The 93,527-nt window shown below is 73.3% G+C and carries 96 protein-coding genes and 4 tRNA genes; 32 read left to right on the top strand and 68 right to left on the bottom strand.

Annotated features, from left to right (window positions below; all coding sequences use genetic code 11):
• Positions 1-90: 90 nt before the first annotated feature.
• The gene (locus tag ACXR2U_RS11765) at positions 91-252 is read right to left on the bottom strand and encodes a hypothetical protein (protein ID WP_458825201.1); all 162 of its coding nucleotides are present in this window, start codon (positions 250-252) and stop codon (positions 91-93) included.
• Positions 253-349: 97 nt separating this feature from the next.
• Here ACXR2U_RS11765 and ACXR2U_RS11760 point away from each other — a divergent pair, with 97 nt between their 5' ends.
• Positions 350-622, top strand: a complete 273-nt coding sequence (locus tag ACXR2U_RS11760) for a hypothetical protein (RefSeq protein ID WP_458825200.1) — start codon at positions 350-352, stop codon at positions 620-622.
• A gap of 430 nt (positions 623-1,052) precedes the next feature.
• Here ACXR2U_RS11760 and ACXR2U_RS11755 read toward each other — a convergent pair whose 3' ends face one another.
• The 8 genes from ACXR2U_RS11755 to ACXR2U_RS11720 all read right to left on the bottom strand — a co-directional run bounded on the left by ACXR2U_RS11755 (position 1,053) and on the right by ACXR2U_RS11720 (position 6,861).
• Positions 1,053-1,985 carry a lysophospholipid acyltransferase family protein gene (locus ACXR2U_RS11755; RefSeq protein WP_458825199.1) on the bottom strand — a complete coding sequence of 311 codons (933 nt, stop codon included), beginning with the start codon at positions 1,983-1,985 and terminating at the stop codon, positions 1,053-1,055.
• Positions 1,978-3,147, bottom strand: coding sequence for an NAD-dependent epimerase/dehydratase family protein (locus ACXR2U_RS11750; RefSeq protein ID WP_458825198.1), 1,170 nt, complete (start codon positions 3,145-3,147; stop codon positions 1,978-1,980). Before ACXR2U_RS11750 ends, ACXR2U_RS11755 begins: the two co-directional genes overlap by 8 nt.
• 39 nt (positions 3,148-3,186) lie before the next feature.
• Positions 3,187-3,285, bottom strand: coding sequence for a 30S ribosomal protein bS22 (locus tag ACXR2U_RS11745; protein WP_012854759.1), 99 nt, complete (start codon positions 3,283-3,285; stop codon positions 3,187-3,189).
• Between the two features lie 113 nt (positions 3,286-3,398).
• Positions 3,399-3,563 (bottom strand): helix-turn-helix domain-containing protein, encoded by a 165-nt coding sequence (locus ACXR2U_RS11740; protein ID WP_458825208.1) that lies wholly within the window; start codon positions 3,561-3,563, stop codon positions 3,399-3,401.
• Positions 3,564-3,879: 316 nt separating this feature from the next.
• Positions 3,880-4,689: a pyrroline-5-carboxylate reductase gene (proC, locus tag ACXR2U_RS11735; protein WP_458825207.1), complete on the bottom strand. Its 810-nt coding sequence runs from the start codon at positions 4,687-4,689 to the stop codon at positions 3,880-3,882.
• A 71-nt stretch (positions 4,690-4,760) separates the two neighbouring features.
• Positions 4,761-5,054, bottom strand: a complete 294-nt coding sequence (locus ACXR2U_RS11730; protein WP_458825197.1) for a putative quinol monooxygenase — start codon at positions 5,052-5,054, stop codon at positions 4,761-4,763.
• 59 nt (positions 5,055-5,113) lie between these two features.
• Entirely contained in the window at positions 5,114-5,920 is an 807-nt protein-coding gene (locus ACXR2U_RS11725; RefSeq protein ID WP_458825196.1) for a sugar phosphate isomerase/epimerase family protein, read from the bottom strand.
• Positions 5,920-6,861 (bottom strand): Ppx/GppA family phosphatase, encoded by a 942-nt coding sequence (locus ACXR2U_RS11720; protein ID WP_458825195.1) that lies wholly within the window; start codon positions 6,859-6,861, stop codon positions 5,920-5,922. The genes ACXR2U_RS11725 and ACXR2U_RS11720 overlap by 1 nt, the downstream gene beginning before the upstream one ends.
• Positions 6,862-6,911: 50 nt before the next feature.
• Between ACXR2U_RS11720 and ACXR2U_RS11715 the strand changes: the two genes are divergently transcribed.
• Positions 6,912-7,730: a hypothetical protein gene (locus ACXR2U_RS11715; RefSeq protein WP_458825194.1), complete on the top strand. Its 819-nt coding sequence runs from the start codon at positions 6,912-6,914 to the stop codon at positions 7,728-7,730.
• Between the two features lie 72 nt (positions 7,731-7,802).
• Positions 7,803-8,609 carry a DUF6597 domain-containing transcriptional factor gene (locus ACXR2U_RS11710; protein ID WP_458825193.1) on the top strand — a complete coding sequence of 269 codons (807 nt, stop codon included), beginning with the start codon at positions 7,803-7,805 and terminating at the stop codon, positions 8,607-8,609.
• Positions 8,610-8,667: 58 nt separating this feature from the next.
• Here the strand turns inward: ACXR2U_RS11710 and ACXR2U_RS11705 are convergent, their stop codons facing one another.
• The gene (locus ACXR2U_RS11705; protein WP_458825192.1) at positions 8,668-9,420 is read right to left on the bottom strand and encodes an SDR family oxidoreductase; all 753 of its coding nucleotides are present in this window, start codon (positions 9,418-9,420) and stop codon (positions 8,668-8,670) included.
• An 88-nt stretch (positions 9,421-9,508) separates the two neighbouring features.
• Here ACXR2U_RS11705 and ACXR2U_RS11700 point away from each other — a divergent pair, with 88 nt between their 5' ends.
• Positions 9,509-10,090, top strand: a complete 582-nt coding sequence (locus tag ACXR2U_RS11700) for a TetR/AcrR family transcriptional regulator (protein WP_458825191.1) — start codon at positions 9,509-9,511, stop codon at positions 10,088-10,090.
• Positions 10,091-10,223: 133 nt separating this feature from the next.
• Here the strand turns inward: ACXR2U_RS11700 and ACXR2U_RS11695 are convergent, their stop codons facing one another.
• Positions 10,224-11,021, bottom strand: a complete 798-nt coding sequence (locus tag ACXR2U_RS11695; RefSeq protein ID WP_458825190.1) for an alpha/beta fold hydrolase — start codon at positions 11,019-11,021, stop codon at positions 10,224-10,226.
• A gap of 75 nt (positions 11,022-11,096) precedes the next feature.
• Here ACXR2U_RS11695 and valS point away from each other — a divergent pair, with 75 nt between their 5' ends.
• Positions 11,097-13,694, top strand: coding sequence for a valine--tRNA ligase (valS, locus tag ACXR2U_RS11690; RefSeq protein ID WP_458825189.1), 2,598 nt, complete (start codon positions 11,097-11,099; stop codon positions 13,692-13,694).
• A 104-nt stretch (positions 13,695-13,798) separates the two neighbouring features.
• Here valS and ACXR2U_RS11685 read toward each other — a convergent pair whose 3' ends face one another.
• Both ACXR2U_RS11685 and ACXR2U_RS11680 read right to left on the bottom strand, forming a co-directional pair.
• Entirely contained in the window at positions 13,799-14,482 is a 684-nt protein-coding gene (locus ACXR2U_RS11685) for a response regulator (protein WP_458825188.1), read from the bottom strand.
• A complete protein-coding gene (locus tag ACXR2U_RS11680; RefSeq protein ID WP_458825187.1) occupies positions 14,479-15,825 on the bottom strand; it encodes a sensor histidine kinase in 1,347 nt (448 codons plus the stop codon). The genes ACXR2U_RS11685 and ACXR2U_RS11680 overlap by 4 nt, the downstream gene beginning before the upstream one ends.
• 192 nt (positions 15,826-16,017) lie before the next feature.
• On the opposite strand from ACXR2U_RS11680, the gene phoU reads away from it, so the two are divergent.
• The gene (gene phoU / locus ACXR2U_RS11675; RefSeq protein ID WP_458825186.1) at positions 16,018-16,692 is read left to right on the top strand and encodes a phosphate signaling complex protein PhoU; all 675 of its coding nucleotides are present in this window, start codon (positions 16,018-16,020) and stop codon (positions 16,690-16,692) included.
• Positions 16,693-16,710: 18 nt separating this feature from the next.
• On the opposite strand, the gene ACXR2U_RS11670 is transcribed toward phoU, so the two are convergent.
• Genes ACXR2U_RS11670 through ACXR2U_RS11640 form a run of 7 tightly spaced genes read right to left on the bottom strand, consistent with a single transcriptional unit; the run spans position 16,711 to position 22,877 of the window.
• A complete protein-coding gene (locus tag ACXR2U_RS11670; protein WP_458825185.1) occupies positions 16,711-17,454 on the bottom strand; it encodes a phosphoglyceromutase in 744 nt (247 codons plus the stop codon).
• A gap of 27 nt (positions 17,455-17,481) precedes the next feature.
• Positions 17,482-18,180, bottom strand: coding sequence for a hypothetical protein (locus ACXR2U_RS11665; protein ID WP_458825184.1), 699 nt, complete (start codon positions 18,178-18,180; stop codon positions 17,482-17,484).
• The gene (locus ACXR2U_RS11660) at positions 18,177-19,298 is read right to left on the bottom strand and encodes a cytochrome c oxidase assembly protein (RefSeq protein WP_458825183.1); all 1,122 of its coding nucleotides are present in this window, start codon (positions 19,296-19,298) and stop codon (positions 18,177-18,179) included. Before ACXR2U_RS11660 ends, ACXR2U_RS11665 begins: the two co-directional genes overlap by 4 nt.
• Before the next feature lie 8 nt (positions 19,299-19,306).
• On the bottom strand, positions 19,307-19,810 hold the full coding sequence (locus tag ACXR2U_RS11655; RefSeq protein WP_458825182.1) for a type III secretion system chaperone family protein: 504 nt from the start codon (positions 19,808-19,810) through the stop codon (positions 19,307-19,309).
• A complete protein-coding gene (gene mshA / locus ACXR2U_RS11650; protein WP_458825206.1) occupies positions 19,807-21,054 on the bottom strand; it encodes a D-inositol-3-phosphate glycosyltransferase in 1,248 nt (415 codons plus the stop codon). Before mshA ends, ACXR2U_RS11655 begins: the two co-directional genes overlap by 4 nt.
• A 44-nt stretch (positions 21,055-21,098) precedes the next feature.
• The gene (locus tag ACXR2U_RS11645; protein ID WP_458825181.1) at positions 21,099-22,121 is read right to left on the bottom strand and encodes a UDP-N-acetylmuramate dehydrogenase; all 1,023 of its coding nucleotides are present in this window, start codon (positions 22,119-22,121) and stop codon (positions 21,099-21,101) included.
• A 33-nt stretch (positions 22,122-22,154) separates the two neighbouring features.
• Complete coding sequence (locus tag ACXR2U_RS11640; protein WP_458825180.1) at positions 22,155-22,877, bottom strand: N-acetyltransferase family protein; 723 nt, start codon at positions 22,875-22,877, stop codon at positions 22,155-22,157.
• 193 nt (positions 22,878-23,070) lie between these two features.
• Between ACXR2U_RS11640 and ACXR2U_RS11635 the strand changes: the two genes are divergently transcribed.
• From ACXR2U_RS11635 to ACXR2U_RS11625, 3 genes are all read left to right on the top strand, one after another.
• Positions 23,071-23,143, top strand: a tRNA-Lys gene (locus ACXR2U_RS11635).
• A gap of 296 nt (positions 23,144-23,439) precedes the next feature.
• On the top strand, positions 23,440-23,877 hold the full coding sequence (locus tag ACXR2U_RS11630) for a hypothetical protein (protein ID WP_458825179.1): 438 nt from the start codon (positions 23,440-23,442) through the stop codon (positions 23,875-23,877).
• 10 nt (positions 23,878-23,887) lie between these two features.
• Positions 23,888-24,640, top strand: a complete 753-nt coding sequence (locus ACXR2U_RS11625; protein ID WP_458825178.1) for a lysophospholipid acyltransferase family protein — start codon at positions 23,888-23,890, stop codon at positions 24,638-24,640.
• Here ACXR2U_RS11625 and ACXR2U_RS11620 read toward each other — a convergent pair.
• The 13 genes from ACXR2U_RS11620 to ACXR2U_RS11560 all read right to left on the bottom strand — a co-directional run bounded on the left by ACXR2U_RS11620 (position 24,618) and on the right by ACXR2U_RS11560 (position 34,942).
• On the bottom strand, positions 24,618-25,697 hold the full coding sequence (locus ACXR2U_RS11620) for a cation diffusion facilitator family transporter (RefSeq protein WP_458825177.1): 1,080 nt from the start codon (positions 25,695-25,697) through the stop codon (positions 24,618-24,620). The genes ACXR2U_RS11625 and ACXR2U_RS11620 overlap by 23 nt on opposite strands.
• A 31-nt stretch (positions 25,698-25,728) precedes the next feature.
• Positions 25,729-26,058: a DUF2516 family protein gene (locus ACXR2U_RS11615; RefSeq protein WP_458825176.1), complete on the bottom strand. Its 330-nt coding sequence runs from the start codon at positions 26,056-26,058 to the stop codon at positions 25,729-25,731.
• 168 nt (positions 26,059-26,226) lie between these two features.
• Complete coding sequence (locus tag ACXR2U_RS11610) at positions 26,227-27,084, bottom strand: hypothetical protein (RefSeq protein WP_458825175.1); 858 nt, start codon at positions 27,082-27,084, stop codon at positions 26,227-26,229.
• Positions 27,085-27,086: 2 nt separating this feature from the next.
• Positions 27,087-27,524 carry a helix-turn-helix domain-containing protein gene (locus tag ACXR2U_RS11605; RefSeq protein ID WP_458825174.1) on the bottom strand — a complete coding sequence of 146 codons (438 nt, stop codon included), beginning with the start codon at positions 27,522-27,524 and terminating at the stop codon, positions 27,087-27,089.
• 200 nt (positions 27,525-27,724) lie between these two features.
• The gene (ygfZ, locus tag ACXR2U_RS11600; RefSeq protein WP_458825173.1) at positions 27,725-28,759 is read right to left on the bottom strand and encodes a CAF17-like 4Fe-4S cluster assembly/insertion protein YgfZ; all 1,035 of its coding nucleotides are present in this window, start codon (positions 28,757-28,759) and stop codon (positions 27,725-27,727) included.
• A complete protein-coding gene (locus ACXR2U_RS11595) occupies positions 28,756-29,199 on the bottom strand; it encodes a Fur family transcriptional regulator (protein ID WP_458825172.1) in 444 nt (147 codons plus the stop codon). Before ACXR2U_RS11595 ends, ygfZ begins: the two co-directional genes overlap by 4 nt.
• A 612-nt stretch (positions 29,200-29,811) precedes the next feature.
• Positions 29,812-30,687: an alpha/beta hydrolase family protein gene (locus ACXR2U_RS11590; protein ID WP_458825171.1), complete on the bottom strand. Its 876-nt coding sequence runs from the start codon at positions 30,685-30,687 to the stop codon at positions 29,812-29,814.
• A gap of 230 nt (positions 30,688-30,917) precedes the next feature.
• Positions 30,918-31,217 (bottom strand): DUF1416 domain-containing protein, encoded by a 300-nt coding sequence (locus ACXR2U_RS11585; RefSeq protein WP_458825170.1) that lies wholly within the window; start codon positions 31,215-31,217, stop codon positions 30,918-30,920.
• A 3-nt stretch (positions 31,218-31,220) separates the two neighbouring features.
• On the bottom strand, positions 31,221-32,054 hold the full coding sequence (locus ACXR2U_RS11580) for a sulfurtransferase (RefSeq protein ID WP_458825169.1): 834 nt from the start codon (positions 32,052-32,054) through the stop codon (positions 31,221-31,223).
• Between the two features lie 110 nt (positions 32,055-32,164).
• Positions 32,165-32,257: a putative leader peptide gene (locus ACXR2U_RS11575; RefSeq protein WP_458825168.1), complete on the bottom strand. Its 93-nt coding sequence runs from the start codon at positions 32,255-32,257 to the stop codon at positions 32,165-32,167.
• A gap of 25 nt (positions 32,258-32,282) precedes the next feature.
• Complete coding sequence (locus tag ACXR2U_RS11570) at positions 32,283-33,041, bottom strand: LmeA family phospholipid-binding protein (protein WP_458825167.1); 759 nt, start codon at positions 33,039-33,041, stop codon at positions 32,283-32,285.
• Between the two features lie 6 nt (positions 33,042-33,047).
• Complete coding sequence (locus tag ACXR2U_RS11565; protein ID WP_458825166.1) at positions 33,048-34,100, bottom strand: hypothetical protein; 1,053 nt, start codon at positions 34,098-34,100, stop codon at positions 33,048-33,050.
• Positions 34,097-34,942 carry an alpha/beta hydrolase gene (locus ACXR2U_RS11560; protein WP_458825165.1) on the bottom strand — a complete coding sequence of 282 codons (846 nt, stop codon included), beginning with the start codon at positions 34,940-34,942 and terminating at the stop codon, positions 34,097-34,099. The genes ACXR2U_RS11565 and ACXR2U_RS11560 overlap by 4 nt, the downstream gene beginning before the upstream one ends.
• Positions 34,943-35,075: 133 nt before the next feature.
• Between ACXR2U_RS11560 and ACXR2U_RS11555 the strand changes: the two genes are divergently transcribed.
• On the top strand, positions 35,076-35,825 hold the full coding sequence (locus tag ACXR2U_RS11555; protein WP_458825164.1) for a response regulator transcription factor: 750 nt from the start codon (positions 35,076-35,078) through the stop codon (positions 35,823-35,825).
• Positions 35,826-35,840: 15 nt separating this feature from the next.
• Here ACXR2U_RS11555 and ACXR2U_RS11550 read toward each other — a convergent pair whose 3' ends face one another.
• Complete coding sequence (locus ACXR2U_RS11550) at positions 35,841-36,584, bottom strand: YqjF family protein (protein ID WP_458825205.1); 744 nt, start codon at positions 36,582-36,584, stop codon at positions 35,841-35,843.
• Between the two features lie 35 nt (positions 36,585-36,619).
• Here ACXR2U_RS11550 and mshD point away from each other — a divergent pair, with 35 nt between their 5' ends.
• The 5 genes from mshD (at position 36,620) to pstB (ending at position 41,777) form a co-directional block, all read left to right on the top strand.
• Positions 36,620-37,453 (top strand): mycothiol synthase, encoded by an 834-nt coding sequence (mshD, locus tag ACXR2U_RS11545; RefSeq protein WP_458825163.1) that lies wholly within the window; start codon positions 36,620-36,622, stop codon positions 37,451-37,453.
• Between the two features lie 140 nt (positions 37,454-37,593).
• On the top strand, positions 37,594-38,727 hold the full coding sequence (pstS, locus tag ACXR2U_RS11540) for a phosphate ABC transporter substrate-binding protein PstS (protein WP_458825162.1): 1,134 nt from the start codon (positions 37,594-37,596) through the stop codon (positions 38,725-38,727).
• Positions 38,728-38,980: 253 nt separating this feature from the next.
• On the top strand, positions 38,981-40,048 hold the full coding sequence (pstC, locus tag ACXR2U_RS11535) for a phosphate ABC transporter permease subunit PstC (RefSeq protein ID WP_458825204.1): 1,068 nt from the start codon (positions 38,981-38,983) through the stop codon (positions 40,046-40,048).
• Complete coding sequence (gene pstA / locus ACXR2U_RS11530) at positions 40,045-40,965, top strand: phosphate ABC transporter permease PstA (RefSeq protein WP_458825161.1); 921 nt, start codon at positions 40,045-40,047, stop codon at positions 40,963-40,965. Before pstC ends, pstA begins: the two co-directional genes overlap by 4 nt.
• Before the next feature lie 32 nt (positions 40,966-40,997).
• The gene (gene pstB, locus ACXR2U_RS11525) at positions 40,998-41,777 is read left to right on the top strand and encodes a phosphate ABC transporter ATP-binding protein PstB (RefSeq protein WP_458825160.1); all 780 of its coding nucleotides are present in this window, start codon (positions 40,998-41,000) and stop codon (positions 41,775-41,777) included.
• A 98-nt stretch (positions 41,778-41,875) separates the two neighbouring features.
• Here the strand turns inward: pstB and ACXR2U_RS11520 are convergent, their stop codons facing one another.
• Positions 41,876-42,196, bottom strand: a complete 321-nt coding sequence (locus ACXR2U_RS11520; protein ID WP_458825159.1) for a GNAT family N-acetyltransferase — start codon at positions 42,194-42,196, stop codon at positions 41,876-41,878.
• Positions 42,197-42,291: 95 nt separating this feature from the next.
• On the opposite strand from ACXR2U_RS11520, the gene ACXR2U_RS11515 reads away from it, so the two are divergent.
• Entirely contained in the window at positions 42,292-42,714 is a 423-nt protein-coding gene (locus ACXR2U_RS11515; RefSeq protein WP_458825158.1) for a pilus assembly protein CpaE, read from the top strand.
• Here the strand turns inward: ACXR2U_RS11515 and ACXR2U_RS11510 are convergent.
• Positions 42,705-43,274 (bottom strand): ATP-binding protein, encoded by a 570-nt coding sequence (locus ACXR2U_RS11510; RefSeq protein WP_458825157.1) that lies wholly within the window; start codon positions 43,272-43,274, stop codon positions 42,705-42,707. The two genes, ACXR2U_RS11515 and ACXR2U_RS11510, sit on opposite strands and share 10 nt — an antisense overlap.
• A gap of 214 nt (positions 43,275-43,488) precedes the next feature.
• Between ACXR2U_RS11510 and ACXR2U_RS11505 the strand changes: the two genes are divergently transcribed.
• Positions 43,489-45,504 (top strand): hypothetical protein, encoded by a 2,016-nt coding sequence (locus ACXR2U_RS11505; RefSeq protein WP_458825156.1) that lies wholly within the window; start codon positions 43,489-43,491, stop codon positions 45,502-45,504.
• A complete protein-coding gene (locus ACXR2U_RS11500) occupies positions 45,501-46,397 on the top strand; it encodes a hypothetical protein (protein ID WP_458825155.1) in 897 nt (298 codons plus the stop codon). The genes ACXR2U_RS11505 and ACXR2U_RS11500 overlap by 4 nt, the downstream gene beginning before the upstream one ends.
• Here the strand turns inward: ACXR2U_RS11500 and ACXR2U_RS11495 are convergent.
• The 7 genes from ACXR2U_RS11495 to ACXR2U_RS11465 all read right to left on the bottom strand — a co-directional run bounded on the left by ACXR2U_RS11495 (position 46,387) and on the right by ACXR2U_RS11465 (position 53,425).
• The gene (locus ACXR2U_RS11495) at positions 46,387-47,199 is read right to left on the bottom strand and encodes an ABC transporter permease (RefSeq protein WP_458825154.1); all 813 of its coding nucleotides are present in this window, start codon (positions 47,197-47,199) and stop codon (positions 46,387-46,389) included. The two genes, ACXR2U_RS11500 and ACXR2U_RS11495, sit on opposite strands and share 11 nt — an antisense overlap.
• Positions 47,196-48,221 (bottom strand): ABC transporter ATP-binding protein, encoded by a 1,026-nt coding sequence (locus ACXR2U_RS11490; protein ID WP_458825153.1) that lies wholly within the window; start codon positions 48,219-48,221, stop codon positions 47,196-47,198. Before ACXR2U_RS11490 ends, ACXR2U_RS11495 begins: the two co-directional genes overlap by 4 nt.
• Positions 48,218-49,354: a transcriptional regulator gene (locus tag ACXR2U_RS11485; RefSeq protein WP_458825152.1), complete on the bottom strand. Its 1,137-nt coding sequence runs from the start codon at positions 49,352-49,354 to the stop codon at positions 48,218-48,220. Before ACXR2U_RS11485 ends, ACXR2U_RS11490 begins: the two co-directional genes overlap by 4 nt.
• 216 nt (positions 49,355-49,570) lie before the next feature.
• Positions 49,571-50,869: a GGDEF domain-containing protein gene (locus ACXR2U_RS11480; protein ID WP_458825151.1), complete on the bottom strand. Its 1,299-nt coding sequence runs from the start codon at positions 50,867-50,869 to the stop codon at positions 49,571-49,573.
• A gap of 627 nt (positions 50,870-51,496) precedes the next feature.
• Positions 51,497-52,882, bottom strand: a complete 1,386-nt coding sequence (locus ACXR2U_RS11475; protein ID WP_458825150.1) for an MFS transporter — start codon at positions 52,880-52,882, stop codon at positions 51,497-51,499.
• Positions 52,883-53,079: 197 nt separating this feature from the next.
• Positions 53,080-53,155: transfer RNA gene (locus ACXR2U_RS11470), tRNA-Arg, on the bottom strand.
• A gap of 54 nt (positions 53,156-53,209) precedes the next feature.
• The gene (locus tag ACXR2U_RS11465) at positions 53,210-53,425 is read right to left on the bottom strand and encodes a hypothetical protein (protein WP_458825149.1); all 216 of its coding nucleotides are present in this window, start codon (positions 53,423-53,425) and stop codon (positions 53,210-53,212) included.
• Positions 53,426-53,637: 212 nt separating this feature from the next.
• Here ACXR2U_RS11465 and ACXR2U_RS11460 point away from each other — a divergent pair.
• Positions 53,638-53,727, top strand: a tRNA-Ser gene (locus ACXR2U_RS11460).
• Positions 53,728-53,847: 120 nt separating this feature from the next.
• On the opposite strand, the gene ACXR2U_RS11455 is transcribed toward ACXR2U_RS11460, so the two are convergent.
• Positions 53,848-55,209, bottom strand: coding sequence for an L-serine ammonia-lyase (locus ACXR2U_RS11455; RefSeq protein WP_458825148.1), 1,362 nt, complete (start codon positions 55,207-55,209; stop codon positions 53,848-53,850).
• 36 nt (positions 55,210-55,245) lie between these two features.
• Here ACXR2U_RS11455 and ACXR2U_RS11450 point away from each other — a divergent pair, with 36 nt between their 5' ends.
• Entirely contained in the window at positions 55,246-55,941 is a 696-nt protein-coding gene (locus tag ACXR2U_RS11450) for a siderophore-interacting protein (RefSeq protein ID WP_458825147.1), read from the top strand.
• Positions 55,938-56,858, top strand: a complete 921-nt coding sequence (locus ACXR2U_RS11445; RefSeq protein ID WP_458825146.1) for an aldose 1-epimerase family protein — start codon at positions 55,938-55,940, stop codon at positions 56,856-56,858. Before ACXR2U_RS11450 ends, ACXR2U_RS11445 begins: the two co-directional genes overlap by 4 nt.
• Here ACXR2U_RS11445 and ACXR2U_RS11440 read toward each other — a convergent pair whose 3' ends face one another.
• From ACXR2U_RS11440 to ACXR2U_RS11375, 14 genes are all read right to left on the bottom strand, one after another.
• The gene (locus ACXR2U_RS11440) at positions 56,859-58,034 is read right to left on the bottom strand and encodes an ROK family protein (RefSeq protein ID WP_458825145.1); all 1,176 of its coding nucleotides are present in this window, start codon (positions 58,032-58,034) and stop codon (positions 56,859-56,861) included.
• A gap of 16 nt (positions 58,035-58,050) precedes the next feature.
• Complete coding sequence (gene xylB / locus ACXR2U_RS11435) at positions 58,051-59,472, bottom strand: xylulokinase (RefSeq protein ID WP_458825144.1); 1,422 nt, start codon at positions 59,470-59,472, stop codon at positions 58,051-58,053.
• A gap of 76 nt (positions 59,473-59,548) precedes the next feature.
• Complete coding sequence (xylA, locus tag ACXR2U_RS11430) at positions 59,549-60,736, bottom strand: xylose isomerase (RefSeq protein WP_458825143.1); 1,188 nt, start codon at positions 60,734-60,736, stop codon at positions 59,549-59,551.
• A 91-nt stretch (positions 60,737-60,827) separates the two neighbouring features.
• A complete protein-coding gene (locus ACXR2U_RS11425; protein ID WP_458825142.1) occupies positions 60,828-62,870 on the bottom strand; it encodes a glycosyltransferase family 39 protein in 2,043 nt (680 codons plus the stop codon).
• The gene (locus ACXR2U_RS11420) at positions 62,867-65,032 is read right to left on the bottom strand and encodes a glycosyltransferase family 39 protein (protein ID WP_458825141.1); all 2,166 of its coding nucleotides are present in this window, start codon (positions 65,030-65,032) and stop codon (positions 62,867-62,869) included. The genes ACXR2U_RS11425 and ACXR2U_RS11420 overlap by 4 nt, the downstream gene beginning before the upstream one ends.
• Complete coding sequence (locus ACXR2U_RS11415; RefSeq protein ID WP_458825203.1) at positions 65,029-66,210, bottom strand: glycosyltransferase; 1,182 nt, start codon at positions 66,208-66,210, stop codon at positions 65,029-65,031. The genes ACXR2U_RS11420 and ACXR2U_RS11415 overlap by 4 nt, the downstream gene beginning before the upstream one ends.
• Positions 66,211-66,266: 56 nt before the next feature.
• Complete coding sequence (locus ACXR2U_RS11410) at positions 66,267-66,488, bottom strand: ferredoxin (RefSeq protein WP_458825140.1); 222 nt, start codon at positions 66,486-66,488, stop codon at positions 66,267-66,269.
• Positions 66,485-67,723 carry an NADH-ubiquinone oxidoreductase-F iron-sulfur binding region domain-containing protein gene (locus ACXR2U_RS11405; protein ID WP_458825139.1) on the bottom strand — a complete coding sequence of 413 codons (1,239 nt, stop codon included), beginning with the start codon at positions 67,721-67,723 and terminating at the stop codon, positions 66,485-66,487. The genes ACXR2U_RS11410 and ACXR2U_RS11405 overlap by 4 nt, the downstream gene beginning before the upstream one ends.
• A complete protein-coding gene (locus ACXR2U_RS11400) occupies positions 67,720-68,292 on the bottom strand; it encodes a ferric reductase-like transmembrane domain-containing protein (RefSeq protein WP_458825138.1) in 573 nt (190 codons plus the stop codon). The genes ACXR2U_RS11405 and ACXR2U_RS11400 overlap by 4 nt, the downstream gene beginning before the upstream one ends.
• The gene (locus tag ACXR2U_RS11395; protein WP_458825137.1) at positions 68,286-69,281 is read right to left on the bottom strand and encodes an FAD:protein FMN transferase; all 996 of its coding nucleotides are present in this window, start codon (positions 69,279-69,281) and stop codon (positions 68,286-68,288) included. Before ACXR2U_RS11395 ends, ACXR2U_RS11400 begins: the two co-directional genes overlap by 7 nt.
• A complete protein-coding gene (locus tag ACXR2U_RS11390) occupies positions 69,278-69,625 on the bottom strand; it encodes a hypothetical protein (RefSeq protein ID WP_458825136.1) in 348 nt (115 codons plus the stop codon). The genes ACXR2U_RS11395 and ACXR2U_RS11390 overlap by 4 nt, the downstream gene beginning before the upstream one ends.
• Before the next feature lie 152 nt (positions 69,626-69,777).
• Positions 69,778-70,890 carry a hypothetical protein gene (locus ACXR2U_RS11385; RefSeq protein ID WP_458825135.1) on the bottom strand — a complete coding sequence of 371 codons (1,113 nt, stop codon included), beginning with the start codon at positions 70,888-70,890 and terminating at the stop codon, positions 69,778-69,780.
• A 111-nt stretch (positions 70,891-71,001) separates the two neighbouring features.
• The gene (locus ACXR2U_RS11380; protein ID WP_458825134.1) at positions 71,002-72,309 is read right to left on the bottom strand and encodes a HAMP domain-containing sensor histidine kinase; all 1,308 of its coding nucleotides are present in this window, start codon (positions 72,307-72,309) and stop codon (positions 71,002-71,004) included.
• A gap of 3 nt (positions 72,310-72,312) precedes the next feature.
• Positions 72,313-73,002, bottom strand: a complete 690-nt coding sequence (locus ACXR2U_RS11375) for a response regulator transcription factor (protein ID WP_458825133.1) — start codon at positions 73,000-73,002, stop codon at positions 72,313-72,315.
• Positions 73,003-73,115: 113 nt separating this feature from the next.
• Between ACXR2U_RS11375 and ACXR2U_RS11370 the strand changes: the two genes are divergently transcribed.
• The 4 genes from ACXR2U_RS11370 (at position 73,116) to ACXR2U_RS11355 (ending at position 76,973) form a co-directional block, all read left to right on the top strand.
• Positions 73,116-73,652: a SigE family RNA polymerase sigma factor gene (locus ACXR2U_RS11370; RefSeq protein ID WP_458825132.1), complete on the top strand. Its 537-nt coding sequence runs from the start codon at positions 73,116-73,118 to the stop codon at positions 73,650-73,652.
• A complete protein-coding gene (locus tag ACXR2U_RS11365) occupies positions 73,649-74,731 on the top strand; it encodes a hypothetical protein (protein ID WP_458825131.1) in 1,083 nt (360 codons plus the stop codon). The genes ACXR2U_RS11370 and ACXR2U_RS11365 overlap by 4 nt, the downstream gene beginning before the upstream one ends.
• The gene (locus tag ACXR2U_RS11360; RefSeq protein ID WP_458825130.1) at positions 74,728-76,134 is read left to right on the top strand and encodes a DUF2079 domain-containing protein; all 1,407 of its coding nucleotides are present in this window, start codon (positions 74,728-74,730) and stop codon (positions 76,132-76,134) included. The genes ACXR2U_RS11365 and ACXR2U_RS11360 overlap by 4 nt, the downstream gene beginning before the upstream one ends.
• Positions 76,135-76,280: 146 nt before the next feature.
• Positions 76,281-76,973, top strand: coding sequence for a hypothetical protein (locus ACXR2U_RS11355; protein WP_458825129.1), 693 nt, complete (start codon positions 76,281-76,283; stop codon positions 76,971-76,973).
• Positions 76,974-77,085: 112 nt separating this feature from the next.
• Here ACXR2U_RS11355 and ACXR2U_RS11350 read toward each other — a convergent pair whose 3' ends face one another.
• The 3 genes from ACXR2U_RS11350 to ACXR2U_RS11340 are packed head-to-tail and all read right to left on the bottom strand — an operon-like array spanning position 77,086 to position 79,440.
• A complete protein-coding gene (locus ACXR2U_RS11350) occupies positions 77,086-77,808 on the bottom strand; it encodes a sulfotransferase-like domain-containing protein (protein WP_458825202.1) in 723 nt (240 codons plus the stop codon).
• A gap of 5 nt (positions 77,809-77,813) precedes the next feature.
• Entirely contained in the window at positions 77,814-78,746 is a 933-nt protein-coding gene (locus ACXR2U_RS11345; RefSeq protein WP_458825128.1) for an aminotransferase class IV, read from the bottom strand.
• Between the two features lie 4 nt (positions 78,747-78,750).
• A complete protein-coding gene (locus ACXR2U_RS11340; RefSeq protein ID WP_458825127.1) occupies positions 78,751-79,440 on the bottom strand; it encodes a sirohydrochlorin chelatase in 690 nt (229 codons plus the stop codon).
• A gap of 46 nt (positions 79,441-79,486) precedes the next feature.
• Between ACXR2U_RS11340 and ACXR2U_RS11335 the strand changes: the two genes are divergently transcribed.
• Both ACXR2U_RS11335 and pgm read left to right on the top strand, forming a co-directional pair.
• A complete protein-coding gene (locus ACXR2U_RS11335) occupies positions 79,487-80,983 on the top strand; it encodes a dihydrolipoyl dehydrogenase family protein (protein WP_458825126.1) in 1,497 nt (498 codons plus the stop codon).
• Positions 80,984-81,054: 71 nt separating this feature from the next.
• A complete protein-coding gene (gene pgm, locus ACXR2U_RS11330) occupies positions 81,055-82,707 on the top strand; it encodes a phosphoglucomutase (alpha-D-glucose-1,6-bisphosphate-dependent) (RefSeq protein WP_458825125.1) in 1,653 nt (550 codons plus the stop codon).
• A 3-nt stretch (positions 82,708-82,710) separates the two neighbouring features.
• Here pgm and ACXR2U_RS11325 read toward each other — a convergent pair whose 3' ends face one another.
• Positions 82,711-83,004, bottom strand: coding sequence for a hypothetical protein (locus ACXR2U_RS11325; protein WP_458825124.1), 294 nt, complete (start codon positions 83,002-83,004; stop codon positions 82,711-82,713).
• Between the two features lie 262 nt (positions 83,005-83,266).
• On the opposite strand from ACXR2U_RS11325, the gene ACXR2U_RS11320 reads away from it, so the two are divergent.
• Complete coding sequence (locus ACXR2U_RS11320) at positions 83,267-83,704, top strand: PaaI family thioesterase (RefSeq protein WP_458825123.1); 438 nt, start codon at positions 83,267-83,269, stop codon at positions 83,702-83,704.
• 386 nt (positions 83,705-84,090) lie between these two features.
• Here ACXR2U_RS11320 and ACXR2U_RS11315 read toward each other — a convergent pair whose 3' ends face one another.
• Positions 84,091-84,297, bottom strand: a complete 207-nt coding sequence (locus ACXR2U_RS11315) for a hypothetical protein (RefSeq protein ID WP_458825122.1) — start codon at positions 84,295-84,297, stop codon at positions 84,091-84,093.
• 350 nt (positions 84,298-84,647) lie between these two features.
• Here ACXR2U_RS11315 and ACXR2U_RS11310 point away from each other — a divergent pair, with 350 nt between their 5' ends.
• Genes ACXR2U_RS11310 through ACXR2U_RS11300 form a run of 3 tightly spaced genes read left to right on the top strand, consistent with a single transcriptional unit; the run spans position 84,648 to position 88,828 of the window.
• Positions 84,648-85,688, top strand: a complete 1,041-nt coding sequence (locus ACXR2U_RS11310; RefSeq protein WP_458825121.1) for a helix-turn-helix transcriptional regulator — start codon at positions 84,648-84,650, stop codon at positions 85,686-85,688.
• A 45-nt stretch (positions 85,689-85,733) separates the two neighbouring features.
• On the top strand, positions 85,734-87,398 hold the full coding sequence (locus ACXR2U_RS11305) for an FAD-binding dehydrogenase (protein ID WP_458825120.1): 1,665 nt from the start codon (positions 85,734-85,736) through the stop codon (positions 87,396-87,398).
• Entirely contained in the window at positions 87,398-88,828 is a 1,431-nt protein-coding gene (locus ACXR2U_RS11300) for an NAD(P)H-binding protein (RefSeq protein WP_458825119.1), read from the top strand. Before ACXR2U_RS11305 ends, ACXR2U_RS11300 begins: the two co-directional genes overlap by 1 nt.
• Before the next feature lie 58 nt (positions 88,829-88,886).
• Here ACXR2U_RS11300 and ACXR2U_RS11295 read toward each other — a convergent pair whose 3' ends face one another.
• The 4 genes from ACXR2U_RS11295 to ACXR2U_RS11280 form a co-directional block, all read right to left on the bottom strand.
• Positions 88,887-89,405 (bottom strand): general stress protein, encoded by a 519-nt coding sequence (locus ACXR2U_RS11295; protein WP_458825118.1) that lies wholly within the window; start codon positions 89,403-89,405, stop codon positions 88,887-88,889.
• A 79-nt stretch (positions 89,406-89,484) separates the two neighbouring features.
• A complete protein-coding gene (locus ACXR2U_RS11290; protein ID WP_458825117.1) occupies positions 89,485-91,110 on the bottom strand; it encodes an AMP-binding protein in 1,626 nt (541 codons plus the stop codon).
• A 55-nt stretch (positions 91,111-91,165) separates the two neighbouring features.
• Positions 91,166-91,486: an Lsr2 family DNA-binding protein gene (locus ACXR2U_RS11285; RefSeq protein ID WP_458825116.1), complete on the bottom strand. Its 321-nt coding sequence runs from the start codon at positions 91,484-91,486 to the stop codon at positions 91,166-91,168.
• 112 nt (positions 91,487-91,598) lie between these two features.
• Positions 91,599-91,687: transfer RNA gene (locus tag ACXR2U_RS11280), tRNA-Ser, on the bottom strand.
• A 116-nt stretch (positions 91,688-91,803) separates the two neighbouring features.
• Between ACXR2U_RS11280 and ACXR2U_RS11275 the strand changes: the two genes are divergently transcribed.
• The gene (locus ACXR2U_RS11275; protein WP_458825115.1) at positions 91,804-92,958 is read left to right on the top strand and encodes a ScyD/ScyE family protein; all 1,155 of its coding nucleotides are present in this window, start codon (positions 91,804-91,806) and stop codon (positions 92,956-92,958) included.
• A 10-nt stretch (positions 92,959-92,968) separates the two neighbouring features.
• Here ACXR2U_RS11275 and ACXR2U_RS11270 read toward each other — a convergent pair.
• A partial coding sequence (locus ACXR2U_RS11270) for a YaaA family protein (protein ID WP_458825114.1) occupies positions 92,969-93,527 on the bottom strand: 559 nt, incomplete at its 5' end.

Genomic DNA, 93,527 nt, shown 5'->3' with positions numbered 1-93,527 from the left:
CTGGCGCGCCGTGCGCTGGCGCGCCGTGCGCTGGCGCGCCGTGCGCTGGCGCGCCGGGCCGCGTTCAGCTGAACGCGGCCCGGCGAGGCGTCAGTCCTTCTTCTGGTCGTTCTGCACGTTGCGGTACTCCTCGACGGTCTCCGCGTGCCCGCCCGCAGCGTCCTCGTTGCCCAGCGCGGTCTCGGCCGGCATGCCGTCGACCCGTTCCTTGGCCTCGGCGGCCAGCTTCTCCCGGTCCAGCGGTTCGCTCATGACGATCTCTCCTCGTGTGGTCGGACGTGGTGGTGCGTCCACGGTCTGCCCGTCCCCCGGCCTGGACACGCGCTTTTGAACGTGTTCAAATTGCTTCGTGACAGTAGGGGTGGTCCAGGCGCTCGGACTCGGTGCGGCGGGCGGCGCCGGTCTCGCCGCCACCGCCGTCACTCCTCTGGTGCTGTGGAACGGGCCGCTCGAGGCGGTGCTCGTCTACCCGCCCCTGTTCGCGGTTCCGGGCGCGGCCGTCGGTGCGGTGGCCGGCGGCGCCGTGGCGCTGGTGGTCCGGTGGCGTCGTCGGCGGACGAGCCGACCGTCGTCGACCGCGGGCCCCGCGTCGGCGTCGCCGGTCGCCCGGTCGGGCCGGTGACCACGCCCGGAGCGGGTCGGGTCCTGGTCCGCGGGCTGGTGGTCGGCCCGCTGCTGGGCGGCGCGGTGGCGACGACGGTCTACATCACGGCGTGCGCGCTGACCCTCGAGGTGTTCGGGCTCGTGTTCGCCCCGGTCGCGTTCGTCCTCGGTGCGGCGGTCGGGCTCGTGGTGGGTCTGCCCGCGGTCGCCCTCGTGGCGCGGCGTCAGTTCGTGCGACCCGTCGACGGCGCCGCCGTGGCCGGGTGTGTGGGCGCGGGTGTGGCGTTCGACGTCGCGTCGACCGGGCTGGGCTCCGGCGCCGGGGCGACCGCGGTGATCGGCTGGTGGCTCGGCCTCACGGTGCTGCTCGGCGCAGGGGGCGCGGTCCTGGGCGGGGTCGTCGCCCGACCCCGATCGGATCAGCGCCGACCGGGTCAGCGCCGACCGGATCAGCGCCAGACGGAGCGGCGCTGCAGGAGCAGCCGGTACAGCGTCCCCTGGATGGTCTCGCGCACCCGGTCGGTGAGCTCGAAGACCAGCATCGGGTCGTCGGCGGCCTCGGGGCCGTAGCCCGAGGTCGGGATCGGCTCACCGAACTCGATGATCCACTTGCTCGGCAGCGGGATCAGACCGAGCGGGCCGAGCCACGGGAACGTGGGCGTGATCGGGAAGTACGGCAGGTTGAGCACCCGCGCGAGGACGCCGACGTTGCCGATGACGGGGTGGATCTCCTCCGACCCGACGATCGACACCGGGATGATCGGCACGCCGGTCGCGAGTGCGGCGCTGACGAACCCGCCGCGGCCGAACCGCTGCAACTTGTAGCGCTCGGTGAACGGCTTGCCGATCCCCTTGAACCCCTCGGGCCACACGCCGACGAGCTCCCCGCCCGAGAGCAGTCGCTCGGCGTCGGGGTGGCAGGCGAGGGTGGTGCCGGACTTGCGGGCGACCGAACCCAGGAACGGGGTGCGCAGCACCAGGTCGGCGGCGAGCAGGCGCAGCACCCGGTGGCGGGGGTGGGCGTCGTGCAGCGCGACGGCCGTCATCGCGGCGTCGAGGGCCCACAGACCGCCGGCGTGGTTGCCGACCAGCAGCGCACCGCCCTCCTCGGGGACGTTCTCGATCCCCTGGGTCTCGATGCGGAACCACCGCCGGGCGAGCGGTCGCAGCGCCGGGATGGCGACGTTCTCGGTGAGGTCGGGGTCGAAGCCGAACTCGTCGACCTCGTACTCCCCCGTGAGCCGGCGGCGCAGGAAGGCCAGCGCGTGGGCCGCGGCGGCGTCGACCCGGTCGCGGGTCGAGGGCTCGGCGAGCTCCGCCGGGGCGTCGGCACGCGGGCGCGGGGTGTCGGCGTGCAGCGGGATGATCCGGGCCTCACCCATGGCGGCGCCCCCGTCGGGTCGAGGCGCCGGCGGCGGCCACCGCGCGGCGCGGCGTGGCCGCCAGGGTCGAGGCCAGAGCGGTCGGACGCAGCCCGATGAGCCCGCCGAGGCCGTCGAGCGTCGCGGCGATCTGGTCCGGCGCCACGACCGGCGGCACCGGGCGGTCGCGCAGGAAGGCCTCGAAGGCCTGCTCGCTGGAGTACCGGGGCGTGAAGCCGAACGTGTCGTGCACCCGGGTGGTGTCGACGACCCGGCCGTAGGACAGCAGGCCCAGCTGCTCGGGCGAGAAGTCGACCAGCCCCGAACGGCGGACCCACCGGCTCACGGTGTCGACGGCGGGGCCGGGGATCGCGACCGGGAGCTTGCCGGCCCGGCGGATGGCCTGCGAGAGCAGCAGCGTGCCGTCGCCGGCGACGTTGAAGACGCCCGGGTGCGGCGCGACGGCCGCGAGCCGGAGGATCTCGACGGCGTCGGTCTCGTGCAGGAACTGCAACCGCGGGTCGTGCCCGAGCGCGGTCGGCAGGATCGGCAGGGTGAAGTACCGGACCAGGGCGGAGTCGATGGTCGGGCCGACGAAGTTGGAGAACCGCAGCACGGTGACGTCGACGTCGGGACGGCGACGGCCGAACCCGCGCACGTACCCCTCGACCTCGACAGCGTCCTTGCCGTAGCCCGACCGGGGCAACGCGCGGGGCGGGGTGTCCTCGGCGAACACCGCGGGGTCGCGCGGGGACGACCCGTAGACCGCGGTGGTCGACTTCAGCACCAGACGCTTGACCGAGTCTGCCTTCTGGCAGGCGGCCAGCAGCTGCATGGTGCCGAGGACGTTCATCTCCTTCATCGGCGCACGCCCGCCCGCCCCGTGGGGGGTGGCGGTGACCGACGCGTGGACGACGGTGTCGACCGACGACCCGGCGATGACCTTCGCGATGAGCGGGTTGCGGATGTCGGCGCGCACGAACTCCGTGCGGCCCAGCCGGTCGAGGTCGGCCCGGCCGGGCGCGACCGTGTCGACGCCGATCACCCGCCCGACGGCGGGGTCAGCGGCCAGTGCGGCCGCGACCCGGCTCCCGAGGTACCGGCTGATGCCCGTGACCAGGACGGTCGGCAGCGGGCCGGGGCGGCGGGGGGTGCGGCCGGACGACGTGGTCTGGGGCGACACGGGCGGCCCGTCCGATCGGAGAGGGGTGGAGCGGAAGACCTACTTCTTGTTGCGACGCTGGACGCGGGTCTTCTTCAGCAGCTTGCGGTGCTTCTTCTTGGCCATGCGCTTGCGGCGCTTCTTGATGACGGAACCCATGAGCTGCTGCGGACCTCACGATCGACGGACGACGGGGACGGACCCCCTGCTGACACTGCCGACACACGTCGGCACCTGAACGACGAGGGTAGCCGCCTCCGGCGGGCGGTGGGTCAGCCGGCTTCGATGAAGGCGTCGCGCAGGTAGTCGTGGACCGCCTGCTCCGGCACCCGGAAGCTGCGCCCGACCCGGACGGCCGGCATCTCGCCCGCGTGCACCATCCGGTACACGGTCATCTTGGAGACTCGCATCATCGCGGCGACCTCGGCGACGGTCAGGAACGTGACGTCACCCCGGTTCGGGGCGGGTGCGGACGACGCCCCGGCCTGGGCGGGCGCCTTCGCGGGACCCGCAGCGGGGGCCTTCGCGGCGGGGACGGCGGCCGGTCCGACCCCGGTGGGGGCAGGACGGGCCGACCGACCGGACGACGAGGTCCGGGCGGCAGGCTGGTTCGAACGCTTTTCAGGCATGGGTCACGCACCTTCGGCACGTGTCGCTCGTCGGCTTCCCCACCGGCGACAGACACGCACGTGCTGGTCGCACCCTAGCGGTACTGATGGGACTCGTGCGACACAGGAGAACAACAGCTCCTGCTCAACCTCGACCGAGCTCCACGCTGCGGTCGCGGGCCGCCTCGATCGCGGCGAGGAACGCGGCGCGGACCCCGTGGTCCTCCAACGCCCGGATGGCCGCGATCGTCGTGCCGCCGGGGCTGGTGACGGCCTCGCGCAGCTGGACGGGGTGCTCGCCGGACTCGCGCAGCATGAGCGCCGAGCCGTAGAGGGTCTGGACGATGAGTTCGGCCGCGAGCGCCCGCGGCAGGCCGAGCAGGATGCCGGCGTCGATCATCGCCTCGACGAGGAAGAACACGTACGCGGGGCCGGAACCGGACAGCGCGGTGACGGCGTCGAGCTGGCTCTCGGGTACCCGCACCACCCGCCCGACCGCCTCGAGCAGGGTCTGGGCGGTGGCGAGGTCGTCCTCGCCGGCGTGGCGGCCGGCGCTGATCGCCGTCATCCCCTGCTCGACCAGCGCCGGGGTGTTGGGCATGGCCCGGACCACGGCGACGCCGTCAGGCAGGTGCGCCTCCAGCCGCGCGGTCGGCACACCCGCGGCGACCGAGACCACGAGCTGGCCGGGACGGACGTGCGGGGCGGCGGCGTCGAGCAGCGCGTCGATGTCTTGCGGCTTGACCGCGACCAGCACGGTCGACGCCGTGGACACCGCGGTGGCGAGGTCGGGGGTGCCGACGCCGTACGCGTCGGCGAGCTCGGCCGCGCGGGCCGGGTGGCTCTCGACGACCACGACCTCGCGCGGCGCGACCTGGCGGAGCAGCCCGACGAGCAGGGCTTCGCCGATCTTGCCGCCGCCGAGCAGTGCCAGAGGAAGGGCCGACGGTGGCAACGCGGAGGACGGGGTCTCGGCCACGGCCCGGACCTTATCGGGCAGGGTCACGGGATTGCGGTGGTGAGGGTTCAGGCCGTGACGGGCTCGAGCACCGTGAGCACCGGCGCGGCGACCACGACGCTGCCGAGGCCGCTCGCACCCTCGGGCGTCGCCCGCCAGGCCCGGTACGCGGCGTCGTGGTCGGCGCTCTGCCAGTGCTCGACGACGACCACGTGCGCCGGGTCGTGGACGTCGGCCATCACCTCGATGCCGACGTTGCCGTCGAACGCGCGGGTGGCGACCAGCGTCTCGTCGAGGACGCGGTGCGACTCCTCGATGCGGTCGGGGTCGAAGCGCAGGTCCAGCAGGGCGGTGACGGCCACGGGGGTCTCCTCGGTGTTCGGGTGTTCGGGTGTCGGGTGTTCTGGTCGGACGTGCTGGTTCAGCTGTCGGGTCGCACGAGGTGCAGTCGGCAGAAGGCGAGGGCGGCCGCGACGTCGGCCCGGCGCGCGGCCCGGTCCACCGCGCGGCGGGTGTTGATCTCGATGACGGCCGTGCCGGTGAAGCCGCGGGCCGCGGCGCGTTCGAGGACCTCGGCCACCGGCTGGGTGCCACGGCCGGGCACGAGGTGCTCGTCCTTGGCGAGGCCGGTGCCGTCGGCGACGTGCAGGTGCTGCAACCGGTCACCCATGCGGTCCATCATCGCCAGCGGGTCGGACTGGCTCACCGAGGCGTGCGAGAGGTCCAGGGTGAAGGCGTCGTAGTCGCTGGGGTGCTCGGCGACGTCCCAACTCGGCTTGTACGACGACACCGCGCGGCTGCGCACCCAGAGCGGGAACATGTTCTCGACCGCGACCTTGACCTGTGCACCCTGCAACGATGCGACCTCGTCGACGAAACGCTTGGAGTAGTCGCGCTGCCAGCGGAACGGCGAGTGCAGGACGACGGTGGAACCCCCGAGCCGTTCGGCGACGTCGCGCGACTTCTGCAGCTTGAGCCAGGGATCGGCGCCCCACACCCGCTGGGTGATGATGAGGCACGGCGCGTGCACGGCGAGGATCGGAACCCGGTACTTCGCCGAGAGTTTCTCCAACGCGACCGGGTCCTGACTGACCGGGTCGGTCCACACCATGACCTCGACGCCGTCGTACCCGAGTTCGGCCGCGAGCTGGAACCCGTACTCGCACGGCTCGGGGAAGACCGACGCGGTCGACAACGCCACGCGCACCGGCGCCGGGGCGAGGCCCATCAGCGCGGTTCCGGCGAGGGCAGTTGGTCCAGGCGTCGCAGGATGATCCCCTCGCGCAACGCCCAGGGGCAGAGGTCGAGTGTCTCGACGTCGAGACACTCCATGGCCGCGTCGGCGACCACGGCGCCGGCCAGCAGCTGGTGGGCGCGGGCCGCGCTCACCCCCTCGAGCTCCGCGAGGTCGGCCGCGGTCATGCGCGAGATGAAGCCGATGAGCTGGTGCAACCCCTCGCGCCGGATCCGCCGCCGGACCCGGGTGCCCTGCGACGACGGCGCCGCACCGGTGAGCCGGGCGATCGAGCGGAAAGTCTTCGACGACGCGACCACCCGGTCGGGGCCGCCGTCGGCCACCAGTTCGGCCACGGCCGGCTTGAGCGTCTCGATGGCGTGGCCGCGCAGGGCGGCGACCTCGGCGCGCTGCGGCGGGTCGGCGGTGAACCACTCCCGCGTCATCCGGCCGGCGCCGAGCGGGACCGAGAGCGCGACGTCGGGGTCCTCACGGACTCCGGCCGCGAGTTCGAGGGAGCCACCGCCGATGTCGAGCGAGAGCAACCGGCCGGCGCTCCACCCGAACCACCGCCGGGCGGCGAGGAAGGTCAGGCGCGCTTCGTCGTCGCCGGAGAGCACCCGCAGTTCGACGCCGGCGTCCTCCTGGACCCGTCGCAGCACCTCGGAGGAGTTGCCGGCGTCGCGCACGGCCGAGGTGGCGAAGCCGATGAACTCGTCGCACCCCAGTTCGCGCGCCGCCCGGCGCGCGCCGATCACCGCGCCCACCAGGGCGTCGGCACCGGCGAGGTCGAGGTCGCCGCGGCGGTCGATGTGCTCGGCGAGACGCAGCACCGACTTGCGCGACATCGCGGGCGAGGGCTCGGCGCCGGGGTGGGCGTCGACCACCAGCAGGTGGACGGTGTTGGACCCGACGTCGAGGACACCGAGTCGCATGGTTCGTCAGCGTAGGCGTCGACCGCCGCGCGGCTGATTACCCTGACGCCGTGCCTCGCGCCCTCCCCGTCGTCGTCCCCGCCCGGCGCCCCCGCAAGGAGGTGCCGCTCGACTTCCCCCGCGAGTGGATCGAGTTCGTCGACCCGGCCGACGCCGAACACGTGGTCCGCGCCGACGTGACCTGGTTGTGCTCGCGCTGGACCTGCATCTTCGGCAACGGCTGCCACGGGATCATCGAGGGGCGCGCGTCCGACGGCTGCTGCTCGCACGGCGCGTTCTTCACCGACAAGGACGACGAGAAGCGCACCCGGAAGTACGTCGAGATGCTGACCCCGGACATCTGGGAGAACCACCACCTCACCGCCAAGGCGCCGATCGCCAAGGTCATGTCCGAGAAGGACTCGGTGGGCGACGAGCACAACCGCCGTCGCACCCGCACCGTCGACGGTGTCTGCGTGTTCGCGAACTCGCCGGGCTTCGCGGGCGGGCACGGCTGCGCGCTGCACATCCTCGCGGGCAAGCTCGGGATCTCCTACGTCGAGACCAAGCCCGAGGTCTGCTGGCAGCTGCCGATCCGGCGTGAGCAGGAATGGGTCGACCGCCCCGACGAGACCCGCGTGCTGGTCTCGACCATCACCGAGTTCGACCGCCGCGGCTGGGGCGAGGGCGGCCACGACCTGCACTGGTACTGCACCGGCGCCCCCGAGGCCCACATCGCGGCCGACGCCGTCTACACCCGCTACGAGGACGAGCTGACCGAGCTCATCGGCGCCCCGGCCTACGCGATGCTGTCGAAGCTGCTGGCCAAGCGGCTCAAGGGCGGTCTGGTCGCCCCGCACCCGGCCGACCCCAAGGGCACCACCCGCTGAACCGCCGAATCCTGTGTCGTCTCGCGTCCCTGGGCTGCAGGAGCACACGGAACTCGGCCAGGGTGGACGACCGTGGGACGTGACAACGCGCAGGCGGCAGTGCTCGACCCGGCGCGCGCGTACGAACGCATCACCCTCGGCCGCGGTGACCCGCCGGCCGCCCTCGCCGGGATCGTCGACTACGCCTGGTGGGTCACCTGGCACGCGCCGGAACCGCACCGGCAAGAGGTCATCCCGCGACCGGTGGTGCACCTGGTCGCCGAGCAGCACGGGGACGCACCGCGGCTGCTCGTCACCGGCGTGCAGCTCTCCCGGTTCGACCGGGTGCTCACCGGCGACGGCCGCGCCGTGGCCCTGGCGTTCCGGCCGGCGACGTTCCGGCCCGTGGTCGGCCGCAGCGTCAGCGGGCTGAGGGACCGGCAGGCGACGGTCGAGGAGCTGTTCGGGTTCGACGACCGGTCCCTCGCCGCCGACCTCGTCGATCTCGGGCGTGACCCGGCCGAGGCGGCGACGCGCCTCGCCGACTGGCTGGTCGAGCACGTCGCACCCGAGCCCGACGCCCTCGCGGCGGAGTTGGCGGCGTTGGTCGAGCGGGCCGAGACCGACCGGACGCTGACGCGCGCCGAGCACCTGGCGGGACTCGCAGGAGTCGGACTGCGGACGCTGCAGCGCCAGTTCGGCGAGTACGTGGGCGTGGGGCCGAAGTGGGTGGTGCAGCGCTGCCGCCTGCTCGACGTCGCGGCCGCCGCCCACGACGACGCCCCGGTCGACTGGGCCGACCTCGCCGTCGAGCTCGGCTACTCCGACCAGAGCCACCTCATCCGGGCGTTCACCACGCTGGTCGGACGGCCCCCGGCGACCTACGCCGCGCAGGCCTGAGGCGGGCGGACCGCGTTCAGCTGAACGCGACAGACCGCGTTCAGCTGAACGCGGTCGGTCAGTTCTGGCGGGTCGGGCGGATGACGAGTTCGCCGATCTCGACGTCGTCGGGCTGCTCGACCGCGAAGGCGATGGCGTGGGCGACGGCCGCGGGGTCGAGGCCGAGCTCGGCCATCCGCTCCTGCATCTCCTCCCGCAGCGCCGGGTCGGCCACCCGGTCGACGAACTCGGTCCGGACGAAGCCGGGCGACACCGCGGTGGTGCGCAGGACGCCGTCGGTCGACTCCTGCCGCAGGGCCTCCAGGATCGTCCGCACCGCGTTCTTCGTCCCGGCGTAGACGGCCTGCGAGGGCACGATCTTCAGGCCCGACGTCGACACGACCGTCACCAGGTGACCGCGGCCCTGCCTCCGGAACACCGGCAGCGCCGCCGCGATCGCGTGCAGGACCCCGCGGACGTTGACGTCGATCATGGCGTCCCAGGCGTCGACCTCGAGGTCGGCCACCGGTCCGACGTGCGCGATCCCGGCGTTCGCCACCATGACGTCGAGCCGACCGAACTGCTCCACGGCCGTCGCCACGAGCCGCTCGAGGTCCGCGCGGCGGGTGACGTCGACCTCGACCACGGCGGCCCGCCCACCCGCGTCGCTGATCCGCTCGGCGACCTCCGCCAGCCGGTCGACCCGGCGGGCACCGAGGACCACCGCCGCTCCGCGTCCGGCCAGATCCAGCGCGGTGGCCGCGCCGATGCCGCTGCTCGCGCCCGTGACCGCCACGACCCTGCCGCCCGACCCGCCCTCGACCACGTCCACGACGTCCCTCCTCCACTAACCTGACAGTTGTCCGCTTCCGGTGGCCGACCGTACCGGACAACTGTCCACTTCGCTCTCGGGAGGTCTCGTGCCGTCGTCGTCGCCAGCACCACGCCGCTCCGACGCGCTGGCCAACCGGGAGCGCGTCGTCGCCGCGGCCCGCGACCTGCTCGCGCGCTCGGGCGACGACGTCGACGCCCTCTCGCTGCACCTGGTCGCCAAGGCCGCCGGGGTCGGGCAGGGGACGATGTACCGCAACTTCCCCACCCGCGAGCACCTCGCGGCCGAGGTCTACCGCCGCGAGCTCGACGAACTGGTCGACGCGGTGCCCGGACTGCTCGCGGCCCACCCGCCGTGGGATGCCCTCACCCACTGGTTCGACCTGCTGCTCGAGTACGCCCGCGTCAAGCGCGGGGTCATGGCGGCGCTCGCGGCGGCGACCTGGCGCGACCTGTACGCCGACCGCCACCACCGCCTCGACGACGCCCTCACCGCCCTGCTCGCCGCCGGCCGGGACGCGGGCCTGGTCCGCCCGGGCGTCGACGCCACCGACGTCGTCCTGTTGCTCGGCGCCCTCTCCCGCGTCGACGCCGCCGAGTACGACACCCGCGCGCCGACCGTCGTCGCGGTCATCCTCGACGGCCTGCGCCCGCCGGCTCGGCCCGTCTGACGGCCACACCGACGGCGCCCCTGTCGGCGCGCCGACCTGCAGACAGTCACTGTCCGGTCGTCCGGGCTCGCGGCGAACGACCGAACCCTGCACTTCTGTGAGGCAGGGGGCGTGGGTCAGGCGGGTGCGTGGGTCAGGAGGAGCCGTGCAGGACGAGGTCGACGAAGCGGTCGGGCTGCTCCATCGACGGCAGGTGGGCGACGTCGTCCCAGTCGACCCGGACCGCGCCCGGGATCCCGCCCGCGACCACCGCGGCCGCACCGTGGACGGTCTGCAGGTCGTGGCGGCCGAGCAGGACAGTGGTCGGCACGGAGACGTCGGCCAGGCGTTCGAGGGCCGGCGGGTCGAGTTCGGTCTCCTCGACGTCGTCCCAGTCGACGGTGAGCTCGAACGCCCGCCGCTGCATCTCGTGGACCGCCGTGCGGACGGCCTCGGGGACGTCGCTCGGCGACCGGTCCGGCCCGACGACCCACCAGCGCACGTTGACCGCCGCCGCGGCGTCGAGGTCGCCCGCGTCGACCGCGGCGCGTTCGGCCTCGACGAACGCCGCGAAGTCGTCCGTGCGTTCGGCCAGCAGCACCCCGCCGGGCGCGGCGAGCAGCAGTGACGCCGCGGCCGCCGGACGGGTGAGGGCCAGTTCGACGGCCACCCCGGCGCCGAACGAGCAGCCGACGACGTCGACGCGCTCGACGCCCTCGGCGTCGAGCACGTCGAGGACGTCCGCGACGGGGTCGAGCGGGCCGTCGGGGCGGGCGGTGGAGCCGCCGTAGCCGCGCAGGTCGAGCCGGAGGACGTCACGCTCGGCGGTGAGGGCGGGCCGGACCGGGTCCCACATCCGCCGGTCGCAGATCCCCGCGTGCACCAGCAGCAGCGGGGTCGCGCCCCGCGGGCCGGCCCGGTCGTACGCGATGCCCGAGGAGGTGGTCGTCATGCCCCGACCCGACCAGCCCGGACCCCCACCGGGCAAGCGGGAATCCGCCGCGTCCGGGCTCCGTAAGCTGGGAGGGTGCCGAACATCCCCGATCGCGTGACCACCGACGGCCTCGAAGAGGCCTGGACCTCGGTGTGGCAGCGCGACCAGACGTACGCGTTCGACCGCACCCAGGACCGCGAGCGGGTGTACTCGATCGACACCCCGCCGCCCACGGTCAGCGGCGAACTGCACCTCGGCACCGCGTTCGGCTACATCCAGGTCGACGCCATGGCCCGCTACCGCCGGATGAGCGGCCGCGAGGTCTTCTACCCGATCGGCTGGGACGACAACGGCCTGCCGACCGAGCGCCGCGTCGAGAAGGTCTTCGGCGTCAAGTGCGACCCGTCGCTGCCCTACGACCCCGACCTCACGATCGACCCCGACGAGGCCCGCGACCCGAAGGCCAAGCCGGTCGACGTCTCCCGCCGCAACTTCCTGGAGTTCTGCGAGCAGCAGACGGCTCACGACGAGGTGCAGTTCGAGGCCGTCCTGCGCCGCATCGGCCTCTCGGTCGACTGGTCGTTGCAGTACGCAACGATCGATCCCGAGCGCCGCCGCGTCGCGCAGCAGGCGTTCCTCGACGACCTCGGCCGGGGGTCCGCCTACCTCGCCGACGCCCCCACGTTGTGGGACGTCGACTTCCAGACCGCCGTCGCCCAGGCCGAGATCGAGGACCGCCAGGCCCCCGGCGTGTACGTCCGTTACGAGTTCGCCACGCCGGACGGCTCCGGCCTGGAGATCGAGACCAGCCGTCCCGAACTGCTCGCCGCGTGCGTCGCGGTCGTCGTCCACCCCGACGACGAGCGCTACGCGAGCCTCGTCGGCACCACCGTCACCTCCCCGCTGTTCGGGGTCGAGGTGCCGGTGCACGCCCACCCGCTCGCCGCGCCCGACAAGGGCACCGGCGCTGCGATGGTCTGCACCTTCGGCGACACCACCGACGTCGTGTGGTGGCGCGAGCTCGGCCTGCCGCTGCGCGCGATCATGGGCCGCGACGGCCGGCTGGTCACCGCGACCCCGGAGTGGCTGAGCGGGGACGCCGCCACCAGCGCGTGGGCCGAGATCGCCGGCAAGAAGGCCGTGGCCGCCCGCACCCGCACCATCGAACTGCTCTCCGCCGCAGGCGCACTCACCGCCGAGCCCAAGCCGACCCAGCACGCAGTGAAGTTCTACGAGAAGGGCGACCGCCCGCTCGAGGTCGTGACGTCGCGCCAGTGGTACATCCGCAACGGCGCCCGCGACGCCGACATCAAGGCCAAGATGTTGCAGGGTGCAACGGATCTGGCCTGGTTCCCCGACCACATGCGCACCCGGCTCGAGCACTGGATCAACGGCCTCAACAGCGACTGGCTGATCAGCCGGCAGCGCTACTTCGGCGTGCCGTTCCCGGTCTGGTACTCCCTCGACGCCGACGGCAACCCCGACTGGTCGACGCCGCTGCTGCCGACCGCCGACCAGCTGCCGGTCGACCCGCAGGCCGACGTGCCCACGGGCTACACCGCCGACCAGCGTGGCGTGCCCGGCGGGTTCCTCGGTGATCCCGACGTCATGGACACGTGGGCGACGTCCTCGCTCACCCCGCAGATCGTGTGCGGGTGGGGCCGCGACGACGACCTGTTCGCCCGCACCTATCCCATGGACCTGCGTCCGCAGGGCCCGGAGATCATCCGCACCTGGACGTTCGCGACCATGCTGCGGTCGTTGCTCGCCTTCGACACGCTGCCGTGGAAGGGCGTGTCGGTGAACGGCTGGATCCTCGACCCCGACCGCAAGAAGATGAGCAAGAGCAAGGGCAACACCGAGGGCCCGGCCGACTTCGTCGACGAGTTCGGTGCCGACGGCCTGCGCTACTGGAGCTGCCACGCGGCGCAGGGGGTCGACACGGCGGTCGACAAGGGCCAGATGAAGGTCGGCCGGCGCCTCGCCATCAAGCTGCTCAACGTCAGCAAGTTCGTGCTGGGCATGCTGCCCGAGGGTGAGGTGCCCACCGGGGTCACCGAGCCCGTCGACCGCGCCATGATCGCCCAGCTGCACCAGGTGTCGCTGCGGGCCGAGGCCGCGTTCGAACGCAACGACTACCGCGGCGCGCTCGTCGAGGTCGAGAACTTCTTCTGGCACTACTGCGACGACTACGTCGAGCTGGTGAAGTCGCGGGCCTACGGCGACGCCGAGAACGCGGCGTCGGCGCAGGCGGCGCTCGCCCAGGGGTTGTCGATCCTGCAGCGGCTGCTCGCGCCGTTCCTGCCGTTCGTCACCGAGGAGGCGTGGTCCTGGACCCACACCGACTCGGTGCACCGGCAGCCGTGGCCCGGCAGCCGGGCCGACGCCGCGGGCGTCGAGCTGCAGCCTGTCGCGGCCGAGGGCGACGTGTTCGAGTTCGCCACGGAGGTCCTGCGTCAGGTCCGCCGTGCCAAGACCGAGAAGCAGGTCGGCATGCGCACGCCGGTCACCAGCCTCACGGTGACCACCACGGCCGCCAAGCTCGACCTGCTCCGCGCCGCCGCCCCCGACATCACCGCCGCGGGCTCGGTCGAGAAGATCGCCGAGGTCGAGGCGCCCGACGACGCCGCCCTGGTCGTCGACGTCGTCCTCGGCGACCCGCCGCCGAAGGCCCCGAAGAACCCCGCCTGACCGCCCCTGCCGAAGTTGATCACGACGTTTCTGTCGTGAAAGCACCCGCTGGAGCGACAGGAACGTCGTGATCAACTCGGGACGGGGAGCTAGTCGTGCCCGGCTCAGCGCTCGAACTTGTAGCCCAGCCCGCGCACGGTGAGCAGGAACTTCGGGTTGGCCGGGTCGGGCTCGATCTTGCTGCGCAGCCGCTTGACGTGGACGTCGAGGGTCTTGGTGTCGCCCACGTAGTCCGACCCCCACACCCGGTCGATGAGCTGGCCGCGGGTGAGCACCCGGCCGGTGTTGCGCAGCAGGAACTCGAGCAGGTCGAACTCCTTGAGCGGCATGGCCACCTGGGTGCCGTCGACGAGCACGGTGTGCCGCTCGACGTCCATCCGCACGGGCCCGGCCTCGAGCATCGAGGGCAGCAGCTCGTCGCTGTTCTCGCCGCCGCGGCGCAGGACGGCGCGGATGCGGGCGACCAGCTCGCGTGAGGAGAAGGGCTTGGTGACGTAGTCGTCGGCGCCCAGTTCGAGCCCGACGACCTTGTCGACCTCGGAGTCGCGGGCGGTGACGATGATGATCGGCACGTTGGAGCGCTGCCGCAGCGCGCGGCAGACCTCGGTGCCGGACAGGCCCGGCAGCATGAGGTCGAGCAGGACCAGGTCGGCGCCCGAGCGGTCAAACGTCTCCAACGCCTCGGGGCCGGTGTCGGCGACCGCGACCTCGTAGCCCTCACGGCGCAGCATGTAGGACAGCGCGTCGGAGAACGACTCCTCGTCCTCGACGACGAGCACCCGGCTCACGACCGCGTCACCGCGATGTCGTCGGCGTCGGTGCGGGTGGACTGACTCACTGCGTCTCCTCGGTGGAACGGTAGGGGTTCGTGGCCGTCGGTGACGGAGTCGTCGTCGACGTGGTCGGCCCGGTCGGCGCGGTCGTCGTGGTCGGCGCGCAGGCCCACGGCCACGGCCGGCAGGGTGATGGAGAAGGTCGAGCCCGCGCCCTCGCGGCTCCACACCGCGACGCTGCCGCCGTGGTTGGTCGCGACGTGCTTGACGATGGCGAGGCCGAGGCCCGTGCCGCCGGTGGCCCGCGAACGGGCGGGGTCGACCCGGTAGAAGCGTTCGAAGACCCGCTCCTGGTCGGCGACGGCGATGCCGATGCCCTGGTCGGACACGGCGATCCGGACCCTGGTGCCGTCGTCGTCCTCGTCGCCGTCGTCGGTCGAGGCCGTGACGGCGATGCGGGTGCCGGCCGGGCTGTAGGCGATGGCGTTGTCGAGCAGGTTCGACACGGCCATCGACAGCTGCGCCCGGTTGCCCCGGACGAACAGACTCGCCGGGCACCGGACGATGACGGTGATGCCCGCCTGCTCGGCGGTGAGCCGGTGCAGGTCGACCGCGTCCTCGAGCACGTCGGCCACGGCCACCAGGTCGTCGCCGGGCAGCGGCTCGGCGCCCTGCAGACGCGACAGCTCGATGAGTTCGCGGACCAACCGGCCCAGGCGACTGCCCTCACGCTGCATGCGTTGGGCGAAGCGGGCGACGGCCTCGGGGTCGTCGGCGGCGTCGAGGACGGCTTCGGCGAGCAGGGTCAGCGCCCCCACCGGGGTCTTGAGCTCGTGGGACACGTTGGCGACGAAGTCGCGCCGGACGGCCTCGAGGCGCCGGGACTCGGTGACGTCGTCGAGCAGCAGCACGACCGCGCTGGGGCGGTCGTCGCCCGCGAGCCGGATGGGAGCGGCCACCGCCGCGAAGGCCCGCGACTCCCCACCGAGTGAGGGCCCACGACCGACGCGGGGTTCGACCGTGAGCGAACGGGGGGTCCGGCCGTTGCCCGCGATCACCTCACGCGCGAGGTCGCGCAGTTCGGGCGTGTCGAGCCGGTCGGCGCGCTCGCCGTCGAGGATCCCCAGCCGCCGGGCGGCCGAGTTGGCGAGCACGACGAACTCGTCGCGGTCCACCACGACGACGCCGCTCGACGTCACCTCGACGACCTGCTCGCAGATCGCGGCACGGCGCGGGGTGCGGGGAGGTTCGGCCACCTTGGCCCGCAGCCCGCGGGTGCCGAGCCGACCGAGGAGGACGCCAACGGCGATCGCCGCGATCACCGAGGCGACCCACACCGCGACCTCCGGGCCGGTCATGGCCTCGATGGTAGGGAACGTGTGAGGGTGGTCAGGCCAACGGTGCGCCGGGCCGCCCGACCTCGGAACGCTGTTCACCTCCCGGACCGGCAGCGTTCACGTGGGAAGCAGAGCCGGGTCGCCGCTGCGCCTATCCTCTAGGAGACGCTGGATCGACGACACGTCGACCGCGACGGCGGAGGGCCTCCCACAATGCGCGATCTGTACCACGACGAACTCGACTCCATCGGCACGACGCTGGTCACCATGACCCGTCTGGCCGAGATCGCCATGCGACGTGCCACCGACTCCCTGCTCGACGGCGACCTCGCCGGCGCCGAACGCGTCATCTCCGACGACCCGGAGATCGACCGCCTCCGCGAGGACCTCGAGGCCCAGATCTTCACCCTGCTCGCGCGTCAGCAGCCCGTCGCGGGTGACCTGCGGGTGATCGTCACCTCGCTGCACCTCGCCGCCGACATCGAGCGGATGGGCGACCTCGCCCTGCACGTGGCCAAGGTGGCCCGCATGCGCTTCCCGGAACTGGCCGTGCCGACCGAGCTGCGCGACGTCATCCGGCAGATGGGCGACGTCGCGCTCTCGCTGGTCGACAAGGTCGCGCTGGTCATCGCCGGCCGCGACGTCGCGCTCGCCCAGGCCCTCGAGGCCGAGGACGACTCGATGGACGCCCTGCACCGCAAGCTGTTCACCTTGTTGCTCTCACCGAACTGGACGCACGGCACCGAGGCCGCGATCGACATGACGCTGCTCGGCCGGTACTACGAGCGCTACGCCGACCACGCCGTCGCGACCGCCCGCCGGGTGGTCTTCATCGCCACAGGCGAGCGGCCCGAGCGGCTGAGCCACGCCACCAGCTTCAACGCCTGACGCCGGCCGCGGCCGCGGCTACCGTCCCTGGTTGGCGACGGCCGCGATCGCGTCCTTCGCCGCGTCCGGGTCCAGGTACTCCCCCGGACCCTCGGGGCGCAGCGTCTCCTCGTCGAGCCGGTAGACCAGCGGGATGCCGGTGGGGACGTTGAGGTTCACGACCTCCTGGTCACCCATGCCGTCGAGGTGCTTGATGAGCGCCCGCAGCGAGTTGCCGTGCGCCGCGACCAGCACGGTCTTGCCACCGCGGAGGTCCGGCACGATCGCGTCGTACCAGTACGGGAGCATCCGCGCGACGACGTCGGCCAGGCACTCGGTGCGCGGCAGCGCCTCGAGCAGGTCGGCGTAGCGGGGATCGCGGGCCTGGCTCCACTCGTCGTCGTCGTCGAGCGGGGGCGGCGGGGTGTCGTAGCTGCGGCGCCAGGTCATGAACTGCTCGTCGCCGAACTCGGCCCGGACCTGCGCCTTGTCCTTGCCCTGCAGCGCGCCGTAGTGACGCTCGTTGAGACGCCACGACCGTTGCACCGGGATCCATTCGCGCTGGACGCCCGCGAGAGCGAGCTGACCGGTACGGATCGCGCGGCGCAGCAGCGAGGTGTGGATGACGTCGGGGACCAGACCGGCGTCGGCGAGCAGCTCACCCGCCCGCTTCCCCTCGGCCGTGCCCTTCTCGGTGAGTTCGACGTCGACCCACCCCGTGAACAGGTTCTTCTGGTTCCAGTCGCTCTCGCCGTGGCGCAGCAGGACAAGGGTGTGAGCCATGGGTGGATCCTCCCAGAGGCCGGACGTTCAGAGGTTCCGCGGGGTCACCCAGACGGCGTCGGCGTGGGCGACGAGTCGGCCGTCCGCGCCGTAGAACGCGCTGCGCGAAGCCCGGGCCCGGCCGGACGCGCCGCGCGGGCCGTCGTCGCGGGCGACGAGCACGCCGGTCTCACCCGGCTCGACCTCGTCGACGACCCGGACGGTGTAGCTGGCGAGCAGGGCCAGGTTGCTGGTGAGGCCTGCGGCCCAGCCGCCCGGGCAGTCGAGCGCGGCCCAGGGCAGTTCCCGGGCGCCCGCGAACTCGGTGGTGACGACCGTGGTGGCGACGTGGGTCCAGTCGCCCGCGGTGACCGGGCCGGGGAACACCTGCAGGCCGTCGGGGCGGTCGGTGCCGCAGACGAAGCAGGTGGTGAACGGGTGGGCGTCGAACTCCAGGAACCGTGCGCGGGCGGCCGTGGCGGTCTCGGGGTCGACCGCCGGCACCGGCACGGTGATGTCGTCGGTGGCGACGGCCTTGACCAGCACCCGGCCCTCGTGGACGAGATCGGCACCCGCGGCGGTGGTCACCAGCCCGAGGTCGGTGTCCAGCGGCGGCGACCCCACCAGGTCGACCCGGACGGCCAGGCCCGGCTGGACCGCGCGCGAGACGAGACCGGCGACCCACCCGCCGTTGGCCGACTGCGCCGGGCCGTTGAACCGCGAGGGGACGACGAGGCTGCCGCTCACCGGGGTTCGCCGGCGCTGAGCTTCTCCAGCCAGCGGTTGTAGGCCTCGCGCCGGCGGTCGTCCTCGTCGAAGTCCTCCTGGGTGCCGGGGACGGCGGCGCGCTGGTTGCCGGTCTCGGCGCCGGTCTTCTCCTCGAAGACCCCGCGCCGGGCCTGTTCGACCCAGCTCTTCTCCTCGCGGCCACCCTCCTGCGGCCGCTGGAGGTAGCCGATGACGAGCAACACCATGACCACGGCCATGAGGCCGTCGCCGCCGACCCACATGATCGCGCCGCCGGTCTTGGTGTCGCTCAGCGCGTCGACGCCGACCCCCATGCTGATCGGAACCGTTGCCATGAGCAACACCACGCCGGTAAAGGTGTCGACAGCCATGCCGACGCCGAGGATCCCGAGGCGGCCCAGCAGCGACAGCCGCCACCGGATCGGTTCGTCGCCGATGACCAGCAGGAAGAACTGGAACCCGACGACCAGGTACGCGAGGTGCTCGACCTGGCCGAGCACGGTCGAGTCCATGATCGCGTCCATGAGGCCGGTGAGGTGCGTACCGACGATCACCACGGTGTAGCAGGCGAACGCGACCGGCGGCGAGGTCAGCACCGACACGACCGCGCCCTTGGCGATGCGGTCGAACCGCGCGGGATCGCGACGCGTCTCACGCCACAGCGTCAGGGGCGCGCCCGCCACGAGCAGCGAGGGCGCGAGCATGACGAGGGTGAGGTGCCCGACCATGTGCGCGGAGAACAGGGTCTGGTCGTAGACCGCGATGCTGCCGCAGGTCGCGAAGACGATCGCGAGCAGACCGATGCCGAAGGCAACGATCCGTCCGACCGGCCAACGGGTGTCGTGATCGCGTTGCCACCGCAGGATCCCGGCGCCGTACACCGCGGCCAGGACCACGACGAACGCCACCGCGGTGGTGTCGAGCTGCCACGCGGTGAGCAGTTGCGACCCGAGCAGCGAGGTCCCCGCGGGGCCGTCACCCGCGGCGAACAGCGTGTGGCCGGCGTCGTGACCCGAGCCGCCGGCGGCGAACCGCACGACGAACACGACCAGACCGGCCAGCACCAGGCCAGCGACCGTCCAGATCGCCGTCAGCAGACCACGACCGCGGTGAGCCACGGCGGTACTCATGTCGTGCCCCGCGTCGCGAACTCCTCGAACGCCGCGAGGTTCTGGCGCGGCAGGTCGTTCTTGGTCCGCCACGCCCACTCCCGCCGGATCGAGGTGCCGAAGCCGAGCTTGAGCAGTTCGTTGAACGCGCCGTCGGCGTACTCCAGCACCGCGCCGAGCACCCGGTCGAGCTCGTCGGCGTTCACGGCGGTGAGCGGCAGCCGACCGGTGAGGTAGACGTCGCCGGTGGTGTCGATGCTCCACGACACCACGTAGCTGCGGGCGTTGTGCTGGAGCAGGTAGCGGTAGAACGCGGCGTGGTTCTCGTCGGGCTTGCGGACCACGAACGCGTCGATCGTCAGGGCGTGCTCACCGATCGTCAGCCAGCAGGCGGTCTTCAGCCGTCGTTCCCCGGGCAGGTTCACCACGAAGGCGTCGTCGCGGACCCGGTCGAACTCGATCCCGCGTTCGGTCAGCGCGGCGGCGATGACGTCGGCCGTGACGTCGCTCGCGGCGCTCACGCGATCACCGCAGGCGTGGCGAGCAGGTGACGGGTGGCGCCGGCGTAGGCGTCGAGCAGCGAGTCGGTGGTGCGGTCCCAGCTGAACCGTTCGGCGTGGGTGCGGGCACCGGCGGCGAGCCGGGCGCGGCGCTCGGGGTCGCGCAGCAGGCCGCCGAGGGCGTCGGCCCAGTGCTTGGGGTCGTGACCGGGCACGAGCATCCCGGACACGCCGTCGGCCACGGCGGTCGGCAACCCGCCGACCGCGGCCGCGAGCACCGGCGTGCCGCAGGCCTGCGACTCCAACGCGACCAACCCGAACGACTCGTTGTGGCTCGGGACGGCGGTGAGGTCGGCGGCGCGGTAGACGTCGGCGAGGGCGTCACGGGCGACCGGCGGCAGGAAGTGCACCCGCTGCTGCAGGCCGAGGGCGTGGGCGAGGTCGGAGAGCCAACGCGGGTTGGCCACGCCGGACCCGCTCGGCGCGCCACAGACGACCAGGTGCAGGCGGCGACCGATCTCGGGATCGCACATCCGCAGCGCCGCGGCGGTGCGCAGCAGCAGGTCGGGAGCCTTGAGGGGCTGGATCCGGCCGACGAACGCGACCACGAACGCGTCGGCCGGGAGCCCGAGCCGGGCCCGGGCCAGCGTGCGGTCGGCGACCGGGGTGAAGGCGTCGAGGTCGACGCCCGGCGGGATGGTGACGACCTTGCGCGGGTCGGCGTCGTAGAGGTCGACCAGGTCGGTGGCCTCCTCGGCGGTGGCGGCGACCAGGACGTCGGCCTCGGCCACGACCTGCTCCTCGCCGATCACGCGCGCCATCGGCTCGAGTTCGTCACCCTCGGCGAGCGCGGCGTTCTTGACCTTGGCCAGCGTGTGGGCCGAGTGCACCAGCGGGACGGCCCACCGTTCGCGCACCAGCCAGCCGACCTGGCCCGAGAGCCAGTAGTGGGAGTGGACGACGTCGAACCACCCGCTCGCGTGCCGGGCCTCGGCGCGCTGCACCGCCGCGGTGAACGCGCACAGCTGGGCCGGCAGGTCGCCCTTGGCCAGGCCCTCGAAGGGCCCCGCGACGACGTTGTTGACCGTGACGCCCGGCGCCAGCTCGACGGACGGCGGCAGGTCGCCGCTCGTCGCCCGGGTGAACACCTCGACCTCGACGCCCCGCTTCGCGAGCCGCTTGGCCGTCTCGACGACGTAGACGTTGAGCCCACCGGCGTCGCCGCTGCCCGGAGGGTCGAGCGGTGACGTGTGCACCGACACCATCGCGACCCGCTCCACGTCTTCCATGGTGCCTCAGCCGCCGCGGCTCAGAACGTGACGCCTGCCAGATGCGCCTCGGGGCCGAGCCGGACCCCGAACCGGGCCTCGACGCCCGCCCGGATCTCGGCGGCGAGGGTGAGCAGCTGGGCGGTGGTGCCGCCGCCGCGGTGGGTGAGCGCGAGGGTGTGCTTGCTGCTGACACCGACGGTGCCGGGCGGCCGGTCCAGGGCGTAGCCCTTGTGGAACCCGGCGTGCTCGATGAGCCAGGCTGCCGAGAGCTTGACCGCGGGACCCGTCTGCCACCTCGGGGCGTCGGCGAGCTCGGGCCCGACCTCGGTGACCAGTGGGTTGACGAAGAACGACCCGACGCTCCAGGTGTCGAGGTCGGCGGGGTCGAGCACCATCCCCTTGCCGCGACGCAGCTCCAGCACCGTGTCGCGGACGGCCGTCGAGGGCGCGGTCGCGTCCTGCTCCACGCCGAGGCGTCGCGCCAGCTCGAGGTACCGGACCGGGCCGGAGTCCGGACTGCGCCGCAGCCGGAACGTCACCGCGAGCACGACGTAGCGGTCGGTGTGCTTGAACGCGCTGGTACGGAAGCCGAACCCGACGTCCGCCGCGGACCACGTGGCCGTGGTGCCGGTGCGGCGGTCGAGGACGTCGAGGTGCTCGACCAGGTCGGCGACCTCCGCCCCGTACGCCCCGACGTTCTGCACCGGCGTCGCGCCGGTCAGACCGGGGATGCCGGACATGGCGGCGAGGCCGGACCAGCCCTCGGCGACCGATCGCGCGACGAGGTCGTCCCACGGCTCGCCGGCCGCGACGGTGACGAGGACGTCCTCGCCGTCGTCCGCGACCTCGATCCCGCGGGTGCCGATCCGGACGACGGTCCCGGGCCAGCCGTCGTCGCCGGCGACGAGGTTGCTCCCGCCGCCGACGACCAGGACCGGTTCGCCACGGGCGTCGGCCTCGCGGACGGCGTCGACCAGATCGGCGGTCGTCGTCGCCTCGACCGACCGGGCGATCGGGCCACCGAGGCGGAGCGTGGTGAGCTCGGCGAGGGTGGTCGGCACGTCCCCGAACGGTAGTCGGGGACGCCTCGTCGCTCAGCCGGTGCGGGCGGGCAGTCCGGGGCGGGCGTGGCCGAGGCGCTGGAGCGCGCCGAGCCCGAGGGCGGCCGATTCCGGCAGCAGGACCCGCAGGACCGGCTCGCCGTCGACCTCGATGCGCTTGGTCGTGCCGATCTCGCCGAGCAGACGCTGGGCGACCGCGGCCTGGGTGCTCGTGGGCGACACCAGTTCGCGCATCCCGGCGAGCGCGGCCGCCGCGGCGAGGTGCCGCACCAGCGCGCGGCCGATGCCCAGGCCCTGCCAGCCGTCCTCGACCAGCACGCCGATCTCGGCGCGGGTGACGGGCAGCGTGCTCGGCCGACCGGCGCGCGGCCGGGTCAGCTCGGGGTCGGCCGCGCCCCAGGCGATGACGCGGCCCTCGGTGGAGGTGACGACGACGGTGGTGGCCCGCCCGAGCATGTGCTGCAGCGCCGACACCGACGGTGTGTTGCCGCCGCTGCGGTAGCGGTTGAGCAGGGTGGTGGGGGTGCACCGGTGGTGCAGCGCCGCGACACCGGCGAGGTCGGCGGGCCGCGCCCCCCGCACCATGAGCACGCTGCCGCCCGCCCGGACCGTCCACGGGCGTCGGGCCAGGGCGGCGTTGTCGGTGGCGAGGGAAGGCTGGCTCGTCCCGGCCCCGGCGGATCGCGGGAGGCCGGTGGTCAGCGGAGCGGTCGCACGGACGCCGATCGGGCGCGGCGACCTGGACATGGTGGTCATGGACCGAGACACAACCACTGCCGTGTTTCTCGGTTGTGACAGCGGAGAGACTTCCGGGGACGACTCCGACACCGGCCGACAACGGGCGATGTGTCCGCTCACACAGCGCGTTCCCGACGCTTCGGGGCCGCCCTCGGTCACCGTGTCTGTCGTCCCCGCACGCCGGTAACCTGCGCTGCGGGACCTCGGTCTCGGGCCTCTAGCTCAATTGGCAGAGCAGCGGACTTTTAATCCGCGGGTTGTGGGTTCGAGTCCCACGGGGCCCACCGCCTGTCGTCCGGCCGCGTCCGCGATCGTCTCTCCACCGACACCGACACCGACACCGTCACGCGGAACGGGCCGGGTCGGGGCCGGCGTCGGGGGAACCACCGCCGGGCCCGCCCGGCCCGTCCGTGCCCCTCATGCCCGGATCCGGACATTTCCTCCCGAACTGTGCGCGGATTGCACATCGCGAGTGCGGTGCTGGACAGACCGGACGGATGCCAACAGGCACGGACAGACCGGGCGTGTGACTTCAGCGGAAGTAGTTGCCGAGGAAGCAGTGTGAAGCTAGGTTGAAGTGGTGACCGTCCTCGACCTGCCCGTGGTCCACGACGCCAGCCCGGCCGCCGGATCGCCGGCCCCGGCCACGCTCCTGCTCTCCGGGCCGCCCGCGTTCTGGCTGGCCACCTCCCGGCGCTTCGTCACCGAGGCGCTGCTGCACGCGGATGTCGACGACGACGCGTCCGGCGACGTCCTGGTCCTGCTCGAAGACGTCGTGACCCAGGCGTTGCAGCACGCCGGCACGCACTCGGTGACCGTCGCGGTTAACGTCGAGGTCGACGCGGTCCGGGTCGAGGTGCGCGAGCGTGGATCGGTCGTGGGCTTCGGCGAGGACGCCCCGGCCGCCCTGGACCGCACGGCCGAGCGGTGGGGTGTCGGCCGCCGAGGGCGGGGCACCGAGCTGTGGTTCCGGGTCGCCCGCTGGCACGAGGTCGGCGACACCCGCATCACCGCGTAGCGTCCGCGCCGTGACGGCGCGACCTGACCGCACCTACCGTGCCGTCATCGCGGCCTTCCACGCCCTGTACCGCGCCGCCGACCTGCGCGTCGAGGTGCGCGGCGCCGAGAACATCCCCACGACCGGGCCGGCCGTCCTCGCCGCCAACCACGTCGGCTACCTCGACTTCACCCTGGTCGGGCTGGCCGCGGAGCGCCGCGGCCGGCTGGTGCGCTTCATGGCCAAGCGCAGCACCTTCACCAACCCGGTGTCCGGGCCGCTCATGCGACGGATGGGACACATCCCGGTCGAGCGCGACGGCGTGCTCGCGGGCGCGGTGGCCTACCGGCGGGCCATCCGCGCGCTGGAGGCGGGCGAGCTCGTCGGCGTGTTCCCGGAGTCGACGATCAGCCGGTCGTGGACGTTGCGGGAGTTCAAACCGGGTGCCGCGGCCCTCGCCGTCCGGCAACAGGTGCCGCTGATCCCGGTCGTCACCTGGGGTGGGCACCGGGTGGCGAGCGTCGACGGCCACGTACGACCGGAGCGGCACGTCCCGGTCACGGTCCTCGTCGGCGCGCCCGTCACCGCCACCACCCGCGACGAGACCGGAACGTTGCTGCGTGCAGCGATCCAGGAGTTGCTCGACACCGCCCAACGCGAGTACCCCGTCGACGGCGCCGGCCGGTGGTGGCAACCGTTGCACCTGGACGGCATGGCGCCGACCCGCGCGGAAGCGGCCGAACTCGAACGCGAGGCCGACCTCAGGGCGAGGGCGGGGCGGTGAGCTCCTCCACCTCGGAGCCGTCGGAGTCCTCGGCCAGCGTGCGGCCGTAACGGGCGAGAACCCGTTCCCGCAACTCGGCGTCCTCGCGGGGAACCGGTTCGAGGAACACGTCGGCGACGTCGGGCACGTCGGCCATGATCCGGTCGGCGACCCGCAGCATGGCCCGCTCCAGCTCGCCCGCGCCGAGCGTGTCGACGACGTCGACCCGCGCGCACACCAGCACCCGTGCCGCGCCGATCTGCATGGTCAGCAGGTCGACGACGTCGAAGATCTCGGGCTCGGCCTCAAGCCGTTCGCTGATCTCGCGCACCAGCCGCAGGGGGGCTTGCTGGCCGGTGAGCAGGCCGAGGTTGGTCCGCACCAGCGAGGCCGCGACGAACACCAGCAGCCCACCGATGGCGAGCGAGGCCGCGCCGTCCCAGATGCCGCTGCCGGTCAGCTGGTGCAGCAGCACCCCGAGCGCCGCGAGCGCGAGACCGATCAGCGCCGCGCTGTCCTCGAACACGACGCTCTTCACGGTCGGGTCGTCGGGCATCCGCAGCCAGCGGGTGACGGTGGTCTGGTCGCCGGCGGCCTCGCCGCGCGCCTGCTTGACGCCCTGACGCAACGAGATGCCCTCGAGGACGGCCGAGACCGCCAGCACGATGTAGTTGACCAGGGCGTCCTTGGCCGGTTCGTCGGCCTCGGTGACGATGGTCAGGATGCCCTGGAAGATCGAGAACGCCGCGCCGATCGCGAAAATGCTGACCGCGGCGATGAGCGACCAGACGTAACGCTCCTTGCCGTAGCCGAACGGGTGCACGCGGTCGGCGGGCTTCTCCGAACGCCGCACGGCGAACAGCAGGAAGACCTCGGTCGTGGTGTCGCCGAAGGAGTGGGCGGCTTCGGAGAGCAACGCCCCGGACCCGGTGAACAGACCGGCCAGCAGTTTGGCGATCGCGACGCCGAGGTTGGCGAGCAACGCCAGGACGACCGTGAGCGTCGACTCGCTCCCGCCGGCGTCCTGCTGCGGCGGGGAGTCGGACTCGGCGGGTGACGCGGGAGGGGAGGTGCTCACAGCATCGTTGTAGCCCCTGCTGAGCCCGCTCTCACCAACGCTGGCCGCTGCCTCCGGAGACCTCACGCACGGAAGGTCGGACGTCGGCGAGGTAGACGAGGGCCGCGATCACCGCGACGAGCAGGATCGGGTTGTAGAACGGGGTCGAGAGCCAGTCGCCGAGCAGCAGACCGATGAGCGCGGAGAGCACGAACGCGCCCAGCGTGATCGCGAGCCAGACCGGCTTGGTGAGCTTGTTGACCGCCGGGAACGCCTGCGGGTTGCGGGTCGCGCAGTCGACGAGCGCCCACAACTGGAGCACCAGCATGCCGAAGACCAGGAGCCGGTTGACCCACAGCTCGACGTCGGCGAACAGGTACACGCCGCCCAGGGTACGGATCCACGCCGCTCGCGTCGCCTCCGCGCACGACCGCGGGGAAGTCCACAGTCGGCGACGACGTGGCAGCCCGCTCGCCGACACGACGACGCCCCGCCGTCCGGTCGGGACCGGAGGGCGGGGCGTCGAGGTGTCGTGCGCGGTGCGGGGCGATCAGCTCGCGGACTTGGTCGCCTTCGTCGCCTTGCTGGCCTTGCGGGCCGGGGCGGCCTTGGTGGTGCGCTTCGCGGTGGTCTTCTTGGTGGCCTTGGCCGGGGTGGCCTTGCGCGCGCGGGTGGTCGCCGCCTTCTTGGCGCGAGCGCTGCGCTCGTTGCGGGCGCGGGTCTCCTGCGCCTGCTCGGCCGACCGACGGCGGGCGGGCTTCGCGGCGGCGTCCTCGACGGTGGCGACGCTCGCACCGACCAGGCCGGCCACCCGCTGCACACGCGGGTCGTGGCGCAGCTCGGTCACGACGGCCTCGCCGCGGGCGTGCAGGTCGGCGCGGGCCTCGGAGTAAGCCTGCTCGAGCCGCTGACGACGCGCCTCGGCGGTCTCGCGGGTCTTGTCGACGATCGCGCCGGTCCGGATGTCGGAGACGGTCGACTCGGCGGTGCCGGTGAGGTCCTGGAACCGGGCCGTGATCTTGTCGGCGGCGTCGGTCGCGGTGTTCTGCACCTTGGCGATCCGGCTGACGACCTCGACCGGGAGCTCCTGCAGGCGGGTGACCACACCGGTCACCACGGCGTCGACGGCACCGACGGCCGCGTAGACGTCGTAGCGGGCGCGGTCGAGGGCCTGGGTGCCGACCGCGGTGGCGGTCTCGGTGAGCGAACCCGCACGGGCGCCGGCACCGTCGATGCTCTCGTCGAGGGTCGAGCGGACCTTCGTGAACCGCTCGTTGACCGCGGTGCGGGTCTGGCTCAGGCCGCCGTTCACGGCGGTGCGGGTCTGGCCGATGCCGCCGTTGACGACGTTGCGGCCGGTCTCGACGGCCGCGTCGGCGTAGCTCTTCAGATCGCTGGTGATGGACATGGTCACTCCTCTCCGACGAGGTCGTCGGACTCGGTGGTGCGGGGACTCGGCGTGGTGTCGGCGGACTCCCGCCGGAACGACTCGTAGATCTCGACGAGCACGTGCTTGTGCCGCTCGGACAGCGACGCGTCGGCGAGGATCGCCGCCGTCACGTCGGTCGGACTGCGGGTCTCGAGCAGACCGGCCCGGGTGTAGAGCTGCTCGGCAGAGATCGACAGACCGTGGGCGATCTGCTGCAGGATCTCCGCGCTGGGCTTGCGCAACCCGCGCTCGATCTGGCTCAGGTAGGGGTTGGACACCCCGGCCCGCTGCGCGAGCTGGCGCACGGAGACCTGGGCGGCCTCGCGCTGTTCACGGATGAAGTGCCCGATCGTCTGGGCGGCCGCGGCCGGCGTGGCAGCACCCTTACGGGCCTGCTCCACCAGTCCGTCGATCTCCATGCAGAACACGGTGCCACGCCCTGCTAGCAGTTGCAAGCGGCCTGCTAGCAATCGTGAACGGGTTCACAAGCGTGGCGCTCCTCCACGCGGAGACGACCACGCAGCGGACTTTGGTGCGCCCGTCGGGTCGCGGAACGACCGGAAAGCGGACTTCTGTGGACCCGGCGCCGCACGCTGTGCTCGTCAGACGGCGCGTGGGGTCAGCGGTAGGTCTTGCCCGCGTGCGCGGGGAGGTCCGGGAGCTCGAACGGGGTGGGGTCGATCGCCGCGGTGACCGAGCCGACGGTGAGGGCGGCGTCGTCGGCGACGTTGCGCTTGAGGACGGCGAGGGCGATCGGGCCGTCCTCGTGGTGCTGGACGGCGGTGCCGAGGAAGCCGACGGCGCGGCCGTCGAGTTCGACGGGCGTCCCGGGCGCGGGCAGTTCGTCGGACTCCCCCGCGAGCTGCAGCAGCGCGAGGCGGCGGGGCGGGCGGCCGAGGTTGTGGACGCGCGCGACCGTCTCCTGGCCGCGGTAGCAGCCCTTGTCGAGGTGGACGGCCGGGCCGATCCAGAAGACCTCGTGCGGCAGCGTGCGGTGGTCGGTCTCGAACCCGAAGCGGGGTTCCCGGCGGGCGACCCGGCGGGCCTCGTAGGCCCAGGTCCCGGCGGCGCGGGCGCCGGCGTCGAGCAAAGACTGGCGCACGGCCGGCATCGACGCGCGCGGGACGACGAGGTCGAACTCGTCGGCGCGACGCTGCCGGACGAACCCGCCCCCGGCCAGGGCCGAGGCGCGCAGCTCACCGTCGGGCAGCGGCAGGCCGGCCGCGACCAGCACCTGCGGCGCGGTGGGGCCGAGGACCGCGAGCACCGCCCAGGAGGACGTGACGTCCGTGGGCTCGACCCGCAGCAGGAACCGCATCATCGACAGGTACTTGAGGACGGTCGGGGAGGTGTCGGGCTCGACGTCCAGCCACACCTGTCCACCCAGTTCGGTGACCCACCAGTGCTGCTCGACGTGCCCGTTCGGCGACAGGACGAGCGCCTGGGTGGCGTCGCCGTCGCGCAGGCCCGCCAGGTGCTGGGAGCTCACGGTGTGCAGCCACGACAACCGATCCTCGCCGGGCACGACCAGCACGCCCCGGTGGGACCGGTCGACCACGACCGCGCCGCGTTCGGCCGCGCGTTGCTCGCCGAACGGGTCGCCGTAGTGCGAGGCGACGGGGGCGTCGGGACCGGATCCGAGGACAGCTGTCACGAGGGCGCAACCGCGAGGCACTCCGCGCACTTCCCGAACACGGTGAAGTGGCCGCGGTCGAGTTGGAAGCCCCGGGTGGCGTGCAGCCGGTCGGCGAGATCGTCGACGAGGTCGGCGTCGACGTCGAGCACCCGCCCGCAGCGGTGGCAGACGACGTGGATGTGGTCGTCGTCGGCGGGGCGGTAGGACGGCGCCCCGTGCCCGAGGTGGGCGTGACGGACGAAGCCGAGTTCCTCGAGCAGGTCGAGGGTGCGGTAGACGGTGGTGAGGTCGGCGTCCGAGACCGTCTCGTGGATCTGCTCGGGCGTCGCGTGACCCAGGTGGCGGACGGCGGCGAGCACCTCGAGGCGTTGCTGGGTGAGCCGGAGGCCGCGGCCACGCAGCCGGGCCGCGAGCTCGTCGGCGACGGGCGGCTCGAGCGGCGCGACGGTGTCGGGCATGCGGTCAGCGTAGGCCGGGAGGGTGTGGAACGGCCCCCGAGCGGACACCTCGCAGATGACTGCGAGGAGGTCGGTGGACGAGGCCGACGCTCGGGGGCCGGATGACTGCCTGGAATTCGCCGGGCGCCTGTCTGGGGATCTCGCGAGCCGGTTGGCTCGGGGAACCTCGGGTGAGGCGCTCGAAGGATCGAGCAGCGGTCCAGACGGGCGACTAGCGGACAGTCACCTCACGAGTCCGTTGAGCATGCATTAACTGGACCACCTCCTCTCTCGTGTACGACGAGCCTACGACGGGATCCGCCGTCCCGCGAGGGGTTTCGTGGGCGTTCTCCGCAGGAGAACTCCACTGCCCGGTCGAGCTCGGCCGAGGGGGCCGACGCGGCGTTGGATGTGCCGGAGAACCGGGGTCGGCGGGGCCTGGCCAGCCGCGCGATCCCGCCTACCGCCGCCGCCGACCGCGTTCACGTGAACGCGGTCCGGGTGGGAGTGCGGGTTCAGCCAGCGGCAGATGTGCGGGAAACCGGGGTCGGCGGGGCCTGGCCAGCCCCCGATGTCCGCACATCGGCATCTCGACCGCGTTCACGTGAACGCGGGCGGACCGGGCGGGGCCGTTCAGGGCCGGTCGGACGTCTCCTGCTCGGCCACGACGTAGCGGCCGAGCCACGCGCGCAGAGCCGGGACGACCAGCTCCGGACGCCGGGCCCAGCGGAAGTGGTCGAGCGTCGCCTCACCCGGTGCGGGGGTGACGTGCACCGTCTCGACGCGGGCGCGCGGCAGCCACCGCAGCTGGCCGCGCACCGACCGGACCGGGCCGAGGTCGTCACCCTCGACGGTCACCGCGAGCACCGGGAGCTCGAGGGCCTGCAACGCGGCGACGTGCGAGCGGGGCGGACGTCCGGACGTCAGCGCGCCGGTCCGGGCGAGGCGGGCCCAGTCCCGGAGCACCCCGCGGGCCTCGCGGCCGGCGAACCCGACCCGGCGGCCGGGGAAGTGACCGACGACGAGCGCCAGCAGCAGCGCGGCCTGAGTGCGGAGCAGGTGCCGCGGCCCCCACGCCCGCCAGTGGGTGGTGCCGGACGCGACGAAGACGAGCCCGGCGACGGTGTCCGGGGCGTCGGCGAGGTAGGCGCTCGCGACGTGCCCGCCCATGCTGTGTCCGAGCAGCACCACCGGCGACGACGGCACCGCGGCGGTGACCGCCTGGACCGCGGAGCCCAGGTCGGCCGCGAGCTCGGCGTAGCCGAAGTCGTGGCGGCGCCCGGGGCGGCGGGCGTCCGCCGCGGCCTCGTGACCGCGCAGTTCGGTGACGGCGACGTGGAAGCCGGCGTCGCGCAGGGCGGCGGCGAACGGGGCGTACCACCCGGCCCGCATCCCCATCGCGGGAACCAGGACGAGCACGGGTGCCGACGCGCGGTCGGCGGTGTGGAGCGTGACGGTCGCGCGGCTGGCGTCCGGCCGGACGACGGTCAGCTCGCGCGGGGCGGTCACCGCTGGCCGGTGAACAACCGGAACAGGATGTAGACCGAGACGCCGGTGATGACCACGAACGTCGCGATCAGCAGGACCAGGTACGCGATCTCGGTTCCGCCCACGCCCCAGACCCTAACCGCTGCGGGCCGGGGACGACGACGGGCCGGCCGCGCGCTGTGAGGAATCCCGTCAGCGGTGCGACCGGCCCGGTCGGAGGTCCCTGTGGGGCCAGCGTGGCTCGGACCGGCTCAGTCCAGCGAGGCCGTCACCTCGACGAGGCCCGGCTCGAGCGGGTGCACCTCGCGGCGCACCGACCCCTCGCGCGACAGCACGGAGACCGTCCAGGCGCCGGGTGCGGCGAAGAACCGGAACTCGCCGCCCTCGCCCGAGACCACCTCGGCCACGAACTCGCCCGAGGCGTCGAGCAGGCGCACGTACGCGCCGGCCACCGGCGACCCGGACTTGGCCACCGTGCCGCTGATGACCGTCTCCTTCGACAGGTCGACGCCCGCCGGCAGGTCAGCGGTCTGCTTCGGGGGTGCGCACACGGCTCAGACGTCCTTCTCGACGGGAACGCCGACGAGGGACCCGTACTCGGTCCACGAGCCGTCGTAGTTCTTGATGTTCTTCTGGTCCAGCAGCTCGTGGACGGCGAACCAGCTGTGGCTGGAGCGCTCCCCGATGCGGCAGTACGCGATGGTGTCCTTGCCGAAGTCGACACCGGCCTCGGCGTAGATCGCGCGGATCTCGTCGTCGCTCTTGAAGGTGCCGTCCTCGTTCGCGGTCTTGCTCCACGGCACGTTCACCGCGCCGGGGATGTGACCGGCCCGCTGGCTCTGCTCCTGCGGCAGGTGCGCCGGGGCGAGCAGCTTGCCGCTGAACTCGTCGGGCGAGCGGATGTCGAGGAAGTTGCGCTCGCCGATCGAGGCGAGGACCTCGTCGCGCTTGGCGCGGATCGAGGTGTCCTGCTCCTTGGCGGTGTAGGTCGTGGCCGGGCGGGTGACCTCGTCCTTGGACAGCTCGCGGCCGTCGAGTTCCCACTTCTTGCGGCCGCCGTCGATGAGCTTGACGTTCTCGTGGCCGTAGAGCTTGAGGTACCAGTACGCGTAGGCGGCGAACCAGTTGTTGTTGCCGCCGTACAGCAGGATCGTGTCGTCGTTGCTGATGCCCTTGGCCGAGAGCAACGCCTCGAGCTGCTCCTTGCTGACGAAGTCGCGACGGACCGGGTCCTGCAGGTCGAGCTTCCAGTCCAGCTTCACGGCGCCGGGGATGTGGCCGCCGTCGTAGGCGGTGGTGTCCTCGTCGACCTCGACGAAGACGGTGTTCGGGGCATCGAGGTTGTCCTCGGCCCACTGGGTGGAGACGAGCACGTCGGCGCGGCTCATGGCAGATCACTCCTGTGTGAGTTGTGCGGGTGGGTGGTGACGAGCGGGCACACGGGTCCGGTCGGACGGACGGTGCGCGGGGTGCTGCGCGGGGCAGCGGAGGGGTGGCCTCAGGCGGCGACAGGTCGACACAGCGCGCTGTCGACCCGGCACAGGTCGACGGCTCGGCGCACGGTCAGCAGCGTGCGCACAGCGGTGGTCACGGGGCCGAGGGTAGCGGGTGCGGGGTCAGGAGCCGTCGATGGTGAGGTCGCGGCCACTGACGGCCACGTGCAGGCCGTCGGACCGGGGGCTCACCGACTGCAGCCGCAGCCCGTACGGCAGCGCCGGCAGCTTCACCCGTGCGTTGAGCTGGTCCTCGATGAAGTCCACGGCGAAACCCGGCAGCGACACGCCCGCGACCTTGATCTGGTCGACCGAGAGCACCAGGTCGTTGCCGCCGGACGCCGCGATCGTGCCCCGCGCGACGACGTCGAACGTCTTGTCGAAGAAGGCGACCTCCACCCGCACCGGCGCGGTGACCGTGAGCGTCCCGGCGTCCTCGGTGATCGTGAGGCCGTCGATGCCGGTCTGACGCGCGAACTCGGCGTACGGGATGACGACCCGGCCGTCGGCGGTGTCGACGGGGACGCTCCGGACCGTCCCGCCCAGCACGTCGGACAGCGGGACGTGCACCCCGCGCAGATCGGCGTGGAACGTGACGCCGTGCAGGTCGCCGAGGGTGAGCCCGGAGCCGTCGACCGTCACGTGCTCGTAGTCGCCTCGGACGGCCTGGGTGAGGAACGGGAAGCCGTCGAGCGTGACCCGCGGGGCGGACGTGAACGGAGCCTGCCCGCCCAGCTGCTCCGCGACCGCGTCCTCGGCGTAGGAGTGCGCGAGCCGGTCGCCGACCACGAGGCCCACGACGAGCAGCGCCGCGACCGCGAGCACCACCCACGGCCAGCGCCGCCGACGCCGTCGCGGCGCCGGGACGGAGGTGTCGACCACCCGGTGTCAGCCGCCGAGGGCGATGGTCAGCAGGTAGCCCACGGGCGCCGCGACGGCGAAGGCCCACAGGGTCGCGGCGACCGGCTGCAGGCGGGCCGGCCAGGCGGACGCCGGGGCGGTGTGGGCGTCGACCTCGACCAGCAGTTCCTCGGCCGCGAGGTCCTCGAGGGTGCGGCGGGAGCCGTCGGTGGACGCGCTGTCGCCGTCCGCCTCCACCGTCGGCTCGGTGGTCGCGACGGTGACCTCGTGCCGGATGAACGACGACCCCACCGCGATGAGGCCGACGACGACGCCCAGGGCGGCGCCGAGGAACGCACCGCGCTGGGGGCCGAACCCGAAGGCGTCGTGCAGGACGGCCCAGCCGGCGACCCCGCCCGCCACACCCGCGAGCAGCACCCCCAGCAGACCGCGGTCGACCGTCGGGTCGAAGCGCGGCACCGGGGCGACCAGGTCGCCCAGGGCGCCCAGCACCAGGGCCGCCCCGATGACCAGGACGACCGGCACCGCCGCGGTCGGCGAGGCCGCGCCCGGGTCGAGCACGCGGTGCTGCAGGACGATGACGCTCGCCAGGGCGACCACGGCGATGCCGAGCACGGCGATGTCGGAGACCGACTCGACCACCCGCACCCGGATCACGCCGCGCAGCAGCTGCGCCACGAAGACCGCGAGCACGAGCAGCCCGAGCGGGGGCACGAGCACGCCGAGCTGGTCGGCCGGGAACTGGACGGCGAGCACGTCGGCCGCGGCCGCGGCGAGGGTGGTGACCACGAGCCCGCCCCACTTGCCGGGGATCCGCAGACCGGTGGTCCAGGCGAGGATGAGCAGCCCCTGGGCGACGGCCACGCCGACGACCAGCACGTCGGTGGAGCCGCGGGCGGCGAGCCACAGGCCCAGCCCCGCGAGGGCGGCGACCACCGCCGAGACCAGCAGGCCGGCGGTGTCACGCCGGGCGACCGTCGAGGCGGGCGCGGCCGGTCCCGGTGTCGGGACGGCCGGGTCCGCGGCGGGGTCGGCGTCCCGGACCGCGACGTCGGCGTCGCTGCGGGCGTCGTCGCTCATCCCGTCATGGTGACACGGTGGGCGGCCCCGGACCGGCCGTACGGGGGACGCCCCGCCAGGGCCGCCCGGACCCAGACGTCGATCCGGTCGACGAGCTCGGGCGTCGTCGCCGTTTCCGCGTGCCCCATCCCGGGCTCGAGCCAGAAGGTGGCGTGCGGGGCCGCCGCCGCGAGGGCCTCGCCGTGCCGGACGGGGAAGTAGGTGTCGGCGTCGCCGTGGACGACCAGCAGCGGCCGGGGCGCGATCGCTGCGGCCACCTCGACCGGCGACTCGGGCAGGCGCTCCCACCCCGAGGTCAGCCGGGTGCCGGTGAGCAGGCGGCACAGCGCCCACCCCCGGTGGGTCTCGGCCGCCCAGTGCACGATCCGCATGGCCCGGGTGTGCCGCTCGTACCAGATCCCGGGCGAACTCACGCTCACGACGGCGTCGGCGTCCCCGCCCAGACCCGCGTGACGCAGGACCACGGAGCCGCCCATCGACCAGCCGGCGGCCACGACCGGGCCGTCCCAGCGGGCGCGGGCGTACGCCACCGCGGCCGCGAGATCGCGGGTCTCGACGTCACCGAGCGTCGAGCCGCCGCCGGAGTCGCCGTGGCCGCGGAAGTCGAATGCCACCACCCGGGCGCCGCGGCCGGCCAACCGCTCGCAGATGTCCAGCACGCGACCGGCGGACGTCGAACCGGTGAACCCGTGACCTACGACATACGTCGGGGCGTCGGGGGTCACCTCCGCGTGATCGCCGTCGGCGAATTCGTTGACGTCCTTGACGAATCCCGGCTCCCACGCCCGGCCGGCCAGCCGGACGCCGTCCTCGGTGGTCGTGGAGATCAACGTGTGGGGCACGACAGCTCTCGGATCCGGGGCCACGGTCCGATAGTCTCCGCCCAGCACTTCGTTCGTAGACCGGGGGCAACGACGCCCCTCCCGCCCACTGTCGCGGCCCTGCACGAGCCCGACGAAGATCCGGGAGGCCCACGTGGACCTCGTCCTGCTGACCAACGCCGTGGCGCCGACCACCGAGGTGCTGCCCGCCCTCGGCCTGCTCCCGCACCACGTCACGGTGGCCCCGCTGTCCGCGACCGCGCTCATCCAGCGCGAGGGCGGTGACGCGATCCTCGTCGACGGTCGCCGGGACCTCGCCGGCGCCCGCGGGCTCGCCCGGGTGCTGGCCGCCGCCGAGATCGCCGTTCCGGTCCTCGTCGTGCTCACCGAGGGCGGCCTGGTGGCGCTGTCCTCCGACTGGCAGGTCGACGACATCGTGCTCGACACCGCCGGCCCCGCCGAGGTCGACGCCCGCCTGCGCTTCGCGATGGGCCGCCGCGCCGTCACCACCGAGGTCGCCCCCACCGCGGTCCAGATCGGCGAGCTCGCCATCGACGAGACCACCTACACCGCCCGGCTCGGCAGCCGCACGCTCGATCTCACCTACAAAGAGTTCGAGCTGCTGAAGTTCCTCGCCCAGCACCCGGGCCGGGTCTTCTCCCGCTCGCACCTGGTGCAGGAGGTGTGGGGCTACGACTACTTCGGTGGCACCCGCACGGTCGACGTCCACGTGCGGCGCCTGCGCGCCAAGCTCGGCGTGGAGCACGAGGCCATGATCGGCACCGTCCGCAACGTCGGCTACAAGTTCGTGCGACCGGCGGGCTCCGAGAAGTCCGGCGCCGCGCTCGACGTCGGCGACCTCGACGACGCCGCCTCGCGCGAACTGTTCGACACGCTCTCCTAGCGTCGGGCCGAGCAGCTAGAGCCGGGTCGGGCGCCCGAACTGCGTCCGCACGCCGGGCGACCACAACGGGCGCAGGTCCGGCCGGGCGCTGAGGTCGAACCCGGCGGCAGCGGCCAGACCGTCGTCCAGCGTCTCGATCGTTGCTTCGTGCAACGGCCAGGGCTCGTGGGCGTTGGGGAACCACCGCGTCGACCGTCCGCGCCCCCGCAGGCTGAGGTCGTTGTGCATGCCCCACCGCATGGTGAGGAACTCCTCCAGCGGTGTGGGCGTGACGCGTTCACCGATGCGCACCGCGATCGAGGTGGCCGGGCCGCGGTCGGGCCAGCGGCGGGTCGAGCGGTACCGCACCGCGCCCTCGCCGCGCTCGATCCGCATCCGCGCCCACGTGTAGGGGATGCGCACGCCCCAGCGGGCGAGCAGCACGACCGCGAGGCGTGAGGCCTCGAGCGAGCGGAACACCACGCCGTGGCGGCCTTCGTCGTCGACCGAGTAGAGCCGGATGTTGGTCTCGGGGAACCACCCGAAGTACGGCACCGACAGCCGACCGGGGCCGGCGTGGGTCATCCGGAACGGGACCAACCCGACGTAGGTGGCACCGTCGGACCAGACGTCCGGCCGCGTGCCCGACGGCAGGTACGGGGCGACGTCCGCGGGATCGACCGCCCAGTGCAGGAACGTGAGCTCGGTCCAGCGCTGGTCGAACACCACCGGCCGGGGCAGCGGCGGCGGCGTGCGCGGGAAGGACGGGTCCACGTGGATGAGCCTGCCCGCGCCGCGGGTGCTTCGATCAGGGTGTGATCCGAACACGGGACCGACTCGACACCGCCGACGCACGCCGCCTGACCACGGCGCCCGACCTCTCCGACGAGGCGCGGGTTCGGTTGCAAGGTGCAACGGACGGCATCGTGCACCTGCTCGCTGACGACGGCAGCTACGCCCAGCTCGACACCCACGACGGCGCGCTCGAACTGGTCGCCACCGACGAGTCGACGGTGACCGAACTGGTGCAGCAAGCAACGGTCGAGCAGGGCGGGGACGTCCTGGTCTGGACCCATGCCGACGACGACGCCATCGCCCGCGCGGTGCGGAACCTCGACGCGACCGAGGAACGCGTGCTGTGGCGGTTGCGCCGCCCCGATGTCGACCTGCCACCGGCCCGGCCGTTCCCCGAGGGCGTCACCGTGCGGGCCTTCGAGGTCGGCCGCGACGAGGAGGCCTGGCTCGTGGTCAACGCCGCCGCGTTCGCGTCCCACCCCGAGCAGGGGCGCATGACCCTCGCCGACCTCGCGGCGAGGGAGGCGGACGACTGGTTCGACCCCGCCGGTTTCCTGCTCGCCGAGCGCGCGGGCGAGCTGCAGGGGTTCCACTGGACCAAGGTCCACCGCGACGAGGACCCCGCCGTCGGCGAGGTCTACGTGCTGGGCGTGGCCCCGGAAGCGCAGGGCACCGGGCTGGGCGGCGCGCTGCTCGACGCAGGTCTCGAGCACCTGCGTCGACAGGGCCTGGGCGTGACCGTCCTCTACGTCGACGACGACAACCCGGGAGCGGTCGCGCTGTACGAACGCATCGGGTTCCAGCGTGACCACCGCGACACCCGGCACCGCGTGCGCCCGGCCGCCCGGGCCTGACAGGCCGGGGCGCACCGTCCGTGCGCCTGTCGTTCACCCCTCGTTCACGTCGCCAGTCCCGACCGGTCACGTCGCGTGCCTACCTTCCGAGACAGGCTCCGGAGACAACGGAGCCGTCCACGACGAAAGGACTCACGCGAGTGAAGACCACACGGCTCGGCGCGGCGATCGCCGGCGCGGCCGCGATCGCCCTTGCCCTGACCGCTTGCGGTTCCGACAACAACAGCACCGGTGGTGGCGGCGGTTCCAGCGACAGCGCCTCCGGCGGCGGCGCCTCGGTCAGCTGCCCGGACGGCTCGTCGTCCATCAGCGGTGCGGGCTCCTCGGCCCAGGCCAACGCCATGGACCAGTGGATCACCGACTTCGCGGGCGTCTGCAAGGACGAGAAGGTCCAGTACGACGGCACCGCGGGTTCGGGCGCCGGCGTCACCAACTTCACCGGCAAGCAGATCGACTGGGCGGGCTCCGACGCCGCGCTCAACGCCGACAAGGGTGAGACCACCGCGGCCGAGGCCGCCTGCGGCTCGCCCGCGTGGAACCTCCCGATGGTCGTCGGCCCGATCGCCCTGGCCTACAAGCTCAACGGCGTCACCGACCTCACGCTGACCCCGAGCGTCGCGGCGCAGATCCTGCTCGGCAAGATCACCACCTGGAACGACTCGAAGATCGCCGCGATCAACTCGGGTGTCTCGCTCCCGAGCACCAAGATCACGGTCTTCTACCGCTCGGACGACTCGGGCACCACGAACAACGTCGAGAAGTACCTCGCGGCCGCCGCGCCCCAGGACTTCACCGACACCCCCGACAAGACCTGGAGCAACAACACGGGTGCGGTCGGTCAGGGCGTCAAGGGCAGCGCCGGCATCCAGCAGGGCGTGCAGTCGACCGACGGCGCCATCGGCTACGTCGAGTACTCCTACGCCCAGGAGGGCAACCTCTCGGTCGCCAAGATCGACAACGGCGGCGGCGCGGTCGAGCTGACCACCGACACCGCGTCGAAGGCCGTCGAGGCCGCGAAGGTGACCGGCACCGACGGTGACCTCACCCTGAGCCTCGACTACGCGACGAAGGAGGCGGGTGCCTACCCGCTCATCCTCGTCACGTACGAGATCGTCTGCTCCAAGTACGCCGACGCCGCCAAGGGTGAGGCCATCAAGTCCTTCCTCACCTACACGGCGGGCGACGGCCAGGGCGCGCTCGCGGACCTCGGCTACGCGCCGCTGCCCAGCGAGATCCTCACCCAGGTCCAGGCCTCGGTCGCGAAGATCGCCTGACGCTCGGACCCAGCGCGCCGCCGCCCGGCCCGGGACCCCTCTGATGCTCCTACGATCAGGGGATCCCGACCGGGCGGCGGTGCCGCGTCCGGACCTCGGTCCGCCCCCAGCAGTCCCCCACCACCTCGACCCAGACACGGAGTCGCAGATGTCCGAGACCCACACAGGTCCCGGCCGGGAGACGGCGCCCGCAGCGCCGGCCGCCGCGCCCACCGCACCTGCGGGGATCACCCCGCCCGACCCGTCCCAGCGGATGTCCGCCCGCGAACTCATCGAACTCGAGGCGGCGACCAGCGGTACCGCGACCGCGGTCGACGACGGCGGCGACGAACCGCCGGCGTCCGCGCAGGTGCTGCACAGTCCGGGCGATGCCGGACCCGGTGGCGGCGCCAGCGCGCAGTCCGGCCGGGTCCGCCTCGGCGACCGCCTCTTCGGCGGCACCGCCACCGCGTCCGGTGTCTTCGTGGTGCTGGTCATCGCGGCCGTGGCCGCCTTCCTGCTCATCAAGGCGTTGCCCGCCATCACCGGTGACGACGCCAACTTCCTCACGTCGCGCGAGTGGAACGTCGAGGGCAACCGCTTCGGCATCGCCGCCCTGCTGTGGGTCACGGTGATCTCGTCGGTCATCGCGATGGTGCTGGCCGTCCCCGTCGGCGTCGGCATCGCGCTGTTCATCACGATGTACGCCCCGCCGAAGCTGTCCGGCGCGGTCGCGCGGGTCGTCGACCTGCTCGCCGCCATCCCGTCGATCGTCTACGGCGTCTGGGGTCTGCTGGTCTTCGGGCCGGCCTTCAGCGAGCCGGTCAGCAAGGCCTTCCAGGCCGTGCTCGGCTGGATCCCGCTGTTCTCCGACCAGGGCCGCGCGGTGCAGACGATCTTCACCGCTTCGGTCGTGCTCGCGATCATGATCCTGCCGATCATCACGGCCGTCTCCCGCGACGTCTTCGAGCGCACCCCCCGCGCCAACATCGAGGCGAGCCTCGCGCTCGGTGCCACCCGGTGGGAGATGATCCGGATGGCGGTCCTGCCCTACGGCAAGGCGGGGGTGGTCTCCGGCGCGATGCTCGGCCTCGGCCGGGCGTTGGGCGAGACCATCGCCGTCACGCTGATCCTCTCGACCGTCGCCGACACCGCACCGTTCAGCTTCTCGATCTTCAACGGCGGCGAGACCTTCGCGTCGAAGATCGCCCTCAACGCCGGCGAGTTCAGCAACCCCGCCTCGACCGGCCCGTTCATCGCCGCCGGCCTGGTGCTGTTCGTCCTGACCTTCGTGGTCAACGCCGCGGCCCGGTTCGTCGTCTCGCGAGGAGTGAAGGCATGACCGCCACAGGAGTCGCCCCGCTGCGCACGGCGTCCCCCCTCGCCTCCGGCAAGGGGATGGCGAAGCGCAAGGCCAAGAACCAGGTCGCCACCGTCGTGGTCTACGCGTGCTTCCTGCTCGCGCTCATCCCGCTGGTCTGGCTGCTCTGGACCGTCGTCTCGCGCGGCCTGTCGACCATCCTGTCCCCGAGCTGGTGGACCAACAGCCAGGCGGGCATCAACTACCGCTCGGGTGGTGGCGGCGCGTACCACGCGATCATCGGCACGGCGGAGCAGGTCGCGTTGTGCACGGTCATCTCGGTGCCGATCGCGGTCATGGTCGCGATCTACCTCGTCGAGTACGGCCGCGGCCCGATCGCCAAGGTCACCACGTTCATGGTCGACGTCCTCACCGGCATCCCGTCGATCGTGGCCGCGCTGTTCATCTACGCCGTGTTCATCACGACCCTCGGCGGTGACCGCGCCGGCTGGCTGGTGTCGATGGCCCTGGTCATGTTGATGATCCCGGTCATCGTCCGGACCACCGAGGAGATGCTGAAGCTCGTCCCGAACGAGCTGCGCGAGGCGTCCTACGCGCTGGGTGTGCCGAAGTGGAAGACGATCCTGCGGATCGTCCTGCCGACCGCGTCGAGCGGCATCATCACCGGGATCATGCTGGGCGTCGCCCGCGTGGCCGGCGAGACCGCTCCCCTGCTGGTGCTGGTGGGCTACTCCAAGCTCATCAACTTCGACCTGTTGAACGGCTTCCAGGGTTCGTTGCCCGGCCTGATGTTTGACCAGGTCAGCCAGCTCGGCAACGTCCGGTACACCTTCGCGGCCGACCGGCTCTGGGGTACCGCGCTGACGTTGGTGCTGATCATCCTCGTCCTCAACCTGCTCGCCCGGCTGATCGCGCGCCGCAGCAAGCTCTCCTCCTGACGCACGCCTCTCTCGACATCAAGGGATCTGCCATGGCCAAACGCATCGACGTCAAGAACCTCGACATCTACTACGGGAAGTTCCTCGCCGTCAGCGAGGTCGAGTTCACCATCGCCCCCCGTTCGGTGACCGCCTTCATCGGGCCGTCCGGGTGCGGCAAGTCCACCGTGCTCCGCACCCTCAACCGCATGCACGAGGTCATCCCCGGCGCGCGGGTCGAGGGCCAGGTGCTGCTCGACGGCGAGGACATCTACGGCGCGCAGGTCGACCCGGTCGACGTCCGCCGCACGATCGGCATGGTGTTCCAGCGCCCCAACCCGTTCCCGACGATGTCGATCTACGACAACGTCGTGGCCGGGTTGAAGCTGCAGGGCGGCCGCATCCCGAAGAAGACCCTCGACGAGACCGTCGAGCGGTCGCTGCGTGCCGCGAACCTCTGGGAAGAGGTGAAGGACCGCCTCGGCAAGCCCGGCGCGGGCCTGTCGGGCGGTCAGCAGCAGCGGTTGTGCATCGCCCGCGCCATCGCGGTCGAGCCCGAGGTGCTGCTCATGGACGAGCCGTGCTCCGCGCTCGACCCGATCTCGACGCTCGCGATCGAGGACCTCATGCAGTCGCTCAAGGAGAAGTACACGATCGTCATCGTCACCCACAACATGCAGCAGGCGGCGCGGGTGAGCGAGCGGACGGCGTTCTTCAACCTCTCGGGCATCGGCAGGCCCGGTCAGCTGGTGGAGATGGACGACACCCAGCGGATCTTCTCCAACCCCTCCGACCAGCGCACCGAGGACTACATCTCGGGCCGCTTCGGCTGAGACCCCGTACGACGGCGAACGGCCCCGCACCGTATCGGTGCGGGGCCGTTCGGCGTCGCGAGGTTCCCGGACGGCGCGAACGCCGTGCCTCTCCGTCGTCAGGCGACCAGGCGCTGGTACTCCGGGTGCTGCTCGATGTACCAGGCCGCGTACCCGCAGGCGGGGTTGACGCGGCGGCCGTCGCGGGCGATGTCGGCCAGCGCGCGCTCCATCAGCTCGCCCGCGTAGCCCCGGCCCTGGACCCGTTCGTCGACCTCGGTGTGGATGATCGCGCGGACGTCGCCCTGATCGCAGTAGACGGCGAGACCGCGGACCTGACCGTCGAGGTGCAGCTCGTACCGGTGCTGCTCCACCCGCTCGACGATGGTCGCGTCGCCGCGGATGCCGGACGCGTCCTTGATGTCCGTTGTCGTGGTCACGTCTGCAGTGTGCCCTCGTGACGTGCGGCTCGTCACGCGTTGCTGACCTGAGCTTCACCCGGACTTCACCAGCGCGTCGCCCGCATACTCGACAGGTGATCACCCTGGAGCTCGCCCGCGCCCTCCGTGACGCCGGGTTGCGGTGGGTGCCGACCGCGGGCGACCGGTTCACCGTGGTCGACCGCGACATGGACGCCGACGTGTTCGTGCTCGCCGACATGACCGTCGAGGTGCACCGGCCGCCGACCGCGGGCGGGGACACCGTCATCGGCTTCAACGGCACCACCGAGTGGGCCCTGGACTCCGTCGACCAGACCGACGCCGTGTGGCTGCCCGCCGAGGACCAGCTGCGCGAGCGGTTGGGCGAGGCGTTCCGCCGGCTGGACCGGCGCGCCGACGGCACCTGGGCCGTCACGCACCTGGCCGCGGGCGACGAGGCGGTCAGCACCGCGGACTCCGCCGCCGACGCCTACGCCCGGGCCGTCCTCACGACCCTGACCGGCGGCTCTCAGCCCTGATGCGTGGGGCGCCCTGACGGCGGCAGCTCCCGGCCGTCGAGGCTGAAGTCGCACCACACGACCAGGCCGTCGGACGTCGGTTCGGCCTGCCAGATGTCGGCGAGCTGGTCGACGATGAACAGGCCCCGGCCGCTCTCGGAGGCGGTGGAGGGCAGGCGTGGCGAGGCCGGCGGGCGGAACGCGGCCTCTCCGGGTCGGCGGCTGCGGTCGGCCACGACCAACCGCACGACGCCGTCGAACTCGTGCAGCTCCACCTCGAGCTGCGGCGAGCTCGCCGGCGCCCGCTCGCCGTGCACGACCGCGTTGCTCACCAGTTCCGAGAGCACGACGGCCAGCCGGTCGCGCAGCTGCGACCGGGCGGCGGAGTCACCGGCCGCAGGTCCCCACCACGAGGTCAACCACTCGGCCATCAGCGCCCGCGCCCGCCGGGCCGCACCACGGTCGGGATGCAGTCGGGCCGTCCCGGTCAGCACCGCGCCCGGCCGGGTCGCGGCGGACGGTCCCGCCGTGACGGGGTCGTCCGGCAGCTCGGTGCCGTCGGGTTCGGTGGTGTCGCGCACGGTCGGGCGTCTCCCAGGTGTGTGAACAGTGCGCGGGGGGACGCGACTGACTCGCTCGAACGGCATCCTGACACGGACGACGACCCCTCACCACACGACACGAGGGGACGGGCTCCACGGTCTGCGTCGCCAGGTGCGCGTGCGTCCGGGAAGATCGCTGCACTGCGTGATCGGCGTGAGGTCGGTCCGACGGCGAGGGGACCTGGTCGACGGCATGGCCGGCTCGGGAACGACGGGCGCGACGGGCACGTCGCTGGCGACCCCACCCCGCAGCCGGTTGCTGCCCGGGGCGAGGCGGACCGAGTCCGGCGAGGTCGTCCGCAACGCCTCCCGGCGGACCGAGCACAGCGCCGTCTGGTCGTGGCTGGTCCTCGGCGGCACCGTCGCGGCCGGCGTGCTCGGTGCGCTCCTGGTCGCCCTCGCCGTCCGCCGGGCCGGGCACGGCGGGAGCGGGACCGCGGCGTTGACCTGGCTCGGGCTGGCCGTCGCCGTGCTGCCCGCCGCCCTGGTCGTTTGCGCCCGCGACGCCACCGCCGCCGCCCGGTGGACCGCGCTCGCCACGGTCGCGGTGGTGACGCTGGTGCCGGTCGGGCTGCGCTCGGGCGCGGGTCCGACGACCACCGGTGACCTGCTGCGCTACGCCCAGCTCGCGGACCTGCGCCTCGGCGGCCGCCTGCTGCCCGACCGACTGCCCGCCGTCGTCACCGACCAGCCGGGCCTCGCCGCGCTCACCACCGCCGTGTGGCGCGTCTCGGGGCTGACGGTCTGGCACAGCGCGCTGGTCGTGGTCGCCGTGGCGCACGTGACGGCCGTGGTCGGCGTCCGCGGCCTCGCCCGGGCGCTCGGACTCGGCGAACGCACCGCGGTGCTGGCCGCCGTCGTGTGGTCGGTCGGGCCCGCCGTCCTCGTCGCCACCTCCCGGGTCAGCGGCACCACCCTGGGCCTGGCGCTGCTGCTGTGGGCGCTCGCCGCGGTCGTGCAGGCGGCGACGGCCGCCACGCCGGCCCCCCGCCTGGCGTGGACGGTCACCGGCGTCGGCCTCGCGGCCGCGACCGCCGTGTCCGACCTCGCCGCGGCGTGGACCCTGGTCGGGCTCACCCTGCTGGTCGGCGCCGTGACCGCGGGGGTCACCGCGCCGCCGGTCGCCGGGCGCGACGTCCGCCGGGCGTGGTGGCCGGTCGCGGTCGGCGTCATGGCCGTCACCGTGCTGTGGTCGGTCGCACCGCCCGGCCGGTCGGTCCTCGGCGACCTCGCGGGCCTCGGCGCCGAGCACCACCGGGTGTGGCCCACCGGCCCGGTCGAGGTCGCCCTGGCCGTCCTCGCGGTCGTCCTCGGCCTCGCGCTCGCGGGGCTGGGCGCGTCCCGCCTGCGTGGCCGGTTGAACGAGACCGGACCCCGGCTCGGGCTCGTCGTCGGCGCCCTGTTCCCGATCTCCCTGCTCGGCCTCGCCGCCGCCCCGACCGCCACCCTCGCCGTCCTCCTCTGGCCGGTGCTGACCGCAGCGCTCGCCCCCTTCGTCGCGGCGGGGGTGCTCGTGGTGTGGGACCTCGGCGCCCGCCGCACCCGTTCGGCCGCCCCCGAGCGCTCGGTCTCGGGGGCGCTGCGCCACGCCCAACGCGACACCCGCGCGGGAGTCGTCGCCCGCTCCGGCCCGCCGCGCACCGTTTCGCCCGACGGCCGGGGCGGCACCACACCCCCGACTCCCGTGCGCCGCGACCGGCGGGTGCCCCTGCCCGTCGCCGCGATCGGCGCGGTCCTGGCCGTGGCCCTGGTGACGCCCGGCGCCACGGCGGCCACCACGCCGTCGGCCGCCGAGCCCAGCGGCCCGGTGGTCGCGACCGGCACCGCCTCGACCACCGAGGTGCTGGCGGTCGCGGCCCGGCTGGCCGACCTCGCCGGCCCGGACTTCCGGTTCGCCGCCTCGGACCCGGAGTTCGGCGCGGTGGTCGCGACCCTCAGCGGGGGGACGCTGGTGCCCGGTGTGCTGCCCGCCACCCGCGGTGCGGCCGACCTGCCGGGCTCGCTGCGCGACGCGGACGTCGGGTGGCTGCTGGTCACCGACGCCGTCGACGGCGCCACCCCCGTCGACGGCGCGTCGCTCGCCCTCGACCCGGGTCTCGTGCGGGTCCTCACCACGCCGTCGGCCACGGTCTACCGGGTCCGCCCGGCCGTGCCGGGCGCCTCCCGCGGGTCCGACTCCCCCTCCGTCGTGCCGGCGGCCGGCTCGTGACCGACCACGCGGAGACGGCCCCGCGCCCGAAGCTGCGGGAAGGCGGGGCGTCCGACCACCGCTCCCCGGCCGCCGCCACCTCGACCGCCCCGACCGACGGGCGCACGGTCCCGCTGGGAGCCGTCGTCCTGGTCGGGCTGGTCGTCCTGCTGCTGCTCGCCGCGTTCCGCCCGGGTGGGGTCGCCGCCGTCATCGGGGTGCCGCTCGCGGTGGTCCTGCCCGGGGCCGTCCTGCAGCCCCGGTTCCTGCCCGGCCTGCACACCGACCCGGTCACCCGGTGGTGTCTGCGCGGAGCCCTCTCGCTCGCGGTGTGGGCGCTGGTCGGGCTCGCGGTCGGGGCGGCCGGCATCCCGGTGCGCTCGGTGTGGCCGGTGGTGGTGACGGTCGTGCTGGTGGCGGCCGTCGTGCTGGGCGATCCCGACGCCCGTCAGCGCCCGGGCGTCTCGGTGCGGGGGGCGGTCGGTGGCGTCGCCGTCCTCGTCGTCGTGACCCTCCTCGCCCTCGGTGCCCGCGGCCTGGTCGCCCTCACCGACCGACCGCCCGGCCCCGGCGGCGGCGCGCCCTCGGTCGTCGCCTCCTTCGCCGACCCCACCGTCCCGCTGGCACTGGCGGCGACCGGGGCCCGCGCGCGGGTCGGCGTCGTGCTCACCAACACCGGCAGTGACGCCGTCACGGTCACGGTCGGCGGGCGGGTCGGGGCCGCCCTGCCGTGGAACCCCACCACGGTCGCGGTACCGGCCGGCGCCACCCGCACGGTCGAGGTGGTCGGGGGCGTCCCCGTGTGTTCGGACCCGCAGCAGGCCGTCGTCACCGTCGTGGGGGCGGGTGACGTGCCGCCGCTCTCGACCGTCGTGCCCGGCGCCGCCGGTGGCATCGCCTGCGCTAGTCCTTGACGTCCTTCGCGGCGAAGACGGCCCAGGCGGCGGCGAGCGCGACCACGACGTAGACGGCCTGCAGCGCGATCCCGCGGTCGACGTTGCGCCAGAGGATCGGGTCGCGGAACAGGTCGACGAACGACAGCCAATACCGGGTCGGCAGGTAGGGCTGCAGCGGCCGGGCGGCGTCGATGGTGAGCAGCAACGACGACCCCACGAGGAACGCGAGCGCCCCGAGGGTGGCCGAGAGCGGCGAGTCGGTGAGGGTCGACAGGAACAGCCCGATGGCCGCGACGCCGAGCATCGAGAACGCGACGTAGCCGATGGCGAGCAGCGTGCGCACCAGGATCTGACCCTGCGTCAGCGTGGTCCCCGAGATGCTGGCCGTGCCGGCTCCCGTCGACGTGCCGAACAGGGCCGTCCCGATGAGGTAGCCGGTGCCCGCCACCACCACGACCGCGACGACGACGAACACGAACACCGTGACGAGCTTGGCGACCAGCAGCCGGGTCCGCCCGACCGGTCGCGCCAGCAGGTACCGCAGGGTGCCGGTCTGGGCCTCCCCGGCGATGGCGTCGCCGGCGATGACCGCGACGGCGATCGGCAGGAACAACGGCAGCACGATCGCGAGCGCCGCCACCGAGAACAGCGCGCCGTTGTTCAACACGGCTGACAGGAAGGCGGGTCCGGTGCCGGGGCGCGGGGCGAGGCGGGTGAACGAGAGCAGCACGGCCACCAGCGCCGGCAACGCGACCAGCATGAGCAGGGTCAGCCAGGTGCGCGGGCGCCGGGCGAGCTTGCCCAGCTCGACGGCGATCACCGGGACTCCCGCACGTCGTCGAGCCGGTCGACCGAGGTCGGGGCGCTCGCCGCGGCAGCCGGGCGGTCGGTGCGGGCGAACTCGGCCGGGCGGTCGCCGGATCCCCGGGTGGCGGCCAGCACGACCTCCTCGAGCTTGCGGCGGTGCGCCGTCAGGCCGCGGACCCGGACCCCGGCGTGGACCAGGTCGGCGTTGAGGGTGGGGACGTCGTCGCGGGCGACGTCGGCGACCAGCCGGTCACCGTCGCGTTCGACCAGCCGGCGCCCGAGCAGGTCCGCGGCGGCGTCGGCGTCGTCGGTGCGGATCTCGACCCGCCCGGTCGGCGCCTCGATGACGGCCAGGTCGTCCTGCAGCACCAGCCGACCCCAGTCGAGGACCCCGATGCGGGTGCACAGCTGCTCGACCTCGGCCAGCAGGTGACTGCTGACCACGACGGTGGTCCCGGCCCGGTTGAGCTCGACGAGCAGGTCGCGGATCTCGTGGATCCCCTGCGGGTCGAGGCCGTTGGTGGGCTCGTCGAGGATCAGCAGCCGCGGCGTGCGCATCAGGGCGCCGGCGATCCCGAGCCGTTGCCGCATCCCGAGCGAGTAGTTCTTCACGGGCCGGCGGTCGACGCCCGCGAGGCCGACCTGGGCCAGGGCCTGCTCCACCCGTTCCCGGCGGGCCCGCCGGGAACGCGCGGGTGCGGTCCGCCCGGGGATGTCGGGCTCGCGGACCCCGGACGCGTCGAGCAGCGCGAGGTTCGACCGGCCGGACAGGTGCCCGTACGCGGCGGGCGACTCGATGAGCGCGCCCACCTGCGGCAGCACCTCGCGCGACGCCCGCGGCATCGGCCGCCCGAGCACCTCGATCCGTCCGGCGGTCGGGGCGACGAGGCCGAGGAGCATGCGGACCGTCGTGGTCTTGCCCGAGCCGTTGGCGCCGAGGAAGCCGTAGACGTCGCCGGCGTGCACGTCGAGGTCGATGCCGTCGACGGCGGTGATCCGTCCGAAGCGCTTGACCAGTCCTTCGGTGCGGATCACCCGTCGAAACCCCCGTACGTCGCGAGTTGGTCCGCCGCGGTCTGCAGCGTCTGCGGGGTCACGGTCCCGGCCAGCAGCCAGAACCGGCCGCCGCCCTCGGAGGTGGTGACCAGCAGGTTGAGGGGGCCGACGCCCAGGGTGAGCCGTCCGGTCGCGGGGTCGACGGTGGCGGCGTCGGCGAGTTGGGCGCGGACGCCGCCGGCGAAGCGCTCCAGCAGCGGCACGGCGACCAGCTCGGTGACCCCGCGGCCGTAGACGCCGACCGCGCCGAGGCCCGGCGTGCGGTCGCTGCGGTCGAGGCCCGCGAGCGTGTCGGGTGGCCGGACCCGCGAGTAGACGTTGACGGCGTTCACCAGGTCGGCCTGCCCCGGGTCGGTCTGGCGCCGCACCTCGGCGCCCGCGGGCGGGGTGAAGGTCACCTGCTCCTGCGTCGGCGCGGTGAGGTCGACGTCGAGGAACGTCGACGACATCGCGGGAAGCGATGCGCCGCGGCCGACGACGTCGACCCGCAACGGCACCCCGGTGGCGACGTCGGCCCAGACGTCGACGTGGTCGACGGTCGACGCGGACTCCGCCGGACGGATCCGCAGGCCGAGGGTGTCGCGCCCCGCGATCTCCCGCCCGGGCAGTCGGCTCGCCTCGTCGGGTCGGGCCTCGCTGAGCAGGCGGGCGCCGAGCGTCGGGGGCAGCAGGTCGGCGAGTTGGGGCAACCGGACGGGGATGTCGGGCGCGAGCGGCGTGAAGGTGGCGCGGGCCTTCTGGTAGTCCCACTGCCAGCTGCCGCCGGGGTCACGGATGGTGTCGATCTCCCCGACCGGGTTCAGCTGGTCGACCCGCCAGGCGAGCGGCCCGCTCCACCACGCCCGCGCGGTCGCCGTGGAACCCGCGAGGTCGACGAGGTCGGAGAACACGTCGGTGACCGGCAGGGCGAGCCCACCGCGTGTCTCGGCCAGACCCGACCACGGGGTGGCGCGGGCCGCCTGCACGCGGGCGAGTACCTCGGATGCGGAGACGTCGGCGGTGCCCGCGGCCGGGCGCGCCTGCCACCGGCCGACCGCCCACGGCGTGAGCGCGAGCAGGACGACGAGGACGGCGGGCACCGCCCACCGCACCGGCCAACTCCAGCGACTCACACCACAGGCTACGAACCGAGGGCGGGGAACGGTTCAGGTCGGGGGCGGATGCTCAGGCAACGCCGCGGTGGGCGAACTTCCCCCGGGGAGACGGGTCCCCTGGAAAGCAATCTGGTCGACGAGACACTTCTGGCACCGAAAGTTGCTGGCAAGTTCCTGCCAAGGGACCGACGTTTAAAGCTGTCACGCTCCCGATTCAGCCGAATTCGTCCGGTGTCAGGCCGCCGTCCGGATCCGGTTGCGGCCGTCGTTCTTGGCCTCGTAGAGCGCCGCGTCGGCCCGGGCGAGCAGGTCCTCGAGGGCGTCCCCGTGCTCCGGGTGCGCCGCGACACCGATGCTCACGGTGATCCGGACGGACTCGCGCACGGACGACGCCTCGCTGTCGAGCGGCGCGCCCGCCGGCCCCACCACCCGTGGCGCGACCGGGGCGACGCGCATGGCCTCGATCCGCTGGCGCAGACGCTCGGCGACCTTGCAGGCCTCGGAGGCGTCCGCGCCCGGGAGGAACGCGACGAACTCCTCGCCCCCGAAACGCGCCACCTGGTCACGGTCACGGAGCATGCCGCGCATGCACTCGGCCACCGACCGCAGCACGGCGTCGCCGGTGAGGTGGCCGTAGGTGTCGTTCACGCGCTTGAAGTGGTCGAGGTCCACGACCATGACGGCGGCGGGCACGGACCTCGCCTTGGCCCGTTCGAGGTCGCGGTCGACGAGGTGGTTCCACGCGGCCGTGTTGAGCAGGCCGGTCTTGGCGTCCTCGCTGGCGGCGGACTCCAGGTGGTCGACGAGGGCGATGCGTTGCAACAGGACCAGGATCGGCACCGAGAGCAGCGCGAGCCAGATGTCGAAGGTCATCGCCACCCCGACCAGCACGCCCAGGGTGAGGGTCGCGAACTCGACGAGGTTCTCGGTCGCGGTGCCGACCAGGTTCCGCAACCGCCGCTCACCGCTGCTCAGCGCGATCACGATGCCGACGATGGCGGTGTTGAGCGCCGCGAAGGCCACCACGGCGACGGCGACGACGAGAGGGGCCGTCATCGCGGCCGAGCCGGTGCCGCGGACGTCGAGCGCCCCGGTGCGGTCGACGAGGGTCGCGACGGCGGCCGCGGGCAGCAGGGCCGCGGCGGTGTTGAACGCGACGCGCGCGACGGGTTTGCCGTTGCCGATCCGGCGGCCCTGGTACTCCTGGTGGGCCTGGGTGAGGGCGATGACGCCCGCGACCAGCACGATCGGCAGGTTGACCGCGGCGGCGATGACCCAGACCGAGTCCATCATCACGTACGGGCCGGACGCGGTCCGCCGGCGGATGAGCTCGACCCGGCGGGCGAACAGGTCGTAGCTGACGGCCAGCGCCGACAGCACGGCGAAGGTCCGCAGGTCGGTGCTGTCGACCCGCTGGGTCCACGCCCCGGCCGCCGCCACCGCGACGCCGACGACGATGACCAGGCCGACGTACCCGTTGACCGCGAGGCGCGACGGCGCGGAGGTGCGTCCGCCGTCCTCGCCCACCGTCACCCCGTCAGCATCGCAAGGCCGCGCGTGCACCGCCACCACATCGCCACCCAGGACCGGAATCCCTTGCACACGTGAGGCTGGCATGAGGTGGGGCCGCTTCGTGCCAGGTGGTCAGGACGGCGGGCGGAAACGGTCATGATCGGTGCATCCCAGGCACGTACCACTCCGGTCGACGACGGACGCCGCTCGTCGACACGGGGCTCTTCGTGCCGGGCCGCACGGAATTGCCCCTTCGACCCCCCGCGGAGACGTGATGACCAAGAACTGGTGACGACCGGACCGACCCCCCGACCCCCGACGACGACGAGGACTCGAGCCGTGACCAAGAACTGGTGAACCCCCACCCGACCGTGACGACCGTTCCGACTTGGACGACCTGGAGGACCCCGTGACCAAGAACTGGTGAACCCGCCACCGCAGCCCGCACGACCACGAGACGCCGAGGAGACCTGACGTGACCAAGAACTGGTGACCGCCCGGAGTGCCCGGAGACCCCCGACCCCTGCACTGGAGACCCCGCGATGACCAAGAACTGGTGAACCACCGCGCGACCCGCTCGAGGCGGATCCCGCGCCACGCTCGACCCGAACGGCCCGATCGAACGGCCGCTCCGACAGACCAGGCCGCTCAGGCCCGCTCGTCCACCGCCGCCTCCGGCTGGCCCTGGACGGGCACCGCGCCACCCGGGGCCTCGCCGGCCGAGGCACCGCGACGCCGTACGCGTGACCACGACACCGCGAGCCACGCCGCCCACCCGGCCCCGACCAGCGCGAAGAGCACGATCGCGTCGATGGGCTCGCTCGCCTCGGCCACGACCCCGCCGAGCAGGACACCGACGCCCTGCGCGGTGAGCATCGCACTGATGACCAGACCCATGGCCTGGCCGCGGCTGCTGTCCGGGACCTCCCGGACGAACGCCACCGACGCCGGGATCTGGAACACGCTGAAGATCCCCGCGAGGGTCCACAGCAGGACCGTCACCCACAACGAGGGGTGCGCGAGCATCGGCACGAGGATGAGGCCGGGCAGGATCGCCATCGCCGCCATCGAGCGGTGACGCAGCGACTCGGGCACGATCCGGATCAGCAGCCACGCGCCGAGCGCGGAGCCTGCCGAGTCGCAGGCCATGAGCAACCCGACGGCCGCACTGCCGGCGCCGATCGAGGCGGCGTACGGCGCGGCGAGGCCCTCCGGGACGACGTACACGCCGGACAGCAGGGCCAGGCTGACGAAGATCCGCAACGAGGGCGAGCGGACGATGATCGACGCCGCCTGGGTCGTCCCGCGCAGGTAGTCGCGGAAGGCGCCCTCGTGGTGGCGCTCGCGTTCGGGCACCGGCCGCGGCTTGACCCAGATCCACACGGTGAGCGCGCCGATCGCGAACGTCACGGCGTCGACCGCCAACCCGATGCGGGGGTTGGTCCACGCCACGAGCAGCCCGCCGAGGCCGTACCCGATCAACTGCGCCGCCTGGACGGTGATCGTCCGCAACGCCGTCCCGACCTCGTAGGCCTCCCCCTCGAGCACCAGCGGCAGCAGCGCCGTCTGGGCGGCCCGGAACGGTGAGTCCAGCAGCACGGCGAAGAAGACGAGGACGGCGACGGCGGGCAGCGGGAGGAACGGCAGGGCCATGCACGCCACGAGCAGGGTGCGGACGCTGTCGATGCCGACCATGAGGCCGCGGCGCGGCACCCGGTCGGCGAACCCGGACAGCAGCGCCCCGCCGATCAGCGTCGGCAGGAACGTCAGGGCGAAGACCGCGGCCGAGGCCAACGCGGAGCCGGTCTCGCCGTAGACCAGCAGCGACAACGCGACGCGCGAGACCTGGGTTCCGATGGCCGAGATGGTGTCGGCGAACCACAGGGCCCGGAACTCGCCGCTGCGCAGGGCCAGGCCGAACTTCACCGCCGAAGCGCGACCCTCGGCCACGCCGGGCGTGGGGTCGAGAGCGGGGTCGTCGTCGGGCGTGGCCGAGGGCCGTACCGCGGAGCCGGGGGTCTCCGGATGACTCACTACCTGTTCCGCCTCGTGACCAGGCCCGGGGATTGGATCCCGCACCCCCCAGGCGGCTGCCACGACGACCGGGCGGACCGTGGCCTGGCAGAGCCTAGGACATCAGGGACATTCACGGAAACGCCGGTGCGGCGCGATCATCGGTGATGCCGGATCGTGATGCCGACGGCCGACCGGAGTCTCCCGGCCTGGAACTGTGGTGCGCCCGAAGGGATTCGAACCCCTAACCTCTTGATCCGTAGTCAAGTGCTCTATCCGTTGAGCTACGGGCGCAACGATCGGCCAGTCTAGCGGGCGGTGCCGACCGGTCCGGTGCGGGGGCCCGGGTCAGCGACGGTGGCGGCCGCGTCCGGCCGCGGCGGCCGGGATCCACGCCAACATCAGCGCCAGCACCGCCGCGCCGGCGTGGGGGTGGCGCGCGCGGTCGTCACGACGGTGCCGGCCGACGTAGTCGCCCGACGTGCCGACGTCGGTCGGTTCGGCGGCGGCGTGCTGGGCCCCGCCCCCGACCATGCCGCGGGGTGGCCGTGCCACTGCGGTCATGCGATCACCTCGCCCGACTCCGGCCCACGCACCGACGCGCACGGGATCCGACGCCCAGCGTGGTGGGTGGGGCAGGTGTGACGAGGGAGGCGCGCCGGTGATCGACTCCGTCCGGGCGCACCCGGTCGCGGCACACCGGTACGAGCGTCGGCGGGGTGTGCCGTACCCTTTCCGACGCACTGGTCAGCAGGTCTCGACCCGCCGACCGTGTTGGAGGCTTCGCCTAGTCTGGTCTATGGCGCCGCACTGCTAATGCGGTTTGGGTCTCAAGCCCATCCCGGGTTCGAATCCCGGAGCCTCCGCCCTGTCCGCCGCTGGTGCGACGCCCCGCTCCGCGAGCGCCGCACAGCTCATGCGGTTTGGGTCGGGGGCCCATCCCGGGTTCGAATCCCGGAGCCTCCGCCGCTTTCCCCAGGGCAGCGTCAGCACTCGATGACGTTCACCGCGAGCCCGCCACGGGCCGTCTCCTTGTACTTCACCTTCATGTCGGCGCCGGTCTCGCGCATGGTGCGGATGACCTTGTCCAGGCTCACCACGTGCCGGCCGTCGCCGCGCAGCGCGATGCGGGCGGCGTTGACCGCCTTCACCGCGGCCATCGCGTTGCGCTCGATGCAGGGGATCTGGACCAGCCCGCCGACCGGGTCGCAGGTCAGCCCGAGGTTGTGCTCCATGCCGATCTCGGCGGCGTTCTCGACCTGGTGCGGCGTGCCGCCCATGACCTCGGCGAGCCCGCCCGCAGCCATCGAGCACGCCGAGCCGACCTCCCCCTGGCACCCGACCTCCGCGCCGGAGATCGACGCGTTCTGCTTGTAGAGCACGCCGATCGCCGCCGCGGTCAGCAGGAAGCGCAGCACGCCCTCGTCGGTCGCGCCCGGGACGTAGCGCCGGTAGTAGTGCGCCACCGCGGGGATGACGCCCGCCGCGCCGTTGGTCGGGGCGGTGACCACCCGGCCGCCGGCCGCGTTCTCCTCGTTGACCGCGAGCGCCCAGAGGTTGAGCCAGTCCATCGCGCCGAGCGGGTCGTCACCGGGCGTCTCGAGGCACAGGTGGCGGTACAGCGCGGGCGCACGGCGCGGCACCTTGAGACCCCCGGGCAGCGTCCCCTCGCTGGCGATGCCGTGGGCCACGCAGTCCTGCATCGCCGCCCAGATCCGGCGCAGGCCGGCGTCGACCTCCTCGGCCGATCGCCACGACAGTTCGTTCTCCGCCATCACGCCGCTGATCGGCAACCCCGACTCGCGGCACCGCACGAGCAGGTCCGCGCCGGTGTCGAAGGGGCGGCGCACCGGCGTGGAGTCCTCGACCACGCGAGCCGAGTGCTCGTCGACCACGAAACCACCGCCGACCGAGTAGAACTCCCGCTCGCGCAGCACCACGTCGTCCGCGCCGAACGCCTGGAACACCATGCCGTTGGGGTGGAACGGCAGGGTCTTGCGCCGGTGGAGCACGAGATCGTCGTTGCTGAGTGCAACGGTCGTGCCGTCGGGCAGCCGGAGTCGCCCGGTGGCGCGCACCGCGGCCAGCCGGTCGGCCAACGACGACGGGTCGACCGTCTCGGGTTCGTCGCCCTCGAGGCCCGCGACGACCGCCCGCTCGCTGCCGTGGCCGTGACCCGTCGCGCCGAGCGAACCGAACAGCTCGACGTGCAGACGGTGGACGTCCCGCGCCAAGCCGTCCTCGACCAGGGAGCGGGTGAACCGCGCGGCCGCCCGCATGGGCCCGACCGTGTGCGAACTGGACGGTCCGATGCCGATGGAGAACAGATCGAACACGCTGACCGCCACGCCCCCATCCTGCACCCGGACCTACACTCGCGGCCCGTGGCAGTCGTGCGGACCGCGGAGCACCCGGGTCGGATCGTGTCGGCGACGTCGCTGACGCCGTTGATGCGCCGAATCGTGGTCCAGGCCCCGACGTTGCCCACTGCAACGTTGCTCCAGGACGTCGCCGTGGTCCTGCCCGACCCCGAGGAACCCGACCGCCGCACCATCCGGCGTCGGTACACCGTGCGGGCGGCCGACCCCGCCGCGCACACCCTGGCCCTCGAGGCCGTGCTGCACGGTCACGGACCCGGGGCGACCTGGGCCCAGACCGCCGCGCCCGGTGACGACGTCGTGCTCTACGGGCCGCGCGCCGGCGCCGACGTCCTGACCGGCGACCGGGTGCTGGTGCTCGCCGACGACGCCGGCCTGCCCGCCGTCCTCGAACTGCTCCCCCACCTGACCGGCGCCGTGACGGCCGTCGTCGAGATCGCGGGCGTCGGCGAGGAGCAGCCGGTCCCCGGTGTGGGGTGGCGGCACCGTGACGGTCGTCCTGCGGGCGAACCCGACGTGCTCGTGGCCGCGGCCGCGGAGTTCGGCGCCACCCCTGCTGACGCCGCCTACGTGCTGGCCGAGAGCCGGGTCACGGCGGCGGTGCGGGAGGTGCTGCTCGCGGCCGGGATCCCGCGCGGTCGGCTCCACGCCAAGGGCTACTGGAACCGCGAGGACCCGCGGCGGGCAGGATCGTCGTCATGAGCGCCAGCGGCCACGGCCCGGAATCGCCGAACGGCACCGTCACCACCATCACGCACGGCCGGTACGCCGCGACCGTCACGGAGGTCGGCGGAGGTCTGCACTCGCTCACGTTCGACGGCCGCGACCTGGTCGTCAGCTGGCCGCTCGACACCGTCTGCCCGAACCACCGTGGTTCGGTGCTCGCCCCCTGGCCGAACCGGATCGCCGACGGCCACTACAGCTTCGAGGGCGCGCAGCAGCAGTTGCCGATCAACGAGGTCGACCGGCACAACGCCATCCACGGGCTGGTCTCGTGGTTGCCGTTCGGCGTCGTCGACTCCGGACCCGACCACGTCACGGTCGGCGCCCGCATCTGGCCGCAGACCGGTTACCCGTTCCTCGTCGACGTCGCCGTGCACTACCGCCTCGACGACGACGGCCTGCGCTGGGAGATCACGGCCACGAACCACGGCGGATCACCCGCTCCGTACGGGGCTTCCGTGCACCCGTACCTCGTGGCCGGCCCGGGTCACGTCGACGACTGGACCCTGCTCGTGCCCGCCGGCGAGGTGCTCGAGGTCGACCCCGACCGCCTGCTGCCCCGCGGCGTCGCCCCGGTGCCCGCCGAGTTGGACTTCCGCACAGCCCGCGCGATCGGCGAGACCCGCATCGACCACGCCTACACCGGGCTCACCGGCCGCCGGGTCGAGGTGCGCACGGCCGACGGCAGCGGGGTGGCGCTGGAGATCGGCGATCCCGAGCCGTGGGTGCAGATCCACACCGCCGACCGTCCGGAACCCGACCGCGACCGGATCGGGATGGCCGTCGAGCCGATGAGCTGCCCGCCCGACGCCTACAACAGCGGCACCGACCTCGTGGTCCTGGAACCGGGCGCCTCGCACACGCTGGCGTTGCGGATCGCCGCGCTCGAGGGCTGATCAGCCCCGCACGAGGTCGAGCGGTTCGCGCAGGACCTGCTGCACCATCGTGACGGCCGCGCCGTGCATCGCGGCGTCGGCGCCGAGCGAGGACACCGAGATCCGCGGCTCGCGGCCGGGCACGCGCCGGGCCAGCTCCGCGACGAGCACCGGTGAGAGCTGAGGGGCGATCTCGGCGAACAGCCCGCCGATCACCACGTCGTCCACGTCGACGAGGTTGATGAGCGAGGCCAGCCCGACACCGAGCGCGCGACCGGCGCGGGCGATCGCGCTGGCGCCGTCGGCGGTGCCCGTGAGCGCCGTGACCAGCTCGGCCCGGTGTTCGGGGTCGTAGGGCGACGCCAGGCCCACCGCGGCGGCCAGGGCGCCCTCGCCCGCGTACTGCTCCACGCACCCCGACCCCCCACAGCCGCACGGCGGCCCGGTCGGGTCGGCGACGACGTGGCCGAACTCCCCGGCGAACCCGTGGCCGCCGCGGAACACCTGGCCGCCGAGCACCAACCCGGCACCGACACCGATCTCGCCCGAGACGAACACGAAGTCGGTGCGGTGCAGGGCGTGCCGGTGGGCGAGCGCGGCGAGGTTGGCGTCGTTGTCGACCGTGACCGGCAGCCCGGTGGCGGCGGCCAGAGCGGCGCGGAGGTCAGCGCCGTCCCAGTGCTGGAGGTTCGGGGCGGTGCGCACGACCCCGTTGCCGTCGACGAGACCGGCCACCGCGACGCCCACGCCTGCCACGGGCACGTCCGGCACGAGGTCCGCGACGAGGTCCCGGACGCGCGCCACGACCTCGTCAGGGGGCTCGGCGTGCAGGTCCTGGGGCGTGCGCCGGCTCGCGACCGTGCGGCCGTCGAGGGTGACGGCCGTGGCGGCGAGGACGTCGGCGTCGATCTCGACCCCCACACCGACCGGCGCGTGCGGCGCGATGCGCAGCGGGCTCCCGGGACGACCCGGGCGCCCGGTGCTCGCCGCAGCGCCCAGCTCCTCGACCAGCCCCGCGGCGGCCAGTTCGTCGACGAGCGTCGACACCGTGGCGCGGGTCAGCCCGGTCAGGGCCGCGATCTGCGCCCGGGAGCGCGGGTCGTCGGTCGAGTGGGCGATCGCCGTGAGCACCAGCGACGCGTTGTGGCCGCGGACGTCGACCCCGCCCGCGGGGGCGGGGCGCGGCGGCTGCGACATCACGGTCAGGAGGGTCTCACCGCGAGGCGGTCAGGTCGCGCACCGCGGCGTACTGCTCGCGGATCCGCGGAACGGCCGCGCCGGTGTACTCCTCGGCCGCCGTGGCGCCGTGGTCCGGCCAGACGGGCGGCTCGTCGCCGCCGGTGAGGACCCACGCGGCCTGCCGCGCGGCACCGTCGGCGACGTACTCGCCCGGCGGCGGGACGGCGACGGGCAGCCCGAAGACCTCGGGCGCGACGCGGCGGACGGCCTCGGACTTCGCGCCGCCGCCGACGAGCAGCAACCGCTCGGCCTCGACACCGACCGCGACCATGGCGTCCATGCCGTCGGCGAGGCCGCAGAGCATGCCCTCGACGGCCGCCCGGGCGAGGTGCTGCGGGGTGGCGGTCGACAGCTGCAAGCCGTGGATCGCCCCGAGCGCGTCGGGCTTGTTGGGGGTGCGCTCACCCTCCAGGTAGGGAACGACGACGAGGCCGTCCGCGGCCGACGGTGCCCGCAGGGCGAGCTCGGCCAGGTCGGCGATGGGCACCTGGACGATCGCGGCCGCAGCGTCGAGCACGCGGGCGGCGTTCAACGTGACGGCCAGCGGGAGGAAACGGCCGGTGGCGTCGGCGAATCCTGCCACCGAACCCGACGGGTCCGCGGTGGGAACGTTGCTCACTGCACCGACGACGCCGGACGTCCCGATCGAGAGGGTGACGTCGCCCGGGCCGGCCTGCACGCCGAGCGCGGCCGCGGCGTTGTCGCCGGTGCCGGGGGCGAGCTTCGCGCCGGTGAAGGCCTCGCCCACCACCTGGCTCGGCCCGGCCACCTGCGGCAGGTGCGGGGTCGCGCCGAAGGCGAGTTCGAGCAGATCGCTGCGGTAGGCCTCGCCCCTCGGCGACCAGTAACCGGTGCCGCTGGCGTCGCCGCGGTCGGTCCAGAGTTCGTCGAGCGGCGGCAGGTCGTCGCTGCCCAGCGCCCGGCGCAGCCGCCAGGTCAGCCAGTCGTGCGGGAGGCAGACCGCGGCCACCTTCGCCGCGTTCTCCGGCTCGTGGTCGCGCAGCCAGCGCAGCTTGGTCGCGGTGATGCTCGCGACCGGCACGGTGCCGACGGCCTCGGCCCAGGCGGCCGGGCCTCCCAGTTCGCGGATGAGGTCCTCGGCGGCGCCGGCCGAGCGGGTGTCGTTCCAGAGCAGGGCGTCGCGTACGACCCGGCCGTCCGCGTCGAGGCAGACCATGCCGTGCTGCTGCCCGCCGACGCCGATGGCCGCGACGTCGTCGAGCCCGCCCGCCTGCTCGGCCGCCTCGGCGAGCGCCACCCACCACGCCTGCGGGTCGACCTCGGTGCCGTCGGGGTGCTTCGCCCGCCCCTCCCGCACCAGTTGGCCGGTCTCGGCGTCACGGATGACGACCTTGCAGGACTGGGTCGACGAGTCGACTCCGGCCACCAGTGTCATGACTCTCTCTTCCCCCGAACGCGATCTTGCGAGATCTGGCGGCACCTGGCCGCCAGATCTCGCAAGAAGCGTGAATCTACTTGTCGCCGAGCAGGTGGCGGTAGGCGAGGCGGTTGAGCTTGGCGAAGCCCAGGCCCTTGGCGCCGACGGACACGGCGTCGAACTCCTCGAACGCGCTGCGATCGGCCGCGAGTTCGCGGTACGACTCGCCCGGCGAGAGCGTCGGGGTGGCGAGTTCGCCGACCTTGGCCTCGGCGAGCGCCTCCTGCACGGCGGGGTCGGCGCGGAAGGCGACGGCCCGCTCCTTGAGCAGCAGGTAGCTCTCCATGTTCGCGGCCGCCGACTCCCACACGCCGTCGATGTCCTCGGTGCGGTAGGGCTTGTAGTCGAAGTGACGCGGACCGTCGTAGGCCGGGCCGCCACCCGGTGCGCCGTGCTCGAGCAGGTCGACGAGGGAGAACGCGTTGAAGACGTCGCCCCAGCCGAAGACCAGGTCCTGGTCGAACTTGATGCCGCGCTGGCCGTTGAGGTCGATGTGGAACAGCTTGCCGGCCCACAACGCCTGGGCGATGCCCTGCGCGAAGTTCAGGCCCGCCATCTGCTCGTGGCCGACCTCGGGGTTGATGCCGACGATGTCGCCGTGCTCGAGGCCGTTGATGAACGACAGCGCGTGGCCGAGGGTCGGCAGCAGGATGTCGCCGCGGGGCTCGTTCGGCTTGGGCTCGATGGCGAACCGGATGCCGTAGTCGTTGTCCTTGACGTACTGCGCGAGCATGTCCAGGCCCTCGCGGTAGCGGTCGAGCGCGGCCTGGATGTCCTTCGCGAGGTCGGACTCCGAACCCTCACGACCGCCCCAGAACACGAACGTCTCGGCGCCGAGTTCGTTGGCGAGGTCGAGGTTGCGCATGACCTTGCGCAGCGCGTAGCGCCGCACGTTGCGGTCGTTGGCGGTGAACCCGCCGTCCTTGAACACCGGCTGGCTGAACAGGTTGGTCGTGATCATCGGGACCGAGATGCCGGTCTCGGCCAGCGCCGCCTTGAAGCGGTCGATGATCTTCCGGCGCTCGTCCTCGTCGGTGCCGAAGGGCACCAGGTCGTCGTCGTGGAAGGTGATGCCGTTCGCGCCCAGGTCGTTCAGGCGGTGGACCGCCTCGACCGGGTCGAGCACGGGGCGGGTCGCCTCGCCGAACGGGTCGCGGCCGGCGTAGCCGACCGTCCACAGTCCGAAGCTGAACCGGTCACTCTTCGTGGGGGTCGGGGCCACGATGCCTCCTCATTTTGTCAGGGCACTGAACTAAAGCCAGACCATAGCGACCCCACGCCCGTCCGTCGAGCCCCAGCCTCCTCCCCCGGGGTCAGGTGCCCGCCGAGAGGTCGTAGAGGGTCGAGCCGCCCACGGTCGTCGCGGTGAACGTCGACTCCACCCACTGCTGGATGGCGTAGGCGGTCGAGGACGTGGAGTCGGTCGAACCGATGAAGCCGTTCGACGCGACGTACCAGTGCACCTGGCCGTTCGCGACCAGTTCCTGGAACGCCGCCAGCGTGATCGCCGGGTCGGTGCCGTTGTAGCCGCCGAGCGCCATGACCGGGACGTCCGCACCGAGCTGCAGCGACGCCGCCTCGTTGTCGCCGGTGACGGCCGCGGCCCAGGTGTACGACGACGCGTCCTGCCGCAGCGCGCTCGCCACCGCGTCGTCGACCGCCGTGGCGCCACCGAGACCGTTCGCCCCCATGCCCCCGCCGCGGCCGCCGGCCGCCCCGCCCACACCGGGCGTGGTCGGCCCACCGCCGGCGCCGAACGACGGCCCGCCTCCGGTCCCCGTGCCCCCGCCGGGGAACCCACCACGGCCGGTGGTGCCACCGGGGCCCGCACCGCCGCCCGGCCGGCCGCCGCCGAACCCGCTGGTGGAGACCGGACCGGCGGAGGGGATCGCGCCGGTGTGGGCCGTCGACGCCGTCTGCACCGCCCACGCGGTGGACCCGCCGAGGCCGCCGACCACCCCGGCGAGCAGCGCCAGCACGACGACCCCCCGGGCGACGGTCGCGGAGCCCGCCAGCACCACGGCCACGACCGCGACGGCGCCCGCGAGCACGACCACCCAGCGCAGCCACCCGACGTAGTCGGCCCGGCCGAGCAGGACCGACGACCACAGGGCCGCGGCGGCGATCACGGTCGCCAGCACCCAGACCGCTCCCGGACGGGTCCGCTCCCGCCACAACGCGCCGACGCCGAGCCCGACCAGCGCGGCGATCGCCGGCGCCAGGGCCACCGTGTAGTACGCGTGGATGATCCCCTGCGCGAAGCTGAAGACCAGGGCCGTGACCACCAGCCAGCCACCCCACACGATCGTTGCAGCGCGCAACCGATCTGTGCGTGGCGCCCGCCAGGTCAGCCACACCAGGGCGGCGAGCGCTACGAGCGCCGCCGGCAGCAGCCACGAGATCTGTCCGCCCATCTCACTGCCGAACAGACGGGAGAGCCCCGTGTCACTCGAGGAGAACCCGCCGGTTCCACCGCCGACCGCGCCGTTGTTGCTACCACCGGAGAGCCGCCCGATGCCGTTGTAGCCGAACACCAACTCCAGGATCGAGTCGTTCGTCGAGCCACCGACGTAGGGCCGCGAACCCGACGGCCACAGCTCGACCAGGGCGATCCACCAGCCCGCGGACACGACGAGCGCCAGGCCACCGGCGAGCAGGCTCCGGATCCGCGTCCACCACGAGCCCGGCGCCGCGACGAGGAACGCGGCCGCGAAGCCCGGCACCACCAGGAAGGCTTGCATCATCTTGGTGAGGAACCCGAAGCCCACCAGCACCCCGACCAGCACCAGCCACCGTGTGCGGCCGTTCTCGCACGCCCGCACGGTGGCGTAGGCCGCGGCCGTCATGAGCAGGACCAGCAGCGCGTCCGGGTTGTCGAACCGGAACATCAACGCCGCGACCGGGGTCACGGCCAGCGCCGCACCGGCGAGCAGACCCGCACCCCAGCCGGCGAGCCGGGTCACCGCCGCGTACAGGACCGCGACAGCTGCGACACCCTCAAGCGCCTGCGGCACGAGGATCGACCACGAGTTGACGCCGAACACCCGCGCCGACAACCCCATGACCCACAGCGCAGCAGGCGGCTTGTCGACCGTGATGAAGTTCGACCAGTCCAGGGAGCCGAACAGGAACGCCTTCCAGCTCCTGGTCCCCGACTGCACCGCAGCCGCGTAGAACTGGTTGGCCCAGCCCGAGGCCGACAGGTTGACGAGGTACAGCAGCGCCGTGCCGAGCAGCAGCCCGCCGAGAGCGGCGTGCCGGGGGTGGAGGCGTCGAGGGCGGGCGGTGGCGACGAGGTCCGTCACCGTCGGTTCGCCGGGCGCGAGATCGACCGGGCGGACGGGTGCGGTGGTCACGAGGTCGCCGCCGGCTGCGTGAGGTCGTAGACGGTCGAGTTCCCCACGGTGGTGGCGGTGAAGTTCGCCTCGACCCACTGGGAGATCTCACTGTCTCCTCCACGGCCCATCCCACCGCCGCCGATGAACCAGTGCACGTCGCCGGCGGCGACCCACGCCTGGAACTGGGCGAGGGTCGGTGCCGGGTCGGATCCGGTGAACCCGCCGATCGCCATCACCGGCACACCACCGGACGCGAGCTCCAACGCCGCCGCGGTCTGCGAGCCGATCGTCGCCGCCGCCCACCGACTGTCCGTTGCACCTTGCACCAGTTTCACCAGCGCGGACGACACCGACGCCTCTGCGCCGCGCCCGCCGGTGGGGGCGGTGCCGGTCGACGGCGCGCCGTCCCCGCCGCCGGGGGAGGTACCGGCACCGCCCGTCCCATCGCCGGATGCCGAGCCCGACTGCGACCCCGGAGCACCGGGGAAGCCGCCGGTCCCACCACCCGGGAACCCGCCGGTCCCCCCACCGGGGAAACCGCCCGAGGGCGCCGTGCCACCACGGGCACCGGAGCGGGCGCCGAAGCCGCCGAACCCGCCGCTCACGGCCGGGCCGGCCGACGGCATCGAGCCCTGCTGGGCCGTCGACGCCGTGGTCGCGGCGTACGCCGCGGGCGCGGCCAGCCCGGTGAGCGCGATCGCCACGGCGGCGACGACCGCCACCGGTCGACGGAACGCCGAACCCAGGACCGGACCGGCCAGAGCGGCGACGGCCGCAGCGAGGCCCAGCAGCAGCACGACGTAGCGCAGGCCCGGCCAGTAGTCGGCGCTGCGGCCGAGCAGGACGAACGCCCACACGCCCGTCACCGCCGCGGCCGCCGCGAGCACCACCCGGGCGCCCACCTCGTGCCGGAGGCGCCAGGCGACCACCAGGCCGATGCCCACCAGCGCCGCGATCGCCGGCGCCAGCTGCACCGTGTAGTACGCGTGGATCGTGCCGCTGGCGAAGCTCAGCACCGCGCCGGTCACGAGCAACCACCCACCCCACACGACCGTTGCAGCTAGCAACCGTCGGGTGTCGGTCCCCGACCGCCGAGCCACGATCCCGACCGCCAGCAGCGCGACGGTCGCGACCAGCGCCGCGGGGAGCAGCCACGAGATCTGGCCGCCCATCTCGCTGTTGAACAACCGGCCGAGGCCCGTCGAGCCGCTGAACGACATGCCGCCGCCGGCCCCACCGCCGCCGCCGGTCGGCCCGCCGCCCTCGTTGCCGGTGAGCCGGCCCAGGCCGTTGTAGCCGAAGGCGAGCTCCAGCGGGTTGTTGTTCGTGGAGCCGCCGATGTACGGGCGGTCGGCCGCGGGGGTCGCCAGCACCGCCACCACCCACCAGCCCGCCGAGACCAGGATCGCTCCGACACCGACGAGCAGGTGCACGATCCGCTTGCCCCATCCCAGCGGCGCGAACAGCAGGAACGCCACCGCGAACGCGGGGATCACCGTGAACGGCTGCAACCCCTTGGTGAGGAAGCCGAACCCGAAACTGACGCCCAGCACGACCATCCAGCGCAGCCGCCCGCTCTCCAACGCGTGGGTCAACGCCCACGCGCCGACGACCAGCAGCAGCACCATGAGCGCGTCCGGGTTGTTGAACCGGAACATCAACACCGCGACGGGTGTGAGCGCGAGCGTCAGCCCGGCGACGAGCCCCGCGGTCCACCCGAACCAGCGGCGCACGGTGAGGGTCAGCAACGCCACCGACGCGACCCCCATGAGCGCCTGCGGCACGAGCATCGACCAGGTGTTGAAACCGAAGACGCGCCCGGCGATCTCCATCGGCCACAACGACATCGGCGGCTTGTCGACGGTGATGAAGTTCGACGCGTCGAGCGATCCGAAGAAGAACGCCTTCCAGCTCAGGGTGCCTGCCTGCACCGCGGCGGCGTAGAAGCTGTTGGCGTTGCCCGACGCCCCGAGTCCGACCACGTAGAGCAGGGCCGTACCGAGGAGCAGGACGCCGAACGCGGGCCGGGCCCACCGGGGCGTCGACCGGTCGGTCCGGTCGAGGACCGCGAACCGCGGCGGGAGGTCGGCGGGTGCCGGGTCGTCGACGGCCGGGAGTCCGGCGGCGGGCGGATACGGCGAGTCGTACCACGGGGACGTGGTGGACGACGTGGTGCTCATCGGGTTGCTCCCTGGTTGCGGCGGGTCGTGGTGACGACGGTGCGGAGGACGACGAAGCGCAGCAGCGTGGCCGCGAGGTTGGCGAGGACGAGGACCGACAGTTCGAGCGGACGGCCGGGATCGCCCACGGCGTGCAGCACGGCGAGGCTCCCGGCGGTGAGACCCAGCCCGAGCCCGAACGCGGCGAGGCCGGCCAGGTGGTCGCGAGCGCGGTGGGCACGGTCACGCACGCCGAAGGTGAAGCGGCGGTTGACGGCGGTGTTGCCGACGGCCGTCACCAGCAGCGCGAGGAAGTTGGCCGGCTGCGCGCCGAGACCACCGCGCAGCAGCACGAACAGGAGCAGGTAGGCCAGCGTGCTGAGGACCCCGACGGCACCGAAGCGCACCAGTTGACGGACCAGCCCCGGCTCCACCCCCGGGACGGGGTCGGGGTGACGGCCGATCTGGTGCCGCAACGTTGCCACCGACAACGATCCGCTCAGCACCCCGCGCCCGAGGCGCAGCACGCCGCGCAGGTCGGCGAGGGCCGTGGCGACGATGTCGACCCGGCTGTCGGGGTCGTCGACCCAGTCGACGGGCACCTCGGCGATGCGCAGGCCACTGCGTTGGGCGAGGAACAGCAGCTCGGTGTCGAAGAACCAACCGGTGTCCTCGACGAGCGGCAGCAGCTGCCGGGCGAGGTCGGTGCGCACGGCCTTGAAGCCGCACTGGGCATCGGTGAACCGGGTCCGCAGGGTCGTGCGGAGCAACAGGTTGTAGCTGCGGGAGATGAGCTCCCGCTTGGGGCCGCGCACCACCCGGGCGCCGCGTCCCAGCCGGGTGCCGATGGCGACGTCACTGTGGCCGGAGACCAACGGCGCGACCAGGGGCAACAGCGCCTTGAGATCGGTCGAGAGGTCGACGTCCATGTAGGCGACGACCGTCGACTCGCTGGTCGACCACACCCGCCGCAGCGCCCGCCCGCGGCCCTTGGCGTCCAGGTGCACCGCGGTGACCCCGGGCAGGGTCGACGCGAGGTCGCTCGCGATGGCCCAGGTGGAGTCGATGCTGGCGTTGTCGGCGATGGTGATCCGCCACGAGAGCGGGAACTCCTGCGTCAGGAACGCGTGGAGCCGTTCGACGCTCGCCACCAGAGTGGCCTGCTCGTTGTACACGGGGACGACGACGTCGACGTCCACCCGCGCGGGCGGCGCCTGTGGCGGGACGACCGTCGGGCCGGCGCGTTCTGTGGTGGTCACGCGGCGCTCCCGTCGCGCAGGGCCAGGGCCGGGCAGAGCGCGACCAGCCGTCGGGTCGTCGCGGCGTCGGCCACCGCGCCCGGACGGAACCGGGGGTAGCCCCACGGGTCGGCGGTGACCAGTTCGGGGGCCAGCGCCGCGCACAGGCCGTGGCCGTCGCAGCGGGTCCAGTCGACGGCGAGGCGGCGGGCGCCGTCCCCGGTCGTCGGCCGGCTCACGCGGTCACCTGCAACTGGCCGAGCACCGGGCGGCCGCAGCCGCCGGTCGCGTGCGCCGCGACCTCGGCCGCCAGGACCCGGAGTCCGGAACGCACGAACCGCGCGGCACCGTCGGGGTGGGCGCAGGCGCCCCGGCCCTCGACCAGATCCGCCAGCAGCACGGCCGCACCGTCGTCGGGCCGGCCGCGGTACAACGCCTCGACGGCACCGGCGAGCGCGGGCAACCCGGAGAGGCACGGGCCGCAGCGTCGCGCCGACTGCGCGGCGAGCCACCCCGTGACCCGGGCGAGCTCGCCGAGTCCGCAGGTGTCGGTGCCGACCACGGCGACGACGCCGGCACCGAAGGTCCCGCCCGCCGAGGTCAGGCCGGCGCGGGAGAGGCGCAGCGACGGGTCGGGCGCCACCCACGCCCCGTGGTAGCCGCCGACCACCAGCGCCTGGGGGGTCGCGGCACCGGCGGTCCGCAGCACGACGTCGACCGGCAACCCGGTCGGGATCTCGACCACGCCCGGGTGGGCGACGGCGCCGCTCACCGTCACCAGGGAGGTGCCCGGTTCGGCGGTCTCCCCGGTGTGGGCGAACACGCCCGCGCCGAGCCGGACGAGGACGGCGAGCTGCGCGAAGGTCTCCGCGTTGGAGAGCAGACTCGGCCGCCCGCCGACACCATGCACCGACGGCAGGACCCGCCGCCCGGGTGGGACGGCCGCCCGGCCGCCGAGGCCCCGGACCAGGGCCCGGGCCTCACCCGCGACGAAGCCGCCGCCGACGGCGACGACGCGGACAGCACCGGCGTCGTGCCGATCGTTGCAGGCTGCAACCAAGGCGTGCCGCGCCGCTGGATCCTCGACGGCGACGAGGATCTCGCGCGCTCCCGTCGCGGCGGCGGCCACCAGCGCACCGTCGAGCACCAGGTGCGGCACCCGGCGCATGAGCACCCGGTCCTTGCGGCTCGCGGGTTCGCTCTCGTGGCCGTTGACGACCACGGTGGCCGCGCCCGCGGCTACGCGCAGTTTCGCCGCCACCGGGAACCCGGCGCCGCCACGGCCGGTGAGCCGGACGGCGTCCGCGAGCTCGACCAGGCGCTCGAGGGACGGCAGCGGTAGCCGGCCGTGCTGCGACACGTGGGCGCCGGAACCGACGACGGCCGCGCGGTCGAGGCCGGCGAACAGCCGTGGCGTTCCGATGACGCCGACCTCACGGTCGAGCTGGTTCTGGTCGGGGAGCAGAGCGGTCACCGGGACACCTCCAGGGTGCGGGCACGGACGGGAACGGTGGCGAGACGGGGCTCGGCCAGGCGGTAGCCGACGGCGACGACCACTGCCGCGACACAGGCGACGGTCAGGGCGACGGCCCACGCGCGCCCGGCGTCGGTTCCCGCGGTCATTCCGTGGAGCACCGCCGCCGCCCAGCAGGGGTAGGCGAGCAGGTGCACGCCGCGCCACAGACGCGAACCCCGCTCGCTGCGGGCCATCCGGCGGCGGGCAGCGCCGAGGGCGGCGACGGCGACGAACCCGTAGACCGCGACCGTTCCCAGGGCCACCTGCCACGGCCGGTACCCCGAGGCGCCGGGGACGAGCGCGCCGAGAAGTCCGACGCCGGCGTAGGAATCCGCAATGATCGTTGCAACATGCAACGTGACCACGATCAGGCCGGCCACGGCGCCGGCCCGGTGGGCGTACTGCAGGACCACCCGACGGGTCGGGGACAGCCGTCGTGACGACTGCAACGCGCCACCCGCGGTCGCGAGCGTGAGCAGGACCAACGCGGCGAACCCCGCGCCCCGCGCGGTGTACCAGATCAGCACGGCTGGGGCGCGTCTCGGAACTGCCGCGGCGCCGCGCAGCAGAGCATGGACTTCCGGGACACGTCCTGGGCCGCCCGTCCGCCGGGTTCGGGCCAGCCGCCGAGGGTGCGGACCGCACCGCCGGACGCGACCAGGCGGGCGTCGAGGTCCCGGCGGGCGAGCCACGACACCGCGCCGTCGCCCAGCACGAGAGCGGCGGTGCTGGCGACGTTCGCGGCGAGCGCCGACGGGGCGGCGACGGTCACCGTGCGCCACGGGCCACCGGCGGGGAGGCCGGTGCGCGGGTCGATCACGTGGTGGACCGTCACGCCGTCACTCCGCCAGGCGCGCACCGTGGTCGTCGACGTCGCCAGCCCGCCGCCGTCGAGGAAGACCTGCTCGGCCGGGCCGCCCTCGTGTTCGGCGACCGCGACCGCCCATCCGTCAGCGGCGGGTGCCGGGCCGGCGACCGCGAGGTCCCCGCCGAGTTCGACCAGGACCCCGCAGCCGAAACGGGTGTGGAGGGTGGCCGCGGCCCGGTCGGCGGTGGCCGCCTTGGCCGTCGCGCCGAGATCCAGCAGCGTCCCGGCCGGGACCGTGAGCAACCCCGCGGCGTCGTCGAGGGCGACGTCGCGCCAGGACGCCCGCGGCCCTCCGGTCAGCGCTGCGCGGGGACCGACGTCGCGACCGCGGATCAGGGCGATGTCGCGGTCGTAACCGAGCGCCGCCAGGTCACCACCGACGGTCGGATCGACCATGCCGTCGGTGTCCCGTGCGGCGGTCAGCGCCTGCCGGACCAGTGCGACGAGCTCGCGCGACACGGCGACCGGTCGGCCGGCGTGGGCGTTGGCCCGGCTCAGCACCGAGTCGGGTCGGAACCGGCTCGCGGCCACGTCGACGTCGTCGAGGAGGGCGCGCAGGTACGCGGTGGCCTCCGGGAGCGCCCGGTCGTCGGTGACGACGAGGCGCACGGTCGAGCTCCAGGCCCGGAACCGCGCGGCGGCGGTCACGACCCGTTGCTCCCGCCCTGCGCGGAGCCACCGGAGTCGTTCGAGCTGACCGACCCGCCCGAGGAACCCGTCGAGTTCGACGAGTCCGAGGACCCGGTCGAGGTGTCGGTGGGCGCCGTCGTCGTCGCGTCCGAGCCGGTCGACGTGCCGCCGGTGACGGCGCTGCCGGTGTCGGTCGAGGTCGACGTCGAGGCGCCGTCGGTGCTGGTGGTCTCGGCGTCGGCGTCGGTGGCGACGACGGTGACCAACGTGCCGAGGCTGATGGCGGCGAACGCCGCGACGGTGGCGACCGCGCGCTTGCCGCGCAGGAGGACGGCGGCGCCGGAGGGGTGCGGTGAACTCATGCCCGCCACGGTGCTGGCGGGCGTGTTGCGGCGTCCTCAGGTCACCGTCAAGCGAACCTCAAACGCACCTGTGCACACGTGAGGCCCCCGGCAGTCCGCCGGAGGCCCCACGTGCTGCACCGGGTCGGGGGAGCCCGGACGTCAGGGCGCCGTCACGCGGCGGTGGGACGCGTGACCACGACGCGCACGTTGCGGCGGCGCGGCGCGACCAGACCGCTGCGGTGCACCCCGAGAGCGGGTGGCGTGACCGTCGGCAGCGGGTCCACGACGGCCTCGAGGGGGACGAGCTCCTCGACGACCGCGGCGGGCTCCGCCGCGGCCGCGTGCTTCGCCACCGCCGGGGTGCGCACGGCCACGCGCTTGCCCGGCGCGGCCGGCGGCGTGGTGAGCCGCGGCAGGCCGTCGAGGAACTGCAGACCGGCCAGCGCGAACGAGGGATCGGCGTTGCGCGAGGAACCGTGCTTGCCGTGCGGGTACCAGGTCGCGCGCCGGCGCAGCAGCGCGAACAGTGCGTCCTGCGTCGGCCCGTCCACCGGGGTCGGCAGGGTGGCGGCGACGGCGGGAACGTCCTCGGCCGCGACGACGCGGACGCGGTCGTCCACCAGCGGGCGACGCCGCGTGACCGTTGCACCGTGCACCGCCACCACGACGTGCACCGGAGTGTCGTCCGGAACCCGCGACGCCACGTGGTCGGCGAGCTTGCCGAGGTGGGCGACGATCTTCTGCGGCACCCCGTCGAAGACCACGGTGTCGCCCGCCGCCGAGACCTCGCCGTCGGTGAGGTGTTCGGACAGCACGACCACCACCCCGGCCGGGCCCACGAGCACGTGGTCGAGCCGCTCGGCGTGCCGCCCACTCGGCACGCTGTGCAGGGCCACCCAGCCGTTGGACATCGCGGCGATCGCCTCGCCGAGGGTCATCGCGCCCTCGGCGGCCGTCTCCCACTCCGCCCGCTCGTCGCGTTCCTTGCACACCGAGCTCGCGAAGAAGAACAGCGGTGACTCGTCGACGCACTTGAACGCCCGCTCGAGCTCCCACACCCCGGCCTCGTGCGCGGCGAGGTCCTTCGCGGCCGGGATCTCCGGCCGACGCGCCAGGCGGAAGTCGGTCACCGCGCGCCACAACATCGGCCGGAGACTCTCCGTTGCGGTGTGCAACGTTTCGTCCACGAGGTCGAACCACCCGAGCTGCCGACCGGTCGCGGTGGTGATGTAGAGCCGGTCCAGATCGCCGCGGCGCCAGTGTCGGACGATGGGGATGTACATCGGATGGCCTCCGCGGGGGACGAGGTTCGGTACGCGTGAAGCTACGTGCGGTGATCAAGCCCGGCTAGTCGAAGCGTCAGAGTCTTCCGCCCGAGAATTCCGCCGACCGGATCAGGGCCGTCCGAGGCGCAACCGGACCACACCGCCACCCGTCGCCGGGCGCTCCACGATCAGGGATCCCCCGCTGTTCTCGGCACATCGGGCCGCGATCGACAACCCGAGACCGGTCGAGCCACGGTCGCTGCGGCCGCGCACCCCGGCTCCGTCCGGGATCCCCGGGCCGCGGTCAGCCACCACGAGGTCGGCGCCGTCCGCCGTCGCCACGAGGGTCACGCGGAAGTCGGTGCCCTCGGGGGTGTGGGCCAGCACGTTCTCGACCAACGCGTCGACGGCCGCGGCGAGGTCGGCCGTCGCGGCCCGCACCGCCACCGGCTCCGACGGCAGGTCGACCTCGACCCCCCGGCCCTGGTCCTCCGCGAGGGCCGCCCAGAACGCCGTGCGGTCGGCCACGACGGCCGTGGCGTCGCACGAGGGCACCAACCCCTCACGTTCGGCCCGCCGCGCCGAACGGATCACCGCGGTGAGCGTGCGTTCCAGCGCCGCCGCGTGCGCGCCGATCCGCTCGGCCTCGACCGGGTCGCGCAGGGTGTCGGCGTCGAGGCGCAACGCGGTCAGCGGCGTGCGCATCCGGTGGGAGAGGTCGGCGACGGTCTCGCGTTCCTCGTCGATGAGTTCGTCGATGCGCCCGGCCAGGCGGTTCAGGGCGGTGCCGACGTCGGCGACCTCGCGGGGTCCGACCGTCGGCGCCCGGGCCTCGATGTCGCCGGCCGACAGCCGGTGCGCCGCCTCCGCGGTCGCGGTCAGCGGCGCGCTGATGCGCCGGCTGACGACCACCGCGGCCCCCGCCGCGACCAGCAGCAGGAACGCGCTCGCGCCGCCGAGCAGCGCGTACCAGCCGGTGGCGCCGCTGGAGAGCAGGTCGTCGGTGGCGAACACCGCCACGACCACGTCGGCGTCGCGGTTGAACCCCAGGGCCAACTCGCCGTCGGCGACCGCGGTGGGTCCACCACCGGGTGCGACCGGGCGCGGGGCGTCACCGTCCGGGTCGAAGCCACCGCCGCCGGAGTTGGACGGGCGCTGGGGTACCGGCACCCCGTCCGGCAACGCTCCGATGACCACACCGCCCTTGTCGACCCGGGTGCTGGTGCCGTTGTCGTACTCCTGCTGGATGTAGGCCCGGATCTGGTCGGGCGTCGAGTTCCCGCGGATGGAGAACGCGATGCTCTGGGCTTGCTGCTGCAGTCGTTGCCGGGCGTCCTGGGAGGTGCGGTTGTCGATGAGCAGCGCCAGCGGGATGACGAACGCCAGGACGACGAGGAACGTCGTCGACAGCGTGAGCAGCAGGATGCGGCGCCGCACGGGTCACCCCGCCGCCGCGGGAGGTGCGAGCCGGACCCCCACGCCCCGCACGCTGTGCAGGTACACCGGGTCCTTCGCGGTCTCCCCGAGCTTGCGGCGCAGCCACGACAGGTGGACGTCGACGGTGCGGTCCGAACCGCCCCACGCCAACTGCCACACCTCGGCCAGCAGGTCGCGTTTGCTCACGACCTCCCCGGCCCGACGGGCGAGCACGAGCAGCAGGTCGAACTCCTTGCGGGTCAACTCGACGAGCCGGCCGTCGAGCACGACCTCTCGCGACCGCACGTCGATCGTCAGACCGCCCACGGTGATCGCGGGTTCCTCACCGGTCACGCCCGATCGCCGGAGCACGGCGCGGATGCGCGCCGTGATCTGGGCGGCGGTGAACGGCTTGATGACGTAGTCGTCGGCGCCGGTGTCGAGCAGACGCACCATCTCCGCCTCGTCGTCCCGGGCGGTCGCCACGATGACCGGCACCGCGCTCACCGACCGCAGCATGGCGAGGACGTCGGAGCCGTCGACGTCGGGCAGCCCCAGGTCGAGCAGCACGACGTCGGGCTTGCGCTCGACCACCGCGGGCAACGCGGCCATCCCCGACGAGAACGCCGTGACGACGTGTCCCGCCTCCTTCAGCGCCCGCAGCAGGGCGACACGGATCGCCGCGTCGTCCTCCACGAGCACCACCTCGGCCACGACGAGACTGTGGCACATCGGACTGAGATCCCCCCGACGCAACGGAACGACCCCCTCAACGCGTGTAGAAGACGTCGGTCGCGCAGGATGACGCCCCGGCGGGAGGAGTGGCCGTGACAGGGGTGTCGGAGCCGGACGGTTTCGTGGTGTTCCTCGACACCCACCACGCAGCCCTGCTGCGCACCGCCCGGGCGCTCGTGGGCGACGCCCACACCGCGGAGGACCTGCTGCAGGAGGTCCTGCTGCGGGCCAGTCGTCGGTGGGACCGCATCGGGGCGCTCGACAAGCCTGTCGCGTACGTGCGGCGGATGCTCGTGCACGAGACGGTGTCGTGGCGGCGCAGGCTCACGCGGCTGGTGTTCACCGCTGAGCCTCCCGACGTCGTCCTCCACGACGACCACGCCGCTCGGGTCACCGAACGCGACGCTCTGGACCGGCGACTGGACCGGCTACCGCCGCGCCAACGCGCCGTGCTCGTCCTGCGCTACTACGAGGGCCTCGGCGACGACGACATCGCCGCCACGCTCGGATGTTCGGCGGGCACCGTCCGCGCCCACGCCTCCCGCGCGCTCGCGTCCCTCCGCGTCGACGACGACAGCGGCGGGACGGCCACCGTTCCCGTCCCGACCACGAGGGAGGCCCGCGCATGAGCACCGACCTGACCGACCTCCGCGCCGTCCTGGCCGCCCGGGCCGCCACCACCGACGCCGAGGTGGCCGCCGCCCGCGCCCGCTTCGACACCGTGCGCACCGTGCCGGTCGAGCCGGAACGCACGTCCGGCACCCAGCGGTCACGCCGCGGCCCCCGGCTGGTCGCGATCTCGGTCGTGGCCACGGCCGTCGTCGTGCTGATCAGCTCGGTCGTCGCGGTGACGGCCCGCCGACCGGGGCCCCCGGCGGAGGACTTCGCGGCATCCCTCGACCCGTCGCTGGCCTTGACCCAGTGGCTTTTCACGGTGCGCACCGCCGCCCTGCCCACCGACCTCGACGTCGTCGAGTACGGCCACGTGGACCGCAACCGGCAGGTCGCGTTCGTGTTGCGCCCGGGCGACGCCGCGACGTCCAACCGCTACACGGCGCTGGTCGAGTTGACCGCCGCGGCGGTCGCACGCCCCCGGAACGCCACCCGCGAGGCCGGGGGATGGTCCGCACGGGCGTCGAGCGACGAGTGGGGAGTCAGCGGCTGGCAGCTCGTGTGGACCGACCCCGCGGGCTTCACCCTGCGCGTCGTGGCGCCCGACCTCGACGTCGCCCGCGCGCTGCGTGATGCGACCGAGGTCGGCGTGACGCACCCGGTCCGCTTCCCGATGCGCGTCGCGACCCGGGACCTCCCCGCGGGGAGTCAGGTCGAGAGCGTCGAGTTCGTCGGGGTCGAGGGGATCACCGCCCGGCTGAGCGTGCCGGGCTCGCCGGACTGGCAGCTCAGCGTGGCGTCCTCCGGGGTCTACCTCGACGCCGTGCGCGAGGGCACCGCGGACGTGGACGTGTCGCCGTTCGCCGCGGGCTTCTCCCGCGCGACGAGCGCCGGTCTCGACGCGACATCGGCCGTGCTGACCTCCGCGGCGGCCGACGTGCGGGTCATCGTCGGTGACCCGGGCGATCCCGTTCGTCCCGGCGTGACCGACACAGCACTGCGCGCCCTGCTCACGGGTGCCCGCTTCGCGACCTTCCCGTTGCACCCGGACCAGGAAGCGTGGTTCCCGCTCGCCGACGCCCTCCCCACCGGATGACCCCGACCCTCGCCGTCCCGGCGAGGGTCCCGCACCACCGTCGCGACCGGTCCGCCCCCTCGGCGGTGGGCCTGGCCGTCGCGGTGCTGTGGGCTGCCCTCGGCCTGGTCCGGCAACACACCCTGCGCACCGGCATCGACCTCGGCCTCTACACGCAGGCCGTCCAGGGCTACGCCCACGGCCACCTGCCCTGGTCGACCCTGAAGACCGCAGACGGCCGGTTCGATCTGCTCGGTGACCACGTCACGCCGGTGATGGCGCTCCTCGCTCCGGCCTACCGGGAGTGGCCCCACCCGTCGACGCTGATCGTCGCGCAGGCGGTGGCCGTCGGCCTCGCGGCGACCGTGCTCGCCCGCACAGCCGGGCGGGTGTTCGGGTCGGTGCCGGCGGGGGTACTGGTCGGTGCCGCGTTCGGCTCCTCGTGGGGCGTCGCGGGGCTGGCGCTGTTCGACGTGCACGAGGTGGCGTTCGGGCTGCCGGTCCTCGCCGTGGTGGTCGACCGCGCGGTCGACGACCGGTGGCGTGACGCCGTGGCCTGGGCCGTCCCGCTGCTGCTGGTCAAGGAGGACTCCGCCTTCCTGCTCGCCGGGCTCGGGCTGGCGTGCTGGGCCTCCGGCCGCCGCTGCCTCGGCGCGTCGACCGTCCTCGGCGCTCTCGCGGCGTGGTGGGTGCTCGTGGGCGTCATCGTCCCGCGCCTGAGCTGGTCGGGGCGCTACACGTACTGGTCGGTGGCGGGCGGTGGCCCACTCGAGTCGCTCGGGCGGGCCGCCGTCACCGCCGTCTCGTCGGCGTCCGTCGAGCTGCTGGTGGTGACGGCTCTCACCTCGCTGGGCCTGGTCGTCCGCTCACCGTTGGTGTGGGTGGCCGTGCCGCCGACGCTGGCCCGGCTCGCCGCGGGGCCTGCCTACGTCGTGGTCGGGCACCACTACGACGCCACGCTCGCGCTGGTCGTGGTGGGCGGGTTCGTCGACGCCGTCCACCGCGGGTGGTGGCGGCAGTGGCGACCACGGGTGACGCGGCTGCTGCCCGCTGCTCTCCTCGTCGTCTCCCTCGCCGCCAGCCTGGTCACGACGTTGCACCCTGCAACAGATCCGTCGTACTACCGGTGCCCGAGGTGTGCGAGCGTGCGATCGGCGCTGGCCGTCGTCCCTCCCGGCGCGAGCGTCGTCGCCGACACCTACCTCGTCGACCAACTCGTCGACCGCGACCGGGTGTACCTGCTCGCGCCGGGGTTGCTCGACTCCGTCGGGCGTCCGGTGACCGCCACCTGGGTCGTCGCCGACCGCCGGTCCGGGGCGTGGCCCTCCCCCGCCGCCGTCGACCGCGTGCTGGACGTCGCCCGTTCGCACGGGTGTGTCGACGTCCACGACGCCGACGACGTCGTGGTCCTGCACTGCCGCTGACGCCGTCGGTGCAGGCTCTGGTGCACAGAAGTCCGCCTTCCTGACGCGTGGTGGGCTCGCCCGTGACCAGAAGACGGACTTCTGTGCCTCCTCGCGCCCACCCCGGCCGGTTCGTGGACGGCCGGCGGAGTGCCTACGGTTGGCGGATGGGATTCCTCGACCGCCTGCTCGGCCGCCGTTCCACTCCGCCCACCCCGCCTCCGGCTGCGCCCGTGCCGGGCAGCATGCCGCCGCCGTCCGGTGACGAGCGGGCGATCGAGCGGTACCGCTACCTGTTGCGCACCGCGCCGCCGGACCAGATCGAGCAGGCGCACGCCGAGGCGTTCGCCGCCCTCACGCCGCAGCAGCGGCAGCAGGTGCTGGCCGACGTCGGGGCGCAGGTGCCGCCGTCGGAGCGCGCGACCTCCGACGACCCGCGCGCGCTCGCGCGGATGGCCACGCGGGCCGAGATCCGGCAGCCGGGGACGCTCGAGCGCACGCTGGGCGGCGGGTACGGCGCGGGCGGCGGGCTCGGTCTCGGCGGCGTGATAGGCGGCAGCCTGCTCGGCAGCGTCGCCGGCGCCTTCATCGGCACGGCGATCGCCGGCGCCATGTTCGACAGCTTCGACGGCGACGGCAGCTACGCCGACGGCTACCAGGACGGCGTCGCGGCCGACGACAACGGCAACGGGGACAACGGCAACGGGGACAACGGCGACGGGGACTCCGGCACCGACGCCGGGGACGCCGGCTCGGTCGACGACGGCGGCGGCGACTACGCGGCCGGGGACTTCGGCGGAGGGGACTTCGGAGGCGGCGACTTCGGGGGCGGGGACTTCGGCGGCGGCGGGGACTTCTGAGCAGCGCCGCCCGACCCCGCGTCGTGCCCGCCACCGGGCACAACGACGCCGCGACGTGCCCGCTACCGGGCACATCGAGCCCGGATGTGCCCGCTACCGGGCACATCGGCGATCAGGGGGTCAGGCGGACCCGGGCCTCGTACAGACGCTCGTAGTGCGGGCGGCTGCGGCGGGCGGCGGCGGCCGCGGCGGGCGGCAGGTCCGGGATCTCCCGAGGCCGGTGGGGCTCGAAGCCGGTCGACGCCAGCACGGCGTCGTACCAGTACGGCGCCCACACGCCGTCGGAGTCGCGGGGTCCGGCGGGCCAGCGGAGCATCGCCGGGGTGAACGCGATGCCGAGGTGGTCGCACCACCACCGCAGGTACGTCGCGGGGTCGCGCAGGAAGTCCGCGGCGTCGATCACCGGGACCCCGCCCGCCTCACCGCCGAGCAGGTCGTAGAGCTCGGTCTGCTGCACCAGCCCGATGTCCTCGGCGACGACGTCGGCGCGGGACCGGACGTAGGAGGCCACCACCTCGGCCGGGTCGCGGATGAGCAGGACGTTGCTCAGTGCACCGATCCAGTCGCGCGGCAGCTCCGGTATCAGGTGGTGGGTCATGTGCTTCTGGTAGTACACGCCCTCGACCGGTGAGGTCGTGAGCTCCTCCACCACCACCGGCCACGACGGTTCGCCGGCCGCGACCACCTCGTCACGGCCGGGATGGTCCAGCCCGGTGCGGTCGAGGTAGTAGGCGTAGAGCGGCTCGTCGACCACGCGGGTGTCGGGTCGGTTCTCCCACGAGCGCATGAGCGCCGTCGAGATGTTGCGCGGGCCGGACCAGACCGCGAGCCGCACCCCGGTCACGGCACGACCCGGTCGGCGACGTCGCGGGCGACGAGCTCCTGGTACAGCCCCTGGAGCCGCTCCACGACCGGGCCGCGGGTGCCCGAGCCGATGCGACGGCCGTCGACGGTGTGCACCGGCACCACCCCGGCGAAGGTGCCGGTCACGAACGCCTCGTCGGCGCTGTACACGTCGGTGAGCGAGAAGAGCCGCTGCGACGCGGGGATCCGGGCCTCGTCGCACACCCGCAGCACGTTGTGACGGGTGATGCCGCCCAGGCAGTACGCGCCGGACGACGTCCACACCTCGTCGCCCTTGACGACGAAGAAGTGCGTGCTGTTGCAGGTGGCCACGAAGCCCTGCGGATCCAGCATCAGCGCCTCGTCGGCACCGGCGGTGTACGCCTGGATGCAGGCCAGGATGTCGTTGAGCTTGCTGTGCGCGTTGAGCTTGGGGTCGAGGGTGTCGGGCGACGCCCGCCGCACGTGGGTGGTGAACAACGACAGCCCGGACACCGTTGTCTTCGGCAACGGTTCCTTGTGCTCGGCGATGATGACGACCGTGGCCGGACCGGCCGACATGCGGGGGTCCTGGTACGGCGTCGACTTCGGGCCGCGGGTCACCATCAGGCGGATGTGCACCCCGTCGCGCATGTCGTTCGCGGCGAGCGTCGCGTAGATGTCGCGGGTGAGCTCCGCGCGGGTGCGGCCGATGTCGAGCATCAGCGCGGTCGCCCCCTCCCAGAGCCGGTCGAGGTGCAGCTCGAGGAACGCCGGGTGACCACCGCTGACCCGCAGCCCCTCCCACACGCCGTCGCCGAGCACGAAGCCCGCGTCGAACACGCTGACCACGGCCTCCGCCCGAGGCTTCAGCTCGCCGTTCACGCTGATGAGGATCGAGACGTTGCGGGGGTCGTCGACGAAGTCGTGGGTGCCGTGAGCAGCGGTCATGTCGTCAGCCTCGCAGGTCGGATCCGACGGCCGTCCGGAACCGTTCGACCACCACCGGGGCGAGGCGCGGGTCCGGGCCGAGGGCGCCCCCGACCGCCGGGGCGCCCGCGGCGAGCGCGGCGTCCCGGGCGCGCGCCGCGAAGACCCCTGGTGCGAGCAGGTAGGTCACGACGCCGACCCGACCAGGTGCCGCCGCGACGGCCTCGCCGACGTTCGGCGACCCGGTGGCGGCCCATCCCACGGTGGTCGGACGGCCGGACCGCTCGGCGACGGCCGCGGCGAACGCCTGCACCTGCGACCGGGCCGCCTCGCGCGACGACCCGGCGGCGGCCACGACGAGGGAGTCCACCGCGTCCACGTCGAGGCGCGACAGCGCGATCTCGACGAGCGCCGGGTGGCCGGCGAGGGTCGAGGTGACGACGTCCGGAGGTACGCGCGCGGCCTCGGCGATGTCGACCTCGACGTGGTAGCCCGCGGCGAGCAGCAACGGGACGAGCACCGCCCGCCGTCCCGCGGCCCGGACGTCCGCCATCACGGTGGCGAGCGACGGCGCCTGGACGTCGACGTGGGCCAGCCGGACGTCGACGCCCGGCAGGAGCGCGCGGACGTCGGCGACGAGCGCCCCGACCACGCCGCGGGCACTCGCCCGCTCAGTGCCGTGCGCCACGAGCACCAGAACCGGGTCGCTCGACACCCCGCCACGGTGTCATGGCGGGGCCCGGCTCGGTAGCGTCGAGTCCGTGGCCGACGCGAGCGTGGATCCGGACCGGAGCGAGTGGGATGTCGTCGTGGTCGGCGCCGGTCCGCCCGGGGAGAACGCCGCCCAGTACGCCACGCAGTACTCCGGGCTGTCGGCGGTGATGGTCGAGAAGGAACTGGTCGGCGGTGAGTGCAGCTACTGGGCGTGCATGCCCAGCAAGGCACTGCTGCAGCCGATCCGGGTGTTCGACGAGGCGCGCAACCTCCCCGGCACCAAGGAGATCCTCGGCGACACCGAGGTCGACGCCGCCGCGGTGCTCGCCCGGCGCGACTCCTTCACCCACGACCACGACGACTCCAGCCAGGTCGGTTGGGCCACGAGCGTGGGCATCGACGTCGTCCGCGGCACCGGTCGCCTGACCGGCCCGAAGACCGTCGAGGTCACCAAGGCCGACGGCTCGACCCGCACCCTCACCGCGCGTCACGCCGTGGTCCTCGCGACCGGGACCAGCGCGTTCGTGCCCCCGGTCGACGGTCTGCGGGAGGCCCGGCCGTGGACCTCGCGCGACGTCACCAACCTGCACGAGATCCCGCGACGCGTGCTGGTGATCGGGGGCGGGGTCGTGGCCTGCGAGTCGGCCACCTGGCTGCACGGACTCGGCGTCGAGCACCTCACGGTGGTCGAGGGCGAGTCGCGGCTGCTGGCCAAGAACGAACCGTTCGCCGGCGAGATCGTCGCCGACCGGTTCCGTGCGGCCGGCATCACCGTCCACCTCGACACCCACGTCACCGGGGTCCGGCGCGACCTGGTCAACGACGCCGGTGAGGGCCTGGTGCACGGCGGCGAGCTGACCGTGACCCTGAGCAACGGCGAGAGCGTCGTGGTCGACGAGGTCGTCGTGGCCGCCGGCCGCAAGCCCAACAGCGACATCGGGCTCGACACCGTCGGCGCGGCCGCGAACGAGCACGGCTTCGTCGACGTCGACGACCACCTGCAGGTCCCCGGCGTCGACTGGCTCTACGCCATCGGCGACCTCTGCGGACGCGCGCTGCTCACCCACATGGGCAAGTACCAGGGTCGGTTGGTCGGCGAGGTCGTCGCCGCCCGCGCCGCCGGCACGCCGCTGGACGACGCCCCGTTCAACCGCTACACCGACGTCGGCGACCACGGTGCCGTCCCGCAGGTCACCTTCACCGACCCCGAGGTGGCGTCGGTCGGTCTCACCGCCGCTCAGGCCCGCGAGCAGGGCGTCGACGTCGAGACGGCCGAGTTCGACATGGCGCAGCTCGCCGGCACCTCCCTGCTCCGTGACGACTACGTCGGCCGGGCCAACCTGGTCGTCGACCGCGCCACCGACATCCTGGTGGGCGCGACGTTCGTCGGCGACGACACCGCGGAACTGGTGCACTCAGCAACGGTTGCGGTGGTCGGGAAGGTGACCACCGCGGCGCTCTGGCACTGCGTTCCCAGCTACCCGACCGCGAGTGAGGTCTGGCTGCGTCTGTTGGAGACCCTGGACAAGCAGCGGCGCTCCTGACGCGGCCCCCGTGGCCGCCCGACGGTGACAGGTCGTGACGGGCGGGTCGGGGGACGGGCAGGATGACCGTCATGGCCCATAACCCCGACCCGAGCCGCGCGGGGCAACCCGCGCAGCCGGGCGACCTCGTCGACGTCGCCGCGCTCGTCACCGCGTACTACACGCTGGTCCCCGATCCGTCGGTGAGCGCGCAGCGGGTCTCGTTCGGCACCTCCGGGCACCGCGGCTCGGCGTTCAGCACGTCGTTCAACGAGGCCCACATCGCCGCGACCACGCAGGCGATCTGCGAGTACCGCAAGGGTCAGGGGATCGACGGCCCGCTGTTCCTCGGCGCCGACAGCCACGCGCTCTCGGCGCCCGCCACCGCCACCGCCCTCGAGGTGCTGGCGGCCAACGGGGTCCGCACGCTGTTGGACACCGGCGACCGCTTCGTGCCCACGCCGTCGCTCTCGCGGGCGATCATCGCCTGGAACCAGGAGGGGGTCGGGGAAGGCGGCACCGCCGACGGCATCGTCGTGACGCCGTCGCACAACCCGCCCACCGACGGCGGTTTCAAGTACAACCCGCCGGACGGCGGCCCGGCCGGCACGGAGATCACCGGCTGGGTGCAGGACCGCGCCAACGAGCTGCTGGCGGCGAAGCTCGACGGCGTCGCCCGCATCCCGTGGTCGCGCGCCCTGACGGCCGACACCACCGGCCGGTTCGACTTCCTCGACAACTACGTGGGCGCGCTCCCGCGCGCGATCGACCTCGAGGCGATCGCGGCCTCGGGGCTGCGGATCGGCGCCGACCCGCTGGGCGGGGCGAGCGTCGACTACTGGGGCGCCATCGGCGAGCGGTACGGCCTGGCCCTGACGGTCGTGAACCCCTACGTCGACCGCACGTTCCGGTTCATGACCCTCGACTGGGACGGCAAGATCCGCATGGACTGCTCGTCGCCGTCCGCGATGGCGTCACTGATCTCGAAGATCGGTGAGTACGACATCGCCACCGGCAACGACACCGACGCCGACCGTCACGGCGTCGTGACGCCCGACGCCGGGCTCATGAACCCCAACCACTACCTGGCCGTCGCCATCGACCACCTGTACCGCCGCCGCGACGGGTGGAACGCCGCCGCCGCGGTCGGCAAGACGATGGTGAGCTCGTCGATGATCGACCGGGTGGTCGCCGACCTCGGCCGCGAGCTCTACGAGGTGCCGGTCGGCTTCAAGTGGTTCGTGCCGGGCCTGCAGGACGGCTCGATCGCGTTCGGTGGCGAGGAGAGCGCCGGCGCCTCGTTCCTCACCCGCGACGGCGGCCTCTGGACCACCGACAAGGACGGCATCCTGCTCGACCTGCTGGCCAGCGAGATCGCCGCGACGAGCGGGTCGTCACCGTCGCAGCGGTACGCCGAGCTCACCGAACGGTTCGGCGCACCGGTCTACGCCCGGGTCGACGCCCCGGCGACCCCGGAGCAGAAGGCCGCGCTGGGCAAGCTCTCGGCGGACCAGGTCACCGCGAGCGAACTCGCGGGCGACCCGATCGAGGAACGGCTGACCGCGGCACCGGGCAACGGTGCCGCGCTCGGCGGGCTCAAGGTCGTGACCTCGGGCGGCTGGTTCGCGGCGCGCCCCTCGGGGACCGAGGACGTCTACAAGCTCTACGCCGAGTCGTTCAAGGGCGAGGAGCACCTGGCCGAGATCCAGGCGCAGGCGCGGGAGCTGATCAGCTCCGTCCTCTGACCGTCAGACGGACTTGGACAGGCAGGTCACGACGTCGACGGGCAGGCCGGTGGCCGCGGCGATCTCGGCGACGGAACGGCCGCGCCGGATCATGATCGCCGCGAGCAGGACGCCGCGGCGCGGCTTGCCCGACTCGTCGACGACGAGTTCGCGGGGCAGGCCCGCCGGCGTGCGGGTGCCGGGGACGACGCCCGACTCACGCCCGTCCGACGGCTCCGGGGTGGCGGGACGGCGACGACGACGCGCGAACACGCCTGCGCGGGTGTCGGCGGTGTGGAACGGGTGGGTGACGGACATGGTGGCGACCTCCTCCGGTGCACGGGGAGCTGTCGAACGATCACCGACCGACCGGGTGCGGCCCCTGGCGGGGCGGGACGCGGTGCGGTGGAACGCCGGGAGGCGGTCGGCTCAGGCGACAGCGGGCAGGACGGCGTGGAACGAGCGTTGATGATGGTCGTCGTTCATCGCACCTCCCACCCTCGCCGGGAGCACCCGTGCGGACGGCAGACAACAGCCGTCGGGCGCCTGACTCCGACACCCTACCGGGCATGATGCGCAGGTGCCCACCCAGGAAGACAGCGACCCCGGACACGTCGACCGCGGAGGTGTTCTCGACCGACTCGGCGGGCTCACCGGACTGCGGGCCGACGCCGACACCGCGTCGGCCGACCTGGTCGTCTCCCCCGACCTGCACCAGCCGTACGGGATCGTCCACGGCGGCGTCTACGCGGCGCTCGCGGAGCGGGTGGCCGAGGCCGGCGGTGGAGCGTGGCTCGCGGGTCGACCGGGTGCGGAGCCGGGCGCACGGGCGCGGACGACCGTGGTCGGCACCCAGTTCCTGCGGGCGGTGCGCGAGGGCCGGGTGCACGCGGCGGCCACCCCGGTGCACCGCGGACGTGGTCAGCAGTTGTGGCAGGTGCGGATGACCACCGACGAGGACGGCCGTGAGCGCGTGGTCGCGGTGGCCGAGGTGCGGTTGCTCAACGGCGGCGGCTGAGTTCCGCACGTCCGGAGACGGGAAACAGCTGGCCGGTCGTGCCGACGGCTTCCCCCGAATCCGACGGCACGACCGACCAGCCAGGCACGACTCCGGGACATCGAGGAGCCGGAAGATTCCGGGAAGGCCGGTGGAGGGGCTGCACCCCCTGCACCGGCCTTCCGCGGCGTCGACCGGTGACGTCACGGACAGTTCCGCCGAGGCGGAACCCGGGCGCGGTCACCTCGGGGGGTTGAGGCGTGCGCACACGTCACAGGTCGCCCGACCCGAGGCCGACACGAGGTCGACCGCGGCTCGGAACACCGGCGTCCCTCGCCAGGACTGCAAGGCGCCGGTGGGCTGTGGGATGTGGAGTTGTGTCGTGCGGGGAGCTGGCAGCCCCGTGCTCACCAGCTCCAGTCGACGAGCGAACTGGTCGCGTCCGGCGTGCTGGCCGGCGCTCCCTTCGCCGGTTGCGTCGCGAAGGTCGGCGACGCGGTCGTGCTCGGTGCGGCCGACGCGGCGGCCGGTGCTGCCACGGAGACCGCGACGGCGGCCCCCAGGCCGGCGACGAACGCGATGACTCTTCGGCCACGCTGGAAACGGTTGTTCACGACATCCCCCTCAGGATCGTGCTCGACGCCGCCGGGGTGCAGTTCCGGGTGTCCGGCGTCAGATCGCGCTGTGTAGTACGTGCACCAGCATGTCCGCTTCCGGCACCGAGTACCAATCCAGTGAAGTGGCAGCAAGTTGCACGGCACAAACTCCACCCGGACACTAGGGGTCGGACCACCCACCCGGGACGGTCGACCGCGGGGCCCCAGGGGGCCGCCCGGGCGCCGTCCGACCCACCGGGAGGCCCGGCGAGACTGGCCTGCAGGCGCCGCGGGGGCGTCGGCACGGGGCGCCTGCGAACCGGCGCCCACCCGGGCCACGGGACCCCCGCCGGAGGGGGCGACGGGTCGTGGCTGACAGGTACGTGCACTCCCTCCCGGACACCCCGCCGCCCTCCGCGATCGCTCTCGGCGACCAGGCGGCCGACCTGTTCCAGCTCTACGCCCGGGCCCCGGGCACCCCCGTCCAGGAGGCCGAGGTCGAGCTCGGACTCGACCACGACGACGCCGCCCACGCCGTGAAGGCCCTCGCCGAGCTGTCGCTGCTCGTGCCCGACGGAGAGGGCTACCGCGCCGTCAACCCCGAACTGGCCGAGGCCAAGGCGCTCGGGTCGGAGGAACTGGAGCTCGCCGCTCGCCGCGACTCCCTCGAGGTCCGCCGCTCGCTCATCCGCTCGGCGTCGTCCGCGTGGGTCGCGGGCCTCTCGCAGGCTCCGCGGTTCGGTGACGTCGACGTCGTCGAGGACGCCGAGGACATCGCGAACGTGCTCATGCACTACGCCAAGGACTGCCAGGACGAACTGCTGTCGGTCCACCCCGGGCGGATCACGCCGTCCGGGGCGTTGGGCACCGAGCGCATGCAGGTGGCCAACAGCTACTCGGTGAACCAGGGCGTGAAGTCCCGGCTGCTGTACCAGGACGCCGCCCTGCGCGACCGTCCCACGCGCGCCCACCTGGACCAGCTGGCCGAGCAGGGCGCGAAGATCCGGGTCGCGGCGTCGCTGCCCGGCCGCAGCTGGGTCATCGACGCCAAGGTCGCGCTGCTGCCGATCCCCTCACCGATCCCCGACCACCGCGGCCTCGCGATCGTCCGGCAGCCCACGGTCGTCCAGTGGGTCATCGCGACCTTCGAGCAGCTGTGGGCCGAGGCCATCCCCATCGACGAGGTCCTGGGCGGCACCCAGCCCGACCTCGAGGTCGACCGCACCCGCAGCGCGATCCTCCGACTGCTCGCCGAGGGCGAGAAGGACGAGGCCATCTCGCGTCGGCTGGCGATCTCGGTGCGCACCACCCGCCGTCACATCGCCGAGTACATGGTCCAGGTCGGCGCCTCGAGCCGGTTCCAGGCGGGCGTCATCGCCGCGAAGACCGGCCACCTCGACCTCGGCTGATCCCGGTCGGTCCCGGCCGGGCCGGCCGTTCCGTAGGGTCGGGCCATGAGCTCGCCGCGGGAGTCCACCGACGTCGTCGTGGTGGGAGCGGGGCTCGCCGGGCTGGTCGCCGCGTGCGAACTCGCCGACGCCGGTCACCACGTCGTGGTCGTCGACCAGGAACCCGAGCAGAACCTCGGCGGGCAGGCGTTCTGGAGCTTCGGCGGGCTGTTCCTCGTCGACAGCCCGGAGCAGCGCCGGCTGCGCATCCGCGACAGCGAGGAACTGGCCCTGGCCGACTGGCTCGGCTCCGCCGGGTTCGACCGCGCCGAGGACCACTGGCCGCGGCAGTGGGCCGAGGCGTACGTCCACTTCGCGTCCGGGGAGAAGCGCGCCTGGCTGCACGCCATGGGCATGCGGTGGTTCCCGGTCGTCCAGTGGGCCGAGCGCGGCGGGCTGGACGGCGAGGGGCACGGCAACTCGGTGCCGCGGTTCCACGTCACGTGGGGAACCGGACCGGGCGTCATCGACCCGTTCGTGAGGCGCGCCCGCGAGCACGAGGCCGCCGGGCGGCTGGAGTTCCGGTTCCGCCACAAGGTCGTCGAACTCGTCCTCGACGGCGGGGCGGTCACCGGTGTGGTCGCGCAGATTCTGGCGCCGACCACGGCCGACCGCGGTGTCTCGACGTCGAGAGAAGTCGTGGGCGACACCACGATCACCGGACGCGCCGTCGTCGTCGCCGCAGGCGGGATCGGCGGCAACCACGACCTGGTCCGGGCCGCGTGGCCGACGAGTTGGGGGGCGCCGCCGGAACGCATGATCAGCGGGGTCCCGGCCCACGTCGACGGCTCGATGATCCCGGTGACGACGGCCGCGGGCGGACGCGTCGTCAACCCCGACCGCATGTGGCACTACCCGGAGGGCGTCCTCAACTGGTCGCCGATCTGGCCCGCGCACGGCATCCGGATCCTCTCCGGGCCGTCGCCGCTGTGGCTCGACGCGACCGGGAAACGCCTGCCCGCGCCGCTGTTCCCGGGGTTCGACGGCCTCGGCGCGCTGCGGCACATCACGGCCGGCGGCCACTCCCACTCGTGGTTCCTGCTCGACCAGACCACGATCGAGCCGGAGTTCGCGCTGTCGGGTTCGGAGCAGAACCCCGACCTCACCGGCAAGGACATCAAGCAGGTGCTGGGTCGCGCCCGTCCCGGCCCGACCGGCCCGGTCGACGACTTCCTGCGCCACGGCGAGGACTTCCTGCTCCGGCCGACCCTCCCCGACCTGGTCGACGCCATGAACGACCTCACCGGCGGCACGCCGACCGTCGACCTCCCGACCGTCGAGGCGGCGGTGCGGGCCCACGACCTGCAGGCCCGCTCGGGCTTCGGCAAGGACGCCCAGATGGTCGCGATCCGCGCCGCCCGTCGCTACCTCGGCGACCGGCTGACACGCGTCGCCCCACCGCACGAGTTCCTCGATCCCGAGCACGGCCCGCTCATCGCGGTGCGGCTGCACGTGTTGACCCGCAAGACGCTGGGCGGGATCGAGACCGACCTGTCCGGACGGGTGCTGACCGCCGGCGGCCAGGCCGTGCCGGGCCTCTACGCCGCCGGCGAGATCGCCGGGTTCGGCGGCGGCGGGGTTCACGGGTACCGCGCGCTCGAGGGCACGTTCCTCGGCGGTTGTCTGTTCTCGGGCCGCACGGCCGGCCGCGCGCTCGCGGCCGCGCTCTGATGCGGGTCCTCGTCACCGGCGCGACCGGCTACATCGGGTCGCGGCTCGTGCGGGCGTTGCTCACCGCCGGGCACGACGTCGTCGCCACCGCCCGTCACCCGGAACACCTCGCCGACTTCGCGTGGTTCGACGAGGTCGAGGTGGCGCCCCTCGACGTCCTCGACCCGGAATCGGTGACCGCTGCACTGAGCAACGGTGCGGTCGACGTCGCGTACTACCTGGTCCACGCCATCGGCGAGGGCGACTTCACCGAGCGGGACCGGACCGGCGCGACGACCTTCGGCCGGGCCGCAGCCCTCGCCGGCGTCGATCGCATCGTGTACCTCGGGGGATTCGTGCCCGCCGACGAACGCCTGTCGGCCCACCTGGCGTCACGCGCCGAGACGGCCGAGGTGCTGGCGGCGAGCGGTGTGCCCCTGGTCGACCTGCGCGCCGCGGTGGTCCTCGGGGCGGGCTCGACCTCGTTCGAGATCATCCGCAACCTCGCCGAACGGCTCGCCGTGCTGCCCGTGCCGATGTGGATGGAGCACGAGGTCCAGCCGATCGCCGTGGACGACGTGCTGCACTACCTGGTCGCGGCGGCGTCACCCGACCTCCCGGCCGGCAGCTACGACATCGCAGGTGACGAGGTCATGACGTACCGCGACCTGCTGGGCCGGTTCGTCAGCGCCGCGCGGGTGCGCCGGGCCCTGGTCCCCATCCCGCTGCCGGTGGTCCCGCCCAAGCTCGCGGGCGTGGTGATCGGCCTGCTCACGCCGGTGCCCGGCGGGCTCACGACCGATCTGGTCGACAGCCTCAGCAACACCATGATCGCCGGCGACGACCGCATCCGCACCCTGGTGTCCGACCCGCCCGACGGCCTCACGCGCGTCGACGACGCCCTGCGCCGTGCGTTCGAGCCGGCGGTGGACGACGACGACCCGTTGCACCTCGCGACGACCGACCCGGCCTGGGCCGGTGGCGACGCCCGCACCGCCGCCGTCGAACGCGTGGTGCAGGCTCCGGCCGGCGTGGTCTGGGAACGCATCGAGGAGATCGGCGGCCCGCGGCGCGGCTTCTACGGCTGGCCGGCGCCGTGGCGGGCGGGACACGTCGTCGAACGGTTGGTCACCGGCCACGGCCCCACGGTCCGGCGCGCCGCGCCGGGAACCTGGACGGTCGGCGACGTCGCCGGGTTGTTCCGGGTGGCCGCGGTGTCCAACGGGCAGTCGGTGCGGTTCGTGTCACGGGTGGCCGGCCCCGGCCGCGCCTCGCTCACGCTGCGGGTCACCCCCGACGGTGCGGATCGTTGCATCCTGCACATCCGGGCGATCTGGTCGCCCGCCGGCACGAGCGGGCGGGTCGCCGGCTGGGCGTTGGGCCCACTGCACGTCGGCGCCTTCGCCGGGCTCGCCCGCGTGCTCGCCCGCGACGCCGAGACGCCGGACTGAGAACCTCGAATTCTGTGTACTCCTGCGGCGTGCGGCCGCAGGAATACACAGGATCCGGTCAGGCGGGCGGGTACTGACCGCCGTCGACGGGCGCGGCCGGAGCGCTCCCGCCGCCGAGGGTGCGGGCCGCGGCGTCGTAGGCCTCGGACTTGACCAGCACGTCGTAGCGCGAGGCGATGATCGTGCGCGCGGAGGCAAAGTCACGCTGGCCGCGGTAGGCACTGTGGCCGAGCGCGCCGCCCACGGCACCGAACGCCGCACCGAGCAGCAGACCGACCAGCAGCGGGCCGAGCACCGAGTTCGAGTAGAAGCTGAACAGCAGGCCGACGAACAGACCGAACCACGCGCCGGAGGCGGCACCAGCAGCCGCGGCGCGGCCGGTGGTCAGCCGGCCGACGACGCTCTCGACCATCTGCAGGCCGGTGCCGACGATCGACACGTTGCTGACGTCGAACTGCCGGTCCGAGAGCGTGTCGACCGCGCGCTGCGCCTCGGAGTAGTCGTGGAAACTCGCCAGCACCCGGCGACCGGAGAGGTCGACATCGGGGATGGGAGCGGCGCCGCGGGGGCTGGTCATGATGGGGCCTCGTTTCTCTGTGCTGTCACCGACGATCCTGCCCAGTCCAATGTCGCACCACGCCGCCGCGTTCCCTCGCTCAGGCGAGTCCGAGGATCTTCACAGCTTCGCCCCGCATCTCGACCTTGCGCACCTTGCCCGTGACGGTCATCGGGAAGCTGTCGACGACGTGCACGTAACGCGGGATCTTGTAGTGGGCGAGTTTGCCGGTGCTGAACTCCCGCAGCGTCTCGGCCGTCATCTCCGGAGCGCCGTCACGCAACCGGACCCACGCCATGAGTTCCTCGCCGAACTTCTGGTCGGGCACGCCGATCACCTGGGCGTCGACGACGTCCGGGTGCGTGTAGAGGAACTCCTCGATCTCACGCGGGTAGATGTTCTCGCCGCCGCGGATCACCATGTCCTTGATGCGCCCGGTGATGGCGACGAACCCGTCGTCGTCCATCACGCCGATGTCGCCGGTGTGCATCCAGCCGGCGCGGTCGAGCACCTCGGCGGTCTTCTCCGGTTCCTCCCAGTAGCCGAGCATCACCGAGTAGCCGCGCGTGCAGACCTCGCCGGGGACGCCCCGCGCCGTGGTCAGTCCGGTCTCGGCGTCGACGATCTTGACCTCGAGGTGCGGCCCGACCTGCCCGACGGTCGCGGTGCGCTGGTGCAGGCTGTCGTCACGTCGGGTCTGCAGCGACACCGGTGACGTCTCGGTCATGCCGTACGCGATCGACACCTCGGACATGTTCATCCGGTCGATGACCTGCTTCATCACCTCGACCGGGCACGGCGATCCCGCCATGATCCCGGTGCGCAGCGACGACAGGTCGTGACGGTCGAGGTCCGGGAGCTGGAGTTCGGCGATGAACATGGTCGGAACGCCGTAGAGCGACGTGCACTTCTCCGCCGCGACCGCCTCGATCGTCGCGGCGGGGTCGAACGCCGGCGCCGGGATGACCGCGCACGCCCCGTGCGAGGTGCACGCGAGGTTTCCCATGGTCATGCCGAAGCAGTGGTAGAAGGGCACGGGGATGCAGACCCGGTCGATCTCGGTGTAACCGCACAACTCCCCCACGAAGAACCCGTTGTTGAGGATGTTGTGGTGGGTGAGGGTCGCGCCCTTGGGGAAGCCCGTCGTTCCCGAGGTGTACTGGATGTTGACCGGCTGGTCCGTGTCGAGCGTCGCCTCGACCTCGGCCAGGGTGTCGTCACCGACCGCCTCGCCACCCGCGACGAACGTCGTCCACTCCGGCGTGTCCGTCAACAGGACGTCCGTGAGCGCCGGGCAGTTGCCCCGGACCTGCTCGACCATCCCGGCGTAGTCCGACGTCTTGAACGACGACAGCGTGACCAACGTGCGGATGCCCGCCTGGTTCAGCACGAACTCCAGCTCGTGCGAGCGGTAGGCCGGGTTGATCGTCACCAGGATCGCGCCGATCCGGGCGGTGGCGTACTGGGTGAGGAACCACTCGAGGGTGTTCGGCGACCAGATCCCGACCCGGTCCTCGCGACGCACGCCGAGGGCGTGGAAGGCCTTGGCCACCGCGTCGACCCGGGCGTCGAGCTCGGCGTAGGTCAGCCGACGGTCGGACGCGCGGTCGATGACCGCGTCACGGTCGGGGAAGGTCGCAGCGATGCGGCGCAGGTTGGCCCCGATGGTCTCCCCGATGAGAGGGACCGAGGAGATGCCCGAGGAGTAGCTGGCGGTGGCGGTCACCCGGCCGAGCCTGCGCCCGGTCCCACCTGCGGTCAAGCAGATGTGCGAAAGCTGGTCAGTGGCTGTCGGCGTACGCGGTCAGGACGGCCTTGGGCAACTGCCCACGCGTGCTGACGGTCATGCCCTGCTCGACCGCCCACTGCCGGACCAGCTTGGGGTCCGGCCGGCTGCCCGAACGACGTCCGCGGCCGGACGAGCGGGTGGTGCGGGCCGCGGAGACGCGCGCGCCTCCTCGGCCGCGACGACCTGTCGAGGGTGCGGCCGGCGCAGCTGTGCCACCCGACCCGTCGGCGACGACGAGTTCGACGCCGTACAAGGCACCGACGACCGCGGTGACTGTCGCCAACGGTTCGGTGGAATCGATCGTGATCTGCACGATCGGGGAGTTTACGCAGTCAACTCAAGTGTTCGCCTCTTCGACGGGCCCAGGTAACCGTTGGATCGTGCAACACCGGCCTCTGCCGCATGTTCGGTCGTGAGACGAACGGCGGAGGGCGTGGGATTCGAACCCACGATGACGCTCACGCGCCATAGCGGTTTTCAAGACCGCCGCACTCGGCCTCTATGCGAGCCCTCCTGGTGGACACGGACCCTACTGCCCGATGGGGCAGGGCCATTGGCCTGGGACGTCGCCGGATGGTGTTGTTCGATCCTGGTTCCGCGTCCGAACGGAGCCCCGAGCGAGGGGAAGCCATGAGCACCCGACGCCGTACCTGTACCGCCATCCTGGTCGCGAGCACCGCCGGGGCCTTCCTCGTCGGCGCCGCCGCACCCGCCGGAGCCGCTCCGTCGGCCGGGCCCGTGGTCGTCGCGAGCGGCCTCAACAACCCCCGCGGGTTGTCTTTGCTGCCCGGCGGCTCGGTGCTGCTCGTCGCCGAGGCCGGCAGCGGCGGCTCGTCCTGCTCCGACGACGGACCCGAGGGTGAGTTCTGCGTCGGCGCCACCGGGTCGATCGACGCGATCGTCTCGCCGAACACCGCGCGTGATGTCGCTCCGAACCGGGTGGTGACCGGCCTGCTGTCCGGCGCGAGCGCCGACGGTTCGGGCGCGGTGGGCGCCGACGGCGTCAGCGCGACGACGCTCGGCGCCATCACCACGGTCATGACCTACGCGCCGCCGGACGTCCTGCCGAGCCCGCTCCCCGGCCGGCAGTCGGGCAAGCTCCTGCGCAACGCGGCCTACCACGACCCGAAGGTGTTCGCGAACATCACCGCATACGAACGGGCGAACGACCCGGACGGCCAGGGCTTCGACAGCAACCCCTACGGCGTGCTGCTCGACGGCAACCGCACGCTGGTGACCGACGCCGCGGGCAACGACGTCCTCTCCGTCGACCGCAACGGCGTCGTCTCGCTGTTCGCGGTGCTGCCGAACATCCAGAACGGCAAGTGCGCCGGGCAGCCGAACGACAACGGGACGACCGGGTGTGACTTCGTGCCCACCTCGCTCGCGGTCGGTCCGGACGGCGCGATCTACGTCGGTGGACTCGGCAGCCTGACGCCGGGTGCCGGACGTGTGGTCAAGCTCGACCCGGTCACGGGCGCGGTGCGCAGGACCTGGGGAAACCTCACCAACGTCAGCGGCCTCGCGGTGGGCCCGGACGGCGCGATCTACGCGAGCCAACTCATCCTCGACCCCACCAAGGGCAAGGTGACCCGCATCGACCCCGACCTGAACACGCGCACCGACTACCCCGTGCCGTTCCCCGGCGGCCTCGCGGTCGACCCGCGCACCGGTGCGGTGTTCGTCTCGGCGTTCTCGATCGCGCCGAGCACCGGTGTGGGCGCCCCGAACAGTTCGGGTCAGATCTGGAAGATCCGGTTCCCCGCACCGACGCCGACGGCGTAGGGCCCGGCGATCACAGCACGAGGTCGACGCGCGTGCCGGTGACGGCCGCATCGTGACCACCCGCCCGCTCCCACGCGGCGACGACGTCGTCGACGGAGCGGGCGGGTTGCGGTGCAGTGAGCAACGATCGGGTGAGTTTGCCCTTGCCCAGCTTGCTGTCGTAGCTCACGACGACCGGTGGCCCGCTCGGCCGTCGGGAGAGCACCCGCACCGTGAGCACACCCGCCGGCGCCTTCCACATCGCGGCGTAGTCGGTGGAACGGAGGTCGACCACCAACCCGTGCAGCAACGACGGCAGCACCTGCGTCAGGACCGGCTTCCAGTACGTCGCCAGCACGCCGAGGCCCGGCAGCGACACCGCCGCGGGCACGCGGTAGCGCGGGATCGGCTCGTCGCCGCGGACCACGCCGTACAACCCGGAGAACACCAGCACCGAGGTGGCGGCACGGCGGCGCGCCGCGGGCGGCAGGGTCGCGGCGTCCAGCCCGAGGTAGACCACGCCCGCGTACCGGTCCAGCGCCGCCCGCCGGGGCCCGTCGGCGGCGTCCGCGTTCGCCGCCAGGTCGTCG

The sequence above is a fragment of the Jatrophihabitans sp. YIM 134969 genome (assembly GCF_054456675.1).
This window is presented reverse-complemented; position numbering and strand designations above follow the sequence as displayed.

Bases quoted from the DNA above. Each gene is read 5' to 3' on its own strand.
- ACXR2U_RS11580 (WP_458825169.1), bottom strand. From the start codon at position 32,054: ATGAGCCGCGCCGACGTGCTCGTCTCCACCCAGTGGGCCGAGGACAAC.
- ACXR2U_RS11505 (WP_458825156.1), top strand. From the start codon at position 43,489: ATGGCCGGCTCGGGAACGACGGGCGCGACGGGCACGTCGCTGGCGACC.
- ACXR2U_RS11305 (WP_458825120.1), top strand. From the start codon at position 85,734: ATGAGCTCGCCGCGGGAGTCCACCGACGTCGTCGTGGTGGGAGCGGGG.
- ACXR2U_RS11755 (WP_458825199.1), bottom strand. From the start codon at position 1,985: ATGGGTGAGGCCCGGATCATCCCGCTGCACGCCGACACCCCGCGCCCG.
- phoU (WP_458825186.1), top strand. From the start codon at position 16,018: ATGCGCGATCTGTACCACGACGAACTCGACTCCATCGGCACGACGCTG.
- ACXR2U_RS11445 (WP_458825146.1), top strand. From the start codon at position 55,938: ATGAGCGCCAGCGGCCACGGCCCGGAATCGCCGAACGGCACCGTCACC.
- ACXR2U_RS11295 (WP_458825118.1), bottom strand. From the start codon at position 89,405: ATGACCAGCCCCCGCGGCGCCGCTCCCATCCCCGATGTCGACCTCTCC.
- ACXR2U_RS11345 (WP_458825128.1), bottom strand. From the start codon at position 78,746: ATGACCGCTGCTCACGGCACCCACGACTTCGTCGACGACCCCCGCAAC.
- ACXR2U_RS11765 (WP_458825201.1), bottom strand. From the start codon at position 252: ATGAGCGAACCGCTGGACCGGGAGAAGCTGGCCGCCGAGGCCAAGGAA.
- ACXR2U_RS11275 (WP_458825115.1), top strand. From the start codon at position 91,804: ATGAGCACCCGACGCCGTACCTGTACCGCCATCCTGGTCGCGAGCACC.
- ACXR2U_RS11745 (WP_012854759.1), bottom strand. From the start codon at position 3,285: ATGGGTTCCGTCATCAAGAAGCGCCGCAAGCGCATGGCCAAGAAGAAG.
- ACXR2U_RS11420 (WP_458825141.1), bottom strand. From the start codon at position 65,032: ATGAGCACCACGTCGTCCACCACGTCCCCGTGGTACGACTCGCCGTAT.
- ACXR2U_RS11720 (WP_458825195.1), bottom strand. From the start codon at position 6,861: ATGCGACTCGGTGTCCTCGACGTCGGGTCCAACACCGTCCACCTGCTG.
- ACXR2U_RS11360 (WP_458825130.1), top strand. From the start codon at position 74,728: ATGACCCCGACCCTCGCCGTCCCGGCGAGGGTCCCGCACCACCGTCGC.
- ACXR2U_RS11595 (WP_458825172.1), bottom strand. From the start codon at position 29,199: ATGCCCGACACCGTCGCGCCGCTCGAGCCGCCCGTCGCCGACGAGCTC.
- pgm (WP_458825125.1), top strand. From the start codon at position 81,055: ATGGCCCATAACCCCGACCCGAGCCGCGCGGGGCAACCCGCGCAGCCG.
- ACXR2U_RS11365 (WP_458825131.1), top strand. From the start codon at position 73,649: ATGAGCACCGACCTGACCGACCTCCGCGCCGTCCTGGCCGCCCGGGCC.
- ACXR2U_RS11465 (WP_458825149.1), bottom strand. From the start codon at position 53,425: ATGACCGCAGTGGCACGGCCACCCCGCGGCATGGTCGGGGGCGGGGCC.
- ACXR2U_RS11670 (WP_458825185.1), bottom strand. From the start codon at position 17,454: ATGGCTCACACCCTTGTCCTGCTGCGCCACGGCGAGAGCGACTGGAAC.
- pstB (WP_458825160.1), top strand. From the start codon at position 40,998: ATGGCCAAACGCATCGACGTCAAGAACCTCGACATCTACTACGGGAAG.
- xylB (WP_458825144.1), bottom strand. From the start codon at position 59,472: ATGACACTGGTGGCCGGAGTCGACTCGTCGACCCAGTCCTGCAAGGTC.
- ACXR2U_RS11325 (WP_458825124.1), bottom strand. From the start codon at position 83,004: ATGTCCGTCACCCACCCGTTCCACACCGCCGACACCCGCGCAGGCGTG.
- ACXR2U_RS11695 (WP_458825190.1), bottom strand. From the start codon at position 11,021: ATGACGACCACCTCCTCGGGCATCGCGTACGACCGGGCCGGCCCGCGG.
- ACXR2U_RS11565 (WP_458825166.1), bottom strand. From the start codon at position 34,100: ATGAGCGACGACGCCCGCAGCGACGCCGACGTCGCGGTCCGGGACGCC.
- ACXR2U_RS11300 (WP_458825119.1), top strand. From the start codon at position 87,398: ATGCGGGTCCTCGTCACCGGCGCGACCGGCTACATCGGGTCGCGGCTC.
- ACXR2U_RS11390 (WP_458825136.1), bottom strand. From the start codon at position 69,625: ATGAGTTCACCGCACCCCTCCGGCGCCGCCGTCCTCCTGCGCGGCAAG.
- ACXR2U_RS11680 (WP_458825187.1), bottom strand. From the start codon at position 15,825: ATGACCGGCCCGGAGGTCGCGGTGTGGGTCGCCTCGGTGATCGCGGCG.
- ACXR2U_RS11605 (WP_458825174.1), bottom strand. From the start codon at position 27,524: ATGGAGATCGACGGACTGGTGGAGCAGGCCCGTAAGGGTGCTGCCACG.
- ACXR2U_RS11355 (WP_458825129.1), top strand. From the start codon at position 76,281: ATGGGATTCCTCGACCGCCTGCTCGGCCGCCGTTCCACTCCGCCCACC.
- ACXR2U_RS11725 (WP_458825196.1), bottom strand. From the start codon at position 5,920: ATGGGCCTCGCCCCGGCGCCGGTGCGCGTGGCGTTGTCGACCGCGTCG.
- ACXR2U_RS11440 (WP_458825145.1), bottom strand. From the start codon at position 58,034: ATGTCGCAGCCGCCGCGCCCCGCCCCCGCGGGCGGGGTCGACGTCCGC.
- ACXR2U_RS11610 (WP_458825175.1), bottom strand. From the start codon at position 27,084: ATGTCCATCACCAGCGATCTGAAGAGCTACGCCGACGCGGCCGTCGAG.
- pstA (WP_458825161.1), top strand. From the start codon at position 40,045: ATGACCGCCACAGGAGTCGCCCCGCTGCGCACGGCGTCCCCCCTCGCC.
- mshA (WP_458825206.1), bottom strand. From the start codon at position 21,054: ATGGTGTCGGTGCACACGTCACCGCTCGACCCTCCGGGCAGCGGCGAC.
- pstC (WP_458825204.1), top strand. From the start codon at position 38,981: ATGTCCGCCCGCGAACTCATCGAACTCGAGGCGGCGACCAGCGGTACC.
- ACXR2U_RS11640 (WP_458825180.1), bottom strand. From the start codon at position 22,877: ATGACCACCATGTCCAGGTCGCCGCGCCCGATCGGCGTCCGTGCGACC.
- ACXR2U_RS11385 (WP_458825135.1), bottom strand. From the start codon at position 70,890: ATGTACATCCCCATCGTCCGACACTGGCGCCGCGGCGATCTGGACCGG.